The sequence below is a fragment of the Nocardiopsis deserti genome, assembly GCF_008638355.1.
GTDB classification, from domain to species: Bacteria; Actinomycetota; Actinomycetes; order Streptosporangiales; family Streptosporangiaceae; genus Nocardiopsis; species Nocardiopsis alborubida.
Genome location: NZ_VWVS01000016.1, coordinates 112,979 through 228,321 on the forward strand (window position 1 = coordinate 112,979; position 115,343 = coordinate 228,321).

At 72.1% G+C, this 115,343-nt stretch carries 87 protein-coding genes, 1 tRNA gene and 1 pseudogene (2 of these 89 running past the window's edge); 38 read left to right on the plus strand and 51 right to left on the minus strand.

The annotated features are described in order from the left end of the window. The 4 genes in view from FYW99_RS21975 to FYW99_RS21990 are tightly spaced (at most 5 nt apart) and all read right to left on the minus strand, a layout consistent with a single transcriptional unit that may run on beyond the window. Positions 1 to 1,423, minus strand: partial view of an AIPR family protein gene (locus tag FYW99_RS21975; RefSeq protein WP_150253930.1) — the 5' portion only. It extends 302 nt beyond the left edge of the window; only the first 1,423 of its 1,725 coding nucleotides appear in the window; it begins with the start codon at positions 1,421 to 1,423; the stop codon falls past the left edge of the window. Beyond that, complete coding sequence (locus FYW99_RS21980; RefSeq protein ID WP_190394756.1) at positions 1,423 to 2,421, minus strand: PD-(D/E)XK motif protein; 999 nt, start codon at positions 2,419 to 2,421, stop codon at positions 1,423 to 1,425. Before FYW99_RS21980 ends, FYW99_RS21975 begins: the two co-directional genes overlap by 1 nt. Before the next feature lie 2 nt (positions 2,422 to 2,423). Further along, entirely contained in the window at positions 2,424 to 5,231 is a 2,808-nt protein-coding gene (locus tag FYW99_RS21985; protein ID WP_150253932.1) for a Z1 domain-containing protein, read from the minus strand. A gap of 5 nt (positions 5,232 to 5,236) precedes the next feature. After that, the gene (locus tag FYW99_RS21990; protein ID WP_150253933.1) at positions 5,237 to 6,718 is read right to left on the minus strand and encodes an ATP-binding protein; all 1,482 of its coding nucleotides are present in this window, start codon (positions 6,716 to 6,718) and stop codon (positions 5,237 to 5,239) included. Positions 6,719 to 6,994: 276 nt separating this feature from the next. On the opposite strand from FYW99_RS21990, the gene FYW99_RS21995 reads away from it, so the two are divergent. Next, positions 6,995 to 8,755: a DEAD/DEAH box helicase gene (locus FYW99_RS21995; protein ID WP_150253934.1), complete on the plus strand. Its 1,761-nt coding sequence runs from the start codon at positions 6,995 to 6,997 to the stop codon at positions 8,753 to 8,755. 49 nt (positions 8,756 to 8,804) lie between these two features. Here FYW99_RS21995 and drmB read toward each other — a convergent pair whose 3' ends face one another. The 5 genes and pseudogenes from drmB to FYW99_RS22020 form a co-directional block, all read right to left on the minus strand. Then, positions 8,805 to 10,562 (minus strand): DUF1998 domain-containing protein, encoded by a 1,758-nt coding sequence (gene drmB, locus FYW99_RS22000; RefSeq protein WP_150253935.1) that lies wholly within the window; start codon positions 10,560 to 10,562, stop codon positions 8,805 to 8,807. A gap of 2 nt (positions 10,563 to 10,564) precedes the next feature. After that, positions 10,565 to 14,497 (minus strand): DISARM system helicase DrmA, encoded by a 3,933-nt coding sequence (gene drmA / locus FYW99_RS22005; protein WP_150253936.1) that lies wholly within the window; start codon positions 14,495 to 14,497, stop codon positions 10,565 to 10,567. Positions 14,498 to 14,654: 157 nt separating this feature from the next. Then, positions 14,655 to 14,856, minus strand: a pseudogene (locus FYW99_RS32480) (glutamate--tRNA ligase); the annotation flags it as partial. 13 nt (positions 14,857 to 14,869) lie between these two features. Next, complete coding sequence (locus tag FYW99_RS22015; RefSeq protein ID WP_150253937.1) at positions 14,870 to 15,091, minus strand: DUF397 domain-containing protein; 222 nt, start codon at positions 15,089 to 15,091, stop codon at positions 14,870 to 14,872. Beyond that, the gene (locus FYW99_RS22020; RefSeq protein ID WP_150253938.1) at positions 15,088 to 15,930 is read right to left on the minus strand and encodes a helix-turn-helix domain-containing protein; all 843 of its coding nucleotides are present in this window, start codon (positions 15,928 to 15,930) and stop codon (positions 15,088 to 15,090) included. The genes FYW99_RS22015 and FYW99_RS22020 overlap by 4 nt, the downstream gene beginning before the upstream one ends. Before the next feature lie 788 nt (positions 15,931 to 16,718). Between FYW99_RS22020 and FYW99_RS22030 the strand changes: the two genes are divergently transcribed. Further along, a complete protein-coding gene (locus FYW99_RS22030; protein ID WP_190394763.1) occupies positions 16,719 to 19,283 on the plus strand; it encodes a penicillin acylase family protein in 2,565 nt (854 codons plus the stop codon). A gap of 231 nt (positions 19,284 to 19,514) precedes the next feature. On the opposite strand, the gene FYW99_RS22035 is transcribed toward FYW99_RS22030, so the two are convergent. After that, positions 19,515 to 20,408, minus strand: a complete 894-nt coding sequence (locus tag FYW99_RS22035; protein ID WP_150253939.1) for an oxidoreductase — start codon at positions 20,406 to 20,408, stop codon at positions 19,515 to 19,517. Positions 20,409 to 20,573: 165 nt separating this feature from the next. On the opposite strand from FYW99_RS22035, the gene FYW99_RS22040 reads away from it, so the two are divergent. Next, entirely contained in the window at positions 20,574 to 21,158 is a 585-nt protein-coding gene (locus FYW99_RS22040) for a TetR/AcrR family transcriptional regulator (RefSeq protein ID WP_150253940.1), read from the plus strand. 100 nt (positions 21,159 to 21,258) lie between these two features. Further along, positions 21,259 to 22,872, plus strand: a complete 1,614-nt coding sequence (locus tag FYW99_RS22045; protein WP_150253941.1) for a nucleotidyl transferase AbiEii/AbiGii toxin family protein — start codon at positions 21,259 to 21,261, stop codon at positions 22,870 to 22,872. Positions 22,873 to 22,950: 78 nt separating this feature from the next. Here the strand turns inward: FYW99_RS22045 and FYW99_RS22050 are convergent, their stop codons facing one another. Beyond that, positions 22,951 to 24,207 (minus strand): hypothetical protein, encoded by a 1,257-nt coding sequence (locus FYW99_RS22050; protein WP_150253942.1) that lies wholly within the window; start codon positions 24,205 to 24,207, stop codon positions 22,951 to 22,953. 168 nt (positions 24,208 to 24,375) lie between these two features. Here FYW99_RS22050 and FYW99_RS22055 point away from each other — a divergent pair, with 168 nt between their 5' ends. The 4 genes from FYW99_RS22055 to FYW99_RS22075 all read left to right on the plus strand — a co-directional run bounded on the left by FYW99_RS22055 (position 24,376) and on the right by FYW99_RS22075 (position 29,686). Continuing rightward, a complete protein-coding gene (locus FYW99_RS22055; protein WP_150253943.1) occupies positions 24,376 to 26,115 on the plus strand; it encodes a sensor histidine kinase in 1,740 nt (579 codons plus the stop codon). Positions 26,116 to 26,164: 49 nt separating this feature from the next. Continuing rightward, the gene (locus tag FYW99_RS22060) at positions 26,165 to 26,818 is read left to right on the plus strand and encodes a response regulator (RefSeq protein ID WP_150254070.1); all 654 of its coding nucleotides are present in this window, start codon (positions 26,165 to 26,167) and stop codon (positions 26,816 to 26,818) included. A 559-nt stretch (positions 26,819 to 27,377) separates the two neighbouring features. Continuing rightward, positions 27,378 to 28,208, plus strand: a complete 831-nt coding sequence (locus FYW99_RS22070) for a class I SAM-dependent methyltransferase (protein WP_190394757.1) — start codon at positions 27,378 to 27,380, stop codon at positions 28,206 to 28,208. Positions 28,209 to 28,396: 188 nt separating this feature from the next. Beyond that, on the plus strand, positions 28,397 to 29,686 hold the full coding sequence (locus FYW99_RS22075) for an alpha/beta hydrolase family protein (protein WP_150253946.1): 1,290 nt from the start codon (positions 28,397 to 28,399) through the stop codon (positions 29,684 to 29,686). A 224-nt stretch (positions 29,687 to 29,910) separates the two neighbouring features. Here FYW99_RS22075 and FYW99_RS31895 read toward each other — a convergent pair whose 3' ends face one another. The 3 genes from FYW99_RS31895 to FYW99_RS22085 form a co-directional block, all read right to left on the minus strand. Continuing rightward, positions 29,911 to 30,048, minus strand: coding sequence for a hypothetical protein (locus FYW99_RS31895; RefSeq protein WP_190394758.1), 138 nt, complete (start codon positions 30,046 to 30,048; stop codon positions 29,911 to 29,913). A 500-nt stretch (positions 30,049 to 30,548) separates the two neighbouring features. After that, a complete protein-coding gene (locus tag FYW99_RS22080) occupies positions 30,549 to 31,442 on the minus strand; it encodes an ABC transporter permease (RefSeq protein WP_150253947.1) in 894 nt (297 codons plus the stop codon). 74 nt (positions 31,443 to 31,516) lie between these two features. Continuing rightward, on the minus strand, positions 31,517 to 32,659 hold the full coding sequence (locus FYW99_RS22085) for an ABC transporter ATP-binding protein (protein WP_150253948.1): 1,143 nt from the start codon (positions 32,657 to 32,659) through the stop codon (positions 31,517 to 31,519). A gap of 189 nt (positions 32,660 to 32,848) precedes the next feature. On the opposite strand from FYW99_RS22085, the gene FYW99_RS22090 reads away from it, so the two are divergent. Beyond that, positions 32,849 to 33,043: a DUF1918 domain-containing protein gene (locus tag FYW99_RS22090; protein ID WP_017563658.1), complete on the plus strand. Its 195-nt coding sequence runs from the start codon at positions 32,849 to 32,851 to the stop codon at positions 33,041 to 33,043. A 287-nt stretch (positions 33,044 to 33,330) separates the two neighbouring features. Here FYW99_RS22090 and FYW99_RS22095 read toward each other — a convergent pair whose 3' ends face one another. From FYW99_RS22095 to FYW99_RS22110, 4 genes are all read right to left on the minus strand, one after another. Then, positions 33,331 to 33,822, minus strand: coding sequence for an FBP domain-containing protein (locus tag FYW99_RS22095; protein ID WP_150253949.1), 492 nt, complete (start codon positions 33,820 to 33,822; stop codon positions 33,331 to 33,333). Positions 33,823 to 34,037: 215 nt separating this feature from the next. After that, positions 34,038 to 34,619 (minus strand): GNAT family N-acetyltransferase, encoded by a 582-nt coding sequence (locus FYW99_RS22100; protein WP_150253950.1) that lies wholly within the window; start codon positions 34,617 to 34,619, stop codon positions 34,038 to 34,040. A 296-nt stretch (positions 34,620 to 34,915) separates the two neighbouring features. Continuing rightward, a complete protein-coding gene (locus FYW99_RS22105; RefSeq protein WP_150253951.1) occupies positions 34,916 to 35,119 on the minus strand; it encodes a hypothetical protein in 204 nt (67 codons plus the stop codon). A 62-nt stretch (positions 35,120 to 35,181) separates the two neighbouring features. Further along, complete coding sequence (locus tag FYW99_RS22110; RefSeq protein WP_150253952.1) at positions 35,182 to 35,550, minus strand: DMT family transporter; 369 nt, start codon at positions 35,548 to 35,550, stop codon at positions 35,182 to 35,184. A gap of 171 nt (positions 35,551 to 35,721) precedes the next feature. Here FYW99_RS22110 and FYW99_RS22115 point away from each other — a divergent pair, with 171 nt between their 5' ends. After that, positions 35,722 to 36,048, plus strand: a complete 327-nt coding sequence (locus FYW99_RS22115) for a DMT family transporter (protein ID WP_150253953.1) — start codon at positions 35,722 to 35,724, stop codon at positions 36,046 to 36,048. A gap of 81 nt (positions 36,049 to 36,129) precedes the next feature. After that, complete coding sequence (locus tag FYW99_RS22120; protein WP_150253954.1) at positions 36,130 to 36,699, plus strand: TetR/AcrR family transcriptional regulator; 570 nt, start codon at positions 36,130 to 36,132, stop codon at positions 36,697 to 36,699. Between the two features lie 427 nt (positions 36,700 to 37,126). Here FYW99_RS22120 and FYW99_RS22130 read toward each other — a convergent pair whose 3' ends face one another. From FYW99_RS22130 to FYW99_RS22140, 3 genes are all read right to left on the minus strand, one after another. Continuing rightward, positions 37,127 to 37,531 (minus strand): four-helix bundle copper-binding protein, encoded by a 405-nt coding sequence (locus tag FYW99_RS22130; RefSeq protein ID WP_150253955.1) that lies wholly within the window; start codon positions 37,529 to 37,531, stop codon positions 37,127 to 37,129. A 144-nt stretch (positions 37,532 to 37,675) separates the two neighbouring features. Continuing rightward, positions 37,676 to 38,311 carry a DUF305 domain-containing protein gene (locus FYW99_RS22135; protein ID WP_150253956.1) on the minus strand — a complete coding sequence of 212 codons (636 nt, stop codon included), beginning with the start codon at positions 38,309 to 38,311 and terminating at the stop codon, positions 37,676 to 37,678. Between the two features lie 117 nt (positions 38,312 to 38,428). Next, complete coding sequence (locus tag FYW99_RS22140) at positions 38,429 to 39,022, minus strand: hypothetical protein (RefSeq protein WP_223839382.1); 594 nt, start codon at positions 39,020 to 39,022, stop codon at positions 38,429 to 38,431. Positions 39,023 to 39,186: 164 nt separating this feature from the next. On the opposite strand from FYW99_RS22140, the gene FYW99_RS22145 reads away from it, so the two are divergent. Next, complete coding sequence (locus FYW99_RS22145) at positions 39,187 to 39,381, plus strand: hypothetical protein (RefSeq protein WP_223839384.1); 195 nt, start codon at positions 39,187 to 39,189, stop codon at positions 39,379 to 39,381. 73 nt (positions 39,382 to 39,454) lie between these two features. On the opposite strand, the gene FYW99_RS22150 is transcribed toward FYW99_RS22145, so the two are convergent. Then, positions 39,455 to 40,240 (minus strand): MerR family transcriptional regulator, encoded by a 786-nt coding sequence (locus tag FYW99_RS22150; RefSeq protein ID WP_150253957.1) that lies wholly within the window; start codon positions 40,238 to 40,240, stop codon positions 39,455 to 39,457. A gap of 4 nt (positions 40,241 to 40,244) precedes the next feature. Further along, complete coding sequence (locus FYW99_RS22155) at positions 40,245 to 41,045, minus strand: alpha/beta fold hydrolase (RefSeq protein WP_150253958.1); 801 nt, start codon at positions 41,043 to 41,045, stop codon at positions 40,245 to 40,247. Positions 41,046 to 41,280: 235 nt separating this feature from the next. On the opposite strand from FYW99_RS22155, the gene FYW99_RS22160 reads away from it, so the two are divergent. Beyond that, entirely contained in the window at positions 41,281 to 41,523 is a 243-nt protein-coding gene (locus FYW99_RS22160; RefSeq protein WP_150253959.1) for a hypothetical protein, read from the plus strand. A gap of 152 nt (positions 41,524 to 41,675) precedes the next feature. On the opposite strand, the gene FYW99_RS22165 is transcribed toward FYW99_RS22160, so the two are convergent. From FYW99_RS22165 to FYW99_RS22185, 5 genes are all read right to left on the minus strand, one after another. Then, on the minus strand, positions 41,676 to 42,149 hold the full coding sequence (locus FYW99_RS22165; RefSeq protein WP_150253960.1) for an SRPBCC family protein: 474 nt from the start codon (positions 42,147 to 42,149) through the stop codon (positions 41,676 to 41,678). A 4-nt stretch (positions 42,150 to 42,153) separates the two neighbouring features. Further along, positions 42,154 to 42,414, minus strand: a complete 261-nt coding sequence (locus FYW99_RS22170) for an acyl carrier protein (RefSeq protein WP_150253961.1) — start codon at positions 42,412 to 42,414, stop codon at positions 42,154 to 42,156. A gap of 72 nt (positions 42,415 to 42,486) precedes the next feature. Next, entirely contained in the window at positions 42,487 to 43,698 is a 1,212-nt protein-coding gene (locus FYW99_RS22175) for a beta-ketoacyl synthase N-terminal-like domain-containing protein (RefSeq protein ID WP_150253962.1), read from the minus strand. Continuing rightward, complete coding sequence (locus FYW99_RS22180; protein WP_150253963.1) at positions 43,695 to 44,963, minus strand: beta-ketoacyl-[acyl-carrier-protein] synthase family protein; 1,269 nt, start codon at positions 44,961 to 44,963, stop codon at positions 43,695 to 43,697. The genes FYW99_RS22175 and FYW99_RS22180 overlap by 4 nt, the downstream gene beginning before the upstream one ends. A 302-nt stretch (positions 44,964 to 45,265) precedes the next feature. Further along, positions 45,266 to 45,925, minus strand: a complete 660-nt coding sequence (locus FYW99_RS22185; protein ID WP_190394759.1) for an HNH endonuclease family protein — start codon at positions 45,923 to 45,925, stop codon at positions 45,266 to 45,268. A 537-nt stretch (positions 45,926 to 46,462) separates the two neighbouring features. Between FYW99_RS22185 and FYW99_RS22190 the strand changes: the two genes are divergently transcribed. Genes FYW99_RS22190 through FYW99_RS22200 form a run of 3 tightly spaced genes read left to right on the plus strand, consistent with a single transcriptional unit; the run spans position 46,463 to position 49,412 of the window. Further along, entirely contained in the window at positions 46,463 to 47,608 is a 1,146-nt protein-coding gene (locus FYW99_RS22190; RefSeq protein WP_150253964.1) for a FecCD family ABC transporter permease, read from the plus strand. Further along, on the plus strand, positions 47,608 to 48,396 hold the full coding sequence (locus tag FYW99_RS22195; protein ID WP_150254073.1) for an ABC transporter ATP-binding protein: 789 nt from the start codon (positions 47,608 to 47,610) through the stop codon (positions 48,394 to 48,396). The genes FYW99_RS22190 and FYW99_RS22195 overlap by 1 nt, the downstream gene beginning before the upstream one ends. Further along, positions 48,393 to 49,412, plus strand: a complete 1,020-nt coding sequence (locus tag FYW99_RS22200) for an ABC transporter substrate-binding protein (protein WP_150253965.1) — start codon at positions 48,393 to 48,395, stop codon at positions 49,410 to 49,412. Before FYW99_RS22195 ends, FYW99_RS22200 begins: the two co-directional genes overlap by 4 nt. On the opposite strand, the gene FYW99_RS22205 is transcribed toward FYW99_RS22200, so the two are convergent. Together FYW99_RS22205 and betT are read right to left on the minus strand one after the other, a co-directional pair. Beyond that, on the minus strand, positions 49,385 to 51,568 hold the full coding sequence (locus FYW99_RS22205; protein ID WP_150253966.1) for a discoidin domain-containing protein: 2,184 nt from the start codon (positions 51,566 to 51,568) through the stop codon (positions 49,385 to 49,387). The two genes, FYW99_RS22200 and FYW99_RS22205, sit on opposite strands and share 28 nt — an antisense overlap. Positions 51,569 to 51,842: 274 nt before the next feature. Beyond that, on the minus strand, positions 51,843 to 53,987 hold the full coding sequence (gene betT / locus FYW99_RS22210; RefSeq protein ID WP_150253967.1) for a choline BCCT transporter BetT: 2,145 nt from the start codon (positions 53,985 to 53,987) through the stop codon (positions 51,843 to 51,845). A 772-nt stretch (positions 53,988 to 54,759) separates the two neighbouring features. Here betT and FYW99_RS22215 point away from each other — a divergent pair. Next, a complete protein-coding gene (locus tag FYW99_RS22215) occupies positions 54,760 to 55,311 on the plus strand; it encodes a lytic polysaccharide monooxygenase auxiliary activity family 9 protein (protein WP_150253968.1) in 552 nt (183 codons plus the stop codon). A 307-nt stretch (positions 55,312 to 55,618) separates the two neighbouring features. On the opposite strand, the gene FYW99_RS22220 is transcribed toward FYW99_RS22215, so the two are convergent. Next, entirely contained in the window at positions 55,619 to 56,290 is a 672-nt protein-coding gene (locus tag FYW99_RS22220) for a TetR/AcrR family transcriptional regulator C-terminal domain-containing protein (protein ID WP_150253969.1), read from the minus strand. A gap of 51 nt (positions 56,291 to 56,341) precedes the next feature. On the opposite strand from FYW99_RS22220, the gene FYW99_RS22225 reads away from it, so the two are divergent. Both FYW99_RS22225 and FYW99_RS22230 read left to right on the plus strand, forming a co-directional pair. Continuing rightward, entirely contained in the window at positions 56,342 to 57,223 is an 882-nt protein-coding gene (locus FYW99_RS22225; protein ID WP_150253970.1) for a CPBP family intramembrane glutamic endopeptidase, read from the plus strand. 159 nt (positions 57,224 to 57,382) lie between these two features. Further along, positions 57,383 to 58,273 (plus strand): aminoglycoside phosphotransferase family protein, encoded by an 891-nt coding sequence (locus FYW99_RS22230; protein ID WP_150253971.1) that lies wholly within the window; start codon positions 57,383 to 57,385, stop codon positions 58,271 to 58,273. A 230-nt stretch (positions 58,274 to 58,503) separates the two neighbouring features. Here the strand turns inward: FYW99_RS22230 and FYW99_RS22235 are convergent, their stop codons facing one another. Next, on the minus strand, positions 58,504 to 59,136 hold the full coding sequence (locus tag FYW99_RS22235) for an NAD(P)H-dependent oxidoreductase (protein WP_150253972.1): 633 nt from the start codon (positions 59,134 to 59,136) through the stop codon (positions 58,504 to 58,506). Between the two features lie 140 nt (positions 59,137 to 59,276). Between FYW99_RS22235 and FYW99_RS22240 the strand changes: the two genes are divergently transcribed. Beyond that, positions 59,277 to 59,891 (plus strand): TetR/AcrR family transcriptional regulator, encoded by a 615-nt coding sequence (locus FYW99_RS22240; protein ID WP_150253973.1) that lies wholly within the window; start codon positions 59,277 to 59,279, stop codon positions 59,889 to 59,891. 29 nt (positions 59,892 to 59,920) lie between these two features. On the opposite strand, the gene FYW99_RS22245 is transcribed toward FYW99_RS22240, so the two are convergent. The 3 genes from FYW99_RS22245 to FYW99_RS22255 all read right to left on the minus strand — a co-directional run bounded on the left by FYW99_RS22245 (position 59,921) and on the right by FYW99_RS22255 (position 63,369). Then, positions 59,921 to 61,012: a CPBP family intramembrane glutamic endopeptidase gene (locus tag FYW99_RS22245; protein WP_150253974.1), complete on the minus strand. Its 1,092-nt coding sequence runs from the start codon at positions 61,010 to 61,012 to the stop codon at positions 59,921 to 59,923. A 203-nt stretch (positions 61,013 to 61,215) separates the two neighbouring features. Further along, positions 61,216 to 62,115 (minus strand): hypothetical protein, encoded by a 900-nt coding sequence (locus tag FYW99_RS22250; protein ID WP_150253975.1) that lies wholly within the window; start codon positions 62,113 to 62,115, stop codon positions 61,216 to 61,218. 150 nt (positions 62,116 to 62,265) lie between these two features. After that, on the minus strand, positions 62,266 to 63,369 hold the full coding sequence (locus FYW99_RS22255; RefSeq protein ID WP_150253976.1) for an oxidoreductase: 1,104 nt from the start codon (positions 63,367 to 63,369) through the stop codon (positions 62,266 to 62,268). 61 nt (positions 63,370 to 63,430) lie between these two features. Between FYW99_RS22255 and FYW99_RS22260 the strand changes: the two genes are divergently transcribed. Next, entirely contained in the window at positions 63,431 to 63,823 is a 393-nt protein-coding gene (locus FYW99_RS22260; RefSeq protein ID WP_150253977.1) for a MerR family transcriptional regulator, read from the plus strand. Between the two features lie 168 nt (positions 63,824 to 63,991). Here FYW99_RS22260 and FYW99_RS22265 read toward each other — a convergent pair whose 3' ends face one another. After that, entirely contained in the window at positions 63,992 to 64,414 is a 423-nt protein-coding gene (locus tag FYW99_RS22265; protein ID WP_150253978.1) for a MarR family winged helix-turn-helix transcriptional regulator, read from the minus strand. 196 nt (positions 64,415 to 64,610) lie between these two features. Further along, positions 64,611 to 65,795: a DUF418 domain-containing protein gene (locus tag FYW99_RS22270; RefSeq protein ID WP_150253979.1), complete on the minus strand. Its 1,185-nt coding sequence runs from the start codon at positions 65,793 to 65,795 to the stop codon at positions 64,611 to 64,613. A 287-nt stretch (positions 65,796 to 66,082) separates the two neighbouring features. Between FYW99_RS22270 and FYW99_RS22275 the strand changes: the two genes are divergently transcribed. The 4 genes from FYW99_RS22275 to FYW99_RS32485 all read left to right on the plus strand — a co-directional run bounded on the left by FYW99_RS22275 (position 66,083) and on the right by FYW99_RS32485 (position 69,264). Continuing rightward, positions 66,083 to 67,057, plus strand: coding sequence for a GntR family transcriptional regulator (locus FYW99_RS22275; protein ID WP_150253980.1), 975 nt, complete (start codon positions 66,083 to 66,085; stop codon positions 67,055 to 67,057). A 481-nt stretch (positions 67,058 to 67,538) separates the two neighbouring features. Continuing rightward, a complete protein-coding gene (locus FYW99_RS22285) occupies positions 67,539 to 68,243 on the plus strand; it encodes an AAA family ATPase (protein ID WP_150253982.1) in 705 nt (234 codons plus the stop codon). Between the two features lie 153 nt (positions 68,244 to 68,396). After that, on the plus strand, positions 68,397 to 68,744 hold the full coding sequence (locus FYW99_RS22290) for a VOC family protein (protein WP_150253983.1): 348 nt from the start codon (positions 68,397 to 68,399) through the stop codon (positions 68,742 to 68,744). A gap of 316 nt (positions 68,745 to 69,060) precedes the next feature. Then, entirely contained in the window at positions 69,061 to 69,264 is a 204-nt protein-coding gene (locus FYW99_RS32485) for a hypothetical protein (protein ID WP_223839386.1), read from the plus strand. Between the two features lie 191 nt (positions 69,265 to 69,455). On the opposite strand, the gene FYW99_RS22300 is transcribed toward FYW99_RS32485, so the two are convergent. Further along, positions 69,456 to 69,528: transfer RNA gene (locus FYW99_RS22300), tRNA-Thr, on the minus strand. Positions 69,529 to 69,793: 265 nt separating this feature from the next. Here FYW99_RS22300 and fdhA point away from each other — a divergent pair. Continuing rightward, positions 69,794 to 71,014 (plus strand): formaldehyde dehydrogenase, glutathione-independent, encoded by a 1,221-nt coding sequence (gene fdhA / locus FYW99_RS22305; RefSeq protein ID WP_150253985.1) that lies wholly within the window; start codon positions 69,794 to 69,796, stop codon positions 71,012 to 71,014. Positions 71,015 to 71,087: 73 nt separating this feature from the next. Here the strand turns inward: fdhA and FYW99_RS22310 are convergent, their stop codons facing one another. Then, entirely contained in the window at positions 71,088 to 72,017 is a 930-nt protein-coding gene (locus FYW99_RS22310; RefSeq protein ID WP_150253986.1) for an SAM-dependent methyltransferase, read from the minus strand. A gap of 284 nt (positions 72,018 to 72,301) precedes the next feature. Here FYW99_RS22310 and FYW99_RS22315 point away from each other — a divergent pair, with 284 nt between their 5' ends. Next, the gene (locus FYW99_RS22315; protein ID WP_150253987.1) at positions 72,302 to 73,684 is read left to right on the plus strand and encodes a YcaO-like family protein; all 1,383 of its coding nucleotides are present in this window, start codon (positions 72,302 to 72,304) and stop codon (positions 73,682 to 73,684) included. A 197-nt stretch (positions 73,685 to 73,881) separates the two neighbouring features. Here the strand turns inward: FYW99_RS22315 and FYW99_RS22320 are convergent, their stop codons facing one another. Continuing rightward, positions 73,882 to 83,505, minus strand: coding sequence for a non-ribosomal peptide synthetase (locus FYW99_RS22320; protein WP_150253988.1), 9,624 nt, complete (start codon positions 83,503 to 83,505; stop codon positions 73,882 to 73,884). Positions 83,506 to 84,653: 1,148 nt separating this feature from the next. Between FYW99_RS22320 and FYW99_RS22325 the strand changes: the two genes are divergently transcribed. From FYW99_RS22325 to FYW99_RS22335, 3 genes are read left to right on the plus strand one after another with little or no spacing between them, the layout of a single operon-like run. Next, positions 84,654 to 86,033 (plus strand): serine hydrolase domain-containing protein, encoded by a 1,380-nt coding sequence (locus FYW99_RS22325; RefSeq protein ID WP_150253989.1) that lies wholly within the window; start codon positions 84,654 to 84,656, stop codon positions 86,031 to 86,033. Between the two features lie 36 nt (positions 86,034 to 86,069). After that, positions 86,070 to 93,836: a non-ribosomal peptide synthetase gene (locus FYW99_RS22330; protein WP_150253990.1), complete on the plus strand. Its 7,767-nt coding sequence runs from the start codon at positions 86,070 to 86,072 to the stop codon at positions 93,834 to 93,836. A gap of 53 nt (positions 93,837 to 93,889) precedes the next feature. Beyond that, complete coding sequence (locus FYW99_RS22335; protein ID WP_017563712.1) at positions 93,890 to 94,099, plus strand: MbtH family protein; 210 nt, start codon at positions 93,890 to 93,892, stop codon at positions 94,097 to 94,099. A 41-nt stretch (positions 94,100 to 94,140) separates the two neighbouring features. On the opposite strand, the gene FYW99_RS22340 is transcribed toward FYW99_RS22335, so the two are convergent. The 4 genes from FYW99_RS22340 to cysS all read right to left on the minus strand — a co-directional run bounded on the left by FYW99_RS22340 (position 94,141) and on the right by cysS (position 98,188). Beyond that, positions 94,141 to 95,163, minus strand: a complete 1,023-nt coding sequence (locus tag FYW99_RS22340; protein ID WP_150253991.1) for a DNA topoisomerase IB — start codon at positions 95,161 to 95,163, stop codon at positions 94,141 to 94,143. A 52-nt stretch (positions 95,164 to 95,215) separates the two neighbouring features. Beyond that, the gene (locus FYW99_RS22345; protein ID WP_223839388.1) at positions 95,216 to 95,512 is read right to left on the minus strand and encodes a hypothetical protein; all 297 of its coding nucleotides are present in this window, start codon (positions 95,510 to 95,512) and stop codon (positions 95,216 to 95,218) included. 176 nt (positions 95,513 to 95,688) lie between these two features. Beyond that, positions 95,689 to 96,651, minus strand: a complete 963-nt coding sequence (gene rlmB, locus FYW99_RS22350) for a 23S rRNA (guanosine(2251)-2'-O)-methyltransferase RlmB (protein WP_150253993.1) — start codon at positions 96,649 to 96,651, stop codon at positions 95,689 to 95,691. Positions 96,652 to 96,784: 133 nt separating this feature from the next. Then, positions 96,785 to 98,188 carry a cysteine--tRNA ligase gene (gene cysS, locus FYW99_RS22355; protein WP_150253994.1) on the minus strand — a complete coding sequence of 468 codons (1,404 nt, stop codon included), beginning with the start codon at positions 98,186 to 98,188 and terminating at the stop codon, positions 96,785 to 96,787. A 292-nt stretch (positions 98,189 to 98,480) separates the two neighbouring features. On the opposite strand from cysS, the gene FYW99_RS22360 reads away from it, so the two are divergent. Further along, the gene (locus FYW99_RS22360) at positions 98,481 to 100,718 is read left to right on the plus strand and encodes a DUF2637 domain-containing protein (RefSeq protein ID WP_150253995.1); all 2,238 of its coding nucleotides are present in this window, start codon (positions 98,481 to 98,483) and stop codon (positions 100,716 to 100,718) included. A 359-nt stretch (positions 100,719 to 101,077) separates the two neighbouring features. On the opposite strand, the gene FYW99_RS22365 is transcribed toward FYW99_RS22360, so the two are convergent. Next, positions 101,078 to 101,881 (minus strand): SDR family oxidoreductase, encoded by an 804-nt coding sequence (locus tag FYW99_RS22365; protein WP_223839390.1) that lies wholly within the window; start codon positions 101,879 to 101,881, stop codon positions 101,078 to 101,080. A gap of 86 nt (positions 101,882 to 101,967) precedes the next feature. Between FYW99_RS22365 and FYW99_RS22370 the strand changes: the two genes are divergently transcribed. Continuing rightward, entirely contained in the window at positions 101,968 to 102,741 is a 774-nt protein-coding gene (locus FYW99_RS22370) for a helix-turn-helix transcriptional regulator (RefSeq protein ID WP_223839392.1), read from the plus strand. Between the two features lie 19 nt (positions 102,742 to 102,760). Here the strand turns inward: FYW99_RS22370 and ispF are convergent, their stop codons facing one another. The 3 genes from ispF to phoU form a co-directional block, all read right to left on the minus strand. After that, on the minus strand, positions 102,761 to 103,231 hold the full coding sequence (ispF, locus tag FYW99_RS22375) for a 2-C-methyl-D-erythritol 2,4-cyclodiphosphate synthase (protein WP_150254074.1): 471 nt from the start codon (positions 103,229 to 103,231) through the stop codon (positions 102,761 to 102,763). A gap of 33 nt (positions 103,232 to 103,264) precedes the next feature. Next, entirely contained in the window at positions 103,265 to 103,747 is a 483-nt protein-coding gene (locus FYW99_RS22380; protein WP_013155315.1) for a CarD family transcriptional regulator, read from the minus strand. A 480-nt stretch (positions 103,748 to 104,227) separates the two neighbouring features. Next, a complete protein-coding gene (phoU, locus tag FYW99_RS22385; RefSeq protein ID WP_150253997.1) occupies positions 104,228 to 104,890 on the minus strand; it encodes a phosphate signaling complex protein PhoU in 663 nt (220 codons plus the stop codon). 148 nt (positions 104,891 to 105,038) lie between these two features. On the opposite strand from phoU, the gene FYW99_RS22390 reads away from it, so the two are divergent. Beyond that, a complete protein-coding gene (locus FYW99_RS22390) occupies positions 105,039 to 106,214 on the plus strand; it encodes a sensor histidine kinase (RefSeq protein WP_150254076.1) in 1,176 nt (391 codons plus the stop codon). Beyond that, positions 106,211 to 106,906 carry a response regulator transcription factor gene (locus FYW99_RS22395; protein ID WP_013155318.1) on the plus strand — a complete coding sequence of 232 codons (696 nt, stop codon included), beginning with the start codon at positions 106,211 to 106,213 and terminating at the stop codon, positions 106,904 to 106,906. The genes FYW99_RS22390 and FYW99_RS22395 overlap by 4 nt, the downstream gene beginning before the upstream one ends. A gap of 106 nt (positions 106,907 to 107,012) precedes the next feature. Here FYW99_RS22395 and dtd read toward each other — a convergent pair whose 3' ends face one another. Both dtd and FYW99_RS22405 read right to left on the minus strand, forming a co-directional pair. Next, positions 107,013 to 107,438 (minus strand): D-aminoacyl-tRNA deacylase, encoded by a 426-nt coding sequence (dtd, locus tag FYW99_RS22400; protein ID WP_150253998.1) that lies wholly within the window; start codon positions 107,436 to 107,438, stop codon positions 107,013 to 107,015. Positions 107,439 to 107,466: 28 nt separating this feature from the next. Beyond that, the gene (locus FYW99_RS22405; protein ID WP_150253999.1) at positions 107,467 to 109,308 is read right to left on the minus strand and encodes a DUF2207 domain-containing protein; all 1,842 of its coding nucleotides are present in this window, start codon (positions 109,306 to 109,308) and stop codon (positions 107,467 to 107,469) included. Between the two features lie 153 nt (positions 109,309 to 109,461). Here FYW99_RS22405 and FYW99_RS22410 point away from each other — a divergent pair, with 153 nt between their 5' ends. Next, positions 109,462 to 110,355, plus strand: coding sequence for a neutral zinc metallopeptidase (locus FYW99_RS22410; RefSeq protein ID WP_150254077.1), 894 nt, complete (start codon positions 109,462 to 109,464; stop codon positions 110,353 to 110,355). Between the two features lie 132 nt (positions 110,356 to 110,487). Further along, positions 110,488 to 111,429: a neutral zinc metallopeptidase gene (locus FYW99_RS22415; protein ID WP_150254000.1), complete on the plus strand. Its 942-nt coding sequence runs from the start codon at positions 110,488 to 110,490 to the stop codon at positions 111,427 to 111,429. Between the two features lie 51 nt (positions 111,430 to 111,480). Here the strand turns inward: FYW99_RS22415 and FYW99_RS22420 are convergent, their stop codons facing one another. After that, entirely contained in the window at positions 111,481 to 112,443 is a 963-nt protein-coding gene (locus FYW99_RS22420; RefSeq protein WP_150254001.1) for an alpha/beta hydrolase family protein, read from the minus strand. A gap of 168 nt (positions 112,444 to 112,611) precedes the next feature. On the opposite strand from FYW99_RS22420, the gene FYW99_RS22425 reads away from it, so the two are divergent. Both FYW99_RS22425 and FYW99_RS22430 read left to right on the plus strand, forming a co-directional pair. After that, positions 112,612 to 113,202, plus strand: a complete 591-nt coding sequence (locus FYW99_RS22425; protein WP_150254002.1) for a TetR/AcrR family transcriptional regulator — start codon at positions 112,612 to 112,614, stop codon at positions 113,200 to 113,202. A gap of 249 nt (positions 113,203 to 113,451) precedes the next feature. After that, positions 113,452 to 115,343, plus strand: the 5' portion of a protein-coding gene (locus FYW99_RS22430) for a hypothetical protein (protein WP_150254003.1). The gene runs 580 nt beyond the window's last position; 1,892 of the gene's 2,472 nt are visible here — the first part of the coding sequence; its start codon is at positions 113,452 to 113,454; its stop codon lies off the right edge, out of view.

The following is a 115,343-nucleotide window of genomic DNA, read 5'->3' on the forward strand; positions in this document are numbered from 1 at the left end:
GCTTGGCGACCAACTCCTGGAAGTAGGCCTGCCCGGGTTCCTTGCCCAGTGTGGGAAGGGTCTCCGTGGTCCAGAAGTAGAAGCATTTCTGCGCCCCGAGACTGACCACGTGCGGAAGCTGGCGAAACACCATGTCGTACTTGGCCGCGTCAGTCTTGGATATCCGCTGTTTCTTTGGAAACTCCTGGTAGAAGGTGCTACGCCCCGAAGTTCGGCGGGCCTCCTCCTCGTACTGGGCACGGACACGCTCGTAGTACCACCGGGTCTGGCGTGTGGCCCCGTCCTTGGCCGGAGCCCAGACACTCCGTGAGAGCCGTTCGAGAGCAACGTGGAAGGGGCTGTTGGCTTCGAAGTCCGCCGTGTTGATCGGGTTCTGGGAATTGGCGTAACGGGAGATCCGTGGCACCAGTTCGTCCAGCAGATCCTGGTGGACAATGGTGATCTTCGCAGGAACCTGAATGTTGGTCAGATCCGCACCCGGCTGTTTGGAGGCACGGTGAAGCGAGGCGGTGGTCTGACCACCATTCACAATCTGTAGGTCGTGAACAGAAAGAATGTGCGGGGACTCGTGCGAGGGGTCGAACTCCACCTTCGTCGCTGTGGCGGAGATGCCGTTGTTGTAGGCGAGGAAACGTTCCGGGGTCTCCTGGATCGTCTCGCTGATCTTCTGGTTCACCTTACCCCGGTTCTGCAGGAAAGCCCTGACGTTGCGCTGTAGAAGCTTTGCTCCGTGCTCGTCGTACAGTCCTGCCAGAAGATCTCCTGGAACAGACGTCAGCAGGCACTCGTATTCCCCCTGCGGCACTGCGACGGGCAGGCAGGGCAGGACCGCACCCAGGTCACCGAAGTTGATGGTGATGCTTTCCTCGTGTCGTCCCGAGGTGACCAACCTTCGGATGCGTTCGACGTCCCACATGTGGTGAAAGACGGGGACCCCGTCCAGCGAGTCCTGCGGAGGGTTTCCAAGGCTGCTGCTACCGTCCGTCAGAAGGAAGAGACGGATCTTCTCGAAGTTCTCCCAGTTGGCATGGATGGTCTGTGCCATGTCGAACTCGGGAGTTGACGTCTCCATGTTGGTGAAATGCCTGTCACGGCAGTACTTGGCGAAGTTCCGTACCCACCGGAACCTCCTCCTGCTCTGGTCACGCTGGACGGTCTGTCCACTGTGGCCGTAGTCGGTGACAACCAGATCGAGCACATGCCCCTGTTGACTGATCGCGTAACCGTTGGCCTCCATCCGGCTCTGCCCGAAGAGGCCACGGGGATAGGCGATGTGGAGTTCCTCCAGCGTCCCGTCCTCGATGAGGTACTCACTGACGATGTGTGTGAAGGCGTCACGTGCGTAGGTGTACTCATGTCCGAGACGCCGTGCGATCTCCTCTTCGAGGTTGAGCGTGAACTCCTCGACGGAGTTTCCGTGCATCACTGCTCCTTGGGAGGAAGGGGGGAACCGGAGACTGCGGACCGAAGAAGCCCCTCCTTGATGAGATGGGATCGGCAGGCAGCCAGATCGACGACATAGGACACCCCGGACACGCCCGGCGCAAGGTCGTCAGGCACCATCCGGGGGAACCCCTCCCCAACGTGATAGCACCTACGGCGAATGAGCGCACGGCGGTCCTCCGCGTACTGCTGTCGCTGGGAGTCGAGCCAACCGGTCTCCAGGAGCCGGTCGTCGAGCTCAGCCAGAACAGGAAGAAGTCGGGGGTTGGAGCGAAGCGCGTCCACCACGTCGTTCAGTGACTCCCCGTCCGAAGAGTCACCGATGACCTGATGCACCAGGAGAACCTGGTCCAGTCCGGCGGAATCCAGCTGGTACTCGTTATTCACGCGGCACTGGTGCGGTTCGCGGACGGAAACGGACTTGACCTCGATCGCGGTCCCCCTGTGGGTGAAATCCTTGGTACCGCCCGAGGGACCCGTCCAGGCCGCCACCGATCGGGATCCCAGCACGGGCAGGAGAAGGTCACGGAGCACCAGAAGCTCTCCGTGCAGACCCATGCGCGCCTCTGGCGAGAGTCCGTTGTCGAAACCCCGCCCCAACATTCGACGCCAGGCGTTGATCCTGGAGACCAGGATCGTTTCGGTTTCTCCCGCGCGGGACACAAGCTGTGCGATCAGGTCTACGAGAAGAGCACAGAACAGGCCGCGGTCGGTCTGCGGGGCACCGATCACCCTGATGTCCCCACCACGGATCTGGCAGGTCAGCCCCCCTGTCAGCACCAGATGTCGATCGTGTTGGTGGTGGCCCGCGCTGACTACCAGGCCCCATTCCCTCTCGGGAAAGCGCACCTCGACGAAGGAATCGATGTCTGGAGTGATCCGGATACGACGGTGCACGGTTCCCGCCCGGTCTCCGTACTCCTGTTCAACCGCTCTGAAGTAGTTCTCAAGACTCTCGGGGGAATCTGTGATACCCACGGTCAGAACTCGCCCTCTTCGTTACTGAGGGCCTTTCTCAACTCGTCGAGGTACTGGTTGTTGACCCTGTAGTGGATCTTCGTTGCACGCTCCGACTCGGGGAAGACGACCACGAAACCGATAACAGGTGTCCTGATGACGTTGCTGTCTCCGTGTGGCAGGTCCGGAGCGACGGGGTAGACGATGAGCAGACCCTCCTCAGGAGAACGGTACCTTCGAAGCACTCTCGCCCTGGGACGTTTCGGTGTATCGTTACGCTTCTCGTCCCGGTACTCTGCGGTGGTCTCGTCCAGCGCCTGTTGGATCTGTTTCCTCGTCAGCCCCACCCCCTCGTGTTCGGGGCCGATGAGTACGTTCAACTCACATTCACTGTCGCCTTGGGCGATCGCCTTCCTCTGCACGAGAGGGACGTCATGGAAGGGGGTGGACAGCGGTTTGTGGCCGGTGGCCTGTCCTCCGGCGACGGCGATGGTCCAACGGGTCAGCTCCCCCTGCGAAACCTGGCTTCGGATGTAGTCCAACAGGTTGTCGGGGTTGCTGGTCAGCAGGCTCGGGGAGGCGGAGTAGTTTCCCAGGAAATCGATGACGGCCTGGGAGGGTGCGTCCTTGAAGAGGAGTCCCTTGTTCAGGACACTGACCTCGGCTTTCTCGGCCTCCCCCCGGTCAACATGGAATCGCTCCACGTGCTCGATGAGCCTCTGCAGTGTCTCCATGTTCGTCGTCTGTGAAGCGGTGTCGATGAGGAGCCTGAGGGTTTCGGCCCTCTCACCGGCCAGACTCACGGTCAGGGTCTCCGAGGAACGCATCTTGGCCGCCGCCGTGACACGGAGGCTCCCTGTCCCCTCAAGGACCCTCATCCCCACGTTCCCGGGTTTCTGGCCCGAGCGGGACATGACGGCGGACAGGTCCATGAGCTCACGATTGGCACGGGTGATGTGTACGTAGCTGCTCAGCAGCTCGTCCGTGGTGTACAGACGGGTGACGTCCAGATAACCAGGCCGGTATCCGAACCATCGCCCCATCTGGAGAAGTGTGTCGTAGGTCCGTGACGCACGAAGATAGTACGAGACTGTGAGTCCCTCCAACGTCAGGCCACGTGAGAGCTTGTCGCCGCCCACGGCCACCACCGTCGCTGGAGTGGCGAGTTCGTACTCGAGTATGTCCTCCGCTTTGCCGTTGATCCGCTTCACCCCCGAGGCGGCCTCCTCAAGCACATCAGGAACGTAAGCCGTGATGTCGTTCCAGGACACGCGTGGGCCAACCTGGGAGGTGACGTCATCCCGCCCCGCCATCTCGGTATGGGTCTTCTCGAAGTCACGGTGCCACAGATCCGCCAGACGTTCACGGAGTCTCCTGCCGCTGTGTCCGTAGTCTCCCCACGCCTCCACCATGGAGTTCAGATGCTCCTCGAGTTGCCGAGCCACCTCACCTTGGACGTCGGTGAAACGGGTGACGTGAACAAGCATCGTGTTGTGGCTCTGCTGCTCGTTCTTCAGAATCTCCCGGTGCCTTCTGACTGCGGTGGAGAGAATGAAAGCGTCAAGGGCCTCCACGAGTGATGCCGGGAGTGGGCTGTTGACTTGGAAGCCCTTCCTGTGTCGGTCCGGCATCCACTGTTCGTGGTCGGCGACGGCACGGATGGTGGGCAGCGGATCACGACCGTCTGTTCCGGACGAGTCGTCCCGAAGCCCGAACACGACCTCGGGTCCGCAGTAGTCCGAGGAGGGCTCCAAGGCGACGATGAAGTCCCTCGGGAAAAGATCCTTCCCGTAGAGGGGGTGGTCAGTCTCCCCATTGATGAAGATGTTGGCGAAGGGGGTGGCGGTGTAAGCGAGGTAAGCGCTCTGGTCGAAGAGGCCCAGGAGTTCGCGAACGCACGTGTTGATGGCCGTGGGGTCGTGCTCAGGATCGTTGTAGTCGCCGTTGCGTGGACGCTTCGTGTCGACGGATCCGTAGTCCGCCTCGTCGTCGATCAGAAGCAGGGGGGCGTTCGATATGTGCTCAGCTCCTGGGGGAAGCTGGTTCCTCAACCAGTCCCGAAGGTTACGAAGAATACGAGCATTCTTCTTCACCACGGCCAGGACGTTCATCTGGTGGATGTCCACAGACGTCCCTTTGAACTGAGATGCGGTGAAGTCACCATCCTGGGTGGTGATCGGCAGTACCGAGGGGGCTTTCATGTTCAACGTTCCCACACCGACCCACTTGGAGTGGTCCGCGTCGGGGTCACGGGTGAACCTACTGTTGAAGCCTAGGAACTCCGTGTCCAGCCGTGCCTGTGTCTGGTGCCGCAGACTCTCGTGCTGGCTCGTGAGTACGACCACCACGCGGTAACCGGCGTCCACCGCCTTACAGATGACGCCCGTGTAGTTCGCAGTCTTCCCCGACTGGACCTGGCCGAAGACCATCCCGTGGTTCCGCCAAGGGCCAGGGCGGTAGGGATCCTCCAGAAGGCCCAGAACCCGGTCGGTGGTTTCCCCCAGGGACGCCAGGGACGCGGGTTTACGCCCTTTCTTCTTCAGCCACTCCTCGAACCTTCTCCAATGGGCGAAGTTGATGCCCCTCCGGCGGTCGTCGAGCCAGGGAACATGGCGGTCCGGATCCTCGAGCACCACAGGTTGAGGCGTGAAGACATCGTAGTCCTCCTCGAGCTTCCTCACGATCTCTTCCACGAGGATTGCCTCCCCGGACACGAGCATACGAGCCGTCTGCTCAGCGATCTGCCGGAAACGTTCCGTCGTGCACTCATGTCGGTCCAGGTTCTGCACCTGAAGTCTTGCCAGCTGGAGAGCAGACTCCACGAGGTCCATATCTGTCAATCCTCCTCGAACGTGGACTGGTTGAATTCACGGAGCAGACCGGGATGACGGATGAAGGGTTCCGCGGCAGCCAGGTTCTCCACGATGCGTGTTCTCACTTCGAGATCCTCAGGAAGTGAGGAGAGGATCCCTCGGAGAACGGAGACCTCCCGGTCGATCGCCACCGCCTGGTCCTGCGTCGCAACCTTCTTCGAGTTCTCTGATCCCGCCTGTTGGGCGACGGTCCTCATGGGGAGGGTGAGCTCGATGAGGCGCAGAACCTGTTCGAACGTGTCGCTCTGGGCCCCTGCCAGGGCGGCAGCCAGCAGAGGGTGCCTCCGGTTCACCGTGTACTGCACGGAACCACGCTGAACCGTCGAGGACCAGACCGGTTGGATATCCTGTTGATCCCAGGGGACAGCCAGATGGGTTCCCCTGTGAGTGAAAACCCTTTCGGAGCGCTTCCGGACGTCCTGGGCAAGCTCGGTCAGGCGCTTCATGAAGGGGGGTGGCGGCCGCACGGACGACTTCATGACATCGATCTCCCAGTCGGTGTCGGACTCGGAAGAAAGTTCCAGGGCCAACCGTGCCAGGCGTGTTCCGGCCGACCGGGTCATACCGTCGATTCCCAACCAGTCACCGGCAACAACGAGTCGGTCCCCTCGATAGACATAGAACCCCTGGCGGTTCAGGAGTCCGCCCGTGCCTGAGGAGCATTTTCTCTCCCCTGATGTCAGCAGCAGGGGGTGAGGGAGTACCACGGGGTTGACGCGTATGCGGTGATCACCATGTCTGAGGTCTTCGAAACCACGATCCTGGGTGGCCGGATGGCCCCGGAGATAGGGATCAGTGGCCTGGAGCCGCCGCCCGGACACATCGATACTGAGACGCCCTGTCTCCAGGAAGCGATGGAACAGCAGGGAAAGTTCCCGTCCGGCCGAGGTGAGTTCCCGCGACAGAACGACGCCCTCGCCGATCCGGTCCAGATTCCTCCAGAGGATCATCGTTCCCTGCCCGCCGAAGCCGACCAGTTCGGCAATCTCCTGGGACTCCTCGTCCACACCGGTCAGCAGGAACCATTCCCGATGTTGCATGACGTGGTCGATGTCCCAGGTGGCCCCGACCAGCATGCCGTCGTTACCGCGGGAGAGCACGGTCAACCGCCGGGCCTGGGACAGGGAGGCCGTCTTGAGCCCGAGGCCGAACCGACCGAGGTCACTCCCGCAACGCCTGGCACCAGAGTTACGAGCGAAACGCATGGCCGATTGCAGGGCCTGTTCGTCGAGCCCGTGTCCGTCGTCTATGACGGCGACCCAGGCGTTTCCCGGGTCGGAGCTGTGGGCGATGCGCACATGCCTCGCTCCGGCACCGATGCTGTTGTCGATCAGATCAGCCAAGGCCGTCGTCGGTGTGTAGCCGAAAGCGCGGAGCGAAGCGATGAGTTCGCCTGCATGTGGCGCAAGACGCCTGTACCCGGCGCCGGGTTCTGTCAGTGCCATACTGCGCCTCAAGCTCCCAGGAGTCGCGGTTCCTGCACAGAAGGGTAAAAGAGCCCGCGGAGCATGCGGGATCAAGTGGGACTCGAAACCATCACATTTGGCACGTGAGGTGGCATTCAGCGCACATGCCAGGGGAAAGTGGAACGCCCAGCCAGGGAACGCCTGCCTCGTCTCCTCCTCGCAGAGAGGAACGAACCGGGTACGGTCGGGAGGAACCAACCCTGCCCAGGCGGATCCTGGTTGACAGCATCCATAACTGGGGGGAGCAGGGAGACGATGGCAGTATTCGGTCAGCTGGACGACGATGACCGCTCCCAGACGGTGGAGGCACTACGTAACAGACTCAAGCCATCGGTTGTCAGGGCTGTGCTGGAGAGTGATCCGAAAGGAGCCTCCGCAGTCGAGTCCATCATCGTGGAAGCCGAACGAAGCCCGGGCCGAGGTCGCCCCAGAACACGACTGTTGGATGACGAACTCTACAGGTTTCTGGTGGACCTTCGAGGCGCCTCCCTCCTCGAGGGGAACGATGTCGGACGTGAACTCCGATTCCGCCTCGCCCTGCATGCCTCGCCCGACGAACTCGACCGTCTGCACGACTACGAGGGGAGTAGCGCCCGGAGCCGGAAAGGCGCGAAACAACGAGCTGAGGTGATTGCCAGGCGGAAGTGGCACTCGGGCAAGCGCTGGTCCCGCCATTTCGTACGAACTCTTGATCTTCCTCCAACCCTTGCCGGCCTGCCAGGATCACAGAAGGAACCCGACCATCTGGAGGTGACGCCGTTCAGACCGCTTCAAGACCTGGAGGACTTCCAAGTCGACCTCATGGAGCAGGCTTCGGACGTTCTCCATGCGGAACCAGGCCGAAACAGGGGGATCCTCTCTCTACCGACCGGTGCAGGAAAGACACGCACTGCGGTGGAGACACTGATGGACTGGTACAGGTCTCACAGCGGCCACTCGCTCGTTCTGTGGATCGCGCAGAGCGAGGAACTGTGCGAGCAGGCGGTCCAGTCGTTCCGGGAGGTCTGGATCGATCTCGGACACAGGAAGAATCCGGCACGGGAGACCCTGGGAATCGCCCGCTGCTGGGGAACATCGCCCGTACCGGATCCCGAGGAGAACGGGGTCGTGGTGGCGAGCATCCAGAAACTCCAGGCAGTGATCCGGGACCCAAACTCGGAGGCGAACGAGGAACTTGCCCTTCTCCGTGACCATCTCGGTGTGGTGGTGATTGACGAGGCGCACAGAGCCAGCGCATCGAGTTACCGCGAGGTACTACGGTTCCTGGGTATTGACACGATTTCCGGGGCAAATTCAGAAATCCCTCTGCTGGGTTTGACGGCAACCCCCTTCCGAAGTGACGAAACGGAGACACCGCACCTGTTCCGGATCTTCCACCACCGGCTGTTGGAGTCATCAGCTCTGGGGGACGAACCCTTCAGAACCCTGAGGGAACGGGAGGTCCTTTCCACCGCCGAGCACGAGTTCCTACAGCACTCTGCTCATACGTTCGACATGGACCGGGACCAGCGCTTCGTCCAGTACTTCGATCAGTTCAATGATTTCCACCCGGCATTCCTTCGCGAAATCGGGGGGTCGGAGCAGCGTAACCAGGCTCTCCTCAACAGAATCCGACAGGTCCCAGAAACATCACCAACCCTCTTCTTCGGAAGTACGGTCGAGCACGCCCAGGCCATGGCAGTCCTGTTGCGACGATCCGGCCGCGCGGCAGAAGTCATCACCGGTGAGACACGGAGCGCAACACGCCGTGCGATCATCGAGGAGTTCCGTGATGGCGGAATTTCCGTACTGTGCAACTACGGGGTGCTCACCACGGGTTTCGATGCACCACGTGTGGAGACTCTGGTCATCGGCCGACCAACGGCAAGCCGCGTCCTATACGCACAGATGATCGGGCGCGGGATGCGAGGTTCCAGATTCGGTGGAACCCCCTCATGCCGTGTTATCGATGTCTGGGACAACATTCGTTTCCGCGGCGAACTGGTCTACAATAAGTACGAAAGCTACTTCCGGTGACCCTGGCTTTTCTGAGGGGTACGGAACCGACGGAACCCCGCACCCTCTCTTACGGAAGGTTCTGCGTCAACAGCAGGCGGTCGAGTCCCTGGTTCCGTTGCTCACACGATGTCTCCGAAGCGTACAGACATGAATAACATGCCGCCCCGTCGGCACCGACCAGCGGAGCCTCTCCACACAGGGGGTCATTGGAACAGACATCGACTTCCTGCAGGGCGCGTTCAAGAACTCTGCCGAAACGGTCCACAAGGGAGATCAGCCCTCCCAGGGTGCCGTCCCCTCCGGGCTGAACCGTGTAGAGCAGAAGGCCGCTACCGGTGACCGTGCCGTTCTCCACCCTGGTGTAGACGCGTTCTCGGATGGCCGCCGAAGAATACCCGGAGTCGACCGCCAGCGCCCACAGGAGGCGGTGCGAGAGACTGTGCCACCAGACATGCACCGGATGGCGCCATGGAGAGTCCTCTGCGACGTCGGCATGGGCGTCGTGGCGGTTCTGCCACACGGATCTCCGCTCCCCGACCAAGGAGAGTGAGCCTCCGACCAGGTCAAGGTAGACACCCTCCCCGAAAAGCTCCGCCCCGGGATACCAGGTGAGACCTCTGTGCTCGAAAGCTGTGGACACGAGCTGCCCTGTCTCCGGCTCCAGTCGGCGGTATCCAGTTTGGACCATGACAGTGCGGAGCCTACTTACGGGTGCCACGCGGAACACGAGCCGCCCCTCCGGGCCCGGGATCTCCCGTACGTTCGACCTCAGGACCTCGAAGAGGGAAGGCTCTCCTCTCTGGAAGCCCTCGGCTCCCTGCGGAGCTCCGTGGGAGGCTGCGCTCTCGAGTCTGTCCAGCTCGCTGTCCTTCAGGGAGAGCGGGTTGTCATCATCTCCCATCACAAGACTGAGCGCGCGTTCGATCTCTGACCACGGGGTCTGCGCGAGGTAGTCCACATCCACCGATGAGACACCCGACTCCCGAGCCTCGGTGAGAAGTTCGTCGTGTTCGAGTCTGCCGAGACGGCGAAGGGTTCGAACGCCTTTGAGTAGGGTGCTACTGCCCAGCAGCTCATGTAGCCGGGCCGGGATCTCCAGGATCGTGACCGCCGTGGTCAGCTCAGCACTGCGTAGACTCGCAGATCCTCGTTGGACGATGCGGGCGGGGCGAGCACAGCTGGAGGGGGCCGGCCTTCCTCCCTTTTCGACGTACCTTTCGGAACAGCGCCATGACCGCCCATATGCCTCGCCCAGGTTGGCCTCGGAGGGACATCTGGGACAGACGAGCCTGACCAGGCGGAGTGCTCGTCCGCCTCCGAACCATCGAAAGTACCGGGCGGAACAGTCCGATCCACCACCGTGAACAAGCCGGTGCCATGGGACCTCGTCCATGTGACCCCCTGGGCAAGCCACAACGAAGCGGATCGCCTCACGCCCGGCCTTGGCCCTTCGCTCATGGCGAGCCTCCTTGCCATCACATTCCCCACACCCGTTGGACGCGTCGTAGAGAACCTGATATCCGGTGTGCTGTGCACACAGCGCCCAGTACGGGAAGGCATCCGTGGGATAGATGGCCTCGTTCGCTGGCAGCGCAAGCTCGGCGTTGGTCGGGATACCGACGATGCGGGCCCCAGCAAGAGAGGTCCGGGACAGCCTCTCGTCGACGATCTCGAACCTGTCAGGCCCTTGGTCACTACCGAGCCCGGTGAAGAGCGCCCCCAGCTGCTTGAGCACCACTGGCCCTGAGGGGGTCTCGACGATGCTGCCAGGACCGAAGGTGGTGATGAACTGGGACGGACGAATCTCCTGGTAACCCTTGACCACTTTCAGTCCCTTCCGCGAACCGAGGTGGTGGACTCCACCTCTCGGAGTGAGTTCGGGGCGTTCTCGAACGCCTCTCCGGTACCAGCCTGGTGGTGTGTCAGGTCACCGAGGACAACCGCTTTCTCCGCGGGGCGGGTGACGGTGGGTTCGTGGTACAGCAGCGCCTCACCCTGCGCCGCAGCGAGCTCCTGCCACCTGTCCAGTTCCGTGTCCATGTGGGCAGCGCTCTCGCCCAGTTCGGGACGACGCATTTCGGGCTGTTGCACAGCCCTGTTCTCGACTATCCGAGGCAGGGCCCGAACGTCAGCCTGTCCTCGCGCCGTGTGCATGACACCCGCTCGACAGAACCAGGGGCTCCCGCCGTTCCTGGCGGTGAGACGCTGCTGGACCCGCCACTGCTCGTCGACGGGTACCGATTGCTCACCGATTCCCACGAGTTCGGCCGCCTGCCGAAGCAGGACAACCCCCAGAGGCCCGAGTGCCCGGTCCCGGCTCCGAGGGGAAAAGGGGTTCACCGTCACGGGTTCGACGTGTCGGTACAGAGTGTGGTGGTACCCCGAGAAATACTCGTAGTGACTGAGGTCCCGCGGCCTGGAGGCCCGGTAGAAGGTCACCACCAAACCGCCGGTCGAGCGTCCGACCCGACCTGTGGCCTGGATGTAGGAGGACGTGGTTTTGGGTTGGCCGTTCACGAACATGAGACCGAGCCGGTCCACGTCGACCCCCGTGCCGAACATCGATGTTGAGACGACCACGTTCACGGGGTCAGTTCCACCATGAAGGCTTTCACCTAGCTCACCCAACAGCCCCGGTAGCTGAAGAGAGTCCGCCCGGCTCGAGAGCTCCATCGGATCCCTGTGTTCACTCAGCCGTCTGGAGCCCGTTTCCGAGCGGATACTCTCCAGGCGTTGGACGACATCCTGCCGGACTAGGGCCACCGCACCAGCCAACTCACGGATGGCGTTGAAGTATCCCACCAGTGTCCAGAATGGGTCGAGAGAACGCTCGGTGGCCCCGGCATGCAACCTCTCCAGCGGTTCCTGCAACAGCCTGGACCAGGCTCTGACCAACGGCGTCTGGGCTCCTCGGCCGGGAGCCATCAAACCTACGTAGAGCCGTCCAGGACCCTCTGGGTCAAGCGGATGTCCCGGACCACCCCAGGAGAAGAACGAGTCATCCACCCGGACCCCCGACGGTGGAAAGACCTGGAGTTGCCGGGTGAACAGCGACTGGACCTGTTCCTCCGCCTGACGGACCGTTGCCGTCGATGCGATGTACTTCGGCCGGACGGATACGCTCCCCTCCTGGGTGCTGGCGAGCATGTCGACCGCGGTCTCGTAGAGCCCGACCATGCTGCCCAGAGGTCCCTCGATCAGATGAAGCTCGTCCTGGAGGATCAGCTCGGGTGGACCAAACCTGCCAACCTGTTCGTTCCTCCCCCAAGTCGGGTCCCTCCTAGGGGAGGAGGGGAGACTGGCCGGCCCTGAGGGCGGTGCCGAGACACGGTAGTAGCCCAGGTGCTCGTTCTCCCGCTCCACGTTCCCGAAGATCGTGGCCGCCCGCGGTTCGTAGGCGAGGCGGGCGAACTTGTCGACCGTCGCGACCACCATGGAGGGACAGCGAGCGTAGATCTGGTCGTCAACGGTCCATGCGGGAATCGGACAGCGGGCGGAGCGCCCGTCACCGCGATCGAACGCCTCCGGAACGGGCCAGGGGCCAACATGGGTTTGTTCGTCCCAGGACGCCTCAGTATTGAGTACGCAGTGAGGATTCGGACAAAAGATCTGGAAGTCGACAGACTTCTCCACTCTCTGTTTTCCCCATTCAACGCACCTGATGAAGTAGCCGGGACGTGAAGCTCTGACCGACACCAGATACGGGTATCGGCCCAGCTGTCGACGGGCATGTTTCTCGAACCAATCGTCGACCCTCTGAGGGGGAAGGTCCTCACGGGCCCGGAGTGTCAGGGATACGGTGACAAACCCCTCTGTGGGGCAGGGGGTGATCTCGAGCGAGGTGACCTCGGTGGAGTCATCAGAAAGGTCGGAGAGAACGATCTCGCTGGCGGGGCGGTCTGCGTCTCCAAGCACCAGATGAAGAGTGGTGTCCTCTCCTGCGAGTAGGCCACTAGGTGGGAGTGCCAGGTGCGTCTCACAGGCCGGACAGTCGAGAATCTGGGCGGGTTCGCCCGCACCCGGCTTGCCTTCAAGGATCGAGATGGCCCCGCGGACGCGCTCGATACGCCCCGAGCTGTTGCGGTACTCGAAGTCGTGCAAACTGTTGGGGGTCACACCCCCTCCCACCCACAGGCCGATCGAGAAGCGGTGAGTGCCCCAGATCAGATCATCGAATCCGCTCCAGCTCTCCGGTCGCCAACCCCGCTGGTTCGGTGTGCCCGAGACACGTAGGAACTCGCAGGCGGTCATCAGCGCGAGCGCGCGCCTGTACTGCTGGATGGTCAGAAGGCGGAGGGTGTAGCGGGAAAGCACAGCTGTTCCTGCACCCTCGTCAGGTCGTTGTTCGCGGAGGGCCCTCAACCTACGGTGAGCGAGGGTGAAAGCAGCCAACCCTAGATACGCCTCGGTCTTCCCACCACCGGTCGGAAACCACAGCAGGTCGCAGGTTTCCCGGTCGGGATGAGTGCCATCGACCACCGCCGGAAGATTGACGAGCTGAAAAGCCAGCTGGAAGGGCCACCAAGGGTTGACCTTTCCCTTCGTCCACTCGGACTGGAGCGCGATCGCCCGATTGGCGAAACAGAAGGCCAGCCTGGCCTCCCTGTCGGAAGCGAGAAGCTCCACCCCCTCCTGGATCCGCGTGAGTGCTCGCTTACACCCAGAGATACTGCGGCCGACAGTCGTTGACGCTCCCTGCCTCCCGTGCTCCTTCTCAAGTGCGAAGATCCAGCGCTGGTATCCTTCGGCAAGAGGATCGAGCGCCTGGTGAATCTCACTGGACTCGGTGATCTCGGCCAGTTTCAGGGGATCGAGTTCCGGGGCTCGAAACTCCTCACGCCAAGCCTTGTTCGGAGAGTTGACCGGAAGCACAGGAACGTACTCTGAGCGGACGTCGGCCGGAACGAACGCCCTCGCAGCATCCTCATCGAACAGGTGGTGGCCGTCCACCCAAACGAACGGCGCCTGAGAACCGGTTCTGCCCTCGGGATGCGGCCGCTCCGGGTCGACGTCCTTCCAGACTGCGGAGCATAGGTGCCCCCGGGCCAGTACGGAACGGTCGCTGTAAAGAAGGTCGAGTGTCTCCTCCTCCGGATCCTGAGCCTTTCGCCCCCGGTCGACAGGAACGCAACGACTGCCCGCACCACACCTGATGCGAATCTGTGGTTGGAACACGTGTTCCTCCACGGCCGGACGTTCCGACGCATGGGACCTGTTAACGAGGAAGACCGAGATTCTCCAGATTCCGGTGTTTCGATCCCTTCTGCTGAGCACCCGGATCTCCACCGCCTGGTCCTGCGGAGGACACAGTTTGCGACTACTGGAGCAGTCCACGCTGCTCCAGATCTCACCATGAGGCAACCGGATCCATGCCTCGTCGGTTTTCTCGTATCTCGCCCATGTACAGCAGATGTCGATGAAAGGGCGATCCTGCGCCTCCACTGCGAGGGAGAGCCCCATCGAGGCAGGTCTGGTCAACGGATCCAGCTGGAGCTGGATGGGCTGCCTGACTGCTGTGCCCGGATGGAGTGAGAATACGGGAGCTCCAGGATCCTCCTCGTCGTCGGCTCCCGAAGCTTCGTCTCCGACCAGCTCCACTCCCGCGTCGACCTCCACCGAGGGAGTGCCGTCGGGCGCGAGCACCCCGACGAGATATTCGTCCAGGGGATCCTCATCGAGTGGCAGACGCTCCTCCGGTCCGCCACGCGGACCGAGCACCTCAGCCACCAGAGCCTCAACCAGACTGTCGCGCTCACTCACGAGTGATCTCACAACTCCTACATCGGGGGGACAAACACCGTGTCAGCAGACCCCTGCGAAGGGCGGAAACTACAGAGGGCTGGAGACAGTCGGTGTTTCACAAGCTACTGGAGACCATGCCCAAGTGACTGGTGGCCTCACTGCTGGATTCAGCCCCTCAGGCGTTGAGCCGCTCCAACACCGCGCGCCGTCGCTCCAATATGCGCTGGCGGCCCAGCAGTTCCAGCGACTTCAGACAGCGGGAGCCCGACCGTGCGGCCAGTCACCATGACCCACACCGGAACCTGAACCTTGTCGAGCTTGGGTCCTTGGGCAACCCCGACCTACTCAAGGGCTCTCTTCAGCGACTCGGCACCCCAGGCCCCTGTGCGGCTACGACCGAAGCGTCTTGAGGATGTTGAGGAGGCTGGTCCACTCGCAGGTGGTGAAGGCGAGGTGGCCGAGCTCGCGGTTCTGGGTGTCGCGCACGGCCGTTGCACCGGGAAGGTCCGCGACCTCGACGCACTGGGGGCCGTCAGGGTTGCTGTGGCTGGACTTGCGCCACCGTGCGGTGTTCATGTCCATGCGGGGCCTCGTCTCCGGTTCGCGCTTCATGCGCTCAAGTGTTCCAGAAAGGTGGTGGAGTCCGGAACGGAGAGCGCGCTGCCCTGGGTGCGGCTGAACACCAGCCTATGGCGGTTGATCTCGGTCTCGGATTCCAGGTAGAAACCGTCACCGCGTGATTCGAGGAAGACCACGCTGTCCGCGTTGTTGCCATCGCTGAAGCTCAGGATGGTGAAGGGAAGGCCGCCCGCGGCATGTGCCCCGGACGAGAAAGGGAGGACCTGGATCTCCACGTTGGGGCGCTGGCCGACGTCCAGCAGGTGGCGGGTCTGTTCACGCATCACCTCGGGCCCGCCGATCTGACGTCGGAGGGCCGCTTCGTCGATGACGGCGAAGATCAGTGGAGGCTCCTGGCGTTCCAGGATGTTGCGCTGTCGTTCGAGTCTGCTCTTCAGCCTCTGCTCGGCCTGGTCACTGGTGTTTCCGACGGAGGAGGCCAACAGCGCGGAGATGTAGGCGGGGGTCTGTAGTAGGCCGGGCACCAGGCCGATGTTGAACTCCTGGATCATCGTGGCCTCCGCTTCCAGACCGACGAAGGCACCGGGGAGGACGTCCTCGTACTGGAGCCACCAGGGTTTGTGGGTGCGCGAATCCCGTGCGATCTGGATGAGCTCCTCGGCGACATCGCTCGGCGCGCTGTAGAGCTGGCACAACGCCATGATGTCTCCCGCCTTCAGGCGCTGGAAGTTGCCAGCTTCCAGGCGTTGGATCTTGGCGCGGCTCCAGCCCAAGTTCTTCCAGACCTCGTCCTGTGTCAGCTTCGCCGCGTTGCGCAGGCGTCGGAGTTGGATGGCCAGGTAACGCCGTCGGACAGGCAAGCCGGTTGCCACGGGTTTCTCCTCTGCTCTCGCACCACAACAGAAAACAAGGTGTCCGACCGAGGCGCGATCAACCACCTGAGCAAGCAGGGCGAAGGCCGTGGAACACCCTGGCGGCCGACACCGCAGGCCCGGCTAGAGCCTGGCCGGACATGTGTGAGCACTGACCGCCGCAGTGCTGGCCATCGCCCTGGCCCACGTGTTCGTCCCCTAGAGTTCCCGCCGCGAGAGGACCGCGCTCACATCGCCACCCCACCGCCGGGAGGTGCCGCCCGCACCCGTGACCACCGAGCGACGCCCCAACGCACAGCGCGGAGCGCACCTCACACAGGTGCTCGCCCCTCACACCGACGGAATCCGCGTGCCCGTTCCCCCTCCCCGCGACGACGAGAACCCCGGCGCTCTCCCGCCCCTACCTGCCCCCGCTCCCCCATGTACCGACCGGCGACCTGCTGGCCGGTCCCCTCCAACCGATCCAGCTCACCCAGACCGTCCAGGACCGGACCGACGACCTGGCGGACCTGGCCGCCGTCATCCGCGTCTACCTCGACAGGGTCGGCTGAGTCCCGCGGGGGCCACGGGCGGCGTCCGTCACGGACGCCGCCCAGCGCGGTGAGACAGACTCGGCCGGTTGCGGACAGCACGGATCCAGCCGGGCGGCTGTCCGCTTCTGACCAGGTGGTTCGCGCCAACCGCCGTTCGACGCCCCGCCACCTACCAGTTGGTAACAATTGGGTCCGCGTGCCCCCAAGCCCTGGAGACTGTGACCACGGACACCCTAGGGTTCCGCCATGGGTGTAATGCGTAAGCGTGTCCTTGTTCGCGTATTTCTGGGCTTCCTCGCCGCGGTCGTGGTGCTGGCCCTGGTCGGCGCGCTCCTGGGGATATGGACCGTCCGGAGGTCGTTCCCGGAAACCTCCGGCGAACTCTCGCTCCCGGGGCTGGAGTCCTCCGTCACCGTGCTGCGCGACGAGCACGGCGTCCCCCACGTCTACGCGGACAACACCCACGACCTGTTCATGGCGCAGGGCTTCACGCACGCCCAGGACCGCTTCTGGGAGATGGACTTCCGCCGCCACGTCACCGCAGGGCGCACCGCCGAGCTCTTCGGCTCCGACCAGGTGGGCACCGACGTCTACCTGCGCACCATGGGCTGGCGGCACGTGGCCGAGCAGGAGTACGAGCTGCTCGCCCCCGAGACGCAGGACCACCTCGACTCCTACGCGGCCGGGGTCAACGCCTGGCTGGCCGAGAACGACGGCACCGAGGCGAGCCTGGAGTACGGGCTGCTCTCCGTGCTCAACGGCGGCCACGAGATCGAGGAGTGGTCTCCGGTCGACAGCCTCGCCTGGCTCAAGGCCATGGCCTGGGACCTGGGCGGCAACATGGTGGAGGAGACCGAGCGCGCCCAACTGCTCGACGCCGGGCTGACCCGCGAGCAGATCGGGGAGCTGTACCCGGCCTATCCCCACGAGGAGCACCTGCCCATCACCGACACCGACGAGCACGGGCAGGCCGGAGCCGACGAGGGGTCCGGGGAGCCCGAGGACTCCGACGGGGCGGACCTGCGGGAGGCCGACGAGCGGCGCGTCCCCGAGCTGCCCGAGGAGGCCGTCTCCGCGCTGACCGAGGTGGCCGGTACCGCGGCGTCACTGCCCTCGCTGCTCGGCCCCAGTACCAGTCCCGACCTGGGGTCCAACTCGTGGGTGGTCGGCGGCGAGCACACCGAGAGCGGGCTGCCCCTCCTCGCCAACGACCCCCATCTGGGCGCGTCGATGCCCTCCACCTGGTACCAGATCGGGCTGCACTGCACCGAGCTCACCGAGGCGTGCCCCTACGACGTCAGCGGCTTCAGCTTCTCCGGCCTGCCCGGTGTGATCATCGGGCAGAACGAGTCCATCGCGTGGGGGTTCACCAACCTCAACCCCGACGTCATGGACCTGTACGTGGAACGGATCGAGGGAGACGACTACGTGGTCGACGGCGAGCCCCGGCCGCTGGAGACCCGCGAGGAGACCGTCCGGGTGGCGGGCGGCGATGACGTCGACATCGTCGTGCGCTCCACCCACCACGGGCCGCTGCTGTCCGACACCGCCGCGGGCGCGGACCTGGAGGCGCTGGCGGAGGAACCGGAGCTGGAGGGCGCGGAGGACGGCGAGTACGCCGTCGCCCTGCGGTGGACCGCGCTCCAGCCGGGCACGACGGCGGACTCGATCTTCGCGCTGAACCGGGCCCGCGGCTGGGACGACTTCCGTGAGGCGGCCAGCCGGTTCGAGGTCCCCGCCCAGAACCTCGTCTACGCCGACACCGAGGGCAACATCGGCTACCAGGCTCCCGGCCTGGTGCCGGTGCGCGGCGAGGGCGACGGCCGCTACCCGGCGCCCGGTTGGGACTCCGCCTACGACTGGGAGGCATACCTCCCCTTCGAGGAGCTGCCGAGCGTGTACAACCCCGAGTCGGGCGTCATCGTCACCGCCAACCAGTCGGTCGTGGACGCCGACTACGAGCACATGCTCACCGGTGACTGGGACTACGGGTACCGGTCCCAGCGGATCAACGACCTGCTCACCGAGGCGATCGGTGAAGGACCGGTGACCGGTGAGGACATGTCGCGCATCCACATGGACTCCTTCCACGGCGGCGCGGTCGAGGTCGTGCCTCACCTGTTGGAGGCGGACGTCGACGGGGTCACGGCCCGGGCCCAGGAGCAGCTGCGGGAGTGGGACCTGTTCACCGCGGCCGACTCCGCCGGAGCCGCGTTCTACCAGGCCACCTGGCGGCACCTGCTGCCGCTGCTGTTCGACGAGCTGGAACCGCTGACCATGAGCGGCAGCTCGCGCGGGATGTACGTGGTGGCGCAGCTGCTGGAGGACCCCGAGTCGGACTGGTGGCGGGGCGCCGAGGCCAGCGGGCGCGAGGAGGTGCTGGCCGCGGCGATGGACGCCGCCGCGCAGGAGCTGACCGAGCTGCTGGGCGAGGACCCCGCCGACTGGCGCTGGGGCGACCTGCACACCCTGACCGCGACCCACGAGTCGTTCGGAACCTCGGGCATCGGTCCGGTCGAGTGGCTGTTCAACCGGGGCCCGGTGGAGAGTTCGGGCGGGGCCAGCATCGTCAACGCCACGGGCTGGGACCCGACCGCGGGGTACGCGATCACGGCGGTGCCGTCGATGCGGATGGTGGTGGACATGGCCGACCGCGACGCGTCGACGTGGGTCCACCTGACCGGCAACTCCGGCCACGCGTTCCACCCCAACTACGACGACCAGCTGGAGCCGTGGAGCCGGGGCGAGACCCTGCCGTTCGCGGTCACCGAGGAGGCCGTGCGCGCGGCAGCCACGGACGAGCTGGTCCTCAATCCCTAGAGGCGATCGGCCGGAAGAGGTTCCACCCGCGCCGATCTTGCTCCTGGCGTCACAGTGGACGCCGACGGTGGCGCCAGGAGCAAGATCGTTCCCGGACATCCCGGCACCTTCGTTCCAACAGTCCCGCGCGGCGCGTCCGTTCCAGCACTCCCCCGAGACCCACCCGGCGCGTCCGTCGTGCCGCCCCGGGTGCCCAGCGTGCTGGCCAGGGCACCCGCGCACCATCGCCGGTCAGACCGGGTCGGCCGACCTCAGCGGGAAGGCGACCCCGGTCATCTCCTCCGACAGCGCCCACAGGCGCTTGGCGGCGCGGCCGTCCCAGGCGGCCTCGCTCCGGCTGGACAGGGCGGGGGCGCCGCGCGTGCCGCCCATGGCCTTGGGTCCGGCGAAGGCCGCGCCGGGCACGTCCTGGGTGGCGGCGAAGACCGTGGGGAGGGCGCCGTTCGCGGCGCTCTGGGCGAAGACCCTGTTGCCGAGCATGAGGGCCGCCCGGGAGAGCGGGTTGGCCCCGTGGCTCTGGAGGTTGGTGGCCGCGTAGCCGGGGTGGGCGGCGGTGGAGAGCACCGGGGAGCCCACCGCCTCCAGGCGGCGCTGGAGCTCCAGCGTGAACAGCAGGTTGGCGAGCTTGGACTGGTTGTAGGCCCGGTAGGGCGTGTAGCCGCGGTCCAGGTTGACGTCGTCGAAGTCGATGCCGCGGGCCATGCGGTGCATTCCGGAGGAGAGGGTCACCACCCGTCCCGTGACGTGTTCCAGGAGCAGGTTGGTCAGGGCGAAGTGGCCGAGGTGGTTGACGCCGAACTGCGTCTCGAACCCGTCCTTGGTCACCCCCTTGGCGACCGCCATGACGCCCGCGTTGTTGATGAGCAGGTGGAGGTCGCCGCTCCAGGCCTCGGCGAAGGCGCGCACGGACGCCAGGTCCGCCAGGTCCAGGTGGCGCACCTCGGTGTCGCCCTGCACCCCGGCGGCCTCGGCACGCCCCTTGTCCACGTCGCGCACGGCCATCACGACGCGCGCGCCCGCCCGGGCCAGGACGCGTGTGGTCTCGATGCCCAGGCCGCTGTTGGCTCCGGTGACGACCGCCGTACGGCCGCTCAGGTCGGGGATGCTGACCGCTGTGGTGTCCATTGCGCCACGGTAGGCGAGCGCCCGCGGGCTGTCCATGGCAGCCACGGCGACCACCGGCCGTCCACGGCGGCCACGGCGCCCCGGACTGTCACAGCGGCCACAGAGGCCACCGGCCGTCCACGGCGGCCACGATGGTGACGGGGGCGTCCGTCTATCCTGGTTTCCATGACCGACCGCCCCTACCACCACGGAGACCTGCGCGCCGTCCTGCTCACCAACGCCGAGCGCGCCCTGGCCGAGCGGGGGCAGGCGGCGCTGTCCCTGCGCGAGATCGCCCGCGCGGCGGGGGTGAGCCACGCCGCGCCGGGCCGCCACTTCCGGGACAAGCAGGCGCTACTGGACGCGCTCGCGCTCAGCGGTTTCGAGCGCCTGACCGAGCGGTTGGAGGAGGCGGCCCTGGACGCGGGGGACGCGCGGGCCCGGATCCTCACCCTGGCCAGGGTCTACGTGGGGTTCGCGGGGGAGCACGCCGCGCTGCTCGACCTGATGTACGCGCGCAAACACGACTCCGACGTCCCCGAGCGGCTGCACGCCGCCGTGGGACGGCTGCTCGAACAGGTGATGCGCCCCATCCTCGACGCCCAGGCCGCCGGGGAGATCGCGGGCGGCACCCCGGAGGCCGTCACGATGACCGTGTCCGCCGCGATGCACGGCTTGGTCGCGCTCACGGCCACGTCCTCCCCCGAGCAGATCGACGCGAAGCTCGCGGACATGGTCGGGGTGCTCTTCGAGGGCCTCAGGCCTCGCTGACGCCCGGAGCCCGAGCCCCGGAACTGGACCGCGGCCCCGCCCGTCCCACAGACGGGGCACCCCCGGGGCGGAAGGCCCCCGAGACAGAAGAAGGCCCCCGATGGAGTTCTCCGGTGACTTCGAGACCCACCTGACCCTGGACGCGCCCGACCCCGGGCGCGTCGCGGAGGCAGCGGAATGGGCGCGCGGGCACGGACTCAAGTTCACCCACATCGAACTGGACCGGGGCGGGTCCCGGTCACAGCCGATGGTCACCTACCACTCGGACGGGAGCACCCTGGACGAGGAGCTGGCCGTGGCACAGCGGTGGACGGCCCTGCTGGCTGGGGCGGGGTTCACGGTCACCCGCACCAAGCTGGAGGTGTCCCGCCGGGCCACCGGGGTGCCCGGAGACCGGGAGGAGGCCGGACGGCTGCCGGAGTCGTGCTACTTCGAGACGCACGTCAAACTCCTGCTCCCCGCGTCGGCCGACCCGGCGGCTCTGTCCGCGATCGTGGAACCCCACCGCGCCCGGCTGTCACGCAACGCGCGCAGGGTGCGCGACGACGGCTTCCAGGAGCGGTTCGTCACCCAGCGGTGCTCACGTGTGGGCAGCGGGGAGGCCGACCGCTTCGAGTACGCCCTGCTGCGGGCCCTGGGAGTAGCGGGGATGACCTTCGAGAACAGGGAGGGGTGGCAGCCCAGGGTCCTGTCGGTCGAGCGGGAGTTCGTCGTCCACGACACCGCCCTGTCCGTGGACGCCGGGTGGATGGACGCCGCCCCGGTCGAGGACGCCGACGAGGTGCCGCCGGGCGAGTACGCGCCGGGTACCGACCGGCAGCGCCTGCCCAGCACCTACGTGCCCAACACCGACGGCTCCGAGGCCAGCCAGGGGAAGGTGTTCGACCCCGCGCTCAAGCACCTGGACGACGCCTACCGGGCGGGCGAGCCGGTGTTCGCCGATCCCGGCCTGGGCTCCCGCTGGTGGGAGGCCAACCGGCGGGCGATGGAACTGGCGCTGCGCGCGGTCGCGGGCACGCCGTGGCGGGACAGCCTCGTGCTGCGCGGCAGCATGCTCATGCCGGTGTGGGCGGGTGGTGCCGCCCGGCGTCCCCGGGACCTGGACTTCGTGGTGGTCCCGGCCGAGACCGCTCCGTTCGGGGACCCGGCCGACCGCATGTTCGCGGACGTGGCCGGGGCCGTCGCGGACGCGTCCGCGCAGGGGGTCTCCTTCGACGCCGAGGGGGTCCGGCTGGAGAGCATCTGGACCTACGAGCGGGCGCCGGGCCGCCGCGTGGTCGTCCCGTGGCGGGCTGCGGGCCTGCCCCCGGGCACCGTGCAGATCGACGTGGTGTTCAACGAGTCGCTTCCCGAGCCGCCGGTGGCGGTGTCGGTGGCGGGGGCGGACGTGCTGGCGGCCGGGGCGGAGCTGTCCCTGGCCTGGAAGGTGCTGTGGCTGTACACGGACACCTACCCGCAGGGCAAGGACCTCTACGACGCGGTCCTGCTGGCCGAGAGCGCGCGGCCCTCGCGCGAACTGCTGGTCGGTGTGCTGCGCCCCGAGCTGGGCGACCGGGCCGAGACCGTGGACGAGCGCTTCCTGCGCGAGGAGGGCAGCCTCGACTCCGACGAGTGGGACGACTTCGTCAGCGACTGCCCGTGGGTGGAGGGCGACGCCGGGGAGTGGGTGGACCGCTTCGAGGCGGCGATGGCGCCCGTGTTCCGGGGGGAGTGAGCGGCTTCGGGGAGGAGCGGGCGGGAAGGAGTGAGCGGACCGCCCCTCTCCCGGGGAGGGTGAGGGGCGCGTCGGCGGTCAGGCCGGGCGGACGAACGGGTCGGCGGGCGGGTCGCAGGCGGTCTCCTCGTCCAGCAGCCACACCCACTCCGGGCGCCACCCGGGGGTACGGCTGGCCATCTCCGCGGCGACGTCCCCGACCCACACACCGACGCCGAGGGCGGACTCCGTCGACCACTCCGGCCGGTGGTCGTAGGCCCGGTCGACCTCCACCGCGTCGGGGGTCGCCCGGGCGCGCAGGAAGAACCACATGCCGTGCTCGGGGTGGCCTTCGGCCCGGCGCAGTTCGTAGTCGTGGTGGCCGCGCGGTTCCTCCTGGATCCGGTTGCCCTCGGCGTCCACCAGCGTGGACTGGCTCTGGCTGTTCCCACCGGTGATCGTGTAGATCACCTCACCTCCGTGCTCGGCGGCCAGGCCGCGCAGGAGATCGCCCAGTTCGCGCAACTGTTCGGTCTCCCGGGGTACGGGGCGCGGCCTCTCCGTGGCCGTCCGCATCACGGACTCCACCAGGACCGACCACTCCTGGTCGCTGAGCACCCGGGTCCGGCCGCGTTCGGCCGGTTTCTCCGTCCCGGCGGGAAGCGGCGCGACGGGGCGGCCGTCCCCGGAGATCCCGGCGGCGCGGAGGACGTCCGTGGCCGCGGCGGTGTCGAAGGGCATCGGGTCCAGGAAGCCGAAGTCGGCCGTTCCTCCCTCGACGGTGTGCTTCACCCGGGTGTAGAGCCGCTCCCCCAGGTCGTCGAAGGGGTCGTCACCCTCGTCGGGACGCGGGCCCCCGGTCACCGACACCACCTCGTTGACGAAGGCCAGGAGGTGACGGGTGGCCTCCTCCGGACCGACGAAGGCGGACAGGCGCATCCCCAAACCGTCCTCGTTCACCTGGTCGTGGTAGGTCGAGCGCGCCCACGTCCCGTCCTCCCACCAGTACACGAAGCCGATGGGGACGCCGCTCTCCAGTCGGGAGATCCACTCCCAGGGGAGCCACTCCGGGGCGTCCGCGTACGGATTGACCGGGGGCTGGAAGGCACTGTCGGTCCTCCCCTCCCGGTCCCAGCCGATGATCAGGTACCGGCCGCCCTCGACACGGGCCATCCGCCACCAGTTACCGTCGCCGTCCTGAAGGAGCAGGACACCGTCGTCCTCGACCCGGTGCCCCTCCGACCAGACGGGACCGAAACCGGTGGACAGCGCGATCCTCAACGCGCCGAGCGTCCAGAGCACTTCGGGGCGCGGCAGGTCCTCGGGGTGTCCGGGGCTGTGGAATCCAGATGACATGGGCTCTCTCCTGGGAATCGGGGACGGTAAGAACCGGGGGTGGTGAGGACTTTGTCGCATGTACCTCCGACACTCCGCGCAGCGGAAGGGTTCGGCGCGGCTCCGGAGGCATCCCCGGTGGAAGTGCTGGCGGCACCGCTGGCGGGAGCGCTGACTAGCCTGTGGGGCATGCGGGAGATCCGGAAAGAACCGCGCGGGTGGACCCGCCCGGCCTTCGAGGCCGTGCTGTGGACCCTTCTGGGCGCGCTGGTCGTGATCGAGCTCTCCGGGGCCCGCGACCGGCCGCCGGTCCTCGAAACGTGCCTCCTGCTGCTCGCCCTGGTCGTCGCGGCGACCCTGTCCCGTTTCCTGCCGCTCGTCTCCCTGGGCGTCATACTCGCCGGGGCGGTCCTACAGGCATCCGCCTCGGTCCTCCTGAGGGTGGAGACCAGCGTGTTCACGCCCTGGCTGGCCGTGGCGGTGCTGGCGCTGCTCACCGGCCTGCGTTCGGAACGGGTGCGGCCGGTGGTGGCGCTGGTGGTCGTGGCGTGCTCGTTCACCCTCGTCCTGCACCTGCTGACGGGGCTGGTGTCCGGCACCGGCGTCCGCGCGTTCCTGTCCGACTCCGTGAACTGGCTGGGCCTCGTCCTCACCATCGCGCTGAGCACGCTCACGCCATGGCTGTTCGGCCGCTACCAGCGCCTGCGCCGCCAGGTGTGGCGGGGCGGCTGGGAGATCGCCGAGCGCATGGAGCGCACCCGCGCGGCCGAGGCCGACCGCGCCCGGCTGCGCGAGCGCGCCCGGATCGCGACCCGGATGCACGACTCCCTCGGCCACGACCTCGCGCTGATCGCGGTGCGCGCGGCGGCCCTGGAGATGACCGCCCAGGAGGACTCCGAGCAGGGCCGGGCCGCCGGTGAGCTGCGGACGGCGGCGCACGAGGCCAACCTGCGGCTGCGGGAGATCATCGGGGTGCTGCGCGAGAACGACGGCGGTGACGGCGGTGGCGACAGCGGCGGCCATGGCGAAGCCGTCTCCGGGCTGGACGCGGGTCAGCCGGACGCGGGCGGGCTGGACGTGAGCGAGCCGGACGCGGGCGGATCGGACGCGGGCGAACTGGCCGCGGGCGAGCCGGTGTCGGTCCTGGTGCAGCGCGCCGCGGACGCCGGTATGCGTGTCCGCCTGCTGCGGGAGGGCCCCGACCCGGACCCGTCCGCCCCGGGTGGCGGCGCCGTGCACCGGGTGGTCCAGGAGGCGCTGACCAACGCGGCCAAGTACGCGCCGGGGGCGGAGGTGACCGTGCGGGTGGTCCGCGAGGACGACCGGACCCGGGTGTCGGTCGGCGACGCCGGACCGCCGGAGGCCGTGCGGACGGTCCTGCCCGCGCGGAGCGGGGACGGGTCCGGCCTGGCCGGGCTGCGTTCCCTGGTGGAGGGGCTCGGCGGGAGCTTCGCCGCGGGCAGGGAGGGCGCGGGGTTCACCGTGCGGGCGACCGTGCCCGACCCCGGCGCCGTGGGCGGGGCGGAGGAGCCCGGGGAGTCGGAGACGCGCCGCGCCCACAGCGAGGCCCGCGACCGCGCGCGACGTCGGCTGGTAGCCGCCGTGGCCGTTCCGGCCGCGCTGGGCCTGGGCCTGGTGGCGGCCGGTCTCGGCCTGCTGACCTGGGTCGGCGTCAACAGCGTCCTGCCTCCGGAGCGGTACGGGCGGTTGTCCGTGGGGGACGACCGGGAGCGGGTGGAGGAGGTACTCCCCCGGTTCTCCTATCCCGAGGGTTCGGTGTCGGCCCGGGCCTCCGAGCCGCCCGCGCCGCCCGGTGCCCGGTGCTCCTTCTACCTGTCCCGGTACGAGAACGGGCTGCCGCCGGTGTACCGGCTGTGCTTCGAGGGCGGCGTCCTGGTCGCCAAGGACGAGATCCACCGGACCGACTGACCGGGCGGCCCAGTAGGGTGTCGGCGTGAACGCGACAGACGGCGCCGGGGTGCTGCGCCTCGTCCTCGCCGACGACGAGGCCATGATGCGCGCGGGACTGCGCGCGATCCTGTCGGCGGCACCGGGGATCGAGGTGGTGGGTGAGGCCGGGGACGGTGCCGCCGCCGTGGCCCTGGTCGCCGAGCACCGCCCCGATATCGCGCTGCTGGACGTGCAGATGCCCGGCACGGACGGCCTGGCGGCGACCGAGGTCATCGCCAGGGAGTACCCGGGGACCTCGGTCGTCATCCTCACCACGTTCTCCGAGGACGCCTACATCGCGCGGGCCCTGTCCGGGGGCGCCAGCGGGTTCGTGCTCAAGAGCGGGGACCCTCGGCAGCTGGTGGAGGGGCTGCGCGCGGTCGCGGAGGGCGGGGCGTACCTGTCGCCGGAGGTGGCGCGCCGGGTGATCGACGAGCTGGACTCGTCCGGGGGTCGGTTGTCCCGCGCGTCGGCCGCGCGGGAACGGGTCGGACGGCTCACCGAACGCGAGCGCGGGGTGCTGGCGCTGGTCGGCGAGGGGTGCTCCAACGACGAGATCGCCCGCCGCCTGGCCATCGCCCCGGGCACGGTCAAGGTGCACGTGGGGTCGATCCTCACCCGGCTCGACGTGCGCAACCGGGTGCAGGCCGCCATCGTGGCCTACGAGGCCGGACTGGTCTGAGAGGGCTGCTGGCTTCGATCCGCGGGCACGGACGGTTGTCCACAGGCGGAGGTCGGGGCTGGCGGCGAGGGCGTCCGCTGCGGTTCGATGGAAATCGGGGGGGTCCCCGGGGCCCTCTCCGTCGGCGTGCCCGCACCCCCGCACTCCCGCGCCCCGTCCCCACCCACCGCTCCCACCGCCCGCCCTGTCCCTTTGTGCCGACCCGGCCGCTGCCGCCCAGGAGATGTGCGCGGAGGCCCCGGCCCGGAGCATGGCTCGCATGAACACCGCCCACTCCGTCCGCCCCGGGCGCCGCCCCGCCTTCGTCCACGCGTGCCCGGACGAAGGCGGCCCGCGCCCCGGCCCGGCCCTGCCCGGTCGGCGGTGCCCCGCATGGGCGTGGCCCCGAAACCGTTCTCCACGAACAGCTCCCGGGCGGCCTCCACCATGCGCGGTCGGGTCAACCGCGCCTCCTCGGCCCTCCTGCCCCCGGCCTTGCCCTGGTTCATGCCAGCAGACCATGACTAGAGTCGCTCACCAGGGAAAGGACTCCGGTCAGGTTCGGACACGGGAGAGGGTCATGACCAAGGTGACCAACACCGAACAGCGGCAGGTCTGGAACGGATGGCTCGGCGAGCACTGGGTGGTCCACCCCGACCACTACGACGGCCTGCTGGAGGGGTACAACGCGCCGATCCTGGACGCGGCGGAGGTCGGCGTCTCCTCACGCGTGCTCGACGTGGGGTGCGGCACGGGTCAGCTCACCCGGGAGGCCGCGGCCCGGGCCCGGAACGGCTCCGCCACCGGTGTGGACATCTCCGCGCGGATGGTCGACGCCGCGCGGGAGCGGGCACGAGGGATGGCCAACGTCTCCTTCGATGAGGGCGACGCCCAGATCCACCCGTTTCCCCATGGTGGTTACGACGCCGTGGTCAGCAGGGGCGGCGTCATGTTCTTCGACGACGCCGTGGCCGCGTTCACCAACTTCGGTCAAGCCCTGCGCGGGGGTGGACGCCTGGCCTTCCTCGCACCGGGCCCCTCCGATCCCGACAGCGAGTACGCACGGGCGACCGCCGTCCTGCGCCCGTACATGACCAAGCGCTCCCCCACCACCCGCCGCATGATGTCCCTGGTGGAACGGGACGCCATCCACACGCTCCTGGAGGCCTCCGGTTTCCGGGACGCGCGTGTGGAGCGCGTCGGGACCGTCGCCACCCTGGGCTCCGACCCGGCGGACGCCGCGGAGTTCGTGTGCGGCCAGGGCAGAGTGCGGTCCTGCCTGGAGGAGTACGACGACGACACCCGACGCGGGGTCCGCGATGAACTGGAGGAGGCTCTGGCCGCCTTCCACACCGCTGACGGCGTACGGGTCGCGAACACGGCTTGCCTGGTCAGCGCCGTGCGCCCGTAACCCACGCGGTGGCGGGCCCCGCAGCCCCCGGGCACGCCACCGCTCGTGTCCCGGTTGGTGGCGAACAGCGGCGCGTCAGGCGAGCCGTGCCCGCCGCGTCTTCCCGCCCGCCCTACCCCTTTGTGCCTACCCGACCGCTGTCGTCCAGAAGATGTGCGCGGGGCACCCCGACCCGGAGCATGGCTGGCATGAACACCGCCAACTCCGTCCGCGCCAAGCGCGCGACCGCCTACGGCTCGGCCGCCCTCGTCCTCGCCGCGTCCTTCTCCGTCCCCACCGCCCTCAACGCGGCCACCGACTCCGGGAGCATGGTCCTCACACCGCCCGAACCCACCGGCCCGCACGCCGTCGGCCGGACCGAAGTACACCTCGTCGACCCCGACCGCGGCCACCCCTGGGTGGAGGAGGCCACCGAACGGGACGTCATGATCAGCATCTGGTACCCGGCCGGAGAGGGCACGGGAGCCGGCGAACCCGCGCCCTACGTCACGCCGTCCGTCTCCGGGGTGCTCAGGAGCGAACTGGAGCAGGGGGGACTCCACCGCGACAGCGTCGACTTCGACGCCTTCCGGACCAACGCCCTCCAGGACGTTCCGGTCGCCGACACGGGCCCGTTCCCCGTGCTCCTCTACTCCCCCGGGCTGGAGCAGTCCCGGTTCCTCAACGTCCTGCACCTGGAGGAACTCGCCTCCCACGGGTACGTGGTGGCCGCCATGGACCACCCCTACGAGACGCTCGCCGTGGACATGCCCGACGGTCGGGTACTGCGCACGAGCGCCCCCTCCTTCAGCACCGAGTCCCTCAAGGAGGCCGTCGCGGTCCGCCGCGAGGACACCCGCCTGGTCCTGGACGGTCTGACCGACCTGGCGGAGGGAGGCTCCTCCGACGCCAGCGGCCAGGAGCCGCCCGCGGGGCTGGGCGAGGCACTGGACCTGGACGCGGTGGGCATGTTCGGCCACTCCGCCGGAGGGCTCACCGCCGCCGAGGTGATGCTGGAGGACGAGCGCATCGACGCTGGGCTGGGCCTGGACGGCACCATCGGCTACCACGTCGGGAACGAGGTGTGGTCGGAGGCCAACCTGCGGGGCGCCGACCGCCCCTTCGCGCTCCTGACCGCGGGCAGGGCCGGGGTCAAGCTCCAGCCGCACCACAGCGGGTACAGCGCCGGTTTCCGGACCTTCGTCGAGGCCTCCTCGGTCGACGTCCTGGAGTTGTACATGGCCGAGGGCGAGCACTTCAGCTACACCGACCACCAGTGGGTCCTGCCCGCCGTCGACGAGGCCCTCCAGCCGGGCAACCGCTCCTGGCCCGACCTGGTGGAGGGGTCGATCGGCACCGTGGACCCCGAGGAGTCCGTCCGGGCGCAGCGCGCCTACGTCACGGCCTTCTTCGACGCCCACCTGCGCGGTGAGCGGGCCCCGGTCCTGGACGGTCCCTCGCCGGACTTCCCCGTGATGGAGTTCGTCGGCGAGGACTAGGGCCCGAAGAGCCCCGGGAGGCGGTGCTCGGGGCGCGCGCAGCCGTGCGGCCAGCACCTCGCGCGCCCACTCCTCCCACCGTTCGTGCGGCCGGCCCCGGTCCCGGACGAACGCCGGGTACGAATCGGGGCCGAGCACGCCGTACAACTCGTCGGCGACACGGGCGGCGTCCGGACCGGGCGCCGCCCGTGGCCTGTCCACGGGGGCCCGTTCGGAGGCGGCCCTCACCGTGTACCGGGACCGGACGAGGCGTCCCCGCCCCGCAGGCCGTCCACGGCGGGGGTGTTGGCGGCGGCGACCCCGAACATCCCGGTGACCTCGGCGGCACGCGCGAGTACCCGTCCGGCGCCCGCCTTCGCCAACGCCGGAAGCCCGCCCGCGGACGGGCTTCCGGCCCTCCCCGCGTCCGGTGAAACCGCCCCGGAGTACCCGCGGGCGGACGCCGGCCCGTGTCCGCACACGGCCGAGCCCCCGCCACCCGGCGCACGATGTCCCTGGCAGACCCGTGCGGAGCACCCGCACCGGCCCGGGCGGAGCGCCCGCACTGACGCCGCACCGGCCCGGGCGGAGCGCCCGGACCCGACACCGCGGAGGCCCGGGACGCGCCTCCCGCGTCCCGGGCCTCCGGTCTCCGGTACGGCCTCGTCGTTCTCCGTCCGTCCCCGTCGGACCCGCCAACCCCCGTCTCCCGGGGTCCGTCACCCCGCGGGCGACGGACCCCGGCGAACACCGGTGGGCCGCTCGACACCGAGCGGCCCACCTGACCGGGGCGGCGTCGCGGCCGTCCCGCCGCCGGGTCCCTGCACACCGCGTACGCACAGCCGCTTCGTGGACACGGTCCCGGGGTGGCCCCGCCGGATTCCTACACGTCGCGCACGCGCAGTTCGGTGTGTGCCACGATCTGCGCGGCCAGGACCCAGCCCACGACCGCGGCGATGTTCACCGGCCCGTCGTGCGGCGCCGTGTAGAAGCCCACGTCACCGCCCGCGTAGAACTCGATCCCCGCCGTTCCCGGCATCAGTGCCGCGAAGTCGTTGACCATCTGCACCTGGGAGAGCTGCATGACCATCGGCAGCCCCAGGAGCAGCAGGAACCCCACGATGAACGTGCCCGGCATACTCCGCGTCGCCGTGCCGATCCCGACGAACAGCACCGCGAACAGCGCCATGCACACGCCCGCGCTCAGCGCCGTCACCAGGGTCTCGGCGACGTCGGCGGAGGCGTACCGGCCGACGAACACGCTCAGCACCGCGACCGCCGTCACCGTGGCGAGCACGCCCGCAGCGAAGGCCAGACCGGCGGTCACCAGAGTGCGCGCGACCAGCACGGTCCCCCGGGCGGGCCGCCACAGCAGCGTGCTGGTGACGCTGCGGTTGCCGAACTCCCCGGTCGCGGCCAGCGCGGCCATCACCAGCACGGCGATCTGCACCAGGTAGAAGTGCCCCTGCGAGGTGAGCCGCATGAACGCGGCGCCGTCCGCCTCGTCCGGGTTCTCCATGATCCGGGTCCACTCGGTGTAGCCCATGAGCGCGGCGAACACGGCCATGCCCGCCAGCGCGGCGCCGAACGCCCACCACGTGGAGCGCAGGGACGACTGCCGGATCCACTCGGCGGCGACCTCGCGGAACAGGCCTGTCCGGAGGCGGCTCCCGGAGCGCTCGGCCCCCGCCGCCCTCACCGCCCGCCCCGTGCCCGCGGGGCTTCCGGGGTCCTCCCTCACACCCGTGGCACCCGACACCCTCGACGCACCCGACATGCTCTCCTCGCTTCTGCCGTCCTGCCCGTTCCCGCTTCCGTTTCGGGCTTGCGCCCCCTCCTCCTGCCACCGCATCACCGGGACCTCCTACGTCCCATGCGGCGCAGCGGCCCGGTCGATCCCGCGGTGTTCCCGGGAGACGCCGGTTTCCCGGCAGCAGCTCCCCTCTTCCCCATGGCGTTCCCGGAGGCGGGCACCGCGTCCCCCGGGGCTTTCCGGTCGGAGGCAGCGGGCCCGGAACGGGCGCCGTACTCGACGGCGTCCCCGGTCAGTTCCAGGTAGGCCTCCTCCAGCGAGGCCTCCTCCAGCCGGAGCCCGTGGACCCGGGCTCCCGCGGCGTGCGCGTGGTCGCCGACCTCCGCCGCGCCGAGCCCGAACACCCTCAGACCGGCGCCTCGGGCGCCCCCGCCGTCACGGGTACCACTGGTCTCCCTGCCGCCCCGCACACCTCTGTCGTCCCGGGGGTCCTCCGCGGTCTCGACCCGCACCGACGACCCCAGCCGCTCCAGCACCTCCCGCAGCTTCGCGGCGTCCGGGCTGTGGACCAGCACGTGCGTGCGCGACCAGGCCGCGATCACGTCGGAGATCGGCGCGTCCGCGATCAGCTGCCCCCGGCCCACCACGACCAGGTGGTCGGCGACCATCTCCATCTCGCTCATCAGGTGGCTGGAGACGAACACGGTGCGCCCCTCGTCGGCGAGCCGCCGCGTCAGGTCGCGCATCCACCGCACGCCGTCCAGGTCGAGCCCGTTCACCGGCTCGTCGAACAGCAGTACTCCCGGGTCCCCCAGCAGCGCGTCCGCGACGCCCAGCCGCTGGCGCATGCCCAGTGAGTACCCGTGGACCCGCTGGCGCGCGACGTCGGTCAGGCCGACCTCCTCCAGCACCTCGTCCACCCGGCTCCTCGGGATCCCGCCGCCCGCGGCCTTCGCGGTCAGGTGGGCGCGGGCGCTACGCCCGGGGTGGGCGGCGTCCGGCGACAGCAGGGCGCCGACCTGCCGCGTCGGCCGGTCCAGCCGCCCGTACTCCCGGCCGTTGACCAGCGCCTCTCCCGACGTGGGCCGGGCCAGGCCCAGCAGCATCCGCATGGTCGTGGACTTCCCGGCGCCGTTGGGCCCCAGGAAGCCGGTCACACGCCCGGGTTCGACGGTGAAGGTGAGCCCGTCCACCGCGGTCCTCCCCCCGTAGCGTTTGGTCAGTTCGCGCACCGTGAGCACGGTTTCCCCTCTCTTCCGCTCTCTTGGTGCACCACGCTAGGAAGAGGGGCCCGGGTCCCACATCTGTGGTTCGTCGGGAACCGGATACGCACTTGTGCCTACCCGGCGCCGCCCGGGGCCGTTTCGTCGGACCCGCGTTTCGGGTAGGTCCCGTTGGTGACGACCAACCGATCGAACGGGGGAGAGATCATGCGGGCGTCCATCGGCGACTACGTGCGTACGCACGGGGTCGTGAGCACCGAGGGTCAGCACGTCGGGGAGATCGTGGAGATACGCGGCGCCGACGACGGGCCGCCGTACGTGGTGCGGTTTCCCGACGGTGAGGAACGGCTCGTCTACCCCGGGCCGGAGACGGTAGTGGAACCCCGGCATCCGGTGGACTGAGAGACGCCGGAGGGGTTGCCGGAGCCACGGGGGCTGGCTTCCGGGGCAGCCGGGACGCCCGGCACGGATGGGGCCGCACGGGCTCCCCGGACATCCGGACGGGCGGGACGATTTGGTCTGCCGTCCTCCGGGGGGCGACCGGAACAGCTGGCGCGGTCAGGGCCCTCGGGTCAGCCGGGACGCCCGGCCCCGGGGCCGGACCCGACGACGGCCGCGAACACGGCGGGCGCACAGGACGGCGGCGGGCGTGACGCCCGCCGCCGTTGTGTCCTGGGCCTGCGTGAGGGTCAGGCCGACAGCCGGTCCAGGAAGCCGCCCAGGTTGGTCGAGGCGCGGGCGATCTGCTCTTCCACGGTGAGGGACTCCTCGAACCGCCCTCCCGGCTCCGGCTCCTTCTTCCCTCGGATGTACAGCGAGCAGGCGAAGTCCGTGCACATGTACAGTCCCACCGTGCTGCCCGCCTGACCGGAGCGCCTCGTCTTGGGCGCTGCCAGCAGCGCCACGCCCCGTCCGGGGTGGGTGGTCAGGCACACCGAGCACATGCTCCGGCGCAGTCCGGCGCGGGCGTTCGACAGCCGGAAGGCCACGCCCACGAGCCGGTCGCCGTGCTCGGTGACCAGGTAGGCGCGCTCGTGTGCGGTGTGGTCGCGCCAGCCGAGGAAGTCCAGGTCCTCCCACGGGCGCCGGTCCAGGTCGCGCGGCAGTGAGAGCCGCTGCGCCTCCCCCTTCGAGCAGTTCACGAACGACGTCCGGATGTCCCGCTCAGTCAAAGCTCTCATGGAAGGGACGCTAACGCCGCAGGTCCGGCCCCGGCAACGCTTTTACGGCGCGGCGGACTCCACCCGTGCGGCACGGACCGCCCGCACCACCGGGTGCATCGCCCGCTCCGTCCGCACCCGATGTGTCCCATCCCACCCGGGCCGACCGCTCCCCGGAGCGGACCGACCGTCCCGCGCTCACGGCCGGCGGGCCCGCACCTCGCGCCCCCACCGTCTCAGGAGCGCCTGATCAGGTAGAGCGCGAAGGGTTCTCCCCCGTGGCGGATCTCGCGCGCGTAGCCGAACCCGAGCCGTTCCATGACCGCGCGGGAACGGAGGTTGTGCACCTCGGTGAAGGAGGCCACCTCGTCCGCGCCGAGGTCGTCGAAGGCGAACGCCAGTCCCGCGCGGCCGATCTCGCTGGCGTAGCCGAGCCCCCAGAAGCACTCCCGGATCGCCCAGCCGACCTCCAGGCACCAGAGGGAGTCCACCACCGCGCGGGACAGGCCGCCGCGCCCCACCAGCTCGCCGGTCCACCGGTCGTGCGCGATCCACTTGTGGACGCCGTCGGTCTCCCAGGCGCGCCCCATACGCAGGGCGCTCTCCCAGGCCTCTCCCCGCGTCCACCTGCCGCCGTACCACCGGGCGACACCGGGGTCCCGGTGCAGCCGCCACAGTTCGTGGGCGTGCTCGGGGCCGATGGGGTCCAGGCGCAGCCTCTGTGTGAGGCGGACGCCGGACGGACCCCGCGGTCCGGCGGGGTGGTCCGGGGTCCCCGGTGGGGCGCGGCGGCGGTGTCTGCGGTCGAAGCCGGTCACGGGTACTCCAGCCGGGCGTGGGTGTCGGACAGGACGTCGGGCAGGACGGCGGCGAGGTCCCGCTCGCCGGGGGAGTCGCCGAGTGCGTGGAGGGGCTCCTCCGGCCGGGGGCGGCGGTTCCGCGGCCAGACGGCCGCCCGCGGGTTCCGGGCGCACCCCCGTCCGCCCTCTCCGCCCCACGCGGGAAAGTCTAGGTCCCGCCCCTCCCGTACGGCCGTCACCGCCGTGTACTGGGACTTTCCCGTTATCAGCAGGGCACTCCGCGCGTGCTGTCCCTCCGCGGCGCCGACCGGGCGTCAGTCCCGCTGGAAGAGCCGCGCCGTGTACAGGACCGCGCCGGAGGCCAGCCCGGCCAGGGCCAGCGAGGCCGCGAACGAGGCGGCTTCGAGCACGAAGCCGGAGATCTCGACCGTCTCGGCCAGGAACCGGCGCGAGGCCTGGCGTGAGAGGACGAACACGGCCACGAAGACGACGAAGGAGACGACCGAGGAGACCTTCACCGGAGTGTTCCGGGATGTTGGAGAGGGCGCATGCGGGCCATCCTAGGACGCGCCGCCCCAGGTCACTCCCCGGGCCCGGAGGTCGGACCCGCGACGGCCCGCTCCCCCTCTCCCTGCCCGCCCATCTGGAGGAGCGCCGTGCCGACCACCACCAGCAGCAGACCGCCCAGCCGCGGCCAGGTGAGCGCCTCGCCAAGCAGGACGACGCCCAGGACCGCCACGGCGGCCACGCCCAGCGCCGTCCACAGGCCGTAGGCGACCCCGACGGGCATCCCGTGCCGCAGCGCGAGGGAGAAGAGGTAGTAGGCCGCCACCACGCTGACGACCGCCAGCGCGGTGGGGACCGGGGCGGTGAAGCCGTCCGAGGCACGGGTCGCGAACGCCCCGAGTACCTCGGTCCCGATGGTCGCGACCAGGAAGAACCAGGCCATGGCGTACCCCTCCGCATCACGGAGCTTCCGCGCCCCGAACTAGATGAACAAGTGTTCAACTTATAGCCCAACACCTTGAACTGGTTCAAGTGCCTCAACAATCAAAAGTAGTTGAACTATCGTTCGTTTTGTGTGAGGCTCTGCTCCGACGAAACACCTCTGGGAGGAAGCATGCTGCTCGCCTACGCCCTCCTCGCCGGGACCGTGGCGCTCGAAGTGGTCGGAGCCCTCACCACGCGCTACTCCGACGGGTTCACCCGACCCCTGCCCACAGTGCTCACGGTCGCCTCGGTCCTCGGCGCCTACTACCTGTTCTCGTTGGTGCTCCTCGAAGGACTCGACCTCGGGGTCGCCTACGCCGTCTGGGCCGCCGCGGGCGTCGCCTCCGTCACGCTGGTCGGCGCCCTCCTCCTCGGTGACAGACTGACGCGCACCCAGTCCGCGGGCATCGGCCTCGCGACACTCGGGGTGGTGTTGTTGCAGCTGGGAGCGGCCTGAGGGCTGTCGGCCGACCGCTCACCCGGAGCGTGCGCTGCTAGACTCCAGCGAGCCGAACAGCCCGCGGCCCTGGAGGCGGAGATGACGCGAACGACCGGTGCGCGAGTCGACGGACGTCGCGCCCGGGGCGAACGCAAGCGGGAGGCGATCATCGCCGCGGCCCTGCGCGTCATCGAGCGCGACGGGGTCTCCGGGGCCACCCACCGGACGGTCGCCGGGGAGGCCGGGGTCCCCGCGAGTTCGGTGGCCTACTACTTCGCCACCCTGGACGACCTGCTCGTGGCAGCCCTGACCGTGGCCTCGGACTCCTACATCGCCCAGATGCGCCGGGTCATGGACGCCGACGGCGACGACCTCGCGACCCTGGCCCAGCTCATCGCCGAGGCCGCCGGACCCGACCGGCGCCGCGCCCTGGCCGAGCGCGAGCTGACGCTGCTCGCCGCGCGCCGCCCCGCGCTGCGCCCCATGGCCCTGCGCTGGCGGGAGACCCTCACCGAGATCGCACGGCGCCACACCGACGACCCGGTCGCTGTGGAGGCCTTCCCCTCGGTGTCGGACGGGTTGTGCGCACGCGTGCTGCTGGGAGGGGACACCCCCACCGTGGGCGAGATCGAGGCCGTCCTGCGCCACACCCTGCGCACCCGGAGCTGACCGCGCGACCCGAACACCACGTGTACCCGGCTCCGCACGCCCGCCACGGGCCCCATTCCCGCCGGCACCGCCCGCGCCGCCGAGGCCGCGGGCGTCTCTCAGCTCACGGTGATGGACCGTTTCTGGCCGGTGGGCGGGGCCAACGGCCCGCGCCCGCACCTGATGGCCGACTGCGGAGGTGAGCGCAAGACCCTGCGGCCGGTCGCCCGGTACGCGGACGCGTGCAACGTCTTCGGCGGCACGGAGACGCGCCCAAGCTCGACGTGCTCAGGCGGCGCCGCGAGGATCCGGGCGCGGCTACGACCGGACCGAGAGGACCAACGACCTCGCCCGTCACCGCTCCGAACGCCGCGACGTGCTCCACGTCCACGGACCGAGCGGCCTGGCCCGCCGGGCGGACGGGCCGGGACCGCCTGCCAGGCAGGGATCAGAGCGTGTCGATCAGCTCGCGGCACGCCTGCTCGCAGCGTCGGCACGCCTCCGCGCACACCCGGCAGTGCTCGTGCATGGAGGCGTGCTGCTCGCACTCGTCGGCGCAGGTCTTGCAGGCCTGCGCACAGGCCTCCAGGACCGCGCGGGTCAGGTTGGCGTCGTAACCGGTGTGGCGCGAGAGCACCCGACCGGTGGTCTCGCACTGGTCGGCGCAGTCAAGGTCGGTACGGACGCACTTGACGAGGTCGGCCACACCGTCCTCGCTCAGGCAGGCGTCCGCGCAGGCGGTACAGGCCTGGGCGCACTCGAAGCACGCCTCGATACAGGCCCGCAGCCTCTCGCGGTCCACCCCGCCCAGGTTCTTGGGATAGGTCTCCAGCATCCGGCTCGCCACGCTCATGGCGTTCCCCCTCGGCGTCGTACGGCGCCGGGGGCGGGCGCCCCCGGCCCTGGTCCGCACTTCCACTAACCGGCGGGTGGCGGGGCAAACACGGGGGCGGCCGGTGCGGGCGCCGGGTGGTCCCGGCGCCCGCCGCGCGGAGGGTCAGTGGCCGCCGTGGTCTCCCCCGGCGTCCTGTCCGGAACCGTCATCCCCGGCGCCGTCGCCGCCGAGCATCGTGTCCATCTGCTCGATCTCGGCCTCCTGGGCGTCGACGACCTCCTGGGCGAGCTCGCGCGCCTCGGGGTCGACGCCGTTCTCCAGCTGGTCCTCGGCCATCCGGACCGCGCCCTGGTGGTGGGCGATCATCAGCTCCAGGAACAGCGTGTCGAAGGCCTCCCCCTCGGCCCGCTCCAGTCGCTCCATCTGCTCCCCGGTCATCATCCCGGACATGCCGTGGTGCTCCCCGTCGCCCGCGGGCTCGACGCCCCAGGCGTCCAGCATCCCTTCGAGCCGCTCGATCTCGGGACCCTGGGCGGCCTCGATCTCGGCCGCGAGGGCCCCGACCTCCTCTCCCGCCCGGTCCTCGGCGAGCCGGGACATCTCCACGGCCTGCTCGTGGTGCGGAATCATCATCCGGGCGAACATGACGTCGGCGTCGTTGAACCCGGCCGCCGACTGCTCGGCGGTCTCGGGCGCGGGGGCGGCCGTTTCCTCGCTGCCGCAGGAGGCGAGGAGCAGAGCGGCGGCCAGTGCCGCCGGAACCGCCAGGAACGCGCGCGTACGGAACTGCGTGGTCATTTTCGGTCCTTCTTCATGGCGTCTTCGCGCATGGCGCACGGCGCCACGGCGGGGTGAACAGGGCTCGGGTCCGGGCGGCGGGGCGCGTGAGGCCACCGCGACACCCGGGAGGGGCGTCTACACCCTCAGCACCTGCAACTCCGCCAGGGACGGGGGTTCGGGCGGCGCGACGCGCGCCGCCCACCGGAGCATCGAGGACGACGGCCGCGGCAGCGGTCCCGGCCAGGGGAGGAAGACCGCGGCGGCCAGCCCGACGAGGGCTGCCACCAGGGCGGCGACCGCCAGGCACATCGTCGTCGGGTCGGTGACGGGGGACGCGGCGTGCGCGTCCGGGGCGGCGTGCGCACCGGCCCCGGACGGGACGTAGGCCCCCGGAGCGGCGTACGCGTCCGTGACAGGGTCAGCGTGCGCACCGGTTCCAGACACGACGTAGGCCCCCATGGCCGGGGCGTCGTACGCCTGTGGAACGGGGTCGGCATGTGCGACGACCGAGGCGGTGGAGACGGGAGAGGCATGCTCCGTGTCCGCGGACGCGTGCCCCAGCGTGTGCATTCCCGCCACACCGAGCAGCACGGACACCAGGAGCAGCATCCGCACCCAGGCCAGGCCGGGGTGCGCCGCGCGCCCGTGCGCGGCCCTGCCCACGGCACCCACCGTGGGCGCCGCACCGCGCGGGAGAAGCCACAGGACACGGGCGTACGCGCTCGTCACCAGCGCTTCCTCCCCCCGCTCCCCCGCCGCGCACGGCGGAGTCCGTTCGGGGCCCGGGGACCCACCCGGACCGGCTCCACCAGGGTAGGGCCGCCCTTCGGAGTGCCCCGACCGCCCCCGGCCTACCTCCTACTACCCCCACCGGGGTCGCCGAGCAGGTCGGTGTGGGCGCGGCTCTGTTCGGCAGGTATCCGTGGAACACACGGGTTCCGGGGCGGCACCGGCACCAGATCCGGCAGGAGCACGGCACCCACGCCGCCACCGAGGAGGAGGACCAGCTCGCCCAGTGGCTGGCCGACCAGGTGTGCCCGGTGGAGGTCGGCCGCACCGGACTCGCCCAGGCCCTGGCCAACCGGTGACACACCCCGAAGGACGACGCAGGCGAACTCCCCGCTCCATGTTCGACAGGCGGTTGGCGCGTGGTGGGGCTGTTCAGCGGCGGTCCGGTCCGGGGAGGTCGATCCCAGCGGAGCGGAGCTTCGTTTCGACGAGCGACGCCAAGCGGGCTGCCGCCGAGTCCTGTTCTTCTCCGTGGTGGGCGATCAGCCGGTACCGGGTCGCGGTCTCGGTGGGGGCTTGCAGGCCGGTCACGATCCTCAGCTGCGCGGGGTTGGCGAGGTAGTACTCGGCCATGTCAGTGGCCAGTTCGGCAACACGGGGGTCGTCCGGTGCCCAGCCGATGATGCCGGCGCTGCGCTTGGTCAGTTCCACGAAGTGGGGGTCGCGCAGCGCGTGTTCGATGTCGGTGAGGTAGTCGTCGAAACCTTCGGGGACCAGGGCCTTGGCCAGCACGAAGGATTCTCGGGCGGTCCGCACGTCCTCCGGGGTGAAGCCGAGGGCCGGCATTCCCTCCAACATCGCTACGGCGCGGTCGGGCAACAAGGTCCGGTCTCCGGAGACAAGCCGGTGGAGCATGTCGCGCCGCGTGGTCAACTCGACGATCCGCTCGGTGAGGTGCCGCTCGACATCGTCGAGCGCCGCGGCGAACGACGCGGCGTCGGAGTCGAGCAGCGAGCCGATGTCGGCCAACGGCACTCCGGCGGCGGCCAGAGTCCTGACCTGCATCAACCTCAGCAGCTGGGCCGAGCTGTACCGCCGGTAACCCGAGCTGTCGCGCGCTGGTTCGCCGACCAGGCCGAGCTTGTGGTAGTGCCGCACCGTTTTGATCGTGATGTTGGCGAACGCGGCCGCCTGGCCGATGGTCACCCCTTCGGTCATCGCCTCAGCGTTCCTCCCGAGCCTGCGCGGCGGCGGTCTCCCGTACGGCGGCGGCAACCGCCCGGAAGTCCTTGCGCAGGATCTGCGTGTGGTTGCTCTTCACCTTCGTGCTGACCCGCAGGTTCGGGTTCCGGCGAAGCACCGGATCAAGAGAGGCGCGCATCTGCGCCATCTCCTCCGCACCACCGCCGAGGTTCGCACCCGAGGCCAGGACGTAGCGCACCGGGCAGGAGAGCCGGTCCAATACCGGTTCGAGGGCGGCGCAGACCTCGTTGATCTCGATGTTGACCTCAGCGTGCTGAGCGGCACTCATCGAGGCAGCCAGGCCGAACGGGCGCGCCAGCGGCAGCCCCAGCCGCATGCTGCGAAACGCGCGCCGGATCCGTTCCCGGTTCTCCTCCCCGGTCAGCCCCCACGGAACCGCGCCGTCGACCGAGACTACGCCAGCGACCCGGCCCGGGTTGCGGTCGGCCCAGTGCACCGCGAGCGCCGCCCCGTAGGACCAACCGACCAGCAGCGGCCGGTCGACCGCGGTCGCCTCGACAACCGTGTCCATGTCACGAAGGCAGCCCTCAAAGGAATAGTCCGCCGACCGCTTCGACCCGCCGCGAGCCCGCTCGTCGTACGTGAGGTGTCTCCACTCGGGGCCGAGGTCGGCGATCACACGCCGCCAGGAACGCTGACTGGCGTAGGAGCCGTTGAGATAGACAACGGGAGGACCGGAGCCGCGGGTGTCGGTGACCGACAGGGCCGTGTCGTCAACGGGCACCATGCCCGTCCATGGTGATGCGGTCGAACTAGTCATGCGGTCAGCATCCACCTTGACCTCGGGTCAAGGTCAAGGCGGACCCGCGGGGCCGCCCGGTTGAGTGCCCGGCGGTGTCGTGGTTCGGGTGCCGTGCCGTGTCGGGTCGGGCCGGGGCGCCCCGGCCCGACCATCCTCCCGTCGACCCCTTGGAGCCGCCGGTGTCCCTGTTCATGGTGTGGCTCGACCCCGCCCCCGACCAGCGGACCTACCCGAGGTGCTCGGAGTGCCCCACATGGCCGACTCGCACGGGCCCGCCCCCGGCCGCATACGTGTGCACCTGGCGGTGCCCCGCGCCCACGGCATCGCGACCACCCCGCACGGATGGATCTGCCCGGCCCGCGGTCACCCCGTGCCGCTGTCCACCGACCACTACGCCCCCGCGGCCGAACCACGCCGGTGCCGCCGCGTCACCTGGAACGCGCTCACCGAGATCGAGGCCCCGGCTTGTCCGCGCTGTTACACCCGCCTTCGGTGATGCCTCAGGACCCGGTGTGGCTACCCACCGGTGACTTGTCCTGTTGCCGGGCGTTCGGGAGGACACCCCGGATAAGGAGGACCGCGCCCACCCCCGTACACGGCGCACGGGGGCGGGCGCGGTCCCGGCGGGCGCCGGTCAGCGGGCGCCGCTCAGGTGGTGACCTCCTCCACCCGGGCCCGCGCGGCCGCCTCGACGTTCTTCTTGATGTGCTCCATCTCGACGGGGATGTTCTGGTGGTACTTGACGGCCATCTGCTCGTCGTCGAAGGGCGCGTCGGGCCTCATGGCGAACTGGTACCGCCAGGTCAGGCGCACTCCCTCCGGGACCTCCTCGTAGGACCAGTGGATCCGCACGTACTCGAAGCCCTCGGTCTGGACGCGGTGGGACCACGCCTCCCCCGCCTCGCGGTCCACGGTGCGCTCGGACACCCAGCTCCACACGCGCCCCTGCTTGTCGGGGTTCTTGGTGACGCGGAAGCGTGTGGTGTCGCCCTCCTGGTGGAGGATCTCCACCGAGGAGTGCCAGGTGAAGATCTCCGGCCAGGAGGCGACGTCGTTGGTCAGCTCCCAGACGAAGTCGTAGGGCGCGTCGATGACGACGCTGTGCTCGATGCTTCCGGGCACGGGATCACATTCCTTTCGCGGGGGCCGGAACGCCCCCGTTGACGAGGGTGGCCAGAGCGACCGGGGAGGGCGCGGCCTCGGCGTCCGCCCCGAGCCTGCGGCCGACACGGCGCTCGATCTCGGCGACGATGCCCATGACGCCCAGGGAGTCGATCCCCAGGTCGTCGAAGGTGCTCGTGGAGGCGGTGGCGGCGTCGGTTCGGACACCGGCGCAGGTGGACATGAGTTCCACCAGCTCCTCCATCTCGATGTGTCTGTCGGACATGGATCTCCTCGGAATCTCGTGTGTCGGGTCACGTGTCGGTTCGTGTGCCGGGCGGGTGCGCCGGGTCGCGTGTCAGGCGTGGTCGGGGCGTGTCAGGACGACGGCGGAGTTGCCGCCGCCCAGGCCGCGCGACAGGACCAGCGCGGTGCGCAGGCGTGCGGCGCGCGGCAGCCGGACGACCAGGTCGAGGCCGCTGGGCGCGTCGGGGACGTTGGGTGTGGGCGGAACGACCTGGTGTTCCAGGCTCAGGACCGCCGCGGCCACGTCCAGCGCGCCCGCCCCGGCGTAGGCGCGTCCGAAACCGGTCTTGGGCGCGGTGACGGCCACCCCGCCCGGGAAGAGCTCGCGCAGCACCGCCGCCTCGTCGGCGTCGGCCTTGGGCGTGCCCACCGCGTCGGCGAAGACCACGTCCACGTCCTCGGGGGCGACACCGGCCCGGCGCATCGCCTCCCGTGCCGCGTGCAGGAGTCCGGCGCCGCCCGGGTCGAACGCGCCGACCCCGCCGAAGGTGCTCGCGTGCCCCGCGACCACGGCCCGGATCCTGGCGCCGCGCGCCCGCGCGCCGGCCTCGTCCTCCACCACGGCGACGGCCGCGCCCTCGGCCGGGACGTAGCCGCCCGCCCCCTCGGTGAAGGGGAGGTAGGCCGTACCGGGGTCGTCGCCGCGGCTGAGGACGTCGGCCCCCGCGTGGCAGGCCAGGGCGAACGGGGAGCCGATCGGGGCCTCGCTGCCGCCGACCAGCATCGCGGAGGTCCCGCGCCGCAGGGCCTGTTCGCTCTGGCCCAGGGCGTCGAGCATGCCCGGTTCGTCGGTGACCAGGACCCCGCACATGCCCTTGAGCCCGTTGCTGATGGAGATCTGTCCGGTGCTCGCCGCGTAGAACCAGGCGATGGACTGGTAGGGGCCGACGTGGTCGGGGCCCCTGCTCCACAGGGCCTCGATCTCGCGCTGGCCGAACTCGACGCCGCCCGTGCAGCTACAGATCAGCACGCCGACCGCGTAGGGGTCGGCGACGGGGTCCAGCCCCGAGTCCCGCAGGGCCTCACCGGCCGCGACCATCGCGAACCAGCTGAAGGCGTCGGTCTGGACGACGTAGCGGCCGTCGAGGTGGTCGTGCGGGTCGAAGCCGGGGATCTTCCCGCCCACGCGCACGTGGAAGCCGTCGGTGTCGAAGTCGGGGATCGGTGCGAGGAGCGACCGCCCCCACCTGATCGCGTCCCAGTACCCCGGGACGCCCACCCCCGCGGGCGAGACCGTGCCGAGTCCGGTGATCACCGTGCTCATACGCGCACCTCGTTCCCCCGGTCCAGGACGACCGCCGACTGGAACCCGCCGAAGCCGCTGCCCACGGAGAGCACCACGTCGGTCCGCCGCTCCCGCGCGGTCACCGGCACGTAGTCCAGGTCGCACTCGGGGTCGGGCGTGCTCAGGTTGGCGGTCGGCGGCACGACGCCGGTGTCCATGGCCAGCACGCAGGCGGCCAGTTCGATGGAGCCGATCGCGCCCAGGGAGTGGCCCACCATCGACTTGATGGAGGACATGGTCACCCGCCGCGCGTGCTCTCCCAGGGAGCGCTTGACGGCGTCGGTCTCGTGGCGGTCGTTCTGCACGGTGCCCGACCCGTGGGCGTTGACGTAGTCCACGTCGGTGGCCGGACGCCGCGCCTGGTCCAGGGCGGTGGTGATGGCCCGCGCCATCTCCTGCCCCTCGCGGCGCAGGCCGGTCATGTGGAAGGCGTTGCCGTGGTTGGCGAAGCCCGCCACCCGGCAGCGGATCCGCGCGCCCCGGCGCCGGGCGATCGAGGCCTCCTCCAGGACGAGGACGGCCGCGCCCTCGCCCATGACGAAGCCGTTGCGCTCGCGGTCGAAGGGCCGGGAGGCCCGCGCGGGGTCCTCATTGCTGTCCGAGGTCGCCCTGATGGCGTCGAAGCAGGCCATGGCGATGGGGGAGATCGGCGACTCGGCCGCTCCCGCGACGACCACGTCGGCGAGGTCGTCCTCGATGGCCTGCGCGGCGTAGCCGACCGCGTCCAGGCCGGACGTGCAGCCGGTGGAGACCGTGCGCACCGGCCCGCGCGCCCCGACCAGCTCGGCGATCTCCCCGGACAGGGCGCTGGGCGTCACCGCCCGGTACAGGTGGGGCGAGGCGGCCTCGGGGTCGACGACCCAGTCGGCTCCGCCCCGGCTCATCTCGACGTAGTCCCTCTCCAGACGCGTGGTTCCGCCGACCGCCGTCCCCATGCTCACGCCCACGCGCCAGGGCGGGACCTCGGCCAGGGGCGGGGCGCTGTCGGCCAGCGCCTCGGCGGTGGCGACGGCGGCGAACTGCACGTACCTGTCCATGCGTTCTGCCTGGCGCTCGTCCAGCCCGTGCGCGGCGGGGTCGAAGTCGACCTCGGCGGCGATCCGGGAGCGGAAGGCGGTCGCGTCGAACAGGGTGACGTGGCGGGTGGCTGTTCGCCCCGCGGTGAGCATGTCCCAGAACGCGGCCGCGCCGATCGCTCCGGGGGCCACCACGCCGATACCGGTGACGACGGCCTCGCGTCTCAAGACGCCTCCCCGGGGAGGTCGCGGGCCCGGCTCAGGTCCAGGGCGGGGGCCGCTTGCGCGCCCACCGCGGGGTTGTGACAGGGCTGGGTCATGCGGTGTTTCCTCCACATGGTCTGAGGGATGAGAGAACGCGGCTTCCTCATTCACGTTCGGTAGCGTGTGTATCACGGTGGGTCGATCCCCTCCGCGATGAACGCGCACCCACACGCCACCTGGCCAGCCAGCTTCCACCGCCCCGGGCGCGTCCGGTCCGGGGTGCGCTCCGTCCGGCTCCCGCGCAGGTCATCCCCACCGTGGACAGGTCAGGCCGCCTCGACCTCGACCACGGCGTCAGGGCAGTCCGCGGCGAGCCCGGTGAGCGCCTCGTGCTCGGCCGGGTCCACCGTCAGGCCCCAGCGGACCTTCACCGCGGTCCACTCGGTGCCGTAGCGGCAGTGCGCCTCCGGCGAGGCGGGCAGCCAGGCCGCGGGGTCCTGGTCGGCCTTGGAGCGGTTCTGCGCCGCGGTGACCGCCACCAGCGCGACCGGTTCGCCCAGGTCGTTGGCGTAGTCGCGGCGCCGGGCGGTGGTCCACTCCGAGGCGCCCGAGTCCCAGGCCTCGGCCAGCGGCACCATGTGGTCGATGTCCAGGGCGCGGGCCTCGGTGTGGGCGCGCCCGTCGTAGTAGGACTCCCACTGCCCGCCGCTCAGGCGGCACTTCCCACCGACCCCGGGCATGAGCACGGCCTCCTCCATCAGGACCTCGGCGCGGGTGTTGCAGCCGTTGCGGTCGGCGTCGACCCAGTGCGGGAACAGGGAGCGGTCATACCCCTGCCTGTTCTCGTCGGTGACGGGCAGACCGGCGACGGCGACGGCGAGCGGGACCGCCTCGGCCGCGTGCGCGGTGGCGGGCGCCAGCGCGGTGACGGGTGCCAGCGCGGCGGCGAACAGGACGGCGGCGGTGGTGCCCACGGTGACGCGCACGCGAGCCTCCTTCGGATTCAACTACGGAGTGTCACTGATCATTTCCGAAGAGTACACACGGGTAACCCGCGGGCGGCCCGCCCCTCCGCGGACCACGGGGCACACCGGGGCGACACGGGAGAGTCCGGCACATCGGCGCACCGGAATCGGTCCTGCCGTCCACAGCCTTCCGGCCAGGCGCTATCGGCCGAATCCGAGGCGCGGGCTCTTACCGCCCACCCCGGCCGGGGCCCGACGGCGGAACGCCCCAGCCCGCAGGAAAGGGCCGCCACCCCTGGAGGAGGCCACCGCGCACACCCCCTCCCGGAACACCGGCGACGGGACGGCCCCGTCCACGCCAGAGCCCCGCGCACCCACGGAAGGAGGTCACCGCGTGCGCACACCCCGACGGACGGCCCCACCCGCGCGAAGACCCCGGTCCCCACCGGAGAGGGTCGCCGTGTACACACATCCGCCCCGGCCGTTCCGACGGGAACGACTTTGCCCTAATATGAAAACCATTATCGTTTTTGCTGACCCAGCGGGAGGAGAAACCAGGTGCGGCACGTGTCCCTCCCGCCTGGCAGGTCGCGCCCGGCGCCCGACGGCGCGGCACCCGACGACACGGCACCCGGGCGGACCGGCCCGGCCGGGGTCAGATGGCTGGCCACACGGGCGGGCACGGCCACGGCCGCGGTCGTCCTCGGCGTCCTCCTCGTGGTCTCCGCGGTGGTGGCCATCGGACTGGGGTCGGCGATCGTCCCCCCGGGCGAGACGGTGCGCTACCTGTGGGCGGCCCTGAGCGGAGGCGTGATCCAGACCGACGAGGTGGTCCGCTACCAGATCATCTGGCAGATCCGCACCCCCCGGGTCCTGCTCGCCGCCATCGTCGGCGCCGGCCTGGGGGTCGTGGGCGTGGCCGTCCAGGCCATGGTCCGCAACGCCCTCGCCGACCCCTACATCCTCGGGGTCTCCTCCGGCGCCTCCGTCGGCGCGGTGCTGGTCAGCGTGCTGGGCGCGCTGTCCGCGCTCGGTATCCACGCGGTCTCCGCCGGGGCCTTCCTGGGCGCGCTGGGAGCGACGCTGCTCGTCCACCTGGTCGCCCGCTCCCCCACGGGGGTCACCCCCCTGCGCCTGGTGCTCACCGGGGTGGCGCTCTCCTTCGGCTTCCAGGCCGTGATGAGCGTGATCGTCTACCTGGCGCCGAGCAGCGAGGCCACCGCGACCGTGCTCTTCTGGACCATGGGGAGCTTCGGCGCGGCCACCTGGAGCTCCCTGCCCGTGGTCGCCGTCGTGGTGGTCCTGGGAATCCTCGTGTTGCGCGGCCTCGCGCGCCCGCTCGACGTGCTGACCCTGGGCGACGAGACCTCGGCGAGCCTGGGCGTGGACGCGGCCGTGCAGCGCAGGATCCTGTTCGCGGTGACCGCGGTCATGACCGGGGCCATGGTCGCCGTCAGCGGCGCGATCGGCTTCGTCGGGCTGGTCATCCCGCACATCGTGCGGATCGTGGTGGGCGCCGACCACCGGCGCGTGCTCACCGTCGCCCCCCTGCTGGGAGCGGTCCTCATGGTCTGGGTGGACCTCTTCTCCCGCGTGGTGGTGGCCCCGCGCGAACTCCCCCTCGGCGTCATCACCGCCCTGATCGGCGTACCGGTGTTCCTCACCCTCATGCGCCGCCGCGGCTACCTGTTCGGAGGACGATGATGGACCTGCGCGTGGACGGGCTGTCCGTCGAGCTCGGCGGCGCCAGGATCGTGGACCGCCTCTCCCTGGACGTGCCCGCGGGGCAGGTCGTGGGGCTGGTGGGTCCCAACGGCTCGGGCAAGTCCACGGCCCTGCGCTGCGTCTACCGGGCGCTGCGCCCCAGCGGCGGGACCGTGTGGGTCGGGGACGAGGACCTGTCCTCCCTGAGCCTGCGCCAGAGCGCCCAGCGCGTGGCCGCCCTGACCCAGGAGAACGGCAGCGACCTCGACTTCACGGTGGAGGAGGTCGTCGCCCTGGGACGTGCCCCGCACCTGCGCGGCAACCAGCCGCTCGACGCGCGCGAGCGCGACCTGTGCCGCCGGGCCATGGAGCGCCTGGAGGTGGTCCACCTGGCCCACAGGGGCGTCATGGAGCTGTCCGGGGGCGAGCGCCAGCGGGTGCTGGTGGCCCGGGCCCTGGTCCAGGAGCCCCGGGTACTGGTCCTGGACGAACCCACCAACCACCTGGACATCCGCCACCAGATCGCGCTGTTGTCCCTGCTCCGGGACTCGGGGCTCACCGTCCTGGTGGTCCTGCACGACCTCAACCTGGCCGCGGCGGCCTGCGACCGGATCGGCGTGCTCTCCGAGGGCCGCCTGGTGGCCGCGGGCGGTCCCGCGGAGGTCCTCACCCCCGCCCTGCTCCTGGAGGTCTTCGGTATCGACGCCTCCGTCGTCCCCCATCCCCTGACCGGGGACCCCCAGCTGCTGTACCGGCTCCTCCCCGCCGTCGAGAAAGGCCTCCAGTGAAACACCAGGCATCCCCTGGGACCCGCGCGTCCCACCGCTCCCTGCTCCCCCTGACCGCCGTGGCCGTCCTGGTCGCCGGGTGCGGAGCCCAGGTCGAGGAAGGCCAGGAGGCCTCGGCCGCGGGCACGGTCACCGTGCGGCGCTGCGGCGAGGAGGTGGAGTACACCACCCCGCAGCGCGCCGTGGCCTACGAGGCCGGGAGCGCCGACAAGCTGTTCGCCCTCGGCCTCACCGACCACGTGCACGGGTACGTCATGCCCCCCGCCAACCCGCCGGTGGAGGAGTCCCCCTGGGCGGAGGAGTACGCACAGGTGGAGTTCCTCAGCGACGACCTGCTCAACCGGGAGCTCGTCGTGGACGCCGGGGCCGACCTCGTCGTCGCCGGGTGGAACTCCGGGTTCAGCGAGGAGCGGGGGATCACCCCCGAGATCCTGGACGGGCTCGGGATCCAGAGCTTCATGCACACCGAGTCCTGCTTCAACTACCCGGGGCACCCCGAGGAGGCCACCCCGTTCGAGGGCCTGTACACCGACCTGGAGCGGCTGGGGTCGATCTTCGGGGTGCCGGAGCGCGCCGAGGAGCTCGTCACCGACTACCGGGCGCGGGTGGCCGCCGTGGAGGAACAGGTCCCCGAGGGCGACCCGGTCCCCGTGTTCCTCTACGACTCGGGCACCGACCAGCCCTTCACCGCGGGCAGCCAGGTCCCGCCCAACGACATCATCAGCCACGCGGGCGGGGAGAACATCTTCGCCGGCCTCGACGAGCGCTGGACCCAGGTCGGCTGGGAGGCGGTGGTGGAGGCCGAGCCGGAGGTCATCATCATCCTCGACTACGGCGACCAGCCCGCCGAGGAGAAGATCGACTTCCTGAGCTCCTTCCCCGCGATGTCGGAGGTTCCGGCGGTGGTCGAGGAGAACTTCTTCGTCATGGACTACAACGAGGGCATCTCCGGTCCGCGCAACATCGACGGCCTGGAGAAGTTCGCCGACTACCTCCGGGACCTGGAACAGGGCTGATCCGCGCCCGCCCGCGCCGGTCCCCCCGACCCGGGACGGCGCGGGCGGGCCCGCCGCGGGGTGAAGGCCGCCTCACGGGCACGGGCGGGGGTGACCACCTGGCGGAGCGCGGGATCGGTGAGCAGCACCACCGGGGCGATCCGGTTCGGCTCCAGGGGGTACCACTCGGGCAGGGCCCCCTCGATGACGGCCCAGGCCTCGTCGGTGGCGCCGCGGGCGGCCAGCCCGCGGGCCGTGTCGAGGGCGCGCTCGAAGGCGGGCGGCTCCGGCAGCCGGTGGGCGGCCAGCCACTCCCGCCGCCCGGCGTCGGACGAGGGCACGGTGAGACCGGGTACGACCCCGGCCAGGGCGCGGTCCGCGTAGGCCGTCCCGCTGGGCGTGGCCAGAGCGGCGCTGTGCAGGTAGAGCGACACCGCCTCGGCCTCGATCTGCCCGGTGCCGACCTCGGCGACCACGTGGGGGCGGTGCAGCAGGCCGCGCAGCCTGTGGTGCGCCCCCCGGACGTCGAGGAAGGCCGCGAGGACCACCTCCAGGTAGGCGGCGGCGCCCGACCCCTTCTCCTTGGCCCGCCGTAGGGCGTTCAGCGCCTCCTCCACCCGGCCCTCCAGGGCGGCCCGGCGCCCCTGCGCCAGGAGTTCGCGCGCTCCCTCCGGGCGCACCGGGCGCCCCTCGAACCCGAGCAGTTCCTCGAACGAGGCGCGTTCGGCGTCCATGAGGTCGGCGAAGGAGCGGTGGCGCTCACCCAGGCCGGGGTACCAGCTCGCCCAGGCGTAGGCGGCCCACTCGCCGTCGGGGGAGACGTCGCCCGCGTCCAGCACCCAGTCCTGGGCGTCCCCCTCGGCCGAGACCAGCAGCAGCGGTCCGACGAGTCCGCCCTCCCGCGTCACGAGGGGCTCGTCCACACCGCACTCGTCCTCCAGGTCGGCCGCCCAGCCGACGGTCGCGGTGGAGCGCAGACCGTACACGAACGTGCTCGCGGGCCCCCAGCCGTCGGACGCCTCGAGGAAGGCCCGGTAACCGGGCGGAAGCCGCCTGCCGAGCCGCTCCTCCAGCTCCGCGACCTGCTCCTCGGAGGCGCCGTCGTGGCCCAGCCAGGAGGCGGCGCGCTGCTCCGCGGTGGTCCCGGGGAGTTCGTCCTCGGTCAGGACCCGCAGCATGTCCGCGCTGTACCCGGCCAGGTAGGACCGCCACTGCTCGGCGGTGGCCGGGGTCCGGGCCAGCAGGTCGCGCACGATCCCCCCGTACGGGGCGGGCGCGCCGCCCGCGGTGTAGCGGTGTCCGTCGAACGCCTCGTAGGTGCGGCCCTCGGAGAAGAAGCGCACCCGGTTGAGCTGGATCTCGGAGCCGCCGCAGTTGCCGGTGATCTCCAGCCGCAGGTGCCGGTAGGGGGTGTCCGCCACCGGATCGGTGACGTGGAAGTCGCGGGCGTGGTGGCGGCCGGGGAAGAACTCGTCGGAGCGGGTGTCGAGCGTGACCCAGCTCCGGCCGTCCGCCGACCCCTTGAGCGTCCAGTCCCGGGGGTCGCGGTCGGCGAAGTCGTTGGCGGAGACCAGGACGTAGTGCCGGACGCTGACGGGCTCGGCCATGGTGAACTCCAGCCAGTCGGCGTCGCGCCAGCTCAGCCACTTGGAGGAGGTGTCGTCGAGGAGGTTGACGGCGACCTCGCCCGCCCTCGTGTGCTCGTTGCCCGCCCGCACCTCGCGCACCCCGCCGGTGACCTCGTCCCCGCTCCCGGCCTCCTCCAGGGCGATGGTGCGCAGGGCGACCGCACCGCCGCCGCCCTCACGGTCGGCCCAGGTGATCCGCGCGGCCGGGGAGCCGCCGTCCTCGATGAGCAGTCGCAGTTCCTCCCCGTCCTCCACGCCCTCGACCCCGAACCTGTGGACCGGACGGTCGGTGAGCCGCTCCACCAACCGGCCCCGCCAGGCGTGGGACGTGCCGTCCGCGGTGGTCCGCGTGCCGGTGAACGTGGTCATGCCGGGGTCGAACCCGACCACCGCCTCCGCGCCGTCGAGGTCGCGCCAGCCGAGCTGGGCCAGCGGCACGGCCCCGCCGGGTTCGAACCCGACCACCAGCCGGTGGTCGGTCAGCCACTCCCCCGCCTCGGCCCGCTGCCGCTCGGTGCGGAAGACGAGGACGGTCGGGTGCTCTTGCATGGAGGCTCCTACGGTGAGGGGGTTCGGGGAGGGCGGCCGGGGGCGCCGCCCGCGGATCCGCGAAGAGGCTACGCGCGCGGCCCGACATTTCCGGACGCCTTCCCGCCACCGCCTCCAGCCGTGCGGCCCGCCCCATCCGCCGCGGTCTTGTGCTCATAGCGAGTCTGGGCGTCGAAACGCGCTATAAGTACAAGATCACCGCAGTTCAGAACCCATGATTCACACCAGCAACGCTTCCGGACAGACCAGATTCGGTACCTGCTGGCGGACGCTCTCAGTGCTCCTCGGCGTCCTGGACGTCGGCGGTGCCCGGTCCGTGGTCGGGCAGGGCGGAGCGCGAGGTCGCCTCCCGGTGCAGCCGCAGGAACTCCAGGTGCCGCTCGTACTCGTCGAGGATGTTGCCGATGAGCTGCTCCTTGGTGTAGCCCATCACGTCGTAGCCCTGGCTGCCCTCGGTGAGGTAGACCTCGAAGCGCACGTAGGTGTCGTGCTCGGCGAGCGAACGCATGGCGAACGCGGGGGTGGGCACCACCATCGGCCACACCCGGTAGCTGAACTCCTCCTCCTCGCCCATCGGCGCCCGCAGCTCCAGGTACGGGATCCCGGCCTCCTCGTCGACCCCCTCGGTCACCGACGCCTCCGCGCCCTGTTCGCGCAGCTCCTCGGCGACGTCGCGGAACGCGGGGCGGCACACCTCGCGGACGAACCTGTCGGCCGCCCGCCTGCCGGGAAAGCTCACCGCCCGCGTGATCCGCTGCCGCCAGTTGCGTTCCGGGCCCCGGCGGTCGGCCGTGGTCCGGTCCGACAGCGACGAGGACAGGGTGGTCCGGAAGGCGTCCGCCCGGAACTTCTCGACCCGCAGCGCCTTGAACAGGCCCCACATGATCACGAACATCACGAACGAGAACGGCAGGCCCATGATGATGGTCGCGCTGGTCAGCGTGTCCACCCCGCCGACCAGGAGCATGGCGAGGGTGAGCAGGCCGGTCGCCGCCGACCAGAAGACGCGCAGCCACGGGGCGGAGTCGGTGACCGGTGTCGGCAGGTGGGAACTGAGGTTGCCCATCACCAGCGCGCCGGAGTCGGCGGAGGTGACGTAGAAGAGCAGGCCGACGACAGTCGCGAGCCCGGCGCTGAACAGGACGCCCGGGTACTGCGCGAGCAGCCCGTAGAAGCCCTGTTCGGGGTGGTTCATGGTGGCCTCGCCGAACGCGGCGCCGCCCTCGCGCACGACGCTCAGCGCGCTGTTGCCGAAGAAGGACAGGAAGGTCAGCGTGAACAGGAGCGGCACCACCAGGGTCGCAGCCACGAACTGCCGGATGGTGCGGCCGCGCGAGATCCGGGCGAGGAACATCCCGACGAACGGCGCCCAGGCGATCCACCAGGCCCAGAAGAACAGCGTCCAGGCGTTGAGCCAGTCGGTCGGCGGGTCGTAGGCGAAGGTGTTCAGCGTCATGGAGGGGAAGCGGCTGAGGTAGTCGCCGATGTTGAGGACGAGGGCGTTGAGCAGGTAGACGGGGTCCTCGAAGACCAGCACGTACAGCATCAGGACGACGGCGAGCACGACGTTGATCTCGGACAGCCGCCGGATGCCCCGGTCGACGCCCGCCACGGCCGACATCGTGGCCACGAACACGGCGACGACGATCAGGCCGATCTGCGCCGCCATTCCCTCGGGGATGCCGAAGAGGAAGTTCAGCCCGTAGTTGAGCTGCACGACGCCGATGCCGAGCGACACCGAGACGCCGAAGATCGTGCCGATGACGGCCGCCAGGTCGACCGCGTCGCCGACCGGGCCGTGGATGCGCCTGCCGATCAGCGGGTACAGGGCCGAGCGGATGGCCAGGGGGAGGTGGTAGCGGAACGAGAAGTAGCCCAGGGCCATGCCCATCAGCGCGTACATCGCCCACCCGGTCACGCCGTAGTGGAAGAGCGTCCACACCACGGCCTGCCGGGCCGCCTCGACGGTCTGCGCGTCGCCCTCGGGCGGCGCCAGGTAGTGGCTGACCGGCCCGGAGACGGAGAAGAACAGCAGGTCGATGCCGATGCCCGCCGCGAACAGCATGGCCGCCCACGCGAACACCCCGTAGTCCGGCTTGGAGTGCTGGGGTCCGAGCTTGACCCTGCCGTAGCGGGAGAGCGCGACGAACACCACGAACCCCAGGTACAGGGTGGTGGCGAGGAAGTAGTACCAGCCGAACACCTCGGAGATCCACCCCACGACGGCGCCGATGGTGTTCCCGGCGCCCGTGGGCGCGGCGATCGCCCAGACCGAGAGCGCGACGATCAGCGCGGACGAGCCGAAGAACACGACCGGTTTGAGCCGGCTCCGCCCGCGCTCCGCCTCCTCGGGGGTATCCGGTTCCGTTCCCGGCCGCGGCTCGCTGTCCGCACGGTGCTGCCCTCCGTCGGTGGCCACCGATCTCACCTCTCGTTCGTACGGTGCCGGAAGCGGCCCCCCCGGGGACGACGCCGACGGGAGGCGGACCACCGGGTCACCGGTTTCGGACAGTCGACGGCGCCATCCTCACGGAACGCCCGTACACGGTCCGGTACCCCACGAACGGCGGCGTGGCGCGGCGGCGTTCGCGGGCGCGGCGGCGGGCGGACGGCTGACGGAAGGCGCCGGTGGCGGTCGGATGGCAGGTGGACGAGGGCGGGCGGGCTCCGGAACCAGATCGAACGCGGTGCCGGGATCTGCGGGAGGATCCGGCGCCGTGGAGGGGAAGGGAAGGAAACAGTGGCCTCCAGGTGAGGTCTAACGCCGCCTCCCGGCCGCACCGGGATGGGTCCACCCGTGGCCGGTGCGGACCACCCGCGTCGAGCGGCCGGGTCCTCCCAGTTCCCGTCCCCTCGCGTTCTGCGGCCCCTCCCGTACCGCCCGGCGGATGACCCCCCACCGGTCCTGTGGGCGGTCCAGTCGGCCCCCGCGCCTCGTCCCGGCCAGCGGGTCCGGCTCCTCGTCACGGCCCGCTTACCGACCTCCCCGAACGGGAAACCCTCCTTCCAGAGGGACTCCGGGCGCCGCGCCCTCACCGGCGCCGTGTCCGCGGCCCCTCCGGATCCTCCGCAGTTCCGAGCTCTCGCCTTCGCCCCGGACCGGTACCGGTCCGGGACTCCCCCGACGGATTCCCGCTACCGTCCCGGCCTCCACCGCTCCGGGACGCGTTCCATGACCGAAGGACCCGCACATGTCGATCCGCAAGTCCGACACCCCCCGACCCCGCAACAGGCACCGGCTCCGCACCGCGGCGGCGCTGGCCGCCGCCACCACCCTGTTCCTCGGCCTCATGCCCACGGGCACGGCCAACGCCCACGGCTACATCTCCAACCCGATGAGCCGCCAGGCCCAGTGCGCCGCGGGCATCGTCCAGTGCGGCGGCATCCAGTGGGAGCCGCACAGCGTCGAGGGCCCCAAGGGGCTCATGAGGTGCGACGGCGGCGTCGGCCGCTTCTCCGAGCTGAACGACGACAGCCGGGGCTGGCGGGTGACCGACGTCGGCCGCGTCCAGACGTTCGAGTGGACCATCACGGCCGCGCACTCCACCTCCACCTGGGAGTACTTCATCGGAAACCAGCGGGTGGCCGTGTTCGACGACCACGGCGCCCGTCCGCCGTGGTCGTTCAGCCACACCGTGGACCTGTCGGGGTACAGCGGGCGGCACAAGCTGCTGGCCCGGTGGAACGTCGCCGACACGGCCAACGCCTTCTACGCCTGCGTGGACATCAACATCCGCGGCTAGGGGCCGGACAGCCGAGAGTCCGCCCGGGCCCGGCTGCGGTGTCGCGAACGCCGTGGAACCCGCCGGGCCCGGGCGGGCCGCGGTCACCGACGACCGTCTCCGGTGCTGTGCCGGCGCCCCCGTTCCGGGGCCGACCGTGGGACCCCGCCGCCCCGACGACCGTCTCCGGTGCCGCGGGCCGGGACCGCCCCCTCCGCCGTGATCTCGTACCCACAGCGAGGTTGGACGGTCCAGCCTCGCTATAAGTACAGGATCACCGCAGGTCAGAACCCCTCGTATCACACCGGCAACTCTTCTGGCCGGTCCACTACGCGCCGCGCCGCGCCCTGATACCGGCGAGGACCAGGTCCAGCGCCTGGTCGAAGTAGGTGTTCTCCACGGCCAGGGCGTCCACCTCCGACACCGTGACGGCGACGGCCCCCTCGTGCCCCTGCGCGCGGTCGGACTTCATCACGCTCATCGCGACGGCGGACGTGGCCGCGCCGAGGATCTGGTTCGACACCGCGCGGATCGCGACCGCCTGCGTCTCCCTGCCCCCGCCGTACTTCCCCAGCGCCTCGATGACCCGCCTCGACAGGGCGACGGCGTTCGGGCCGATCAGCGGCCGGGAGCCCGCGAACTCGGCCGCCCAGGTGTGTGCGGTCAGGGCCGCGTAGAACCGGAGGGCGGTCTCCTTGAGCGCCTCGTCCCAGGGGGCGTCCGGGGGCGGCAGCGCGGAGGCGGCCTCGGCCAGGATCTCGTCCACGGCCAGGTCCACGAGGTCCTCCCTGCGTTCCACGTACCAGTACAGGCTGGTGGCGTGCACCCCGAGTTCGGCGGCGACCTTGCGCATGGTCAGCGCGGACGTCCCCTCGCGGTCGAGCAGGCCGATCGTCGCGGCGACGATGCGTTCGAGGCTGAGGGAGGGCTGGGACCGGCGTCGGCGCTGGGGGCGGTGGAAGACGCTGTCGAACTGCTGGTCAGATCCTGAAGTGGCCATGTCCGACAGGATACTAGGAATCCTACGTTGTATGTCTTCATCAAACAGTGTATGTTCCTCGGCATGGTTACCGACAGTTCCCTCACGAGCCCCCAGACCTCCGTCCCCTCCGAGGCCCCCGACCAGTCCCGCACGACGGCCACCGACCCCCGCGGCCTCACCGCCTTCCTCGTGATCGCCTTCGCCTTCTCCTGGACCGCCTGGTGGGTCGGCTCCCGTCTGCTCGCCGGGGCCGACCCGATGCCCGCCGTGATCGTCGGCAGTTTCGGGCCGATGGTGGCCGCGGCCGTCGTCACCGCGGCCACCCGGGGCCGCCGGGGCGTGGGCGCGCTCCTCCGGCGGCACTCGCTCCGGCGCAGGGGCGGCATCAGGCCCTACGCGATCACCGTGCTGATGGTCCTGGCCCTCGCGGGCTCCGCGGCGATCCAGGTGTACCTGGGCCAGTCGACCCTGGACGAGGCCCAGCTGTGGGCGGCGTTGCCGACCCTGCCCGTCCAGTTCCTGGTCATCGCGCTGGTCGGCGGCGGCAACGAGGAACTGGGGTGGCGGGGGTTCGCGCTGCCCCGGCTCCAGGGCGTGCTCTCCCCGCTGGCCGCGAACGTGGTGCTCGGCGCGGTCTGGGCGATGTGGCACGCTCCCCTGTTCGCCATGGCGGGGACGCTCCAGTCGCAGATGTACTTCCCCGCGTACGCCCTGCTCTGCGTCGGGTTCACGGTGGTCCTCGGCCACGTCTTCAATTCCGCCCGAGGCGGCGTGCTCGCCGCGATCATCACCCACGCCGCGATCAACGTCGTCTCGGGCGTCAAGGCCGTGGCCGTGGGCGACCCGGCGAGCGCGCCCGAGGTCGCCATGGTCGCCCTGCTCGCGGTGATCCTCGCGGTCTGCACCCGTGGCCGCCTGGGACTGCCCCGCCCCAGCGGGACCCGGGGCTAGCACCGCGGGGCGGGCCCTCACCCGCCCGTACGCGGTGACGGCCCCCGCCAGCCGCGCGGTCACCCGTCGCCGCGCCACCGGGGAGCCTCCCCCGGCGGGGAGCGCGGACCGGCCGGAAAATCCCGGCGCGCCGCCGTCGCCCTCTGCGAACATGACCGGATGAGCCGAACCAGGATGCACGCCGACGAGGTCCAGACGAGTCCGGACCTCGTGCGGCGGCTCCTGCGTTCGCGCTTTCCTCAGTGGGCGGGCCTGCCGCTGACGCTGGTCCCCTCCTACGGAACGGACCACGACGTCTACCGGCTCGGCGAACGGCTCTGCGTCCGGATGCCGCGGATCGGATGGGCTTCCGGGCAGGCCGCGCGCGAGGCGACCTGGTTGCCCCGGCTGGCGCCCCACCTGCCGCTGGCCCTGCCCGTGCAGGTGGCGACGGGGCGGCCCGCCGAGGGGTATCCCTTCACGTGGTCCGTCTACGAGTGGCTGCCCGGCGACAACGCCAACGGCACCATCGACGACCACGAACAGGCCGCCGTCGACCTCGCGGGCTTCGTCGCCGCGATGCGGCGCGTCGACACCGGCGACGCGCCGCCCCGGGCCCGGGGCGCGCGGGGCGGCGCGTTGGCGGAGAACGACGAGCACGTCCGCCGCGCGGTCCACGGGCTCGGCGACCGGGTGGACGGCGCCGCCCTCATCCGCTCCTGGGAGGAGTCACTCGCGGCGCCGCCGTGGGACCGCGACGCGTGGGTGCACGGCGACCTGCTCCCCGGCAACCTGCTGGTCGACGCGGGCCGACTGTCCGCGGTCATCGACTGGGGCGGGCTCAACGTCGGTGACCCGGCCTGTGACCTGCAACCGGCGTGGAACGTCTTCACCGGCCGCAGCCGCACGCTGTTCCTGTCCGAGCTCGGCACCGACGACGGCGCCTACCTGCGCGGACGGGGCTGGACCCTCTGCCAGGCGGTCACCGGCCTGGACTACTACCGGGAGACCAACCCGGGCATGGTCAGGCAGGTCTCCCACGCGCTCGCGCAGGTCCTCGCCGAGAGCTGACCCCGACCGGCACCGGATGACCGCGGCGGTGGGTGCGTCCCCGGCCTCCCCCCGCCGGGCCGCGGAGGCGTTCACCAGGCGGCCCCGGGGCGGCGCCGGACAGGTCGTCCGACCCCCCAGGACCCGTACGAACACCGCCCGGGCTCGCCGGGAACACGGATCACGTGGTCGACGGCGGACCCGGGCGGGCTCGGTGTTCGGGCCGTTGACGGCGGCCGGGGGCGGTGCCGTCAGCGCGCGGCGAGCACCCGGCCAACCTCGCTGGCGCTGGCCAGGGCCTGGTCGTGCTCCTGCTGGGCGAGGTCCTTGAGGGCCTCCATGCCCGGCGTGGTCGCGGCCAGGGTGAGCTCGCGCTTGATGAGGGTCAGGTCGGCCTGCCAGACGTCGCCGACGACGCGCTCCAGGTAGGGGGTGGAGTGGTCCCAGCCCTCGCGGGGGGTTCCGGGGCCGTAGCCGCCGCCGAGGGTGGTGGCCAGCACGGTGGGGGTGCCCTTCAGCAGCGGGGTGGCGGGGCCCGCGCCCGCGATGACCAGGTCGGCCCAGGTCTTGAAGTGCTGGGAGACGCCGTAGTTGTACAGCGGCACGGCCAGGACCACGGCGTCGGCCTCCTGGAGTTCGGCGGCCAGTTCGGCCGCCAGGGCCAGGGCCCGATTCTGTTCCGGGGTGCGGTCGGCCGCGTCCGTGCCGGCGCCGATGGTGGCCAGGGCCCAGGCGTCGGCGGGCAGCGGGTCGGTGCCCAGGTGGCGGCGACTGACGGCGCCCTGCGGATGGACGGCGGCCCATTCGGCCTCGACCCGGTCGGCGATCTCGGCGCTGCTGGAGACGGTCGGCAGGATGCTGGCGTCCAGACGGAACAGGTTCATCGGGCTCTTCCCCCAAGGGTGTTCGGGTCCGCGGCATGCGGAGCACGGCCACACAGCCGGACGGTTCAGCTGTCCGGGTGACCGCACACCACTATAAGCGGACTTCACCCCGCTTAGTGTTCGCGGGGTAGATTGGTCGTGTGACCTCCCCCCTGGTGCCCTTCGGGAAAGCGCGCGGCGAGCGCGCGGACGCCGCGCGCAACCGCGAACGCCTGCTGGAGACGGCCCGCGCGATGATCGCCGAACACGGAACACAGCAGGTGACCATGGACGGCCTCGCCGAACGCGCGGGGCTGGGCAAGGGCACCGTCTTCCGCCGCTTCGGCAGCCGCGCCGGCATCTTCGTGGCCCTGCTCGAGGATGACGAGCGCCGCTTCCAGGAGCAGGTGCTGTCCGGACCGCCGCCGCTGGGGCCGGGCGCCGACCCCGTGCGGCGCCTGGTCGCCTACGGGTGCGCCCGTATCCCCTTCCTGCTGGAACACCACACGCTCGCCCGGGCCGCCGTGGACCGCTCGCTGCCGGTACCCGCTGGCGCGGCCGGCATGACCCAGCCCCACATCCGCATGCTCCTGGGCCTGGCCGGTATACCCCCGGCCCAGCTGGACGGCCTCGCCGTGCAGCTGACCGCCGCTCTGGAGGGGCCCCTGATGCTGTACCTCTCAGCGGAGGAGGTCCCCGACCCCCCGGAGCTGTGCGCCCCCCACCCCCTGGTCGACGGCTGGCGGTTCCTGGTCGAACGCCTCCTCGGGGACTGACCGGACGCTCCAGCCGGGACGGCCGCTGATCATCGCACGGTCGGAACCCGCGCCGGTCGTGCGTCCGGGTGGACCCGGGCGGGCGCGGGGGTCAGGGCCGGTCCCGTCCTGTGCGTGCGCACCCACACCACGACCGCGATCACGGCAACGGTGACGGTGGGCACGAGCAGGACGGGCGATCCGGTGCCCGCCGACCGGTCCCCGATGGAGGCACCGATGTCGGTGTGCAGGGCGATGATGAAGAGGAAGGTGAGCGTGTTGAGCAGCGCGTGGACGAAGACCGCGACCTCGATCCCGCCGGTGCGCCAGGTGATGACGGCCAGGCTGGCGGCGAGCGTGAAGTACCAGAGGTTGATCCACGGATCCCCCGCGCCGTGGATGGTCGTGAACACCAGGCTGGAGACGAGAACGCCGACGACCAGTCCGGCCCGCGGCCCCCGGCTCCAGCTCCCGGCGACCCGGAAGACCAGTCCGCGCACGCCGTACTCCTCGCCCGCCGCCTGGAGGGGAACCAGCAGGAGGGTGAGGACGAGCATGACGACCAGCTCGGTGAACGGCCAGTGGGCCTGCTCGGCGGGTGTCGAGAAGTTCAGGGCGGTGACGGCGAGCAGCCAGAAGGGGCCGATGAACAGCAGCGCCCGGCCGAGCACGTCGAACCGGAAGCGCGAGAGCACCGAGTGCAGCGAGGCGCCTTTCACTCCGTAGAGCCACCGTTGGATGAGCATGCTCCACGGGATGAGCAGGGCGAGCGAGAACATGGTCGCGCCGTGGTAGAGCGGCGTGTAGTCGGTGCCGCCCGCGGCCGGGTTGGTCCTGCCCATCCGGGCGTCGACGAAGGCGGCGGCCTGCGAGAAAACGATGCTGAAGGCGAACATCCCCACCACCAGGAGCACGATCGCGAGGACGCCGCGCCCGATGCGGCGCTTGTCCCCGGCGAGCACGCGGTGGTACTCCGCCCCCGGCGGGACGGGCCGCGGACCGCGGCGGCGCGGGTTCGACGCGGTCGGACCGGCCGGTGCGCGCGCGAGCCTGCGCGCCGCTTCCGCGTCCGGGGTCGTGTGGAACGCGTCGGCCGACCGCGGGGCCGACGAGGCGGGATGGCGGCTGTCATTGGGGTTCATACTCCCGAACCTAGGCCGGAGCAGAGCCGTGACGAAGTGTCACCGCTCATGGGTTTCCCCCACGTCCCGCACGGGATGGTCATGACAGATGTCATGCGCCGACGGAGCCCGCGGCCCCGCCAGGCGACGGGGGAAGGCACCACCGGTTGGACCCGTTCCCGACCATGCAGCCGGGTCCGCCCGCGCACGGGAGGCGTGGGAGGTCAGGGCAACAGACCGTGCAGAGGCGCGGGGTCGAACCCGGGCTCGTTCGGGTCGGCCAGGTAGGACACCACCGCGCCGGGGACGGCCAGGACGCGGTGTTCGACCTCGCGCTGCCAGGACTCGGTGGGCTCCGGTATCCGCTCACCGTCGAAGCCGACGCGCGTCCACGCGCCCTCGGACGTTTCCCCGCCCTCCAGAGGCCGGACGGAGAGAGCCCTGACCTGGTGTCCGGCGTCGTCGTCATCGATGTGGGGCACGGCCAGCGCCGCACCCAGCGCCTGCGCCCGGCCCATGTCCCACCACAGCTCCAGGCCACGGTCGACCCGTGTGCGCTCGACGACCTCTCCACCGGCGTCGGTACGCAGGAGCAGAGCGGGCGCGTCGTCCTCCCGGTCGCGCACCACCACCGCGCCCTCGGTGTCGATCGCCAGCAGGCGGTCGTCGGCCCCCTCCGGGGTCTGGGGACGGGCCTGGACGGGGGCGCCGTCAGCCAGGGCGAACGCTCCGCCGCGGGTCACGGCCACAGGCTCGCCCCCGTACCCCTCCCGGGGCCCGCTCACGCCGGGCGGATCGGAGATGAGCAGGTCCTCCGGGGTCCAGTCGTGGCGCCACACCTGCTGTCCGGTAGCGGTGTCGAGGACGACCGCGGCGCGCGTCAGCACGCCTGTGGCACCCGGCTTCTCGGGAGAGTCGGCGGAGGCGTACGCGGAGGACGCGAGCGAGAGTACGCCCACCCCGAGGGCGAGGACCAGAGCCGCCCACACCAGGAGTGACAGATTCTGCCCGTCGGCCGCCTCGTGCCCGGAGAAACCCACGGTCCTGGGCACGGTGAGGACCAGAGCACCGGCGAGCACCGCGATGCCGCTCCAGCCGAGCACGTCCCTGAGCCGCCCGCCCACCGTTCCCCCACCCCGTCCGCATCCCGCCCACGTCTGGCCAGGGCAGTCTAGGAATCCTGTTCCGGCGTGCTCACGGCGGATGGGGCATGGGAGAGCGCCGGAGGGGCCGGGCGGTCGGGCGACTGGGCATGGGGCCAGCTGGGCACGGGGTCAGCTGCCCAGTACCGGGTAGTCGGTGTAGCCGGTGGCCCCGCCCACGTACATCAGGTACCTGTCGCGCACCGGGTTGACCGGCGCCCCGGTGCGGATGCGCTCGACCAGGTCGGGGTTGGCCAGGAAGGGCCTGCCCAGCGCGACCAGGTCGGCCCCGCCCCGGAGCATGCGCTCAGCAGCTCCTCGGCCTCCGTCGGCGGGAATCCCCCCGGCGGGCAGCACCGGGTTGCCGATCAGGGTGCGCGACCAGCGGGAGCGGGTCCGCCTCCACACGGGACCGTCCGGATCGGCGAAGGCCACGTGCAGGTACACCGGCCCCAGGGCGTCCAGGCGGCTGACCAGCTCCGGGTAGAGGGCCGCGATGTCGTCGGCGGTCTCGGTGATGCCGTTGGCGGTGTGGCCCGGGGAGACGCGCACGCCGACGCGGTCGGGGCCGACCTCGGCGACGACGGCCTCGACCACCTCCAGGACGAAGCGCGTCCGGTTCTCGGGGGTGCCGCCGTAGGCGTCCTCGCGCCGGTTGGTGTTGGGTGCCAGGAACTGGTGGAGGAGGTGGCCGTTGGCGGCGTGCACCTCCACACCCAGGAACCCGGCGTCCACGGCCCGGCGGGCGGCGGCGGCGAAGTCGGCGACGGTGGCGTCGATGTCGTCCTGGTCCATCTGGCGGGGTGTCACGGCGGGCTGACGGCCGCTGGGAGTGTGGATGGGCTCGGGCAGGGCGATCGGTGAGGGCGCCAGCGGGGTCAGACCGCTGGTGTCGGGGTGGCCGACGCGGCCGCCGTGCTGGATCTGGACGAACATACGCCCGCCCGCCTCGGTGACCCGGCGGTTGACCCGCCGCCAGCCCTCGGCGTGCTCGGGGCGGTACAGGGCGGCGATGTCGGGATAGGTGCGGCCGACCCTGCTGGGCGTGGAGGCCTCGGCGATGATCAGACCGGCCGAGGCCCGCTGGGCGTAGTACTCGGCCATGAGCTCGCTCGGGGTGCCCGAGGGCTCCGCGCGGTTGCGGGTCATGGGTGCGATCACGAGCCGGTTGGGCAGGTCGGTGTCGGCCAGACGCGCGGGGCTGAGGAGCGCGGATGTCGTTTCCTTGGCGTTCATGCGGATACCGTAGGAGTTGACACCAATGTCAGTTTCAAGCGCGAGGAGCGTGAGGTGCGTCATGCGCATCGGTGAGCTGGCCCGGCGCGGCGGGGTGAGCCCGCGTTCGCTGCGCTACTACGAGCAGCAGGGCCTGCTGTCCTCCGAGCGCACCCCGGGCGGGCACCGCGAGTACGCCGAGGCCGCGGTGGACCGGGTGGTGCGCATCCAGGAGCTGTACGCCGCGGGACTGTGCAGCGCCAAGATCGTGACACTGCTGCCGTGCATGCGCGACGCCGACGGCGGACCCGCCGCCACGGCCGACGCCCACCTGGTCCACGAGCTGAGGATCGAGCGCGAACGCATCGACCGGATGATCGCCGACCTCCAGCGCTCCCGGGAGCTGCTCGACGACGTCATCGCCTCCGCCGAGGGCACCGGAACCGAGGAGAGCCCCCTCACCGGTCGTCGGTGACGGGATCGGCCGTGCACGGACGCCGGACGCGCGGCACCCGGTGGACGGCCTGTTCTCTGCGGCTTCTCTGCGGCGGTGTAGGGGCGCAGCGCTGCGGCGGCGTGGGTGCGTAGGGGCGCAGCCCTGTGGTGGCGCAGCGCGGCGAGCGGTCGTCCCCGCCCGAAGCCCCTACGCGGACGGTTGGAGGGCCTTGCCCAGCAGCGCCACGAGCTGGCGCAACTCGGCCTCGTCGAGCTGGGCCAGCGGGGTCGTGGCCACGGCCGCCTCGATGACCGCGGCGCGCACGCGATGGCCCTCGGCGGTCAGGATGAGCACACGCGAGCGGCGGTCGGCGGGGTCCACCTGCCGCTCCACCAGCCCCCTCTCGGCGAGCTGGTTGACCACGAAGCTCAGGTTGGGCGCCTGGCAGAAGAGCCGCCTGGCCATCGTCTTCATCGACGGGGGCGTCTCGTCGGGGTCGATCTCCCACAGGGCCTGCGCGGTGGCGCGCGTGAGACGGTGCTCGGCCAGCGCCGCCTCCAGCTGGTCGTTCGCCTGCGTCACGACGTTCTGGGTCGCCACCACCGCCAGCTCGAGATCACTGTGCCCCATGCTCCCGAGCATAACGAATTTACTTCTCGTCTCGAAGCAGTCGTGTTCGGGGCCCGACGCGGACCGTGCGTGTCACCGGTGTCCCCGACCGCGCCGGGGACCCGGGGCCGCGGCCGCCCCAGCGGGGCCCCGGGCTCCGCCGTAGCCGATCGGCAGCGGCCCCGTACCCGCCACGGTTCGGGGAGGACCGGTCGGCTCAGCAAGAGGGCCCGTAGGTCAGGCGGCGCAGCGCCACCTCGGCTGGCCCGCGCATGCCTCGGCGGCGCATGAGGTCGGCGAGCAGCACCGTGGTCAGCCACACGGCCACCGCGACGCCCACGCCGATGGCAGGGGACGTCAGGCGCAGGTCGAGCGTGTAGGAGGAGAACAGCACCGCCCAGACCACGGACTGGGCCAGGTAGAAGGTCATCGAGCGCTGTCCGAGTGCGGCCAGCGCGTTGGTCACCGGCCCCTCCCCGCCCGTGAGGCGGACCGCGGCCAGGGCGATGAGTGCCGTGTAGCCCAGAGCTCCCGCGTAGCCGCTCACCTGGTGCAGGGCGGTGGTGACCACGACGTCCCCGGCGGTGGCGCCGGTCCACACCCCCGCCTTGTCCAGGGCCAGGGGAAGGCCGCCCAACACGGCCAGGGGGATCCCCACGATCGCGGTCGTGCGCAGCAGACGCCGGTACTCGTGGGGCCGCTCCAGGAGCCGGTACCGGGCCGCCAGGACGCCGACCAGGAAGGGGACGAGGGTGCTGGCGAACATCACCACGGCCAGGACCGAGAACAGGGTCAGCCGGAAGAGGAGCTCGTCCACGAACCCGTCGGGCATCAGCGGCATGCCCTGGCCCGTCAGGGCGTCCTCGGCGGCGATCAGGGCGTGCACGGCCGTGGCCACGGGAAGCCAGGCCGCCGCCAGGAGCACCAGGGTCCGGTCGCGCAGCCGCAGAACGCCCGCCAGGAGCAGCGTCACCAGGCCGTAGACGGCCAGGATGTCCGCGGGGAAGAGCAGCACCGTGTGCGCCAGCCCGAAGACGACCAGCCACAGGCCGCGTCGGCGCAGCAGGCCGCGGGTCCGGGGCCAGGCGTGCCCCCGTTCGCCGCGGCGGCGGTGGATCTGGGCCAGGCCGTAACCGAACAGGGCCGCGAACATGGGGTAGCTGCGCAGGTCGACGAACATGACCGTGCTCGCGGTGGTGATCTGGTCCGCGGTGGTGGGAGCGCCCTCGAGGCCGCCGATGAACACGGTGAACAGGTGCGTGTGGGCGAGTGCGATGAACAGCAGCATGACGCCGCGGGCCAGGTCCGGGGCCAGGGAGCGGCGGTCGAGCGCAAGCGGGTGGTCCGAGGCCGGAGCGGTGCGGGCCTCGGGCGTGGGCGTGGGCGTGGGCGTGTGGGACATGGTGGCCTCCGAAAGGGCCGTGGGCTCCGATGGACGGCGTACACACCGGAGCGCGCACGGGGCGCACGTCGGGGCGACGCACTGTGCGTACATCGTATACACAGCACTCCCCCAGCTGTAAACCCTTGTCAAATAGCCAGAAGCTCGACATCAGCAATGAACTGATCTAGTGCACCAGGAATCGAAAGAGGTTCTTCGGGACGCCTCGGCGCCTTCGACGAGGCAACTCAAGCCCTCATCGTGCACTAGTACACTCCGGAGTAGCGGAACAGGACCGAAGGGGGGCACTGGTGTCCACGACCGGAAAACGGGAGCTGCCGCCCTACGCACGGGTCGTCGCCGACATCCGCGCGCGCATCGACGCCGGGGAGCTGCGGCCGGGAGAGCGGGTGCCCTCGACGAGGGAGATCATGCGCGAGTGGGCGGTGGCCATGGCCACCGCCACCAAGGCGCTCGCGGCCCTGCGCCAGGAAGGTCTGGTCGAAGCGGTGCGCGGGGTGGGGACCCTCGTGCGGGACGCGCCCCCCTCCGCGCCGGAGCCGCGGGGGGCCCAGCGCAAGCGGGAACGCCCGCGTCCGGCGCAGGCGGGAGAACACCGCCCGGCTGCCGAGACCGGTCTCGCCCGGGAGGCCATCGTCCGGACCGCGATCACCATCGCCGACGCCGAGGGCGTCGATGGCCTGTCCATGCGCAGGGTCGCCACCCACCTGGGGGTGAGCACCATGGCCCTGTACCGCCACGTCGCGAACAAGGACGCGCTGGTGACGGCGATGATCGACCAGGTCTACACGGAACACGCCCTGCCCGAGCCGCCGCCCGCCGACTGGCGTGAGGCGCTCGAACTGGCGCTGCTGACGGAGTGGGGCATCTACCGGAGGCACCCCTGGGCCGTCCAGCTGACCCCGCTCGCCGGAGCGGTCCAGTCCCCCGGGCTTGTGCAGAACGCCGAGTGGATGATGCGGGTGATCACCGGCCAGGGGCGCTCACCGGACGAGGCCATGGCGATCCTCACCTTCGTGTCCGCCTACACCTCCGGCATGGCCCTCCAGGGCACGCGCGCGGTGGTGGAGGGGTACGAGGCCGGGATGGACGCGGAGCACTGGTGGAGGTCCAGGGGCGAGGAGTTCCTGCGGATCGCCGAGCAGGGCCGGTTCCCCCTGACGTTCAGCGTCTCGGGGCCGACCGACGTGCACGCGATCTTCGACCTCGGCATGAAACACCTGCTGGACGGGCTCACGCCACTGATCGAATCGGGAGGCTGACCTGTGGACGGGCGGCCCCCGGACCCGACGGGCACACCCCGGCGAGCCCGCGGAGGGGTCCCGACGAACGTCCTGCGGGCACGCGGTGCGCGGCTGTGAGCGTCCCGGCGAGCTGGTGCGCGTGGACCTCAGGAAACCCGGCGGCGTCCCCGACGGCGGCGGCCACAAGGGGTTCACACGCGCCCAGGTAAGCGAGAACCGCTCCGACACGGGGTATGCCCACCCGCACAACGCCGTGGACGACCGCTCCCGCACGGCCCACGGCGAGACCCTGGCCGAGGAGGGGAACGGGAGGCGTTCCGAGGCGGCCGCATCACTACCATCACCACCGGTTCCACACCGCGATCGGCGGCCCTCCCGCCTTCCGCGGCACCAACCTCTCAGGTCAGTACACGCCCCGTAGCGCCATGACGTTGGTGACGCAGCCGCTGTAGAGCCGCGCCCCGCCGGCGCTAAAGTCGGCTTTGAGGAGCTGCCGAAAATGTCCCAGGGTCTGGTGCGCTATGTGCCCACGGTGAATGACGCGATGGTGCGCGGGGCGGTCTACCCCCGGCGGTCCCTGGTCCTGGTCGCCGGGGTACCCGGGGCCGGGAAGAGCACCCTGCTGCGGCGGCTGTTCGGTCTGCGCGGGGACGAGGAGCGGACCGTGCTCACCGCTGACGGTGTGCGGGTGATCGACTCGCTGCAGTCGCGGTACCAGCTGGGGCCACTGCTCCACCGGATCCCCTACCCGCTGTGGCGCTGGGTGGTGCACGTACTGCACCTGGCCCGGGTGGCCGCGGCGCTGCGCGGCGGCCCGGTGGTGGTGCACGAGTGCGGGACCCGGCGCTCGGTCCGCGTGCTGCTCGCCCTGCTCTGCCGACTCCGCCGGTACGAGGTGCACGTGCTGATGATCGACGCCACCCCGCAGGAGGCCCGGAGCGGGCAGGCCGCCCGCGGGCGGCGGGTGACCGCGCGCAGCCACCGGGTGCACTCGCGGCGCTGGCGGCGGCTGCGCGCGGCCACCCGGCGCGGTCCGACGGCGTTCGCGCCGGGCGCGCGCAGTCTGCTCGCACTCGACCGGCGCCGGGCGCAGGAGCTGGCCTGGATCCGGTTCGGATCCCGCCCGGACGCCCGCGGTCCCCTGCACATCGTGGAGGAGCCGCCCCCCGCCCAGCTCGGACGCGCGATGTACAGTACCTCGTGACACCGGCCGGTCGGCTTCACCTCCGCGTGCGCGGAGCGCGGACGAGCCTTCCCCCTCGACCCGGCTGTCGCGGAGAAGCGCGTGCGGCGGTGGTTGTGCCGTAGTACCTGTGAAGGGTTTCGGAGGCAGGTTCGTTCCCACCTGGAGTCGTCGATGGCCGTTCGCCGCGTGGTGCCCAACGTCCAGTCGGAGGCCGTGCGGGAGAGCCGGGAGTTCTACGGCCTGCTGGGCTTCGAGGAGGTCATGAACCACGGTTGGATCATGACGCTCGCTTCCCCGTCCGCTCCAGCCGCGCAGGTCAGCTTCATGACCGCTGACAAGACCGGCCCGGTCACTCCCGACATGAGTGTCGAGGTGGATGACGTGGACGCGGCCTACGCGGCCGTGCGGGACAGCGGCGCGGAGATCGTCCATCCCTTGCGGGACGAGGAGCGGGGCGTGCGGCGGTTCTTCGTCCGCGACCCCAACGGCCGGGTGGTCAACGTACTGGGGCATCGGTGACATCACCCCGCACGCCCGTCCAGGACCGGGGCCTCCCGTCCCCGGCCGTCTCGACGGCCCCACGCGACCGTTCGGCCTTCTCTTCCGTCGAGGGGCGGGGATGACTCAGCAGCCTGTGTACGCATCCGTCGAATACCCGGCTGTGTGCCAGGGTTGCGGCGGACGACTGGAGTGTCAGGGCATCCAGGCCCTGGTGGACGGATCCCTACGGTGGGATGTCGAATGCGCATGCCGGACATGTGGCTCCTCGTTGGCGGCCTGCGGCGGTGACCTCCCCGACGAGCTGCGGGACCGGATTCTCGACGAGCAGAGTCCGGTGAGGCTCCTCGTAGACCCGCCCACCGGGAACGTCGCGATCATGCGTGTGCTGCGGGCTGAACTCGGCATCGACCTCACCGACGCCAGAGCCGTGCTCGACCGGATACTGGCCGGTGACTACTCGGGAACCCTTCCGGAGGTGGAGTTCCTGGCACGGAGGCTACGCACGGCAGGGATCGCGGCCGCAGCCGCTCGGCGCTAGGGATGCCGCGTGCGCGGAGCCCGAAGCGGTCCGGGTGGCGGTCAGCAGGTGTTCGGTGGTGAACCGGCGCACGGCGTCGGCGTACGGCACGGCGGCACCGTCGCGCCCGTCCCCGGGTGGACGGGGGCCGGCGCAGGCGATTGCTCCCGGGGCGGCCGACCGGGGCTCCTGCCCAGGTCAGACCATGCGAGAGCCAGCGAGGGGACTTGAACCCCTAACCTATCGCTTACAAGGCGATTGCTCTGCCAATTGAGCTACGCTGGCGGGCTGCCGCGACCGTGGTCCCGGCTGCGTCCCTCGGAAATGGTACCGGTTCAGATACCGCCCGGCCTACTCGGATACGCCGGTGCGGACGAATCGCCGCCCCGGCCTCCGCTCCGTCGACCGACGGACCCCTCCCCCGCACCGACCGCGCTCCCCGATCCGGCAAAGAAGTCCGAAGGTGGTCCCGGCACCCGGTTACCGCCCGCCCCGACCGGAAACCACAGGGGAAAGTGCCCCCTCCCGGGGGCGGAGAGGTGGGAAGGACATGGCTGGCAACAGGGGTGTGGTGTACAGGGGCGCGGGCCGGGTCGAGGTCGAGGACGTCGACTACCCCGAGTTCGTCATCAAGGACGGCCCCGGGGTCAATCCCGCGAACGTCGGGCGCGGGGTGCCGCACGGGGCGATCCTGAAGGTGGTCGCCACCAACATCTGCGGCAGCGACCAGCACATGGTGCGGGGGCGCACCACCGCGCCGGAGGGACTGGTCCTGGGCCACGAGATCACCGGCGAGGTGGTCGAGACCGGACGCGACGTGGAGTTCGTCCAGGTCGGCGACCTCGTCTCGGTCCCGTTCAACATCTCCTGCGGGCGCTGCCGCAACTGCAAGGCGCGGCGCACGGAGATCTGCCTGAACGTGAACCCGGACCGTCCGGGCTCGGCCTACGGCTACGTCGACATGGGCGGCTGGGTCGGCGGGCAGGCCAGGTACGCGCTCGTGCCCTACGCGGACTGGAACCTCCTCGTCTTCCCCGACCGCGACCAGGCGATGGAGAAGATCCTGGACCTGACGATGCTCTCGGACATCTTCCCGACCGGCTACCACGGCTGCGTCACCGCGGGTGTGGGCGTGGGGTCGAGCGTCTACGTCGCGGGGGCCGGACCCGTCGGGCTGGCCGCCGCCGCGTCGGCCCGCCTGCTCGGCGCGGCGGTGGTGATCGTCGCGGACATGAAGGAGGAGCGGCTGGCCCAGGCCCGCAGCTTCGGGTGCGAGACGGTCAACGTGGCCGAGGGGGACCTGGCCGGGCAGATCGAGCGGATCCTGGGCGTCACCGAGGTGGACTGCGCGGTGGACGCGGTCGGCTTCGAGGCGCACGGGACGGGTGAGGACGCCTCACGGGAGGCGCCCGCCAGCGTGCTCAACACCGCGATGGACGTGACCAGGGCCGGAGGGTCCATCGGCATCCCGGGCCTGTACGTGACCGGTGACCCCGGCGCGTCCGACGAGGCCGCCAGGGAGGGTTCCCTGTCGGTCCGGATCGGGCTGGGCTGGTCGAAGTCGCACGCCTTCTTCACCGGCCAGTGCCCGGTCATGAAGTACCACCGTGAGCTGATGGAGGCGATCCTCCACGACCGGGTGCGGATCGCCGAGGCCGTCAACGCCGTGGCGATCCCGTTGGAGGAGGCGCCCGAGGGGTACCGGGCCTTCGACGAGGGCGCGGCCAGCAAGTACGTGCTCGACCCGAACGGCTACCTCGGCACTCGCTGAGGCACGGGAAGGCTCAGGACGCGCGGGCGGCGAGCGGGGCGTGGCGGGGCGGCCTCGGCTGCGGGATCGCGGTTCACGGCACGCGGGCGGCGAGCAGGGTGAGGGCGGGCTCGGACGTGGCCACCCGCCGCACGTCCCGGTAGCCCGCGGCGGCCAGTTCGCGCGCCGCCTCCCGCGGCCCCCAGGGGGTGATCCGGCTGCGGGACATCCGCCAGCGCACCACCGCGTCGCGCATCCCGCCGTCCGGGGCGTCGCCGGGGTCGTCGCGCAGCACGGTCGCGGTGAGCAGCCAGGCTCCCGGGCGCAGGGCCTCGCGCACGCGCGGCAGCGCGTGCGCGACGGCGTCGGGCGGGAGGGCCGCGAGGGGGAGCCAGGCCAGGTCGTAGGCCCCGGGTTCGGACAGTTCGGCCACGTCGAGCAGGCGCAGCTCGACCCGGTCGCGCAGCCCGCGTTCGGTCAGGTGGCGCTCGGCCAGGCGCAGCGCCCGGGGCTGGACGTCGAGCCCGACCGCGCGGGATCCGGAGACCCGTTCCAGGACCGCGGCCGCGATGGCGCCGATCCCGGTTCCCGCGTCGAGGAAGCGCAGCCCGTCCCGGCCGAGGAGGTCACCGAACCCCGGAACGCGCTCCTCCAGCAGGTTCAGGAAGTCCGCCATCCGCCGTCCCGAGGCGACGCCCTCGGCCACGAAGGCCGCGTCGTCCTCCTCCGCGCGGTCCTGCTCGCCCAGGGCGGCGTCGGCGGCCTGGGACAGCTGCCGCGCGACCCTGCGCGGGAAGGCGGACGGCCCGGCCGAACCCGCGAGGACGTCGCGGTAGGCCGGGAGCAGCCGCCACCCGTCGCCGTCGGGCTCCGCGCACCCTGCGGCGGCCAGCAGCCTGCCGTGTTCCCGCGACAGCGGCGCGCCCTCCGCGGCGGCGGCGAGCGCCGCGACCACCCAGGCCCCGTTGAGCCAGGCGTCGACACGGGCGGCTGGGTCGGGGAGGTCGGACGGGGCGTCGGCCATGGCGTGAGTGTGCCACCCACGGCGGGCGGACGCACCCCCGGGTCGTGGGACCCCGTACCGAAACTGGCGGATCGGTCATTTCTCCCGCTTTTCGAGTGACGGGAGTCACCCCGCGGGGTAGGCAGGACGGGGGCGCGGACAACCCCGTGCGCGTCCCGTGTGTCTATCGCCGAGGAGCCGCACCATGGCCTGCGCAGGATACGAGTGGACCGCCCCGCTGGACAGCGCGGACGAGATCGCCCCGGCCGTCGAGGAACTGGACGAGGAGACCGCGGAGTAGCGCGGTGACGCGATCCGCGTGGATCCCCGCGTCCGGGGAGCGGACCTCACCGCTCCCCGGGCCGGGCCCCAGAAGCAGAGGCTGGTCCGGAACCCGCGAGCGCGAGCTCACCCTGGACGAGGCGGAGCGGCGGGTCCGCGCAGAGGTGCGCGCCCTCGGCTGGAGCGCCCGCTACCGGGTGCTCGACGACCGCGAACCGACCGCCGTCCAGTGCGGGCTGTGGGACGCCGACGGCTCGGAGGTCCCCTACGGACTCGGCGCGGGCAAGGGCCCCGGCGCTCCCGCGCGCGTGGGCGCGCAGTTCGAGGCCCTGGAGCACGCGTTCACCGGCCCCACCGTCCTGGAGGCGCTGCCGGTGCGCCCGGTGGACGCCGCGGAACTGGCCGAGGGGCCCTTCGCCGCCGACCGGGCGGTCCGCGACGTGGCCGCGCAGAAGGGCGCGCGGGTGGCCTGCGTGCGCCACGAGGCGCTCGACGGCGGACCGCCGGTCGACGTCCCGGTGTTCCTGTGGGCGCCGTGGTACCCGGTCCCCGGCGGGGAGGCGGCGCGGGTGCGCCGCGCCCTGGGCGACACCGCCGAGTACCGGTCGGCGATGTCCTACAGCGTCAACTCCGGCTGCGCGATCGGGGCCACCCGCGACGAGGCGCTCCTGCACGCCCTGAACGAGTGGGTGGAGCGCGACGCGTTCTCGCTGTTCCTGCTGCGCTCCGTCTACGACGGCGGTCCCATGCCCGCGCGCGTGCCCCGCGAGGCGCTGCCCGGCCGCCTGCGCGCCCACCTGGACCGCGCCCGCGACCTCGTCGGCGGCCCGGTCGTCCTGCTCGACCTGACCACCGACCTCGGCGTGCCCGTGGTCATGGCCTACGCCTCCGAACGCCGGGGCGGCGCCCCGGACCACCGCTACGGACTCGGCGCCTCCCTGTCGGGCGAACTCGCCGTGGAACGCGCCGTCACCGAGTTCGTCCAGGGCGAACTGCTCGCCCGGGTCGTGGCAGAGCAGTCGGCGGCGCCGGAGGCGCCGGGGCCGTTCGCGCGGCTGGTCGCCGACCACGACGTCGCGGCCGGGGTCGGTGCCAGGCTCGCCGGACACCCCCGGCTCCTGGCCTGCGCCATGCTGGACTTCGCCGACCGGATCGGCGGGGCGCCGCCGGGCGCGGTGCCGCCCGAGACCGTTCCGCCCGGCACCGGCGTGCCCCTCCAGCGGGCCGCCGTCGTGGAACGGCTGGCGGGGGCCGGGCACCGCGTCGCGGCCCACCCGCTTCGGGAGCTGGAGCACGGCACCGTCGTCGTGCAGGTGCAGTGCCCCGGCCTGGAGCGGTTCCACCTCGTCACCAAGGGGCACGTGGCCCTGCCCGGCGCACGCGGTCGGGCGCGCCGCGCCCGCTGAGACGGCCCGGATACCGACGACCTCCGCGCCCCGGACCGTCCACCGCGCGCCGGGACACCTCCCCGGCACCAGGACTCACGGACGCCGGGCGGACCCGCGTACCACGGGCTCCACGCGGACACCGCCGACCGACCCCGCGCACCGGGGCACCGCGGCTCCACGCGGACGCCGCCGCTCGGCGGCGTCCGCGACCCTCGTCACATCTGCTCCAGCAGCACGTCCTCCACCGCCTCGGCGTAGGCGCGGACCGTCTGGTGGTCGAACAGCAGCCGGGTGGGCACCGTGACGTCCAGCAGCCGCTCGACCTCGCGCACCACCTGGAGGCTGCGCACCGAGTCCCCGCCGATGTCGAAGAAGTTGTCGTCGCGCCCGATGCGGTCCAGCCCCAGGGTGCGCCCCCACACCTCGGCCACGGCCTCCTCGGTGGGGGTGCTCGGCTCGACGTGGACGGGCGCGGCGGCGCGCGCCCAGGCCGGTTCGGGCAGGCGGGCGCGGTCCACCTTGCCGTTGGCGTTGAGCGGCAGCGCCTCCAGCACGGTGACGGCCGCGGGCACCATGTAGGCGGGCAGCTCGCGGGACAGGCGCTCGCGCACCAGGTCCGCCTCCACCTCCCCTCCGGTGACGTAGGCGACGAGCTGGCGGCCCCCGGTGGGTGCCTCGGCCACCAGCACAGCGGCCTGGGCGACCTCGGACACGCGCAGCAGGGCGGCCTCGACCTCGCCCGTCTCGATGCGGAAGCCGCGCAGCTTCACCTGGCCGTCCGCGCGGCCCACGAAGACCAGGCGCCCCCCGGCGGACCAGCGCACCAGGTCGCCGGTGCGGTAGAGGCGTCCGCCGTCACCGAAGGGGTCGGCCACGAAGCGCTCGGCGGTCAGGCCGGGCTGGCCGCCGTAGCCGCGCGCCGTCCCCGGCCCGGACAGGTACAGCTCGCCCACCGCGCCGGGCGGGACCGGACGCAGGGCGTTGTCCAGCACGTGGGCGCCGGTGGAGTCCATCGGACGGCCGATCGGGCAGTGCCCGGCGCTGGCCTCCTCCTCGCTCAGCGGGGTGCACGTGGCGAAGGTGGTGGCCTCGGTGGGTCCGTACACGTGCACCAGGGCGGTGTCGGGGCACGCCCGGCGCACTCGGGCGAGGGAGGCCGGGTCGGCGGCCTCCCCGCCGGTCCACAGCTCGCGCAGCCCCGCGAAGCACTCCGGGTCCTGCTGGGCGAAGAGGTTGAACAGGGCGGTGGTGAGGAAGAGCGCGCTGACCCCGTGCCGGGCGGTGTACCCGCGCAGGGCGTCGGCGGAGACCGGCCCGTCCGCCACCACCGCGGTCCCGCCGTTGAGCAGCGGCACCCAGACCTCGTAGGTGGCGGCGTCGAAGGCGTGCGGGGAGTGGAACAGCACCCTGTCGTGGCCCTCCCGCCAGCGGGAGTCGGCGCTGAGGGCGACCACGGCCCGGTGGTCGACCACCACGCCCTTGGGCGTGCCCGTGGAGCCCGAGGTGAACATGACGTAGGCGGCGGTGTGCCCGTTCACCGGCCCTCGCCGGGCCGTGGCCTCCGCACCCGCACCGGCCCCGACACCAGCACCAGCACCAGCACCAGCACCAGCACCAGCACCAGAGAGCGTGCCGTCGGCGGCGTAGTCCACCACCGCCTCCACGTCCGCGCAGCGGTCGGCCGTGCCGGGACCGGCCACGGCCACGCGCGCGCCCAGCGCGCGGGCCAGGGAGGCGACCCGCTCCGCCGGAACCGTCTCGTGCAGCGGCGCGTAGGCGGCCCCTGTGCGCAGGACGCCGAGCATGGCGGCCACCACCCGCGGCGAGCGCGGCATGAGCAGCAGCACCCGGGACTCCGCGCCCACGCCCAGCGCGGCCAGGCGGTCGGCGACCCGGTCGGCCTCGGCGTCCAGCTCCGCGTAGGTCCACTCGCCGTCCGCGCCGACCAGGGCGGTCGCCTCGGGGTGGCGGGCGACCCGTTCGGCGAACAGGGCGGTGACGGTGGTGGCGGGCGGCTCCTCGCCTCCACCGTCGGCCAGGACCAGGGACCGGGCCGGGTCGGCCCCGGCCACGCGGCCCAGGGGGCGTTCGGGGTCCTCGGTGAGCGAGACCAGGATGCGCTCCAGGTCGCCCAGGAGGCGGTCCGCGGTCGCGGCGTCGAAACACGCCGGATCGTGCCCCAAGACCAGGCGCAGCCCGTCGGAGGCGTAGGCGCTCAGCGCGAGCGGGTAGTTGGTGGCCTCCACCGCGTTGACGAACCGGACCCGCAGCCCGTGTTCGGCGGCGGCCGCCTCGTCCACGGGGTAGTTCTCGAACACCACGACGCTGTCGAAGAGCGGGGTGTCGCCGGGCAGGCCCGCCTCGGCCTGCACACGTGCCAGCGACAGGTGGTCCTGGGCCCGCGAGCGCGCCTGGTCCTCCTGGAGACGGCGCAGCCACCGCGCCACGGGTTCGGCGGGGTCGACGGCCACGCGCACCGGCAGGGTGTTGATGAACAGGCCCACCGCGGCCTCCACCCCGGGCATGTCGTCGGGGCGGCCCGAGGTGGTGGCACCGAAGACCACGTCGGCCCGCCCCGAGTACGCGGACAGGAGCAGCGCCCACGCGCCCTGGACCACGGCGTTGACGGTCAGGCCGTGGGCGCGAGCGAAGGCGTGCACGGCCCCGGCCCGCGCCGGCGCGAGGACGGCCTGGCTCCGGGCGCTGGAGCGCGCGGAACGCAGGGAGGCGGGCGGTCGGTCGTAGGGCAGCGGCGTGGGCTCGGCCACGCCCTCCAGCACGCCCCGCCAGAAGGCGAGCCCCTCCCCGGCGTCGCGTCCGGCCAGGCGGCGCAGGTACTCCCGGAAGTCGGGGCGCGCGGCCGGGGCGCCGCCCCGGTAGGCGGCCAGGACGTCCTCCATGACCAGGGGCAGGCTCCACCCGTCCAGGACCAGGTGGTGGAAGGTCCACACCAGGCGCACGGAGGCGTCGCCGGTGCGCAGCAGGGCCACGCGCAGGAGCGGGTCGCGGACGGGGTCCACGCCCCGGGCGGCGTCCTCGGCCAGGTGGTCGGCCAGGGCCCGCCCGCGCTCCTCCTCCGTCGCGCCGCGCAGGTCGAGGTGGCGCACCTCGACGGGGACGGCGCGGTGCACGAGCAGGACCGGTTCGGACAGTTCCTCCCAGGCCACGCGGGCGCGCAGGACGGGGGTGGCCGCGACCACCCGCCGCCAGGCGCGGCCCAGGGCACCGGGGTCGCCCACGCCGTCCAGGTCGACGACGACCTGCTCCAGGTAGGAGCCGGAGCCGGGTTCCAGGGCGGAGTGGAAGAACATGCCCTGCTGCATGGGGGTGAGCGGCCACACGTCCTGGACGTCGCGGCCGTCGCCGACGAGGCGGTCGACCTCGGCCTGCTCCAGGCGCACGAGCGGGAAGTCGGAGGGGGTGGCCCCTCCGTGGGCGGGGTCCAGGCAGTGGTCGACCAGGGCGGCGAGTTCGGCGGACATCGCCTCGGCGAGGCGGCGCACGGTGGCCGCGTCGTGGACGGTGGCGGCGTGGTACCAGTCGAAGACCAGGCGTTCGCCCTCGAAGCGGCCCACCACCTCGACCAGGTGGGCGCGCTCCTCGTCCGGGGAGTGCTCGCCGCCGGGGTTGAGCCGCAGCGCGGTGTGCAGGGCGCCCCGGCCGGGGTCGGTGTCGAAGCGGCCCAGGTAGTTGAAGCTCACGCCGGGCGCGGGGTCGCGCTCCAGGCGGGCCCGCTGCTCCGGTGTGCCCAGGTGGCGCAGGGCGCCGTAGCCCAGGCCGTTGCCGGGGACCGCGCGCAGCATCTCCTTGGTGGCGCGGATCCGGTCGGTCCGGTCGGGTCCGCCGGTGAGCACGACGGGGAACACGGTGGTGAACCAGCCCACGGTGCGCGAGGTGTCCAGGTCCTCGAACAGGTCCTCGCGGCCGTGGCCCTCCAGGTCCACGGGCACGCGCGCGGAGCCGGTCCACTCGCACAGCACCCGGCCCAGGGCGGACAGCAGCAGGTCGTTGACGCGGGTGCGGAAGGCCGCGGGCGCCTCGCCCAGCAGGCGCCGGGTGTCCTCCTCGGACAGCCCGGCGGTGACCACCCGCTGGTCGCGCACCAGGCCGTTGCCCCGGCCCGTGAGGTCGCGGGGCAGTGCGGCGCGGGTGGCGGCGACCTCGGCCCAGGTGTCGAGTTCGGCGTCGAAGGCCCCCTCGGCGGTGTGCCGGGCCAGGCGGTCGGCCCACACGGGGAAGGGCGTGGTGCGCGGCCCCGGGTCCACGGGCGCGCCCTCGGCGGCCTGGCGGTAGGCGGTGGCCAGGTCCTCCAGCAGCACCCGCCAGGACACCCCGTCCACGACGAGGTGGTGGGCGGTCAGCAGCAGCCGGGAGCCGTCGGGGCCGGAGTCGAGCAGGACGGCGGCGAAGACGGGGCCGCGGGCCAGGTCGAGGCCGGTGTGGGCGGCCCGGACGCTCTCCTCGGCCAGCTCGCGCGCCCGCCCGGGTTCGTGCCCGGACAGGTCGACCGTGCTCAGCGGCGGGGCGGCCGTGCCGGGTCCGGTCACGCGCGGGCCGTCGCCGTCGCGGCGCAGGCGCAGCATGTCGTGGTGGTCGGCGAGGGCGGCCAGGGCGGTGCGCAGGGCGCGCGGTTCCAGGGGCTGGGCCAGGTCGAGCAGCACGGACATGGCGAAGTGGTCGGGCGCCACCGGGTGGGTGCGGTCGAACCAGCCCATGACGGGCGTGGCGGTGAGCGGGCCGCTCACCGGTCCGTCGCCGAGCGCTCCGGGACGCCGCACGCGCGCCACCTCGGCCAGGGCGGCGACGCTGGGGTGGGAGAAGACGTCGCGGCTGCTCAGCTCCACACCGGCCCTGCGGGCGCGGGAGACCATCTGGATGCTGAGGATGGAGTCGCCGCCCAGGGCGAAGAAGTCGTCGTGGACACCGACGCGCTCCACTGCCAGGACGGAGGCGAACACCTCGGCCAGGAGCCGCTCGGTGTCGGTGCGGGGGGCGGCGTGCTCCCCGCCGTGCCCGGGGTCGGGCAGGGCGCGGTGGTCGACCTTGCCGTTGGCGGTCAGGGGCAGCGCGTCCAGGACCACGACGGCGGCGGGCACCATGTAGCCGGGCAGGGTGCGGGCGAGGGCGCGGCGCCACTCCTCCGCGGCCTCCTCGCCCGGGCCCCCCTCCGAGGACACGGCGTAGGCGAGGAGCCTGCGCCCGCCGCCGGGTGCGGCGCGCACGAGGGCGACGGCCTCGGCGACGCCCTCCAGCGCGAGCAGGGCGGCCTCGACCTCGCCGGGTTCGATGCGAAAGCCCCGGATCTTGACCTGGGAGTCGGCGCGGCCGACGTACTCCAGCTCCCCGGAGCCGTTCCACAGCACGAGGTCGCCGGTGCGGTAGAGGCGTTCGCCGTCGCCCGCGGGGTCGGCCACGAAGCGCTCGGCGGTCAGACCCGGGCGTCCCAGGTAGCCGCGTGCGACCCCGGCCCCGCCGACGTAGAGCTCCCCGACCGCGCCGGGGGGCACCGGTCGCAGGAGGGTGTCGAGCACCCGGACGCGCATGCCGTCCAGGGGCGTGCCGACGGGCACGGTGCGCACCGGTTCGGCGGTGCGCGCGGCGGTGTGGTGGGCGGCGAAGGTGGTGGTCTCGGTGGGCCCGTAGCCGTTGGCGACCGCCGTGCCGGGGCAGGCGTCCAGCACCCGGTGCACGCTCGCCGGGCTGGCGGCCTCGCCCCCCGTGATGACCTCGCGCAGCGGGGCGAAGCAGGAGGGGTCCTGGGCGGCGTAGAGGTTGAACAGCGCGGCGGTGACGAAGGTGGAGGTCACCCGGTGGCGGCGGGCCAGCGCGCCGAACTCCTCGGCGCTCATGCGCCCGGGCGGCGCGACGACCACGGCGCCGCCGCGCAGCAGCGGCGTCCAGATCTCGTAGGTGGCCGCGTCGAAGGCGTGCGAGGAGTGCAGCAGCACGCGCTCGTCACGGCCGCCGCCCCACCGGGAGTCGCGCGCCAGGGCCACCACGTCGGCGTGGGTCACCGCCACACCCTTGGGCTCCCCGGTGGAACCGGACGTGTGCATGACGTAGGCCAGCGCACGCGGGTCGGCCTCGGGCAGGGGGTCCTCGGTCCGCACGGTCGGGTAGGGGCCGGGCCCGTCCAGGACCAGCACGCGCGCGTCGGTGCCCTCGGGCAGGCGGGAGCGCGAGGCGGTGTCGGTGACGATGACGCGCGCGCCGGTGCGGGCGGCCGTCCAGGCCACGCGTTCGGCGGGGTCGTCGGGGTGGACGGGGACGTAGGCGCCCCCGGCGCGCAGCACCGCGAGCATCGCGGTGACCACGTGCGGGCCCCGCTCCAGCAGCAGGGGCACGGCGTCCTCCGTGCCGACCCCCCACGCCCGCAGCAGGCGTGCCAGGTCGGCGGAGCGGGCGTCGAGTTCGGCGTAGGTCAGTGCCGGGAAGCCGCCGACCAGGGCCGGGGCGCGGGGGGTGCGGGCGGCCTGCTCGGCGAACGCGGTGGTCACGGACGCGGGCGCGTCCTGCGCGGGGGCGTGCTCCCAGGACTCCAGGAGGGCGCGTTCGGCCCCGGGACGCAGGTCCAGGGCGGCCAGGTCCAGGCCGGGGTCGGCGACGACGGCGTCGGCCAGCCGGGACAGGGCGTCGGCCAGGGCCGCCACGCGCCCGGCGTCGTACAGGTCGGTGTTGTACTCCACCGACAGGCGCAGGGCGCCGTCGCGCTCGGCGTACTCGAAGACCAGGTCGGCCAGGGCGGCGGTGCGCGGCAGGTCGACCTCCTCGGCGCGCAGGCCCTCCAGCTCCAGTCCGCCGGTGTGGGCGTTCTGGAGGACCATCAGCGCCTGGAACAGGGGGCCGCGTGCGGGGTCGCGCTCGGTGACCACGGCGTCGACGACGCGGTCGAAGGGCATCTCGTGGGCGAGGGCGGCGTCGGCCTCGGCGCGCACCTGCCCGACGAACGCGGCCGCGGTGGTGCCCGGGCGCAGGCGCGAGCGGAGCACGACCGGGTTGACGAAGAAGCCGACCACGTCCTCCAGCTGGGGGTGGTCGCGTCCGGCGGAGGCCGCGCCCAGGGCGACGTCGGCGGAGCCGGACGCGGCCGAGAGCACCGCCTGGGTCAGGGCGGCCAGGGTCGCGAAGAGCGTGGCGCCGCACTCTCCGCCCAGGGCGCGCAGGCCCCGGAGCTGGTCGGGGGTCAGGCGGGTGCGGTGGACGGCTCCGGCGGTGGTGCGCCGGGCGGGCCGGGGCCGGTCGGTGGGCACGGCCAGCGGGGGCACGTCCTCCAGGGCGCGCACCCAGTGCTCCAGGCGGTGCCGGGCCTCGGGCCCCTCCCAGCGGCCCTGTTCCCAGACGGCGAAGTCGGCGTAGTCGATCTCCGCTCGGGTGTCGGCCTCCTCCCCGCGCACGGCGGCCCGGTAGTACGCGGCGAGGTCGCGGTGGAGCAGGTCGACCGACCAGCCGTCGCAGGCGATGTGGTGGGTGCTCAGGACCAGGACGTGGTCCCGGTCGTCCAGGCGCAGCAGCAGGGCGCGGGTGGGCGGCCCCGCCACGAGGTCGAAGGGGGTGTCCACCTCGCGCAGCAGGTGCCGGTGCAGCTCCTCCTCGCGGTCGGCCGGGTCGGCCAAGGAGATCTCGCGCACGGTGAGCAGGTCGGTGCGGGGGGCGCGCACGTACTGGACGGGTTCGCCGTCGACGGTGTCGTAGGTGGTGCGCAGGGCCTCGTGGCGTTCCTGGAGCAGTTCCACGGCGCGGCCGAGCGCGGGCAGGTCGAGCGGTCCGCGCAGGCGGAAGGCGCTGCCGGTGTGGTACTCGGCGCTGTCGCCGTCGAGCTGGTGCAGGAACCACAGGCGGCGCTGGGCCGCCGACAACGGCAGCGGGCGGCCGCGCCCGGCCGGGGTGAGGGGCTCCTCGCGGCGCCCCGCGTCCTCCGCCGCGGCGACGCCCTCGGGGGTGGGGTGGCGGAACAGCGCGCGCGGGTCGAGGCCGGTGCCCAGCCGCTCGCCCAGGCGCCAGGCCACGCGGGCGGCGAGGATGGAGTCGCCGCCCAGGGCGAAGAAGTCGTCGCGGGCGCCGACGCGCTCCAGGCCCAGGGCCGCGGCGAACTCCTCGGCGGCGGCGCGCTCGGCGCCCTCGCGCGGTTCGACGTGGTCGGCGGCGGAGCGGACGGCGGGCGCGGGCAGGGCGCGGTGGTCGACCTTGCCGTTGGCGGTCAGGGGCAGCGCGTCCAGGACCACGACGGCGGCGGGCACCATGTAGCCGGGCAGGCGGTCGGCGAGCCGCTCGCGCAGGGCCGCGGTGTCGGCGGTCCCGACGACGTAGCCGACCAGGACGCGCGCGCCCGGGGCGTCCTCGCGGACCGTGACCAGGGCCTGGTCGACGCCCTCCTGGTCGAGCAGGGCGGCCTCGACCTCGCCGGGTTCGATGCGAAAGCCCCGGATCTTGACCTGGGAGTCGGCGCGGCCGACGTACTCCAGCAGGCCGTCGGCGTTCCAGCGCACCAGGTCGCCGGTGCGGTAGAGCCGCTCACCGCTGCCGAGGGGGTCGGCCACGAAGCGCTCGGCGGTCAGACCCGGGCGTCCCAGGTAGCCGCGTGCGACCCCGGCCCCGCCGACGTAGAGCTCCCCCACCCGCCCCGGTGCGGCGGGGTTCAGCCGGTCGTCGAGCACCCGGACGCGCATGCCGTCCAGGGGCGTGCCGACGGGCACCGACAGCAGCGGGGGCCGCGCGCGGTCCACGGCGAAGTGCGTGGCGAAGGTGGTGGTCTCGGTGGGCCCGTAGCCGTTGGCGACCGCCGTGCCGGGGCAGGCGTCCAGCACGGCGCGGACCGCGCCGGGCGGGACGGCCTCGCCCCCCGTGATGACCTCGCGCAGCGGGGCGAAGCAGGAGGGGTCCTGGGCGGCGAACAGGTCGAACAGCGCGGCGGTGACGAAGGTGGAGGTCACCCGGTGGCGGCGGGCCAGCGCTCCGAAGTCCCCGGCCGTGAGCCGTTGCGGTGGTGCGACGACCACGGCGCCGCCGCGCAGCAGCGGCGTCCAGATCTCGTAGGTGGCCGCGTCGAAGGCGTGCGAGGAGTGCAGCAGCACGCGCTCGTCACGGCCGCCGCCCCACCGGGAGTCGCGCGCCAGGGCCACCACGTCGGCGTGGGTCACCGCCACACCCTTGGGCTCCCCGGTGGAACCGGACGTGTGCATGACGTAGGCCAGCGCGCCGGGGTGTGGCGCGGGCAGCTCCGGTTCGGAGGGGGCGTCCCCGGCGGCGCCGCCCGTGGCGGCGGTGTCCCCGGCGGCACCGCCCCCGGTGGCAGTGTTCCTGGAGAAGCCGTCCCTGGAGAAGCCATCCTCTGTTGCACCGCCCCCGGGTGCGCCGTCCCACCCTTCCCGTCCGTCCCCTCCGGCCTCCGCGCCGCCCTCCGCGTCCAGGTCGAGGATCCGGGCCAGGTCGGCGAGGCGTGCTGGCAGGCGGGGGCCGAGTGCCCGGTCGGTGAGCACCAGGCGCACGCCGGTGCGCTCGGCGGCGGCCAGCACCCGGTCGGCGGGTTCGTCGGGGTGGACGGGGACGTAGGCGCCCCCGGCGCGCAGCACCGCGAGCATCGCGGTGACCACGTGCGGACCCCGCTCCAGGGCGAGCAGGACGGTGCCCTCGGGACCGAGCCCGCGGGCCAGCAGCAGGCGTGCCAGGTCGGCGGAGCGGGCGTCGAGCTCGGCGTAGGTCACCGCCGGGAAGCCGCCGAGCAGGGCCGGGGCGTCGGGGGTGCGAGCCGCCTGCGCGGCGAAGGCCTCCGGGACCGAGGCGGGCGAGACCGTGTCCGCGGGGTCGGGTGCGAAGCGGGTGGACTCCTGGGAGGACAGCACGTGACGGCTCCTGGCGCGTGTTCGGAAGGGAGGGCGGCGGAAGGGCGGGCGTGGGGACGGCGTGGGGGCCGGGTGCTCCGCCGCCGCGGTGGCGCGGCCGTCCGGCGGAGGGGTGCGGAGGCGAATCGGACCGCCATTCCCGACGGGCCGCCGCACGAGGACAGAGCCTGCCACATCGCCTTATCCAACCGGGCACTTTACCAAAAAGCTCGCCATTTCGAAATTCCCTTCGGCGACAGACAATCCCACAACGAGCACCTTGCGCCACACGGAATACTTCCACCTCAAAGCAGACAAAATACAACAAAAGATACATTCAACAGATCACGCCAGCACAAATCCAGGCAAAGTGAACAAAAGCCGCACGACAGTGGAAGGTTTAGATACCATACGGAGTGGTTAAATTACTCACAGTAAAGAAATATCCAACACCTGTCCACATGCGGCCATCCGGGAACTTCGCACTCGGCGACAGACCGGCCTTCGCATGCACATCCGGCCCCCGACACCGCCGGAACCGCGCCCCGCCACAGGCCCCCGCCGCCGCGCTCCCGCACCACCCCGCGAAGGGGATCCCCACCCGGGCAAGCACATCATCGCTGTTCAGAGACCATACGCGGTCCGTATCACACCCTGGAACCCAGCACATGGGGTTCTCCGCAAAATACCGAACCGCGTTCAACCGACGATCTCTTCGTTCCCCGTCCAGCAGTAAATCCGCCGTTTCAACGACCAGGGCAACGCCCGTTCAAACAGGATCACTATTGGCCACAATCCCTCCTCCATCAGCACGAACAGGTGAGAAGGAACACATACACACGGGTAAACCGGGGCCGTTGTCGGCCGACGCCACAACGCGACACGGATCTTCCGTCGAAGCCTTCACCATCCCGACCGGAAGACGAACTCCCTGCTAACGGCGGGAGGACACAGCGAAAAACACGAGGCCCCCGCCCGGGGTGAATGTCTTCACACCCCGGAAATCTCCCGGAACGCCCGGACCGTATTCCCCATCACCTGGTTCCCGACATATCCGAAACCCTTGCCAAGATTCGAAGCGATATGTGAGTATCCGTGGCACGTGCGGTGTACCGCCCCGTCCCCGCCGAAGCGACCGGCCGCTCCCGTCCCGAGCGCCGGCCTTTCGGGTGCCCTCCGACTCCCACGAGGAGAACGTCGTGCGCGACGCCCTGTCCGACCTGCTCCGCCGGACCTCTCACCAGGCCGGCGTCCCCGGAGCCCAACTGGCGGTCTACCACCGCGGTGAGCTGCACACCTGCGCCACCGGGGTGGAGAACGCCCAGACGGGGCGCCCCGTGGCGCCCGACTCGCTCTTCCCGATGGGTTCGGTGACCAAGACCGTCACCGCGGCCCTGGTCATGCAACTGGTGGAGGACGGCGACGTCGACCTCGACACCCCGGTGCTGGACCACCTGGGCGGGGCCGCTCCCGGCCACCCTCTGCGGGGCGCCACCCCCCGCCACCTGCTCAGCCACACCGCCGGGCTGGTCTCGGAGCGTTCCGAGGCCGTCCCCGCGCCCTCCCTGCGCCGCTACGTCTCCTCGCTCGCGCCCGAGGACCGCATCGCCGAGCCGGGCACGCTGTTCTCCTACTCCAACACCGGCTACGCCGTGGCGGGCCGACTCGTGGAGACCGTCACCGGACAGAGCTGGTGGGAGACCGTGGAGTCGCACCTGTGCGGCTCCACCGGCATGGAGCTGGCCCCGGTCCCGGCGCCTCGGTCCCTCCCCGCCGCCGACCTGGTCACCGGGCACGCCGTCGACGGCGCGGGCCGGGCCCACCCGGTGGGCTTCCACATCGAGCCCGCGCTGGCCCCGGCCGGGGGCCTGGCCGCCAGCGCCACCGCCCTGGCGGCCTTCGGCCGCGCCTTCCTCGACCCCGGGCACGCCGCCCTGGACGGCGAGGTCGCCGCCCCGGACGTGCTGCGCGAGATGGGCCGCTCGGTGAGCGTGGCCGACCCCTTCGGCCTGGCCGACGGCTGGGGCGCCGGGTGGTCCCTGCACCTGGCCGGGGACCGCCTGTGGTACGGCCACGACGGAACACTGGACGGCGCCACCTGCAACCTGCGCGTGGACCCCGAGGGCGGCTCGGTGGTGGCGCTGACCACCAACGCCACCACCGGTGTGACCGCCTGGGAGCACGTGGTCCGCGGCCTGCGCGGGCTGGGGGTGGACGTGGGCCACTACCGCCAGCCCGACGCCGCGGCCGAGGGCACCGCCACCGGTCCGGGCCCGGACCGCGTCACGGGGCGCTACGGCAACGGCGGCCTGGCCGCCGAGGTCGTCCCGGGCCGGGACGGATACCGGCTGGTGATGTCCAACGGCTTCGAGGGCGCGCTGTCCACCGGGCCGGGCGGCGCCTTCCGCGTCGTCTCCGGGCGCCACGGCGGGATCGCGCTCAGCGGTCGCTTCCTCGCCGACCCCGCCGAGCCCCGGCGCGCCACGGCGCTCCAGTACAACGGGCGCACCCTGCGCCTGAGCGGGCTCGCCGTGGGCCCCAACGCCTGACCCACCCCTGCGCAGACGAGGACCGGCACAGCCACCATGAGCTTCGAAGCCACCGCCGACCCCACCACCGACGCCGCCCGGGCCCGGGCCCGCGAGGAGGTCCTGCGCCGCCTGCGCTCGCGCGGCGGGACCGGCCAGGACATCCCCCGTGTCCCCCGCGACCGCCCGGTCACACTGTCCTTCGCCCAGCAGCGGCTGTGGGTCCTGGAGCAGATGGCTCCCGGCCGCACCGACTACAACTCCGCCCTGGCGCTGCGGCTGACCGGGGACCTGGACGCCGGGGCGCTGCGGCGCTCCCTGACCGCCCTGGTGCACCGGCACGAGTCCCTGCGCACGACCTTCACCGAGGTGGACGGCGAGGGGCGCCAGGTCATCGGAGCCCCCCACGAGGTGGAGCTGCCGGTGACCGCGGCCGGGAGCCGCGAGGAGGCCGCCGAGCTGGCGGCCCGCGAGTACGCCCTGCCCTTCGACCTGGAGCGCGGCCCCCTGATGCGGGCCCGGCTGCTGGCCGAGGGGCCCGGCGTCCACGTGCTGGTGCTGTGCCTGCACCACATCGTCACCGACGGCTGGTCCCTGGACCTGCTGCGCACCGAACTGGACACCCTCTACCGCGCCGCCACCGCCGACCCCGGGCGCGCGCCCGGCTCCCTGGCCTCGGACCTGGGCGCGCTGCCCGTCCAGTACGCCGACTACGCCGCGTGGCAGCGCACGCGCCTGGACGGCCCCGCCCTGGACCGCTCCCTGGAACACTGGCGCCGCAGACTCGCCGACCCGCCCGTGCTCGAACTGCCCACCGACCGCCCGCGCCCGGCCGTGCGCGAGGGGGCGGGCGAGACCCTGCCCTTCGCCCTGCCCGCGCCGCTGACGGAGCGCCTCGAACGCCTGGCCGCCGACCACGGCACCCACCTGTCCACGGTGCTGCTGGCCGCGGCCCAGGTGACCACGGCCCGGTGGAGCCGCAACCCCGACGTGGTGCTGGGCACCGTCACCTCCGGCCGCGAGGACCGGCGGCTGCACGCGATGACGGGCTTCTTCGTCAACACCCTGGCCGTGCGCCAGCACGTGGACGAGGAACTGTCCTTCGGCGCGCTGCTGGACCGGACGCGCGCCGGGTTCCTCTCCGACCTCGACCACGGCGAGGTCCCCTTCGACACGGTCGTGGACGCCGTCCTGACCGAACGCGACCCCGCCGTACCGCCGCTGGTCCAGGCCGCCGTGGTCTTCCAGAGCGCCCAGGAACCCGTGGCGGCGGGCCTGGGCGGCCTGGAGGCCGAACCGGTGCCGGTGCGGCGCGGCCAGTCCGTCTTCGACCTGACCCTGGAGTTCCGTCCCGGGCCCGGCGGCGTCGCCGGATCGGCCGAGTTCGACACCGCCCTGTTCGACCGCGCCACCGTGCGGCGCCTGGTCGGGGACCTGGTGCGGGTGCTGGAGAACGCCGACGACCCCCGGCCGCTGCGCGCCGTGGCGCTGGTCGGCCCCGAGCGGGCACGGGAGCTGGAGCGCTCCTGGACCGGGGAGCCCGGCCCCCGGCCGCGGAGCCTGCCCGAGCTGTTCGCCGAGCGGGCGCGCCTGCGCCCCGACGACCCCGCCCTGGTCGGCGCGGACCGCACCGTCTCCTTCGCCGAGGCCGACGACCGTGCCGCGCGCCTGGCCCGGCGGCTGCGGGAACTGGGCGTGGCGCGGGGCGACCGCGTCGGCGTGTGCGTGGAGCGCGGCCCTGCCCTGGCCGAGGCCCTGCTGGGGGTGGTGTACGCGGGGGCGGTCTACGTGCCCCTGGACCCGGAGTACCCGAAGGAGCGGCTGGCCGCGGTCCTCGACGACGCCGCACCGCGCGCGGTGGTCGCCGACCCCGCGGGCGCACGGCGGCTCCCCGGGAACGGTCCGCTGGTGGACGCGGCCGACCCCGGCGTGGCCCGGGCGGAGCCGCTGCGCGAGCACGTCCGTCCCGAGGACCCCGCCTACCTCATCTACACCTCCGGCTCCACCGGCAGGCCCAAGGGCGTTCTGGTGGCGCACCGCGGCCTGGCGGCCCTGGCCGCCTTCCAGGGCGAGCGCATGCGCGTGGGCCCCGGCTCGCGGATGCTCCAGTTCGCCTCCCCCAGCTTCGACGCGGCCATCGCCGAACTGGTGGTGGCGCTGCTCAACGGCGCGGCCGCCGTGCTGCTGCCGCGGCCGTCCCTGGCGGGCGAGGGGCTGCCCCGCGCCCTGCGCGAGCACCGCGTCAGCCACGTGACGCTGCCGCCCGCGCTGCTGCCCGGCCTGTCACCGGAGGAACTGGGCCCGGTGGAGCACCTGCTCGTGGCGGGCGAGGCCTGCTCCGGCGAGCAGGTCGCCCGCTTCTGCGGCGACCGGGCCGTGTACAACGGCTACGGCCCCACCGAGTCCACCGTGTGCACCACCCTCAGCGCACCGCTGTCGGGCGGCGGCAGCCCTCCCCTGGGCGATCCGGCGACGGGCACCCGCGTACGGGTCCTGGACCGCTGGCTGCGCCCGGTGCCCGACGGCGTCCCCGGCGAGCTCTACATCAGCGGCGACGGGCTGGCCCACGGCTACCTCAACCTGCCCGGCACCACCGCCGCGCGCTTCGTCGCCGACCCGGACGCCGAGGGCGGGCGCATGTACCGCTCCGGCGACCTGGTCCGCCGCGTCGGCGGGAGGCTGGAGTTCCTCGGCCGCACCGACGACCAGGTCAAGATCCGCGGCCACCGCGTCGAGCCGGGCGAGGTCGAGCACGCGCTCACCCGCCTGCCCGGGGTCGAACGGGCCGTGGTGGTGGTCGACGGCACCGGTTCCTCGCGCCGCCTGGTCGCCTACGCCGTCCCCTCCCCCGGACACGCCCCGAGCCCCGCCGACCTGGAGCGGGCCGCCCGTGTGCTCCCCGCCTACATGGTCCCGGCGGCCTTCGTCGTGTTGGACCGCGTCCCGGTCACCGCCAACGGCAAGATCGACCGGCGCGCCCTGCCCGCCGTGGACTGGGCCGGGCGGTCCGGCGCCGAACACGCGGCCCCGCGCACCCGCGCGGAGCGGGAGCTGGCGCGGGTGTGGTGCTCCCTGCTGGGCCTGGAGCGCGTCGGCGTGCACGACGACTTCTTCCGCGTGGGCGGCGACTCCGTCACCGGGGTGCGCGTGCTCGCCCGCGCCGCCGAGCGGCTGGGCTCCCGGCCCCCGCTGCGCGCCCTGTTCGAGCGGCCGACCATCGCGGCGCTGGCCGAGCTCTACGACGGCTCCGGTGACCGCCGCGACGCGCCCGCGCGGGTGGAGCACGAGGGCCCGGTGCCCCTGTCCGCCGCCCAGCGCCGGATGTGGTTCCTGGACCAGTACTCGCCCGGAGGGGCCGGGTACAACTCCGGCGGCGCGCTGCGCCTGTCCGGCGAGCTGGACACCGCGGCGCTGGAGCGGGCCCTGCACGCCCTGTCCGCGCGCCACGAGGCGCTGCGCACGGTCTTCCCGTCACGGGACGGCACGCCGCACCAGGTCGTGCTCGCCGATTCCGGCCTGCCCGTGGAGAGGGCCGCGCTGGACGGCCCGCCCGCAGCGGGGTCCGAGTCGGACGGCCCGCCCGGCGCCGAGCCCGGGGAGCGGCTGGACGCGCTGCTGGAGGAGTTCGCCGCGCGGCCCTTCGACCTGGCCCGGGGACCCCTGACCCGGGTCCTGCTGGTGCGCGTGGGCGAGGGCGACCACGTCCTCTCGATCGCCATGCACCACATCGTCACCGACGCCTGGTCGATGTCGGTACTGGTCGGGGAGCTGGGGGCGCTCTACGAGGCCGCCCGCGAGCGGCCCGGCGCCCCGGCCGAAGCCCTGCCCGGTGCCGCGGGCCTGGAGCCGGTGGGCCTGCGCTCCACCGACGTGGCCGTGTGGCAGGAGGAGCGGGCCCGCTCGGGCGCCTTCGAGGAGCACCTGGGGTACTGGCGCGACCAGCTCTCCGGGGTGGAGCCCCTGGCTCTGCCGACCGACCGGCCCCGGCCCGCCCGGCGGCGCGGCCTCGGCGCCGCGCGCGCCTTCGAGGTCCCCGCGCGGGTGCGCGAGGGCGTCCGCGCACTGGAGGCCGAGCACGGCCTGACCCTGTTCATGGTGCTGGCGGCCGCCACCGCGGTGACGCTCTCGCGCCACAGCGGCCAGCGCGACCTCGTACTGGGCACGGTGACCTCCGGGCGCGACAGCGCGGCCCTGGAGAACACGGTCGGGTTCTTCGTCGACACCGTGGCCCTGCGGCTCCGGGTGGACCCCGACGCGAGCGCGGCCTCGCTGCTCTCCGACGTGCGCGAGACCGTCCTCGCCGCGTTCGAGCACGGCGAGGTGCCCTTCGACAGCGTCGTGGACGCGACGGGTCAGGAGCGCGACCCCTCCCGCCCCACCCTGGTCCAGGCACTGGTGACCCTGCGCAACACGCCGGGCGCCCCCTGGCGGGTGAGCGGACTCGACGCGCGCCCGCACGACGTCGCCCACCGGCACACCCAGTTCGACCTGACGGTGGAGTTCGCGGAGGAGGACGGGAGGCTGCTGGGCGCGGTGGAGTACGACACCGACCTGTTCGACGCCCGCACGGCCGACCGGATCGCCCACCACCTGACCGCCGTCCTCGACCTGCTCTCCCACGCGCCCGGGGCGCCCGTGCGCTCCCTGGCCCCCGCGCCCGCGCCGGAGGAGGCCGAGGCCCTGCGCTCCTGGGGCACGGGCGCGCCCGGCCACCCCCCGGCCTCGGTGCCCGGCGTGTTCCGCGAGCGGGCGCGCGAGTTCCCCGACGCCCCTGCCCTGGCGGGCCCCTGGGGGACGATGTCCTACGCCGAGCTGGACCGGGCCTCGGCCGCGCTGGCGGTACGGCTGCGCTCGCTGGGGGTGGGGCCCGAGACGCCCGTGCCCCTGTTGCTGGAGCGGGGTCCGCACGTGGTCACCGCGATGCTCGCGGTGCTGCGCGCCGGGGGCGCCTACGTCCCCGTGCACGCCGACGACCCCGCCGAACGCGTCCGCCTCCTGGTCGCCGAGACGGGGGCGCCCTGCGTGCTCACCGACACCGCCTCCGCCGACCGGGTGCCGCCGACCCGCACGGCGGTGCTGGTCGACGCCGCCGACGCCGTACCGGGCGCGGACGCCGGGGCGGAGGGGCTGGACGGCGCCCGTCCCGACCAGCTCGCCTACGTCATGTACACCTCCGGTTCCACCGGCGCTCCCAAGGGCGTGGCGGTGACCCACACCGACGTGGTGCGCCTGGCAGCGGACCGGCGCTGGTCCGGCGGGCACGCCCGGCGCACGCTCTTCCACTCCTCGCACGCCTTCGACGCCGCCACCTACGAGATCTGGGCGGCGCTGCTGACCGGCGGCACCGTGGTGGTGGCCCCGCCGGGGCGGCTGGACGCGGACGGCTTCGCCGCCCTGGTGTCCGGGCACCGGGTCAGCGCCACCTTCGTCACCGCGGCGCTGTTCAACCTCTACGCCGCGCAGGACCCCTCCTGCTTCGCCGGGATGGAGCAGGTCGTCACCGGGGGCGAGGCGGCCAGCCCGCACGCGGTGGAGCGGGTGCGCCGCGCCTGCCCGGACACGACCGTGGCCAACGGCTACGGGCCCACCGAGACCACCACCTTCGCCGCCCACCACGCGCTGCCCCGGGAGGGCGCCACGCCCGAACCGGTGCCGATCGGCCGCCCCCTGGACGGAACCCGGCTGCACGTGCTGGACGAGCGGCTGCGTCCGGTGCCGGTGGGCGCGGTCGGCGAGCTGTACGTGGGCGGCCGGGTCACCCGCGGCTACCACGGCCGCCCCGGGCTGACCGCCGAGCGCTACGTCGCCGACCCCTTCGGCGGGGGCGGACGGCTCTACCGCACCGGCGACCTCGTGCGCTGGAACAACTCCGGCGAACTGGAGTACACCGGCCGCGCCGACGCCCAGGTCAAGCTGCGGGGCTTTCGTATCGAACCCGGAGAGGTGGAGGCGGCCCTGCTGCGCCTGCCCGACGTGGAGCAGGCCACCGTCCAGGTGCGCCGCGGCGCCTCGGGCGCGCGCGGCCTGGTCGCCTACGCGGTCCCCCGCCCGGGAGAGCACGCGGACCTGCCGGACGTGCGCGAGCGGCTGCGCCGGTTCCTGCCCGACTACATGGTCCCGGGCGCCGTGGTGTTCGTGGACGCCATCCCCCTCAACGCCAACGGCAAGGTGGACCGGGCGGCCCTGCCCGAACCCGCCGGGCCCGGGGAGCGCGCGGCCCCGGACGCGGCCCCGCGCGGCGCCGCCGAGCAGGCGCTCGCGGGCATCTGGGCGGAACTGCTGCGGGTCGGGGACGTGGGCCGCCACGACAACTTCTTCGCCCTGGGCGGCGACTCGATCCTGAGCATCCAGATGGTCTCGCGGGTACGCGAGGCCGGGTGGAACATCACCACGCGCGACGCCTTCCTGCACCAGACGGTCGCCGACCTGGCCGCCGCGGCCGACCGGGGCGGGGCCGTGGACGGCCCGGCCGCGCGGGTTCCGGTCACCGGGACCGTCCCGCCCACGCCCGTGGACCGCTGGTTCCTGCGCACCCGCACGCGCCGACCCGAGCACTTCGACATGTCGCTGCTGTTCGAGGCCGCCGAGGGCACCGATCCGCGTCTGTGGGCGCGGGCCGCCGACAGCCTGCCCGCACACCACGACATGCTGCGGCTGCGGGTCACCGACACCGCGGACGGCCCGCGCGGGCACCTGGACGCCGACGCGTCCCGCGGCGCCAGGGTGGTGCGCGTGGACGGCGGCGACGGGGAGCTGGAGCGGGCGGTGGAGCGCGAGGCCCTGCGCGAGCGCCCCGCCAAGCGGCTCGCGGAGGGGCCCCTGTTCGAGGCGGTGGTGTTCGACCCGGGCGGGCGCCGGGCCCCGCGGGTGCTGCTGTCGGCGCACCACCTGGTGGTCGACGCCGTGTCCTGGCGGGTGCTGCTGGAGGACCTGGCCACCGCCTACGGGCAGCTGGAGCGCGGGAGCGCGGTGGACCTGGGCGCGCCCACCACCCCCTTCCCCGAGTGGGCGCGCCGCCTCGGACGCCACACCGCCCAGGGGGCCTTCGACGGGGACGCCGGGTACTGGGCCGACCTCGCCTCCCGGGCCGCGGGCGCCCGCCTCCCGGTGGAGCTGGACTCGGGCCCCAACGACGTCGCCTCCCAGCGGATCGTCACGGCGTCCCTGTCGGCCGAGGAGACCGACGCGCTGCTGCGCCGGGTGCCCGGCACGCTGCGCAGCAGCATCGACGACGTGCTGCTCGGCGCGCTGGGCCGGGTGCTGACCGACTGGAGCGGCGACCCGCGCCTGCTGGTGGCCAAGGAGGGCCACGGCCGCGAGGACCTGTTCGACGACGTGGACCTGTCCCGCACGGTGGGCTGGTTCACCGCCATCCACCCGGTGCTGCTGGAGGTCCCCCCGGACACCGGAACGGCTGGGGCGGTCGCCGCCGCCCGGGCCCAGAGGCGGGCGGCACCGGACGCGATCGGGTTCGGGGCGCTGCGCGAGCTGGGCGGCGACGGGACTCCGGCTCCGCTGGCCGCGATGCCCGAACCCCAGGTGGCCTTCAACTACCTGGGGCGGTTCGGCAACCAGGGCGGCGGACCGGTGGGGCGCCTGCTGCCCCTGCCGCCGTGCGACCACGCCCCGCAGGAGGAGCGCACCGGCCTGTTCGACGTGACCGGCGGCGTCACCGGGGAACGGCTGGAGTTCTCCTGGACCTACTCGGCCCACCGGCACAGGGCCGCGACGGTGCGGGCCCTGGCCGACGAGTACGCCGAACGGCTGCGCGGCCTCGTGCGCGACGCCGGGCGCGGGCGCGCGCGGAACCGCCGGGCGCGCTGACCGTGCCGCGCGAACGGCGCGCGGCACCCACGACGACAAGGAGAGAGACCGACGTGAGCAACCCCTTCGACGACGAGGACGCCCGCTTCCTGGTGCTGGTCAACGACGAGGGCCAGCACTCGCTGTGGCCGGCGTTCGCCGAGGTGCCCCGGGGATGGCGGGTGGCGCAGGGCGAGTCCTCCCGGGCCGAGGCCCTGGAGTACGTGGAGCGCGAGTGGACCGACCTGCGCCCGGCGAGCCTGATCGCCGCGCAGGAGGGCTGAGCGCGCCGGGGGCGCACGGGTCCGGCGCGTCCCCGGCGCTGTCAGGCGTCGCTGTCGTCACGCAGCATGCGCAGCACCGCCTCCTCCACCCCGCCCTGGGTGGCGAGTTCGCCCGCGGGCACCTCGCGGCCCAGGGCGGGCAGCGCTTCGGCGACCGTCACGCCCCGCTCGTGCAGCCGGAAGACGCGGGGATCGATGTAGGAGTCCCGGGCCACCGCCTCGGTGTTTCCCAGGTAGTCGGCCACCTCGCGGACCACGTGCGTCCTCAGCCGGGCCAGGGCTCTGTCGTCCTCAGGGGGCACGGCCACCGCGACCCCGACCGCGGCCAGGACCGTCGCGTGCCAGGTGCGGAACTCCTTGACCGTGTGCTCCTCCCCGGCGACCCCGCGCAGGTAGGAGTTGAGGTCTTCGGTGTTCACGTCGTGCCAGTCGTCGCCGACGCGGTAGGCGAACAGGTCCTGCCCCGGCGAGCGGACGCGCTGGAGGCCGGAGACCACCCGGCGGATCTCGGGCTCGGCGCACTCGACGCGCTGGTTCTGCCCGGACTTGCCGGGGAACTCGAACACCACCGTGCCGTGCCTGCGGTGGACGTGCTCGCGCAGCAGGCTCGCGACCCCGTAGGAGTCGTTGCGGGCGGCGTAGGCGTCGCCCCCCGCACGCAGGAAGCCGAGGTCGATCAGGCGGACGGCCGCCGCCAGGACGCGCTCGCGTCCCAGCCCGCGGCGGCCTAGGTGCCCGGTCAGCGTGCTCCGGATCCCGGGGAGCAGCGCGGCGAAGTCGAGCATCCGGTCGTACTTGGCCTCCTCGCTCCGGCGCCGCCACTCCCGGTGGTAGAGGTACTGGCGGCGGCCCGCGTCATCGGTGCCGCACGCCTGGATGTGCCCCTCGGGCGAGGGGCAGATCCACACGTCGTGCCAGCCCGGGGGCACGACGAGTTCCTTGACGCGCCGGATCTGGTCGGGGTCGGTGACCGGTTCCCCGTCCGGGCCGTGGTAGCGGTAACCGCGCCCGCGCCGGGTCCGGGTGATCCCCGGCGAGGCGGGATCGCTGCGCCGCAGCCTCATACCGCGGCCTCCTCACGGACGACCATGCGCACTCCCTGGACCGTTCGCCCGGTCAGGACGGGTCGCGGCCGGGCGGGCGCTCCGGGCTCCGTGGCACCGCCCGCGCGTCGGCCGCGTCGGCGGCGACATCAGGGCGGCCCTCGGGTCCGGTGCCCCGGTGCGCCTCGTCGCTCCCCTCGACCGCGTTCAGGCGGTCCTCCAGGAGCTCCAGCACCTCCATCCGGCCGGAGTGGCTCTCCTCGTAGGCGATCAGCTCGCGCACCCGCTCCGCGGGGAGGGAGCGGACGCGCTCGCCCAGGGCGCGGACCGAGAGGTCCTCGTAGTCGGGAATGGGGGGAGTCGCCGCCATACCGCCCACCTGCTTCCTCCGCGATGGTCAGGTGCAGCAGCACAGCTACCCGCGGGCCGGACCGGAAAACGGGGGGCGGCGCCGCGCGTCCGGCTCCGCGGCGGCGGAGCCGGACGATACCGGGCACGGAGGTTCGGCGCGGCCCCCGGCCGGCCCCCGCGGACTGCGGCGGGGCGCTACCTCTTCGCCGCGGCGCGGCGGCGGGCCACCTCGTAGAGGGAGACCCCGGCGGCCACGGAGGCGTTCAGCGACTCCGCGTTGCCGATCGGGATGCTCGCGACCACGTCGCAGGTCTCACGCACCAGGCGGGACAGGCCCTTGCCCTCGGAGCCGATCACGATGACCAGCGGGCCGGTGGCCAGTTCCAGGTCCGGGATCGGGGTGTCGCCACCGGCGTCGAGCCCGACGACGAACAGGCCCTCCTTCTTGAAGCCCTCCAGCGCTCGGGTCAGGTTGGTGGCCTGGGCCACGGGCAGCCGGGCGAGGGTGCCCGCGGAGGTCTTCCAGGCGGTGAGGTTGACCCCGGCCGAGCGACGCTCGGGGATGAGCAGGCCGTGCGCGTCGAACGCGGCGGCCGAACGCGCGATGGCGCCGAGGTTGTGCGGGTCGGTCACCCCGTCCAGGGCCACGATCAGCGCCGGGGAGTCGGACTCCAGCGCCGCGTCCAGCAGGGCCTCGGGCGCGCGGTACTGGTAGGGGCGCACCTGGAGCGCGAGCCCCTGGTGGGCCGCGCCGGGCTGGCCGTTGCTCTCGCAGCGGCGGTCGAGCTCGGTCCGGGTGACCTCCAGCACGTCCAGGCCGCGTTCGCCCGCGATCCGGGCCGCCTCGTTGACCCGGTCGTCCGGGTCGAGGCTGTTGGCCAGGAACAGGCGGGTGGCGGGCATACCGGCGCGCAGCGCCTCCACCACCGGGTTGCGTCCCACCAGCAGGTCGGAGGCGTCCGGACGGCGGCGCTCCCCCTGCTGCGTTCCCCGGGCCTGGCCGCCGGAGTCGGGGCGGCGGGCGGCCCTGGCCCGCTGCTTGCCCTCGTACCAGTGCCGCTGCTCGGCGGGCAGGGTACCGCTCTTGGCCTCCAGGGAGCGGCGGTTCTTGCCTCCGCTGCCCTTGGTCGGGCCCTTCTTGCTCTTCTTCGCCGGCATGGTCGCCGCCTCCCCGTCAGTGTTGCGGGCATACCGGAGGCGCGGGGCATCCGGCTGGTGGAATGTGGCCTGCCGGCGTGAACGCGGCGGCAAACTCCCAGACTAACGCCGCCGCGCCACCGCACGGGCCGCCTCAGTCGCGGCGCAGGTCCCAGCGCGGGCCCTCCGGGGTGTCCTCGACCACGACGCCCGCCCCGGCGAGCTGGTCGCGGATCGCGTCGGCCGCCGCGTAGTCCTTGCGGCCGCGGGCGGCCTGGCGCTGCTCCAGGGCGACCGCCACCAGGGCGTCCACGACCTCGCGCAGCCCCTGGTCGCCGCCGGTGGCCCACTGCTCCCCGAGCGGGTCCAGGCCCAGGACGCCGAGCATGGTGCGCAGCTCACCGGCGATCTCTGCGGCCTGCTCCTTGCCACCCGCCGCCAGCGCCGTGTTGCCCTCGCGGACGTGGCCGTGCACGACGGCGAGGGCCTGGGAGACCCCGAGGTCGTCGTTGAGCGCGGACGCGAACTCCGCGGGCACGTCCGCGGCCGGGACGACCTCGCCCATCACCTCGACGGCACGGGTGAGGAAGCCCTCGATGCGCTGGTAGGCGGTGGCCGCCTCCTGGAGGGCGGCGTCGGAGTAGTCGATGACCGAGCGGTAGTGCACCTGGCCCAGGTAGTACCGCAGCTCGACCGGGCGCACCTTGCGCACCATCTGCGGGATGAGCAGGGAGTTGCCCAGCGACTTGCTCATCTTCTCGCCGCCGACGACGAGGAGCCCGTTGTGCAGCCAGTACTGGGCGAATCCGTCCCCGGCCGCGCGGGACTGGGCGAGTTCGTTCTCGTGGTGCGGGAAGACCAGGTCCAGGCCGCCGCCGTGGATGTCGAAGCTGGGGCCGAGGTACTTGGTGGCCATGGCCGAGCACTCCAGGTGCCAGCCGGGGCGGCCGCGTCCCCACGGGGTGGGCCAGCTGGGCTCGCCCGGCTTGGCGCCCTTCCACAGGGCGAAGTCGCGGGGGTCGCGCTTGTCCCGGTCCGGATCACAGTCGGCCGACTCCACGACCTGGTCCAGGCGCTGGTTGGACAGGCCGCCGTAGGGCGGGTAGGAGCGCACGTCGAAGTAGACGTCGCCGGAGCCGTCGGAGGCGGCGTAGGCGTGGCCCGCGTCGATGAGGCGGTCCATGAGGTCGACCATCTCGGGCACGTGCCCGGTGGCCCGCGGCTCGACGGTGGGCGGCAGGCAGCCCAGGATCTCGTACGCCCGCGTGAACGCGCGCTGGTTGCGCTCGCTGACCTGCCACCAGGGCACGCCCTCGTCCGACGCGACCCGGATGATCTTGTCGTCGATGTCGGTGACGTTGCGGCAGAAGGTGACGTCGTATCCCAGGTGCGTCAGCCAGCGGCGCAGGATGTCGAAGTTCACTCCGGAGCGGATGTGCCCGATGTGCGGGGGTGCCTGCACCGTGGCACCACACAGGTACAGGGAAGCGGCCCCCTCGCGCAGCGGGACGAAGTCGCGGACCTGCCGGGCACTGGTGTCATAGAAGCGCAGACTCACGTTGTCAAGCGTATCCCCTTTCCCCTCACAGCGACGTCACAAACCAGGGACTCCCAGGTGGGAGGACCCCTCCCGGACATCCCCAAGTGCGTATATGTGATTGGCCGTATTCGGGCAGAAGAGGTGTGAGATAACCCTGGCCGAAACCCCGATCCGGTGGTTCCCCCAGCCACTACTCCCTGCATATTCCGACAGAACGACACAGAACGCCTGGGGACGGCCCGCCTGGAAGCAACCATAATCAGCCGGAATCTCGTGTTCGCGGCACCGCCTCGACTACGCTGCGAAGGCGATGGCCCCTTACAACAACGCCCCCGAGTCAGGGACACGGAACGGTAGGCCCGCGGCAGGTCGCGGCGCGGGAGCCGGTGCTCTCGTCGGTGGCGGCCTGTTCGTCGGCCTCATCGCCCTGTGCGCCCTCGTCATCTCCTACAACGGCATCTTCCAGTTCGCCGAGTACGGCGGCCACGAGGGCAGCCTCCTCGCCCACGTGTTCCCGGTGACCTACACCCTGCTGCTGATGATGGCGTGCTGGGTGAGCTACCTGCTGCGCGGAGCGCCCCCGCGCGAGCGGCTCTGGGTCGACCTGGTGCTGATCCCGGTGCTGGTCCTGTTCGCCGCGGCGGCGATGCTGATGAGCAGCCTGGAACTCGTCGAGCGGGTGCACCGGGGGGTCGCCAACGTGATCGTGGCGGTGGCGCCGCTCGCGGCGCTGCTGGTCGCCTTCCTGCTGTGGATGACCCTGCGCGCGCACATGCGCAGGCGCCGCCGTGCCCGGGTGGCGAGGCCGCGTCCGGCGGACGACCCCACGACGGTGCTGCACGCCCGCACCGCGGTCCCCCCGCGCGGGGAGGCCGCTCCCCTGTCCGCCTCGGAGGGCGGCGCGCTCAAGGCGCGGCTGCTGCGCCTGGGCTCCGACGACCGGGACGAGGAGGAGACCGAGGCGTTCGCGCCTGTCGCCCGCCCTGGCCGGGACGAGGACGGGGGTGACGAGGACCCGAGGCCCGCCGGGGACCCGCGGACCTCCGGAAGGTCGGAGGCGTTCGGGGAGCCGGAGGCGTTCGGGGAGCGGCGGGCGCGTGGGAGGGACCCGGAACCCGACGCCGTCTGGGACCGGGACGAGCCGGGCCGGGACGAGGACGGCTGGGACGACGGGGAGTTCGCCGCCGAGCCGCTGCCCGTCGCGGACACCGACGCTCCGGAATCCGACACGGAGGACGGCGGGGACGGGGTCGAGGCTTCCGTTCCGACGCTGCGCCTGCCCCGGCGCTCGCGGGACGGGCACAACCCGATCAAGCGGGCCGCCGAGGAGGCCCCGGTGGTGCCCGGCGCGGCGTCACCCTCCGACGTCGAGCCGGAGCCGGAAGCGGAGCCGGAGCCGGTCGCGGTGGTCCCCGACCACCTGGCCGACGAGGGTTTCGAGCACGAGCCGCCCTTCGGCGACCCGGTGTCGGACGAGGCCGACGCCCCGCCGGTGGCCGTCGGGCCCCATGCGGAGCCCGAGCCCCACGCGGCGCCCGATCCGGGTCCGGAGACCGGGACCGTCACGGCCTTCGAACCGGAGCCCGAACCGCTGGAGGAGCCCGCGGAGTTCCGGCGGGAGCCCGCTCCCGCCGTGGCACCCGAGCCGGAGCCCGTGGCGCAGTCAGAGGACGCGGTGACCGGGTCCGTCCCGGAGCCCACGCCCATGTCGGCGCTTCGGAGTACGCCGTCCGAGCCGGACCCTGAGCCCGAGCCCGGACCGGTCACAGAACCCGGACCCGTGGCGGCGTACGTCCCCGTCGGCGCCCCGACGGCCGAGGAGCCCCGGGAGGCACAGCCCTCCACAGCGGTCTCCGAAAGCCGCGCGTCCGGGCACGGGTACGGCGCGGAGCCCGGGGTACCGGCCGCCGCCGCGCCCGACCGGGCGGACGACCCGGACACCGCGCACTGGGAGCCGCCCGAGGACGACTCGGGCGCCCACGCCCTCGCGGACTACGTACCGCCGGTGTGGACGCCGCCGGAGGACGACACCTCCCCCTTCGCGGAGGAGCCGGAACCGACGCCCGTGCTGGACCACGACACCGGTCCCACGGTGCGGGCGGCGTTCCGGATCAGCGACGTGCCTCCGGAGGCGGCGCGCCCCTCGGACGAACCCGTGGAGCCCGCGCCGAGGCTGGAGGAGGCCCGGGCCCACCGCGAGTCCGACGGGGACCGGTTCCAGGGGGAGGACCCGCTCCAGGAACCGGAACCGCTCGGGGAGCCCGGGCCCTCCGTGCCCGACGCCGACCTCCCGCCCGATGCGGAGGCCCTGCCCCCGACCGTCCGGGAGGGGGGCGGGGACGGGCAGCCCCCCTCTTCCCCGGCGATCCCGGCCGAACCCGCGTCCGCGCCCGATACCGGGCGTCCCGCGCCGGAGCGACACGGGCCCCTCACCCCGGTGGAGAAGCGCCCCATGGTGCTCAAGCCGCCGCGGCCGCCGATGCCGGACTTCGTGTCGGGTCCGCCCTCCCGGCGCGTGCGCAGTGAGCCGCTCCGCCCGGATGAGTAGGTACGGCGAACAGACACTGTGAGTAGGCACGGCGAGTAGGAGGACCGGGCAGACACACCCAGCAGACAGGCTGGGTGGGTACACGACGGGGCTGTGCACGAGTCGTGCACAGCCCCGAAGTCGTTCTGGTGTGTCCTGGTCGCCGCAGCCTAGCCTGAAGACAAGGGGGCCCTCGGACGCCGCCGACACCGTGCTGCCCCGGGGCCCCGGGCCCCGGACTCGCTGTCCTCGGGCCGCAGACCCCGGGCTCTGCGTGCTCCACCGGAGCGCGCCTGACGGCGGCGGATGTCGGCGGACGTCAGCGGACGGCGCCTGACGGCGGCGAACCACGGCGCCCCCTCCACCGCGGGCGTCCGCCGTCAGATGATCTGCTCGGTCGGCAGGATCGTGATCTCGGTCAGGTTGACGTGCCCGGGCACGGCCGCGACGAAGGAGACCGCCTCGGCGACGTCCTCGGACCGCAGCACGTCGATCTGCTCGATGAGGTCGGCCATGAGCTTCGAGGCGTCCGGGTCGGTGACGTGGTCGGGCAGTTCGGTGTCGACCATGCCGGGCTCGATGGTGCACACCCGGACCCGCTTGCGGCCGAGCTCCGTGCGCAGCAACCGCGACAGCTGGGTGACGTAGGCCTTGGTCGCCGAGTAGACCTGGAACTTCTCCAGGACCCGCACCGCGGCGATCGAGGAGGTCGTGATCAGGTCGGCGGGCCGTCCAGCCGCCGCGGCGGCCTCCAACGAGCCGACGAAGGCCTGGATGGTGTTCATGACGCCGACGACGTTGGTGTTGAGCTGGGTGTCCCAGTCGTCCACCGCCAGGTCGGTGATCTCCGCGATGAGCTGGACTCCCGCGTTGGCGAAGACCAGGTCGACGGGCCCGAGCTCGTCCTCGACCCGCCGGGCGGCGGCGAGAACGGCCGCGCGGTCCGTGACGTCGGTCGGCAGTGCCAGGGCGGTGCCGCCGTTCGCGCGAACACGGTCCCGGAGCTCTTCGAGCCGGTCGCCGCGCCGGGCGATCAGAGCGACCTTCGCTCCCAACTCGGCGAACCGGAGCGCGGTCGCCTCACCGATGCCGCTGGAGGCACCCGTGACGACGGCGACCCGGCCGGTGAGCGGTGTGCCGGAGACGACCTGTGCTGTGGGCAGAGTGTTCGGTGTGGTGTTCATGGCCACCATGCTCAGGCCGGAGCGCCGGATGAGGGAGGCTGTGACACGGCCCCCCTCGCCCGGCACCCGGCTTCTAGACTCCACTCATGGCGAAGACGGATTTGGGCGAGTTCCTGCGCACCCGCCGCGCGAAGGTCACGCCGGCCTCCCTCGGTCTCCCCTCGGGCGGCCACCGCCGGGTCCCGGGGCTGCGGCGTGAGGAGGTCGCCCAGGACGCCGGCCTCAGCATCGACTACTACCGTCGCCTCGAACAGGGGAGGGAACCCCACCCCTCGGAACCGGTGCTGGCGGCGCTGTCGGCGACCCTGCGGCTGAGCCAGGCCGAGGAGAGGCACCTGTACGCACTCGCCGGTGTGGCGCGGCGGCTGGGCGAGGAGGCGACGGTGCGCCCCGTCCCGACCGAACTGCTCACCCTTCTCGACTCCTGGCACGAGGCCGGGGCCATCGTGCTCGACCCGGTGCTCGACGTCATCGCCATGAACGCCGGGGCGCGGGACCTGTTCCGCGGGTTCGCCGACACCGCGAACCTGCTGGAGATGGTCATGCTCGACCCCCAGGGGCCCCGCTTCTTCGTCGAGTGGGAGGCGTCGGCGGAGGCCACCGTGGCGAACCTGCGCGCCAGCGCCGACTTCAGCCGCACACCGGCGAGGCTCGCCGAGCTCCTGGAGACGCTCCGACACGGCAGTCCCGCGTTCCCCGACCTCTGGGCCAGACACGACGTACAGCCGAAGACCCACGAGACCAAACTGCTCCGCCACCCGGAGCGGGGCCTGCTGACGGTGGACTTCCACGCCTTCAACGTCGCCAGCGCCCCCGGCTACCAGCTGCTCGTCTACCAGGAGCGCGGACACGCGTCGTGACGGGGCCCGGGTCCGGCCCTCAGTCCACCGCCGCGCACAGGGCCGTGGCCACGGCCGCGATGCCCTCTCCGCGGCCGGTGAGGCCCAGACCGTCGGTCGTGGTCGCCGAGATGCTCACGGGCGCCCCCACGGCCTCCGAGAGCGCCTTCTCGGCCTCCGCGCGGCGCGGCGCGAACTTGGGGCGGTTGCTGATGATCTGGACGGCCACGTTGCCGATCTCGAAACCGGCCGCGCGCACGCGCGCCGCGGTCTCGGTGAGCAGGGCGGCCCCGGAGGCGCCTTTCCAGCGCGGCTCCGAGGTGCCGAAGTTGGATCCCAGATCGCCCAGCCCGCAGGCGGACAACAGCGCGTCGCACGCCGCGTGGGCGGCGACATCGCCGTCGGAATGGCCGCTGACGCCCTCTTCTCCGGGCCATTCCAAACCGGCCAGGAAAAGGGTGCGCCCAGGAGAAAACGGGTGGACGTCCGTTCCGACGCCCACCCGAGGCATATTCGTCATCAATTACGTGATTTCAGAACCAGGTCAGGTCGTGAGAACCTCGTCGAGGAGGGCCTCGGCCTTGTCCTCGTTGGTCTTTTCGGCGAGGGCGAGTTCGCTGACGAGGATCTGCCGCGCCTTGGCGAGCATCCGCTTCTCGCCGGCGGACAGGCCGCGCTCCTTGTCCCGGCGCCAGAGGTCCCGAACCACCTCGGCAACCTTGTTCACGTCACCCGAGGCCAGCTTCTCCAGGTTGGCCTTGTAGCGCCTGGACCAGTTGGTGGGCTCCTCGGTGTGCGGCGCGCGAAGCACCTCGAAGACCTTGTCCAGGCCCTCCTGCCCCACCACGTCGCGAACGCCGACGTCCTCGGCATTCGCGGCGGGCACGCGCACCGTCAGATCGCCCTTGTCGACCCTCAGAACGAGGTAGATTCTGTCCTCGCCCTTAATGTTGCGCGTCTCGATCGCTTCAATACGAGCAGCCCCATGATGGGGGTAGACAACAGTGTCGCCGACCTTGAAAGCCATGTGACAGGTACCCCTTCCGCTACCACAAGGATACCACGAATCTGTGACTTAACGTACCTATTAGGTTTGCGAACACGCAGGTCAAGCCCCACTTTTCAGGGCTTGACAAAGTGTACCCGAGGCCTGCTGCGTACCTGGTCAGACCCCGTACGGAAGGGCTTGCGGACGCCGTGCCCGTACCTTCACCAGGACTTGGGCACAGCGTTACGGACACGTCCGCGAAGCCTTCCGAGAGGGGCCGGAGCGACGGATCTCACGGTGCCGTGTCGACTGGCGCACGTCGCCTGAAAGGGACGCCCGGCACCCCGCGGGAACGGCCGCCGCACGGTCCCTCCGGCCGCCGCACGGCCCGTTCGGACCGGTCAGCCTCCACGCCCCCTGCCCTCGTCCCCGCGGCGCCGCGCGGAGCGCGCGGCACCGCAGGAGGGGCGCATCCGGAGGGGCGCCCGCGACGCGTTCGGCGAGGGGGCCTCGTCGGGCTCAGCTCTCGGGGTCGTAGTCCTCGCGCTTCTCCCCCGTCACCATGTAGACGAGGTTGTCGGCGACGTGCACCGCGTGGTCACCGAAGCGTTCGTAGAACCGGCCGACCAGGGTGACGTCCATGGTGGCCTCCACCCCGTACTCCCACCCCGGGGCGAGGATGCGCTGCAACAGCTTGCGCCGCAGCCGGTCCATCGTGTCGTCGTCCTTGTCCAGCTCCAGGGCGGTGTCCGGGTCGCGGTCCATGATGACCTCGCCCGCCTTGGTGACCAGCAGCTCCGCCTGGTGGCCCATCTCCAGCACGATCGACCGCACCGGCTTGGGGATCGCCGAGTCCGGGTGGCGCCGCCGCGCGATCTTGGCCAGGTGGACGGCGTGGTCGCCCATCCGCTCCAGGTCGCCGCGCATGTACAGCGAGGTGATGATGGTCCGCAGGTCGGAGGCGACCGGCTGCTGCCGGGCCATCAGGCTGAACGCGGTGTCCTCGATGTCCTGGTCGAGCCGGTTGATCTGCTCGTCACCGGAGATGACCTCCTGGGCCGCGTTGAGGTCACTGTCCAGCAGCGCCGTGGTCGCACGAGCGACGGCGTGCCGGGCGAGCCGCGTCATCTCGACGAGGCGTTCGCTCAGGCTGTCAAGGTCCTCGTGGTAGGTATCGCGCATGGCGTCAATGCTCCCAGTGGTTGTTTGAAGAGTCGGCCAAGAATTGGTGAACGATGCAAGAACCTCGGTTGTGTCGCATGCCCTGACCGGGTAAAGCCCCAGCCCGCACGTTTACGATCGAACCGTGCAAGGGGAACTTCTCGCCGCGGTGACCGGCATCATCGGACTCGTCACAGGCGTCGTCATCGGCGTCCTGGCCGGTCCCTTCTTCCGTGCGGGTACCGCCGCACGGCAGCGGCAGGCTCCGGAGCCGCAGAACCGCGAAGGCGGCGTGCTGCCGTCAGGCATAGCCGAGGTGCTCTCCGCGATCCCCTCCTCCGCCGTCGTACTGGACTCGGCCGACAGGGTCCTGCGCGCCTCATCCGCCGCACGCGCCTTCGGCATCGTCCGGGGCGAGGAACTGGTCATAGGCGAGCTCCTCACCCTGGCCCGGCAGGTGCGGCGGGACGGCGTCATCCGGGAGACGGACATCGAGGTCGCCGTGCGCAAGTTCGGCCCCGACGCCACGTCCTTCGCCGTGCGGGTGGCCCCCCTCGGAGGGACCGGGTTGGTGCTGGTGCTGGCCGAGGACCAGACCGAGCACCGACGCCTGGAGGCGGTCCGCCGCGACTTCGTCGCGAACATCTCGCACGAGCTGAAGACTCCGGTGGGCGCTTTGTCCCTGTTGGCGGAAACCGTACAGGACGCCAGTGACGACCCGGAAGCGGTGCGTCGCTTCACCGAGCGCATGCAGATCGAGGCCTCCCGGCTGACCGCGGTGATCCAGGACCTCATCACGCTCTCGCGCATCCAGGGCGCCGAGCCGATGGCCGAACCCGCCCGGGTCGACCTCGGCCCCGTCGTGGAGGAGGCGCTGGACTCGGTGCGCATGCCCGCGGACGCCAAGGGGATCGAGCTGGTCGGCAGCGGCGCCGAGGGCGTCACGGTCATGGGCGACGGGGGGCTGCTGGGCACGGCCCTGCGCAACCTGGTCGCCAACGCCGTGGCCTACAGCCCCAAGAACACCCGGGTCGCCGTGTCCGTGGTGCTGTCCAGGTCGAGCGTGGACATCAGCGTCGCCGACCAGGGCATCGGGATTCCCCAGCAGGACCTGGAAAGGATCTTCGAGCGGTTCTACCGTGTGGACGCCGCTCGGAGCCGGGCCACCGGAGGTACCGGTCTGGGCCTGGCGATCGTCAAGCACATCATGACCCACCACCGTGGAGAAGTGACCGTGTGGAGCAAGGAGGGGTCGGGGTCGACGTTCACTCTGCGTCTGCCCAGATCCGAGAGCCGGGGGCCCGAGGCCGCCCGGAACACCGACCGTCAGGAGGCGGCACAGTGACGCGCGTACTCGTTGTCGAGGACGAGGAATCCTACAGCGACGCCCTGTCGTACATGCTGCGCAAGGAGGGCTTCGAGGTCGCCGTGGCGCCCACCGGGACCGTGGCGTTGGAGACCTTCGACCGTACCGGGGCCGACCTGGTGCTGCTGGACCTGATGCTGCCGGGACTCTCGGGCACCGAGGTGTGCCGGACCCTGCGGCAGAAGTCCAACGTCCCCGTGATCATGCTCACCGCCAAGGACTCCGAGATCGACAAGGTCGTCGGTCTGGAACTGGGCGCCGACGACTACGTGACCAAGCCCTTCTCCTCACGCGAGCTCGTGGCCCGTATCCGCGCGGTGCTGCGCCGCCGCGGCGAGGACGAGGTCGTGCTGCCCGCCGCCCTGGAGGCCGGTCCCGTCCGGATGGACGTGGAGCGGCACGTGGTGACGGTGCGCGGCGACAACGTGCAGCTCCCCCTCAAGGAGTTCGAACTGCTGGAGGTGCTCCTGCGCAACGCCGGGCGGGTGCTCACCAGGATGCAGCTCATCGACCGCGTGTGGGGCGCCGACTACGTCGGCGACACCAAGACCCTCGACGTGCACGTCAAGAGGCTGCGCGCCAAGATCGAGGAGGACCCCGGCAGCCCGCGCTACATCGTGACCGTCCGCGGTCTGGGCTACAAGTTCGAGCCGGTGACCGTCGACGTCTGAGGGGCACGGGATCTCTCCGGGGATTCCCCCTCCTGCGTCGTCTCCCGTGCCCCGGGCCGTGGCGGCGTCCACAGCCCGGGGCGGCGCCGTCCTCGGGGTCGGCCTCTCAGGCCTCCAGGAGGACCGTGAACGGCCCCTCGTTGGTGAGGGAGACCGACATCCTCGCGCCGAACACCCCCGTGGCCACCACGGCGCCGAGCGAGCGCAGCTCCTCGACGACCGCGTCCACGAGGGGCTCGGCGACGGGGCCGGGCGCGGCGGCCTGCCAGGTGGGGCGGCGGCCCTTGCGCGCGTCGCCGTAGAGCGTGAACTGGCTGACGACGAGCAGCGGCGCGCCGGTGTCGGAGCAGGACTGCTCGTCCTCCAGGATCCGCAGCGTCCACAGCTTCCTGGCGATCCTGGCCGCCTCCGCGGCGGTGTCGGTGTGGGTCACCCCCACCAGCGCCATCAGGCCCGGTTCGGTGATCTGCCCGACCACCTCGCCGTCCACCGTCACCGACGCGTGCGACACGCGCTGCACGACCGCGCGCATGGTGCCTCCCCTCGTGGTCCGCCGCGGCCTACCGCCGCTGGAACTGGTTGAGCGCCCGCAGCCGCCGGGCGTTGGTGATGATGCCGGTCAGCGTCACCACGAACGTGGTGATGGAGTCCGCGAAGTCCTCGATCCGCCACTCCCTGGGCCCCGTGTACCAGGCCAGGCCGTCACCGGTCAGCTCCTCGGGGGTCAGGTCGGTGAGCGCGGCCGCGGCCAGGATGTTGGCCCAGTGGTCGACGTCGTCGAAGATCACGGCGTAGGGCAGGTAGCGCGAGTACAGCTCCACCCGCTGCCCCGGGGGCGCGGTCGCCGAGCGCGGGCTCAGCAGGTAGTCGCGGAAGCCCACCGTGTGCGCGTACACCGAGCTGCCCAGGGCGGTCTTGGCGGGCATGTACTGCGCCCCCGCCGTGACGGCGGCGCCCGCGATGATGACGGCCAGCCCGGTGAACGCCGCGCTGGTGAAGACCGCCAGGACCCCGGTCAGGACCACGCCCGCGGCCGTCACCGCCATGCCGACGGCGCTCCATCGGGTGCGCACCTTGCTGGGCGAGCGGGCGAACCACTTCAGCCGCACCATGTCCCGGTACAGCTCCTCACGCACCCGGTCGATGCGCGCCGGGAAGTCGGCGGAGGTGCGGGGCGACCCCACCTGGGACAGGCGCACGGTCCGGCGCCCGCCGAAGAGCGCCTCCAGCAGCAGCCACTCGTAGGAGCGGAGGGTGTCCTCCGGCGGACCGTCCAGCCGCACCAGCCGCCAGTCGACGGACGTGAAGTGCTCGTGCGGCAGTTCCTCCAGGCGCACGTAGCCGCGTACCGCCAGGTCGACCACGGCGCCGGTGAGGTCGGTGATGTCCACGGTCTCGTTGACGAGCGTGCCGATCTGGCCGGGGTGCACGCCGTCCGGCGGGGCGAACCGCAGGCGCCCGTGCTCACCCTCGGCCACCGGCGCGTGGTCCCCGGCCGAGGCCTCGTCGCGCAGCGCCCGCTCGTCGCGGCCCCGGACGCGGATCAGCACCACCAGGCCGCCCAGCAGCACAGCCAGCAAAAGCCCGAACACGCTGGCGGTGGCCGGGGTGACCGCGAACGCGGAGGCCAGCGACCAGCGGCGGGTGAGGATGGGCTCGCCCTCCGCGGTGCCGGGCGGATAGTTGACGACGATGTCGAGTCGGTCGCTGGGCTCCATGTCGGCCTGGAGGAAGTGGGCCACGCCCGCGTCGGCACCCATGTCGGAGGCCGTGCAGTACATGGCGCTGCGCGGCTCCCCGGCCAGGCAGGACAGCGCCTCGGGCGGCAGGGGCGCGGTGACGGTCACGTCGGTGGTCTCCACGGTGTGGCTGTAGGCGCCGACGGCCCGCCACTCCATCTGGACGCCCCGGGAGACCTCGCTCACGGTCCCGTTCACCCGGTAGGAGAGCACGACCCCGGAGGTGGCCTCGGTGGGGATCTCCACGGACAGGGACCCGTCGTCCCTGCTCACCCGGGCGTCCAGGGTGTCGCCGTCCAGGTCGGTGGCCCGCACACCGGTGACCTCGAACTTCCGGTCGTGCTCGGTGTCGTAGATCATCGTCTCGGTCAGGGAGCGGGTGAAGGTGGCCGGGGCGCCGCCGGAGAAGGAGATGGTCTCCTCGCCGTGGAGGACGCCCGCGTGGTCGAGTTCGAGGCGGATGTCGTTGGTGATCACCGGGCCCGACCGGTCGCTGGCGGCCGCTAGGGAGCCCCCCGGTACTGTGGGGACCGGTGCCGCTGCCGTCGCGGCGTGGGCCTCCCCACCCGGCCACGCGACGACAAGCGCCGTGACCAGTGAGGACAACACGAAGACGGCCGTCGCGACCGCGACGGCCGGGCGCCAGGAGCCAACCCACCACATGTCGCGAGAGCCTATCCGGTCCCCCGGTGCGCCGTTCCCCCCGGGCACGGCGGCCGACGCCGTGCCCCGGTGCCGCGAGGAGCTGCCGTGGTGAGCCGCGGACCCGTCCGGGGACATGACTTCTGGCCCGAGGATCCCGGATTCCTCCAGCGGTTGGGGCTCGGGGTCTCGCTCACGCTGGGCACCGGGGTCGCCGCGGTGGGGTTCACCGGTTTCCTGGCGATCTCGGCGGCCATGCACCCCGCGGAGCCCGCGTGGTCGCACCCGGTGGCGTCCGCGGACCTCGCGACGGGCGGGGCGGCCGAGGTCCCACCGGCCGAGGAGCCGCTGACCGCCTCGGGGCAGGGCGACACGCTCGCCGACAACCCGCTGTACCGGATCGGCGAGCTGGGCGAGATCACCTGTGAGCTGCCCGAGCTGGACGAGAAGGACGCGGAGTCGGTGGAGGCGTTCGTCCACGAGATCGCCGACTGCCTGGACACGGCGTGGGGGTCCTACTTCGCCGATGCGGGGATGGAGTTCACCTCCCCCAACCGCGTGTACTGGCACACCGCCGGGAACAGCCCGTGCGGCGCGTTCCCCAGCGAGGGCACGGCGGCCTTCTACTGCCAGGCCAACCAGGGCCTGTACCTGGGCGTGGAGGACATCGTGGCGGCCTCCGGCGGCAGCGACAAGCCCGAGGCGTACACGTTCCTGCTCAGCCACGAGTACGGGCACCACGTGCAGGGGCAGTCGCGCATCCTGGCGCAGTTCCACAGCGAGCGGGCGGGCGCCGACGAAGCGGAGGCCGACGAGCTGACCAGGCGCAACGAGCTCCAGGCCAACTGCCTGGGCGGGGTCTTCCTGGGCGCCTCGCGCGAGGACCTGGGCCTCGGCGGGTCCGAGCGGGAGAATATCCTCGACGACGTCGGGCTGCGCTCCGACTGGGGCGACGAGCACACCCACGGTTCGGCGGCCAACGGCCGCCTGTGGACGGCGCACGGCATGGACCGCAGGGATCCGGCCGCGTGCAACACGTGGAACGCTCCTGAGGAGCTGGTGCGGTGACGCGCTTCCGGGGGCACGGTCAGGCGTCGGGCGGGTCCGGCCCGGCCACGGTGACGACAGGGCGGGCGGACAGGGGTGTACGCAGGGTTCGGTAGGTCGCCGGCGTCCGCGGCTCGCCGCGCCGACCGCCGGATGTTCGGTCTGGTGACCGCCCTCATGGTGGTGCTGCTCGCGCTGGCGCTGCTGTCGTGGGCCACCGCCGGTGAGGACGGCCCCCCGCCCGGGGCCGCGTCGGACGGGGCCGCCCCCGACACGGACTCCGACGCCAAGCCCGGCCAGGCCCCCTCCGGCATGGCGGGCGGGCAGGGACAGACGGGGCTGCCGGAGCGGTTCGGCCCCCGGGAGCGCCCGTCGGGCTACCAGGCCCTGGTCGCCAACCCGCTGTACGAGACCGGGCGGCTGAGTCCGCGCCCGTGTCCGGTGCCGGATCTGGACGTGGAGGACCCGGAGTCGATGGAGGACTTCCTGCACACGGTCGCGGACTGCCTGGACGACGCGTGGCGGACCCAGTTCCGGCGCGCGGGCATCCCCTTCACCCCTCCGGAGCGGGTGTTCTGGGACGAACCCGGGATCAGCCCGTGCCGCGCCTACCCGTCGCGGGCGGGCGCGTTCTACTGCCGGGCGAGCACGAGCATCTACATCGGCACCGCGGACGTGGTGGACAAGTGGAACGGTGCCACGGACAGCGTGGTGTACGCGTCCCTGCTGGCCCACGAGTACGGCCACCACGTGCAGGGGGAGTCGGGGCTGCTGGAGTACTACCACGGGCAGCGCCAGCTGGAGGACGACGTGCTGGAGCGCAACGCGTGGACGCGCCGCGGCGAGCTCCAGGCGAACTGCCTGGCGGGTGTGTTCATGGGGTCGGTCCGGGTGAGCTACCCCATGGACGAGGGGGACGTGGAGACGCTGCTGGACGACGCCGCCGCCACCGCCGACCGCGAGGACGGCGAGGAGGAGGAGCGCACGCACGGGTCGGTGGAGAACAGCGTGGCGTGGACCCGGTCCGGCCTGGAGGAGCAGAGGCCGGGGGCGTGCAACACCTGGGACGTGGCGGACGAGTCGCTGGTGCACTAGGTGACTCCGCCGCGGAGGGTGTACCGCACCCTCCGCGGCGGAGGCGGCGCCCTATCGGGACTCGACCCGTCCGAGCGCGTCGGGGCCACTCGTCAGCGCGTCGCACGCCGCCTGCCAGGCGGGGTCACCGGGGTGGAACTCGTTGCGGAGGTAGGCCCAGGTGAGCCGCTGGACCGCGGACACCCGCTCGGGGCTCTCGTCCGTGGTCTCGGCGACGTCGTACCCGGAGACTCCGCCGAGCCCGTGCTCCGCACCGAACAGGGTGAACAGGGTCTTGGGGCCGGGTGCGAGGAGGTAGGGGTCGACGTGCCACTCCGGGCCGCGGACGGTCAGGTGGGCGGAGTCGTCCTCGTCCCCGGCGACCACGAGCGCGGGCGTCGTCATCGTGGAGAAGTCCGTGGTCAGGAAGAAGGGCCAGTCCCGGGCCACGGACTCGGTGAGGGAGTCGCCGCCCCTGCCGGGCGCGGCGAGCAGCACGCCCGCCGTGATCCGGGGTTCGGACAGGTCCACCACCGTTCCGTCGTGCGGGTCGGTGAGCCGGGCGCCCAGCAGCAGGCTCGCGGTGTGCCCGCCCATCGAGTGCCCGGCCACGGCGACCCTGCTCCGGTCCAGGCGCCCGGAGAGCCCGGGGACTGCGGCCTCGATCTCGTCGAGCCGGTCCAGGACGCGCTTCATGTCCTCGGCCCGCGACCGCCAGTACAGCGGCGCCTCGGGGGTGTCGGGGTCCAGGTCCAGCGTCCTCGAACTCAGGTGGGTGGGCTGGATCACGGCGAACCCGTGGGCCGCCCAGAAGTTGGCGAGGGGCGCGTAGCCGTTCAGCGAGGACAGGTGGTGGGAGTAGCCGTGCCCGTGCGAGAGGAGGACGACCGGCAGTTCGCCCCCGGTCGCGGGCGCGGAGACCCGCACCTCCAGGTCCACGGCGCGGTCGGGCGTCGGCAGCACCACCGGGCTGACCGAGAGGACGGGAGCGGGAGGGCTGACGGCGTCGGCCGTGCGCGTCGATGCGCTGCTCATGGTGCGTTTTCCCTTCGATGGCCCTGCCCGCCGCCGGTCGCGTCGGACCGGCGGCGGGCAGGGCGAACAGAAGTGTCCCGCCGCAGCTAGACTGCAAGCGGAGCACTGTTCCTCTTAATATACGGAGCAGTGTTCCGATTTGCAACGTCCGCCGGAAGGAGAGCATGTATGCCCAGCACAGGCCAGTCGGGGGAGGGGCCTGCCCGAGGTAGGCGGGCCGACGCGCTGCGCAACCAGCAGAAGCTGCTCACCGCCGCCGCCGCGGTGTTCGTCACCTCCGGCGTCGACGCGCCGATCCGGGAGATCGCGGCACGGGCGGGCGTCGGGATGGGGACGATCTACCGCCACTTCCCGACCCGGGCGGACCTGGTCGTCGCCGTCTACCGCCACCAGGTCGAGGCCTGCGCCGAGGCGGGTCCGAGGCTGCTGGCCGAGGCCGAGTCCCCGTTCACCGCGCTCCGCGAGTGGGTCGACCTCTTCGTCGACTTCCTGGTCACGAAGCACGGGCTCGCCGGTGCGATGCAGTCGGACAGCGGCGGTTTCGAGGCTCTGCACGCCTACTTCCTCGACCGCCTGGTACCCGTCTGCACGCGGTTGCTCGACGCCGCGGTCGAGGCCGACGAGATCAGGCCCGGCACGCGGGCCTACGAGCTGATGCGCGGCATCGGCAACCTCTGCATCGGGAACGACCCCCGCTACGACCCCCGCCGACTGGTCGAGCTGCTCCTGAGGGGACTACGGCTGCCGCAGCCCTCCTGAGGTCGGCGGACAGCCCGTGGGCGGGTGCGCCCGTGTGCGGGTCGCACGCGGGTGCGCCCGTGGGCGGGACTCCCGTACACGCCGCGTCCTCGTGGGCGGCGCTCCCCCGTGTGCGGCGCCTCCCCGTACACCGCTCTCCGCGTGCGGCACCCGTGCCCGGACGGGGGCCGCACGCGGAGTTCCCCGGCGTTGTCCACAGGTTCGAGGTACCGCTGTCGCCCGGATACGGAGCGTGGCAGGATGCTTCGTATGTCGGACCTCGCCGAACCCCTCAGCCCCTACGAGCCCGAACCGACCGCCCCCACCCCCCGCTCCCCCGGGACCTCCCCCGACGACGCCTCTCCACCGCCCGTCCCGACCGGACCCGGCTCCCCCGTGTGCGAGCGGGTCGAGCTGCGCGTGCACGGCGTCAGCGGCGGCCAGGCCGAGGAACTGCTGGACGTGGAACCCGCGATGCGCGTGGGCGGCGACCGGCTGGCGGGGTTCTTCCGCTGGCGCCGCGAGTCCGACACCGAGACCGTCCCGGGCGTGCGCCGGGAGATCTTCGCCTGGGGCAACCTCACCTCCGGACGCTCCTCCCGGGCGTTCTGGCTGCTGCTGCTGCCGTTCATGCTCGTCAACGTGGCGTACTGGATGCGGCCCGGGCGGATGGACCGCGACCCCACGGGGGCGCGGCGGCTGGCCAACAACGCCTACGGCGCGGGCGTGCGGCTGCTGGCGCTGTCCCTGACCGTGCTCATCACCCTGGCCGCGGCGGGGGTCGGCATGGACCTGGTGGCCTGGCAGTGCGCCTCCGGGCAGGGCGAGGAGTGCGTCCGCGCCCGCCCCTGGCTGGCCTTCCTGGGCTCGCCCTCGTCGGCGCTGTCCGCGCCGGGTCCGGCCCTGCTGGTGGGCGCGGTGCTACCGGTGGCGCTGATCGTGGTGCTGTGGCTGCTGTCGCGGCGCACGGCGGCCGACTACGAGGTCGTGGAAAGCCCGATACCGCCCCGACCCAGTGCGGCCGCCCCGTTGAGCCACAAGGGCTTCTGGCGCAACAGCGAGACCATGGCCCGGCTGCGCTCGGCGCACATCTCGGCGGCCCTGGGCACGGTGGCCGCCCTGATGGTCGTACCGGCGCTGCGGCACGACCTGGACCCGGCGACGGCGGGACCGCCCGACGGGCCGGGGCCGTGGATCGTCGGCGCCCTCCTGGCGGCCCTGCTGGCGGCGGTGGTCACGTTGAGCACCCTGAGCGTGCTGGTCCCGGGCACCGACCCGCGCTGGAACGCCCGGGCCGACCGGGTCTGCCGCCTGCTGCGCGACGCCACCCTGGTCCTGGGGCTGGCGGTGGCCGCGTACGCGCTCTGGCCCCGCCCGGAGTGGACGGCCTCGGGACGGCTGCCCGGCAACGGGGCGATCCTCAACACGCTGTTCGCGGTCCAGGCGGCCCTGGTGCTGGTGATGCTGGCGGCGGCGCTGTTCCTGTTCGCCTCCGACCGCTCCCACGGCGGCGCGGCGATGCGCGGCCTGGCGGGCCCGGCCACGGCGGCCCTGGGCGCCCTGCTCGGCGGCGGGTTCTCGGCCGCACTCGTCTACCAGGGGTCGCTGGCGCTGAGCGGCTGCGGCACCCTGGCCACCCCCGAGGTGGACTGTCTGCCGCTGTCGGTGCCGGCCGCCTACTCCTGGCTCCAGCTGGCGTTCGCGCTGGAGGCGGCCATCGCGCTGGTCGTGGTGGGGGTGCTCGCCCTGCGGCTGCGCCGCGACACCCGGTCGCACCTGGAGGGGGTCACCGAGGACTACGCGCGCAGCGTGCGCGACCGCCGCACCTGGGACATCGCCCACGCGCGGGCGGTGGGCCGGATGACGGAGGTGCTGCCGTGGGTGCTGGCGGCCTTCCTGCTGCCGGTGGCGGCGCTGGGCGTGCTCGTGCTGTACTCCACGCTGTCGGGGCACCTGGCGGCTGGTGCGGCCTCGGCGACGACGGCCGTGTCGGGGGTGTCCTCCGTACCCGGCGAGGTGCGGGGGCTGGCCCAGGGGACGGTGTCGGGGCTGATCGGCGTCGGCTCCCTGCTGGGCGGCGCCGCCCTGGTGGCGCTGGCGTGGATCGGACGCAGCGCCTACCGCGACCGGCCCACGCGGCAGGCCGTCGGCTCGGTGTGGGA

Coding starts and splice junctions, on each gene's coding strand:
- FYW99_RS22270 (WP_150253979.1), bottom strand. CDS start 65,795: ATGTCCCACACGCCCACGCCCACGCCCACGCCCGAGGCCCGCACCGCT.
- FYW99_RS22215 (WP_150253968.1), top strand. CDS start 54,760: ATGTCGATCCGCAAGTCCGACACCCCCCGACCCCGCAACAGGCACCGG.
- FYW99_RS22050 (WP_150253942.1), bottom strand. CDS start 24,207: ATGTCATCTGGATTCCACAGCCCCGGACACCCCGAGGACCTGCCGCGC.
- FYW99_RS22290 (WP_150253983.1), top strand. CDS start 68,397: ATGGCCGTTCGCCGCGTGGTGCCCAACGTCCAGTCGGAGGCCGTGCGG.
- FYW99_RS22205 (WP_150253966.1), bottom strand. CDS start 51,568: ATGCAAGAGCACCCGACCGTCCTCGTCTTCCGCACCGAGCGGCAGCGG.
- FYW99_RS22285 (WP_150253982.1), top strand. CDS start 67,539: ATGTCCCAGGGTCTGGTGCGCTATGTGCCCACGGTGAATGACGCGATG.
- FYW99_RS21990 (WP_150253933.1), bottom strand. CDS start 6,718: ATGGCACTGACAGAACCCGGCGCCGGGTACAGGCGTCTTGCGCCACAT.
- FYW99_RS22155 (WP_150253958.1), bottom strand. CDS start 41,045: ATGACTAGTTCGACCGCATCACCATGGACGGGCATGGTGCCCGTTGAC.
- FYW99_RS22340 (WP_150253991.1), bottom strand. CDS start 95,163: ATGAGGCTGCGGCGCAGCGATCCCGCCTCGCCGGGGATCACCCGGACC.
- FYW99_RS22150 (WP_150253957.1), bottom strand. CDS start 40,240: ATGACCGAAGGGGTGACCATCGGCCAGGCGGCCGCGTTCGCCAACATC.
- FYW99_RS22245 (WP_150253974.1), bottom strand. CDS start 61,012: ATGAACCCCAATGACAGCCGCCATCCCGCCTCGTCGGCCCCGCGGTCG.
- FYW99_RS22365 (WP_223839390.1), bottom strand. CDS start 101,881: ATGAACACCACACCGAACACTCTGCCCACAGCACAGGTCGTCTCCGGC.
- FYW99_RS22120 (WP_150253954.1), top strand. CDS start 36,130: ATGACGCGAACGACCGGTGCGCGAGTCGACGGACGTCGCGCCCGGGGC.
- FYW99_RS21985 (WP_150253932.1), bottom strand. CDS start 5,231: ATGGACCTCGTGGAGTCTGCTCTCCAGCTGGCAAGACTTCAGGTGCAG.
- FYW99_RS22420 (WP_150254001.1), bottom strand. CDS start 112,443: ATGAGCAGCGCATCGACGCGCACGGCCGACGCCGTCAGCCCTCCCGCT.
- FYW99_RS22075 (WP_150253946.1), top strand. CDS start 28,397: ATGAACACCGCCAACTCCGTCCGCGCCAAGCGCGCGACCGCCTACGGC.
- FYW99_RS22345 (WP_223839388.1), bottom strand. CDS start 95,512: ATGGCGGCGACTCCCCCCATTCCCGACTACGAGGACCTCTCGGTCCGC.
- FYW99_RS22035 (WP_150253939.1), bottom strand. CDS start 20,408: ATGGACACCACAGCGGTCAGCATCCCCGACCTGAGCGGCCGTACGGCG.
- FYW99_RS22415 (WP_150254000.1), top strand. CDS start 110,488: ATGTTCGGTCTGGTGACCGCCCTCATGGTGGTGCTGCTCGCGCTGGCG.
- FYW99_RS22310 (WP_150253986.1), bottom strand. CDS start 72,017: ATGGCCGACGCCCCGTCCGACCTCCCCGACCCAGCCGCCCGTGTCGAC.
- FYW99_RS22370 (WP_223839392.1), top strand. CDS start 101,968: ATGGCGAAGACGGATTTGGGCGAGTTCCTGCGCACCCGCCGCGCGAAG.
- FYW99_RS22260 (WP_150253977.1), top strand. CDS start 63,431: ATGCGCATCGGTGAGCTGGCCCGGCGCGGCGGGGTGAGCCCGCGTTCG.
- FYW99_RS22405 (WP_150253999.1), bottom strand. CDS start 109,308: ATGTGGTGGGTTGGCTCCTGGCGCCCGGCCGTCGCGGTCGCGACGGCC.
- FYW99_RS21995 (WP_150253934.1), top strand. CDS start 6,995: ATGGCAGTATTCGGTCAGCTGGACGACGATGACCGCTCCCAGACGGTG.
- FYW99_RS22195 (WP_150254073.1), top strand. CDS start 47,608: ATGGACCTGCGCGTGGACGGGCTGTCCGTCGAGCTCGGCGGCGCCAGG.
- FYW99_RS22265 (WP_150253978.1), bottom strand. CDS start 64,414: ATGGGGCACAGTGATCTCGAGCTGGCGGTGGTGGCGACCCAGAACGTC.
- FYW99_RS22030 (WP_190394763.1), top strand. CDS start 16,719: ATGCGTAAGCGTGTCCTTGTTCGCGTATTTCTGGGCTTCCTCGCCGCG.
- FYW99_RS22170 (WP_150253961.1), bottom strand. CDS start 42,414: ATGTCCGACAGACACATCGAGATGGAGGAGCTGGTGGAACTCATGTCC.
- FYW99_RS22135 (WP_150253956.1), bottom strand. CDS start 38,311: ATGACCACGCAGTTCCGTACGCGCGCGTTCCTGGCGGTTCCGGCGGCA.
- phoU (WP_150253997.1), bottom strand. CDS start 104,890: ATGCGCGATACCTACCACGAGGACCTTGACAGCCTGAGCGAACGCCTC.
- FYW99_RS22220 (WP_150253969.1), bottom strand. CDS start 56,290: ATGGCCACTTCAGGATCTGACCAGCAGTTCGACAGCGTCTTCCACCGC.
- FYW99_RS22160 (WP_150253959.1), top strand. CDS start 41,281: ATGGCCGACTCGCACGGGCCCGCCCCCGGCCGCATACGTGTGCACCTG.
- FYW99_RS22045 (WP_150253941.1), top strand. CDS start 21,259: ATGGAGTTCTCCGGTGACTTCGAGACCCACCTGACCCTGGACGCGCCC.
- FYW99_RS22225 (WP_150253970.1), top strand. CDS start 56,342: ATGTTCCTCGGCATGGTTACCGACAGTTCCCTCACGAGCCCCCAGACC.
- FYW99_RS22425 (WP_150254002.1), top strand. CDS start 112,612: ATGCCCAGCACAGGCCAGTCGGGGGAGGGGCCTGCCCGAGGTAGGCGG.
- FYW99_RS22070 (WP_190394757.1), top strand. CDS start 27,378: ATGACCAAGGTGACCAACACCGAACAGCGGCAGGTCTGGAACGGATGG.
- FYW99_RS22235 (WP_150253972.1), bottom strand. CDS start 59,136: ATGAACCTGTTCCGTCTGGACGCCAGCATCCTGCCGACCGTCTCCAGC.
- ispF (WP_150254074.1), bottom strand. CDS start 103,231: ATGCCTCGGGTGGGCGTCGGAACGGACGTCCACCCGTTTTCTCCTGGG.
- FYW99_RS22110 (WP_150253952.1), bottom strand. CDS start 35,550: ATGGCCTGGTTCTTCCTGGTCGCGACCATCGGGACCGAGGTACTCGGG.
- rlmB (WP_150253993.1), bottom strand. CDS start 96,651: ATGCCGGCGAAGAAGAGCAAGAAGGGCCCGACCAAGGGCAGCGGAGGC.
- FYW99_RS22080 (WP_150253947.1), bottom strand. CDS start 31,442: ATGTCGGGTGCGTCGAGGGTGTCGGGTGCCACGGGTGTGAGGGAGGAC.
- FYW99_RS22130 (WP_150253955.1), bottom strand. CDS start 37,531: ATGAGCGTGGCGAGCCGGATGCTGGAGACCTATCCCAAGAACCTGGGC.
- FYW99_RS22255 (WP_150253976.1), bottom strand. CDS start 63,369: ATGAACGCCAAGGAAACGACATCCGCGCTCCTCAGCCCCGCGCGTCTG.
- FYW99_RS22330 (WP_150253990.1), top strand. CDS start 86,070: ATGAGCTTCGAAGCCACCGCCGACCCCACCACCGACGCCGCCCGGGCC.
- dtd (WP_150253998.1), bottom strand. CDS start 107,438: ATGCGCGCGGTCGTGCAGCGCGTGTCGCACGCGTCGGTGACGGTGGAC.
- FYW99_RS22380 (WP_013155315.1), bottom strand. CDS start 103,747: ATGGCTTTCAAGGTCGGCGACACTGTTGTCTACCCCCATCATGGGGCT.
- FYW99_RS22040 (WP_150253940.1), top strand. CDS start 20,574: ATGACCGACCGCCCCTACCACCACGGAGACCTGCGCGCCGTCCTGCTC.
- FYW99_RS22015 (WP_150253937.1), bottom strand. CDS start 15,091: ATGAAGCGCGAACCGGAGACGAGGCCCCGCATGGACATGAACACCGCA.
- FYW99_RS22090 (WP_017563658.1), top strand. CDS start 32,849: ATGCGGGCGTCCATCGGCGACTACGTGCGTACGCACGGGGTCGTGAGC.
- FYW99_RS22115 (WP_150253953.1), top strand. CDS start 35,722: ATGCTGCTCGCCTACGCCCTCCTCGCCGGGACCGTGGCGCTCGAAGTG.
- FYW99_RS22055 (WP_150253943.1), top strand. CDS start 24,376: ATGCGGGAGATCCGGAAAGAACCGCGCGGGTGGACCCGCCCGGCCTTC.
- FYW99_RS22230 (WP_150253971.1), top strand. CDS start 57,383: ATGAGCCGAACCAGGATGCACGCCGACGAGGTCCAGACGAGTCCGGAC.
- fdhA (WP_150253985.1), top strand. CDS start 69,794: ATGGCTGGCAACAGGGGTGTGGTGTACAGGGGCGCGGGCCGGGTCGAG.
- FYW99_RS22175 (WP_150253962.1), bottom strand. CDS start 43,698: ATGAGCACGGTGATCACCGGACTCGGCACGGTCTCGCCCGCGGGGGTG.
- FYW99_RS22095 (WP_150253949.1), bottom strand. CDS start 33,822: ATGAGAGCTTTGACTGAGCGGGACATCCGGACGTCGTTCGTGAACTGC.
- FYW99_RS22360 (WP_150253995.1), top strand. CDS start 98,481: ATGGCCCCTTACAACAACGCCCCCGAGTCAGGGACACGGAACGGTAGG.